A 111,805-nucleotide genomic window follows, 5' to 3' on the forward strand; every position below is an offset into this window, starting at 1 on the left:
AGGCGGTGCTGCCGGCCAAGGCGCTGGTGGGAGCCTAGAGACTCCCCCGTTTTGCGACATGCCCTTGTCGCAACCATTTGCCACGCTGCGACTTATCGACGGGTTCAAACCGTGGTCAGGAGCTTTGCGATGACGACGACATCAGGATCTGCCAAATGGCAGGGCGGCATCAAGGACGGCAAGGGCGCGATCTCGACCAAGAGCGGCGCACTGAACGATTACCCTTACGGCTTCTCCAGCCGCTTCGAGGGCAAGACGGGCTCCAATCCGGAGGAGTTGATCGGCGCGGCGCATGCCGCCTGCTTCACCATGGCGCTGTCGCTGATTTTGGGTGAAGCCAAGCTCACCGCCGAACACATGGAGACCAAGGCCGACGTCACGCTGGAAAAACAGGGCGATGGCTTTGCCATCACCTCGATTCATCTGACGCTGAATGCGAAAGTCCCGGGCGCAGACAAGGCGACGTTCGAGGAGCTGGCGGGCAAAGCCAAGGCCGGCTGCCCGGTGTCGAAACTACTGAACACGAAGATCACGCTGGACGCGACGCTGGCGTAGTTTCCGCTATTCCGGAGCGGCGTGAAGCGACGAACTATGGTGCGCAATTGCGCACCTGAGAATCTCGAGATTCCGGGTTCGATGCTGCGCATCGCCCCGGAACGACAGCGGGCGCTAACGGCCGCGCCGTCACTTCTCGGGCTTGCCTTCCCCACCGACAGTGGCGATGCGCACCATGTTAGTGGTGCCGGGGATGCGAAGCGGCACGCCGGCGACGATGATCACACGCTGGCCTTGGTTGGCGAAGCCGTCACGAAACGCGATCGAGCCGGCGCGGTCGACCATGTCATCCTGGTCGTGCGCATCTTCCGCCACCACGCAATGCACGCCCCAGACGACCGACAATTTGCGGCCCGTCTCGAGGTTCGGCGTGATCGCCACCACCGGCAGCTTCGGCCGCTCGCGGGCCACGCGGATCGCCGTGGAGCCCGACGAGGTCCAGCAGATGATGGCGGACAATTCCAGCGTCTCGGCGATCTGCCGCGCGGCATCCGCGATGGCGTCGCCGACTGTATTCTCAGGTTCGGCCCGCTGTGCCGACAGCACCGTGCGATAGGTCGGGTCGCGCTCTACCTCCTCGCCGATGCGGTTCATGGTCGAGACCGCTTCAACCGGGAATTTGCCGGCGGCCGATTCAGCGGAGAGCATGATGGCGTCGGCGCCTTCATAGACGGCGGTTGCAACGTCGGAGACTTCGGCGCGGGTCGGCACCGGGGCCTGGATCATCGATTCCAGCATCTGGGTCGCGATCACCACCGGCTTGCCGGCGCGACGCGCCATCCGCGTCATCTGCTTCTGCAGGCTCGGCACCCGCTCCAGCGGCAGTTCGACGCCGAGGTCGCCACGCGCCACCATCAGCGCGTCCGAAGCATCGATAATCTCGGCGAGCCGGTCGATGGCCTGCGGCTTTTCGATCTTGGCCATGACCGCGGCGCGGCCGCGGATCATCCGCTTGGCCTCGTGGACGTCCTCGGCACGCTGCACGAAGGAGAGCGCGACCCAGTCGATCCCGGTGGTCAGCGCCGCTTCGAGATCGGCGCGGTCTTTCGGCGTCATCGCGGACACCGGCAGATCGGTATCGGGCAGGCTGACGCCCTTGCGGTCCGACATCTTGCCGCCGATCACGACCCGCGTCACCGCGCGTTCGGACGAGGTTTCTTCCGCGATCAGGCGTACCTTGCCGTCGTCGAGCAGCAGCGCATGGCCTGGCCGAAGCGCTGCAAGGATTTCCGGATGCGGTAGCTGCACGCGGTTATTGTCGCCCGGCGTCTTGTCGGAATCGAGCACGAAGCTCTGACCATTCTTGAGTTGGGTCGAGCCTTCGCCGAACGCGCCAAGCCGCAGCTTCGGTCCCTGCAGGTCGACCAGGATGCCGATCGGACGGCCATAGCTGCTCTCGACATTGCGGATGGTCGTGACCAGCTCGCGCATCTTGTCGTGCGGGGTGTGGCTCATGTTGATGCGGAACACGTCCGCACCAGCCTCGAACAGCTTCCGGATCATCGCGCTGTCGGATGAGGCCGGGCCGAGGGTCGCGAGAATCTTGATACGACGGAGCCGTCTCATTGCTTGGGCGCCGGGGCTGGCGGCAGGCCCGGTCCGCCCGGCTGATTGGGCAGGCCGGGAACCCCGCCGGGGCCTCCCGGTCCCATCGTCCCTGGAATTCCCGGCACGCGCTGCGCCGGTTGCTCGTTGGCTTCGGTCAGTTGCACGGTCCACGCTCGCTGTTCGCCTGTATCGACCTCGAAGAAGCCGGTGCGGTCGTAACCGCGCGCCAGGCAATTCTCGGTACCCTTGATGGTGAATTCCTTGTCACGCGAACACATGAACGCCTGCCCCGACCATTCACCGCCGCGGTCATAGTCGAGCGCGTAGATGTAATAGTAGCGGGCGACAAGAGTTCCGCGCAGCAGCGTCTCGCACGTCCTCGATGACACGTTCCACCAGCCTTCCGTGGTCCAACCCTCTGCGTCCTTGTAGCCCAGCGCAATGCCGACCCGGCTGGAGGTGTTGTTGCACAATCGGAAATCGGCCGCCGCCGGGCTGCTCCAGAGGCACATCGCCGCCAACGCCGCTACCAGCGCCAAACCGGCGGCCATACGAGCGGAGAGGGAGGGCAGGCAGCGCGAATCTGTTGCAGTCATGCAGCGAAGCTATATCAAATCATTGACGATTTCGCGTGACCCGGCGGGACCTGTCAACGGCCGGGGAACGCCTTTCCCGCGCTATGGGAAACCGGGACTCCATGTGAGGTCGCCAATTTTGCGCGCAGATGTGGCAAAATCTGTGACATTTCCCACCTGATATCAATATGCTCGGCACCATGCGAGGCAGGACCGAAAGCCATGACGATTGACGACAAAACCAGAACGGAATTGGAAGCGGCTGTTTTCCGGCGCCTGGTCAGCCATCTCCGCACCCGCACTGACGTCCAGAACATCGATCTGATGAATCTGGCTGGCTTCTGCCGCAACTGCCTGTCCAACTGGATGAAGGAAGAGGCCGACGCCAAGGGTATCGCTGTCAGCAAGGACGAAAGCCGCGAGGCGGTCTACGGCATGCCCTATGAGGAGTGGAAGGCGAAATATCAGGGTACAGCTACGCCGGAGCAGTTGGCAGCGATGAAGAAGGTTCATCCGGGGCATTGAGCGAATTTTGTTCTCTCGCGCGATTTGTCACCAAGTTGTCCGTCATGCCCGCGCTTGTCCCGGGCATCCACGTCTTGAGAGCATCGTTGCAACGAAGACGTGGATGGCCGGGACAAGCCCGGCCATGACGAGGGGACAGTGTGCCTGATCTCCTGTGGGCGCGCTGTGGATGAGCGTGATGTTGCCTTGACGCAAGGCCCCCTGATCTTGAGGGTCAATCCGAACAAAGCGCCGTGCGGTGACGCGCGCGGCGCTTGAACTTTCAGCATCACCCATCAGTTCCAATTCAGGAGTACCCGATGGCCACCTCCGCCGCCGCAGCCGTCCAGGACGAGCCCGCGACCCGATTTGCCAAAGACCAGCTCAAGGCCATCGTCGAGCGCATCGAGCGCCTGGAAGAAGAAAAGAAGACGATCTCAGACGATATTCGCGACGTCTATGCCGAAGCCAAGGGCAACGGCTTCGACACCAAGGCGCTGCGCACCATCGTGCGGATGCGCAAACAGGACGCCAACGAGCGCGCCGAGCAGGAAACCATTCTGGAAACCTATATGCAGGCGCTGGGGATGCTGTGAGATTCCGTCGTCCTGGCCAAGCGAACCATTCGCGAGGCGACGGCGAATTTTGCGGAAAGGGCGCGCCTAACGCAGCGCGGCGGTGCGCATTACGAAGGACTGCGTCGGCAGTTGCGTCGTTGCCGATCCCGTGAAGCGGTCGCAGGTCATCCCCATCATCGGATCTTCCGAGAAGGTCATGGCGATCGCGGCCTGCGGCTTGACGAAGTAGGCGCGCATCTGGGTCATTTCGGTGTCGCCAAGCACGGTCGTCGACATGGCACTGCTCGCGCTTGGTGCCAGCATCACGACCCGCATCCAGATGTCGTTGACCCGTGCGGCGGCGAGGCGGGTCGAGGTGGCGACCACACCGTCCGGACCACGGGCACCGCCCTGCGGTCCCTTGGCGACCACGGTGTTGATTTCGGTCGCGGCGGCGCCGGCGTTGCGCGCCAGCCGGGTGGGACGCGGGATCGGTGCGGCGGCTGCGACGATGTTCAAACGGTCGACGGGCGAAGCCGCGGCCGGAGCATAGGCCATTGCCCGGTTGAATGATTCGGTGACGCTGGCGGTCGGCTGCTGATCGGTGGCGGCGGCGAGCGCCTGGCGGGCGCGGAGGGCCGCGACCTGCGCGGGGGTGGCCTGATTGGGATCTTTCGGCACGTCGTCCCAGAAGCCGCGGGAATTGATGATATCGGCCGGCGTCTGCGGTTTCGGCTCGGCCCTGTCGGCGGAAGCCTGCGTAACCGGCTTCACCTCGGGCTTGGCTTTGGTGGCCGGCACGATCTGCGCGTCGGCTGCGGCGAGCTGGATGGTCGCGCCGATCGGCTTCGCGCGCGGCGTCGGCACCGGCTCGGCGGATTTCGCGGCGGCCACGCTGGTTGGCGCGGGCTTCTCGTTTTTGACCGGAGCGCTACCCGCCTCGTCATCCTCTTCGGTCGACTTGCCGCCCTTGAACAGCGCCGCGAACAGGTTCGGCATCTTGACAGTTGCGGCGTCGCTGCCATTGGCGCGGCGTTCGATGTCGGCGCGGGCCAGCTCATAACCCTTCATCGGGCCGCCATTGGACGGCAGGTGCACGGTGCGCCCGTCCGGGAATATCCTGGCGAGCTGATCGTGGGTCATGCGCGGCCAGTGACGGACGGTTCCGGTATCGAGATGGACGAACGGCGATCCCGAGGTCGGATAGAAGCCGACGCCGCCACGCTGCAACCTGAGACCGGCCGCACGGATCTGCTCAAGCGGCACGTCCGGAATGTAGAAGTCCATTGCGTGGCCGAGCATGTGCTGGCTGAAACGCGCCACGCCGGAAGAGCGGCGGCGGAGCATGGCGTTGGTGGCGGGGGAGCGGTAGGCGGAGATGATCTGGATCGGCTTCTTGCCGTCGACGTCGCGGTAGACCTCCCAGATGATATCGAACAGGTGCCGATCCATCGTCGTGGAGTCCTGGCTGCGCCAGTCGCGGAGGAAGTGATTGAGTTTTTTCAGCGCCTCTTCGTCGTAGCGGCCGTCGCGCTTGAAGGTGACGGTGAGGTCTTCATCGGAATGGGTGTGATGGAAGGAGAGGGTGCGGGTTTCGTTCAGCGCCGTCGCATCATGGACCGTGCCAGCGCCGGCGAGCAGCAATAGCGTGGTCAGCCCGATCCGATATCCGGCCTTTGGCAGAGCAAGCGGATTGAATTGGCGCGCGAAACCAGCCAGCACGTATAAGCCCACCCAGTCGACCAGCGTTCACGGTGTTTCTTTTGCAGACCCCCGGCAAAAGACGGTGAACGCTTTCTTAAAGCAGGAGGGTTAACCGAGGTTTACCGTCCTGCCCCCAAGCAAGCCTTAACCTAACGCGTTGACTGTGGCGAAAAAGTGCCCTGCACCGATTCCGGCATGGATAATGGTTAACGTAAACAATCTCTCCGGGAAGGAGAGATTGTTGATTTCGTTAAGAAATTTTGGCCCAGGGGACCGTAGTTCTCCGGATTACCGGGTGAACCGCGGCTGCGGCCGGCGGCCGACCGGGGCGGGCGGCGTCATGGGCGACGGTCCCCCGAACAGGCGCTCAAAGAAGGACGGGCCGGACGAGAAGGTGTTGTCGCTGGCGAAGTTGACGCCAACCGGCAGGCTCGAGCCGGACGGGCGCGAATAGTTCGGCTGCGCGTGGGCAATCATCTGCTCCAGATCCTTGCTACGGCCGTTCTTGAGCAGCGCGATCATCGCGGCATCGCGGCCGTAGATGTCCTTGCGGATCTGCAGCTTGCCGGCGTCATCCACGAACGCGGTCTGGTAGGTGATGTTGACCGGGATCGGCGTCGGGAATTTGAGGTCGATCTCGCTGCGGCCGTACATGCTGCGGATCTTTTCCGGCGTGTAGCGCTCGTTCGGCATCGTGATGTTGAGCAGTGTCGCAGCATACTGATCCGGATTTTGCACCCGCATACAGCCATGGCTGAAAGCGCGTTCTTCCTTCGCGAACAGGTGCTTGTCCGGGGTGTCGTGCTGATAGACCAGGAACTTGTTCGGGAAGTTGAAGCGGATGCGGCCGAGCGCGTTGGCTTCGCCCGGCGGCTGCGAAATATGGATGCTGCCGTCGCGGTTGCGCTCGAGCCGCAGGCCCATGCGCTGCAGCACAGTCGGATCCTGCTGCAGGGCCGGCAGGTATTCGTTGTAGATGATTGACGGCGGAACGTTCCAGGTCGGGTTAACGGTGATGAACTTCATCGTCTCCGTCAGCATCGGCGTCGCATGTTTGCCGGGCTTTCCGGTCACCACCCGCGTGGTCCAGACCTGCGCACCGTTCTGCATCACCTTCAGCGTGAAGTCAGGCACGTTGAGAATGACATAGGCATTGCCGAGCGAGGAGGCGCCGAGCTGGCGCGGCAGCCAGCGCCAGCGCTCCATGTTGACGATGACCGTGTCGATCTGCCGGTCGCGCTTCGGGCTGTTGAGCGCCTTCACCGTGCGGTCGTCGAGCACGCCCGTCGGCTTGAGATCGGCGTTTTCCTGGAACTTGCGCACGGCCGCAGAGACCTTGGCGTCGTAAAGCATGCTGTCAGGATTTTCGGTGACGCCGAGCTTGGCGCGCAGTTGCGGCACGCGCGGATCTTCCGGCGCGACTTCGCCCTGCTTCTTGGTGGCGGTCTTGTACGCCAGTGCCGGACCCTCGGCGATGTGAATCATCGGTCCGTCGCCCAGGCCGCGCAGCTCGGCCAGCTTGGCCTTCAGCTCCTTGTAGAGCTTGTGCGGCGGGTTGTATCCGTCGAGCGCAGCGGATGCGTCTTTCGCGGTCGAGATGTTGGCGAGCACTTCCGCCGGATCGGTCGGGTGCTCGGGATACTGGATGTCGGCGGAGACCTGCGACCAGTGCATCCGGCCGCTCTGCGCCTGTCGCGCATAATCGAGCATGCTCGAGGTCAGCTTCAGTTCGGCTTCGGCGAGCTGGTCCGGTGAAGTAGCGGCAGCAAATTCGGGCACCGGATAGTCGGCCGGGTTGAGCCCTTCGGCGGCAGCGTCCTTCAGCCGGGCGATGACGCCCTTCGCGCTGTCGGTCAGCTTGCCGGCCTGGGTCCACTGCGGCGCGTATTCGCGCCCCGAATAGAATTTTTCGACGGCGGCGCGCTCGTTCTTGCGGTCGAAATAGCGCAGCGACTTCGCAGAAAGCATCTCGCGCAGTTTGTCGGCGACCGGCTGGTCGGCGGGCGCCACGTTGCTGACCTTCACCGGCTCCTTGGCAGGCTCGGCGGACGGCGCCGTCGCGGTTGCAGGCGTGGTTGTGGCGGCGTCGCCTGGCTTGGCGGCGGGCGCGGTGACGGTCTCCGCCGGCTTGATATCCGTTTTGGGTTCAGCCGCCTTCGGGGCCATCCCCGGTTCGGCCGGCTTCTCTGTGGCTTTGGCCGCATCGGGCACCGCGCCGGTCGAGTCCATCTTGAAGTCGCCGATGGTCGGGGGCGGAACATTCGCCGGCTCGGGACGGGGAACTGCTGCGTCGATCGCGAGTTCGGCAGCGCTGGCACGTGGCGTATCCGACGGAGCCGCCAGTGCTGAGGTCGCAGATACCGTGAGGAAGGTTGCCGCGACGGCCATCAGCACGCGGTCAAATCCTGCACGATTCGAACAGTCACGCATCGTCACACCCCCTTGGGCGAAACTGCCCCGGCATGGAACAGTCGTTGGCATGGTTCATAGCTTGCGCGGGAAGCGCCGGCTCGATCGGTTCTCAGTCGTACGCCTGCACGCCACGGTTCAACGCAGACGATACATATGCCCCTCTCATGCAGCCAGCGCCATGCGGGACAACTCACGACAAACTGACCTCAAACTACCCGTTTGCACTCGGGTCGTGCGGTTTTGCCACGCCACCCGCCATTTGTCTGTCACCGGCAAGCCACGGTTCAAAAGCTTCCGAACGATCGATGTCCTTGGTTTGCCACGATCTTTGCCTTGCATGTGCCATAATCGCGAGCGGCCGTTCGTTCAATTGGTGTCCTGCGCGCCGCCATCGGCGGGGTCGTCGGCGGTAGCCTCATCTAGTTTGCGATAGAGCGTGGAGCGGCCGATCTTGAGGCGGCGCGCGACCTCCGACATCTGGCCGCGGTAATGCGAGATCGCAAAACGAATGATCTCGTTTTCCATTTCTTCGAGCGGCCGTACCTCGCCGGTGGCGGTGAGCATCGCAAGGCTGCCGGCATTGGCGAGCGGGGCAATTGGTATTTCACTACCCGAAACCATGGCGGGCGCCGTTGACGGCGCGACCACCAGCGGTTCGCTGTGGGCGTGCTCGCCGTCCGATATGGCCTGGCCGATGGTCTGCGGGAAATCGGACAGGTCGAGCAGGTCGCCCTCGCTCAAGACGACGGCGCGATACACCGTATTCTCGAGCTGGCGGATGTTACCGGGCCAATCGAGTTGCGCGAGATGCACTACGGCTTCTCCGCTGATGCCGGTGATTGTGCGGTTTTCCTCGGCGGCGAAGCGCGCCAGGAAATGCCGCAACAGATGCGGGATGTCCTCGCGCCGCATCCGCAAGGGTGGAATCGTCAGCGGCAGCACGTGCAGCCGATAGAACAGGTCCTCGCGGAACGCGCCGTTCTTCACGAGGTCGAGCAGCTTGCGGTTGGTCGCGGAAATGATGCGGACGTCGACCTTCACCGGTTTGCGGCCGCCGACCGCCTCCACGGTGCCTTCCTGCAGCGCGCGCAACAGCTTGACTTGCGCAGCCAGCGGCAACTCGCCAATCTCATCGAGAAACAGCGTGCCGCCCGATGCCTCGATGAATTTGCCCATGTGGCGTTCGGTGGCGCCGGTGAAGGCGCCCTTCTCGTGACCGAACAGGATCGATTCGACGAGATTGTCGGGAATGGCGCCGCAATTGACCGCGACGAAGGGCTTCGTCTTGCGTTCGCTGGAACCGTGGATGGCGCGGGCGAATAATTCCTTGCCGACGCCGGACTCGCCCTCGATCAGCACCGGAATGCTCGACGTGGCCGCCTTCTGCGCAGTGCGCAGCACGGCTGCCATGGCTTCGCTGCGGGTGATGATGTCGGCAAATGTCAGCCGGCCTTCGCGGCTGTGGCGGATGCGCTGCAATTCGCCCTTAAGCGCACTCGTGTTGAGCGCGTTGCGCAGCGATACCTGCAGCCGCTCGAAGCCGACCGGCTTGACCACAAAATCCTGCGCGCCGGCGCGCATCGCCGAAACCACGTTGTCGATGCCGCCATGCGCGGTCTGCACGATGACCGGGACGCTGACGCCTGCTTCACGCATTTTTGCGAGCACGCCGAGCCCGTCGAGGCCGGGCATCACGAGGTCGAGCACCATCGCGTCGATTGCCTGCGCATCGGGGGCGGTCAGCAAGGCGATCGCCGCATCGCCGTTATCGACGACGAGAGGCTCATAGCCGCACTTCTGCACCATGTTTTCAACCAAGCGGCGCTGAACGGCGTCGTCGTCGGCAATCAGAATGGTGGCAGCCATGGCTCTCCCCGCACGCTACTGAATTGTATCGAATCGGGGCACTTTCGCCGATGCCGATTAACGCTCTCTTAAACGTTCACATCTCGGCTAAACCTTGACGTCCTGCCACACCTCCAGTGCGCCGCGATAGCACATGTCGAATGCCACATAGAGGATGATCAAAAGGCCGACATAAGCGATCCAGCGGTGCTTTTCCAAAAGCCGCGCGATGAAGTTGGCGGCGAGCCCCATCAGTGCGATGGAAAGTCCCAATCCAAATATCAGTATCATCGGATGCTCGCGCGCAGCGCCTGCGACCGCAAGCACGTTGTCGAGCGACATCGAGACGTCGGCGAGTGTGATCTGCCATACGGCCTGGCTAAGCGTCTTTTGATGACCACCCGTGGCGGCTATATCCATCGTTCTTGCAGCCGACAGGTTCTGGAACGCCGGCTGATGATGCGCGGCGCGCAACTCGCGCCACATCTTCCAGCATACCCAGAGCAGGAGAACGCCGCCGGCAAGCAACAGCCCGATGATCTGCAAGAGCTGGACTGTGACGGAAGCGAAGCCGATGCGCAGGAGCGTTGCGGCCAATATGCCGATCAAGATCGCCTTCTTGCGCTGACCTTCGGGAAGGCCGGCGGCGGCAAGCCCGATAACAATCGCGTTATCGCCGGCGAGCACCAGATCGATCATCACGACCTGGAACAGCGCGGCGAGGGAGTGTGAGGTGAAAAATTCCAGCATGCGGGCCACTCCGTTCAAAGTCCAATCCGACATCGCAGTTCGCTTGAACTGCCAGAGGGGCCCGGGCTTGGACGCACACAGTCGCAGGCGCAGTCAAACTGCGCGGAAAAATGGTTCCTTACTCAGGTTGCTCCGAAACACCGCACAGCCTGACCAACTGGTCGGGGTCGATCAAAACCGAGATGACGACGCCAATGAACGTCAGGCTTCCGGCAAGGTCGAACCAGGTGATGCGGCACCGGCCGGCCTGACAAAGCAGCGCGAGTCCGGCTGTCACCGCGCCAGCCGCAAACAGCAGCGTGACGATTGCCGGCGCCAGCGCCTCTGCCGGCACCAAGTTCCGGATGCCGAGAGTCGCGAGCAGCGTCACCAGAAGGATGCCGGCCATCAACTCCTTGGCCGGGACCGAGGGGGCTCGACCGGTTGTTCGGACAATCTGGCTGCGGTCCAAGAAGGCCATCGGATTCTTATTCGCGCGCAGGAATTGTGGTAGGAAACATGACCTAACCGGCAATTTGTTCTGACTAGTTTAGTAATCATGAAACGAGGAAAACATCAAGACGTTTTCGCTGAACGGCTGCCGGCCAAGGCTGCGCCGGACGCCAAGCAATTGCGGAAACTGGCCGGGGATTGGCTGAAGCAGCGAAGGGCCGATGCCGAATTGTCGCAGGCCGATCTCGCAGCACGCCTCGGCTTGAAATATTACACCTTCATTTCGCAAGTCGAAAACGGGTTCAGCCGTGTTCCAACCGAAATTATGGGAGCGTGGGCCCGCGAGCTGGGGCTTGAACCGGCAGCTTTCGCTAGGCATCTGTTAATGTACTACGAGCCGGAATTGCACCGGCTGCTGTTCGGAGCGGAAAGCAAATGAGCGTGGTTGCGTTCGAGCGCAAGCAAGACACCGGCGAATGGAGCGAGAGGGAACTCGGCACCATCGTGGCTGCGCTGGGCGCAGCGATTGCGTCGCGGACCGGCCGCACCTGGGAAACCGGCATGACGGAAAATGGCGATGCCCAGTTTTATCTGCTGGGTCCGTTGCCGGATCAGGCCTGTGTGTTGTGCATTTCCCGAATCGGGCGACGTTACGTCCTGGAAGACGGAACGGGCCGGCTGCTGTTCGAGCACCGAAACCTCGATCTTGTGGGATTGCACGCCAAGGCCGCGATCCCGTCGACATCGTGGCTTATGGTACGTGCGATCACGTTGTGGTGTGCGATACGCAATACGATCCACGAAAAGGTCGAGCCGCTGCTCACCGAGGGCGAGGAGCTGTTTGCCCAGTTTGCACCGCAGCTCGCGGCTTTCGCCTGATCTCCCGATCCACTCTGGATCATCTCCCAGTCTTGAAAGTGTCATGCGCGCAAAATCTGCGATCTCCCGAGCCGCCAAGTCCTCCCGCAAGCCCGTCAAGGGCGGCAAGGCGAGCGCAGCGAAACCCAAAACCGGCAAATTGCCGGAATGGAACCTCACCGATCTTTATTCCGGCATCGACGCACCTGAAATCGCGCGCGACCTGCAGCAGATGGATGCCAACTGCATCACGTTCGAGACCGATTACAAGGGCAAGCTGGCCGAAGGCATCGCCCGCGATGACGGCGGTCTTTGGCTAGCGGAGGCGGTCAGGCGCTACGAGGCGATCGATGATCTGGCCGGACGGCTCGGCTCTTATGCTGGCCTCGTTCATGCCGGCGACAGTATCGATCCAGTGATTTCCAAATTCTACGGCGACGTCTCCGAGCGGCTGACGGCGGCCTCGCTGCATTTGCTGTTCTTCGCGCTCGAACTCAACCGCATCGATGACGCTGTCATCGAGCGCGCGATGCAGACGCCGGAGCTGGCCCATTATCGTCCGTGGATCGAGGATCTGCGCAAGGACAAGCCGTATCAGCTCGAGGATCGCGTCGAGCAGCTATTTCACGAGAAGTCGCAGAGCGGCTATGCCGCCTGGAACCGGCTGTTCGACCAGACCATCTCCAGCCTGCGCTTCAAGGTCGGAACCAAGGAGCTTGCGATCGAGCCGACGCTCAATCTCCTGCAGGACCGCGCGCCGGAAAAGCGCAAGGCCGCCGCGCAGGCGCTGGCGAAAACGTTCAAGGATAATGAGCGGACCTTTGCGCTCATCACCAACACGCTTGCGAAGGACAAGGAAATTTCCGACCGCTGGCGCGGCTTTCAGGATGTTGCGGATTCGCGGCACCTCAACAACCGCGTCGAGCGCGAGGTCGTCGATGCGCTGGTCGGCTCGGTTCGTACGGCCTATCCGCGTCTGTCGCACCGCTACTACAGTCTGAAGGCCGGCTGGTTCAAAAAGAAAAAGCTCGCGCATTGGGACCGCAACGCGCCGCTGCCGTTTGCCGCGACCGGCACGATCGCCTGGCCCGAGGCGCAAAAGATGGTGCTGACGGCCTATCGCGGCTTCTCCGCCGACATGGCTGCGATCGCGGAACGCTTCTTCACCGATCGCTGGATCGATGCGCCGGTGCGGCCGGGCAAGGCGCCGGGCGCGTTCTCGCATCCGACCACGCCTTCGGCGCATCCCTATGTGCTGATGAATTACCAGGGCAAACCGCGCGACGTGATGACGCTCGCGCATGAGCTCGGCCATGGCGTGCACCAGGTGTTGGCCGCGAAGAACGGCGCGCTAATGGCGCCGACGCCGCTGACGCTTGCGGAAACCGCGAGCGTGTTCGGCGAGATGCTGACCTTCAAGCGGCTGTTGTCGCAGACCAAGAACGCCAGGCAGCGCCAGGCGCTGCTGGCCGGCAAGGTCGAGGACATGATCAACACCGTGGTGCGGCAGATCGCGTTCTATTCGTTCGAGCGCGCCGTGCATACCGAGCGCAAGAACGGTGAACTGACTGCGGAGCGGATCGGCCAGATCTGGCTCAGCGTGCAAGGCGAGAGTCTCGGACCTGCCATCGACATCCGTCCGGGGTACGAGAACTTCTGGATGTACATCCCGCACTTCATCCATTCGCCGTTCTACGTTTACGCCTATGCATTCGGCGATTGCCTGGTGAACTCGCTTTACGCGGTCTACGAGAACGCTTCCGAAGGATTTGCTGAGCGCTACCTCGCCATGCTCGCAGCCGGCGGCACCAAGCATTATTCCGAACTGCTCAAGCCGTTCGGGCTGGACGCCAAGGATCCCAAATTCTGGGACGGTGGATTGTCCGTGATCGCGGGCATGATCGACGAACTCGAATCGATGGCCTGAGGGATTCGGCCGCGGGCGCGGAACGAAATTGTGATGGGCCCGGACACAATTTGAGCCGCCGTCGCCCGCCATACAAGCCATAATGCTGGCGACAGGAGGGGAGGGCCCCATGGTCGACACCCCGACACGGCGCGCGGTGCTTGGAGCGGGCGTCTTCGCGGCCGGTTCGCTGCTCACAATCGACGCCAGCGTTGCCGAGGTCTCGCTTGCCCCGACGCCCGCATGCCATGACGGCGAGGCCCCGACATTGCGGCAGACCGAGGGGCCGTATTTCAAGCCGTCCTCGCCCGAACGGATCGAACTGATTGAAGCTGGAATGGCGGGGCAGCCGATCGAACTGGCCGGCTTCGTTCTGACCCGCGCGTGCAAGCCGATTGCCGGAGCGCTGCTGGATTTCTGGCAGGCCGACGACCAGGGCCGCTATGACAATTCCGGTTTCCGGCTGCGCGGCCATCAGTTTTCCGATGCGGAAGGGCGCTACCGGTTGCGCAGCATCGTGCCCGGCGCCTATGTCGGCCGTACGCGCCATATTCACGTGAAGGTGCAGCCGCGCGGCGGCCGCGTGCTGACGACCCAGCTCTATTTTCCTGGCGAAGCGCTTAACCGCACCGACGGCCTGTTTCGCCGCGAGCTGTTGATGCAGACCGCCAAAAACGAAGGCTGGCTCGCCGGGCGTTTTGATTTCGTGGTGGCTTAGGGACGGCCTTCCGGCGAGTCGGGCCCGAATCCGGTTCATTGACATCCATGAAGGCCAGCATCGTATCCGCCTGACCCGCTGGATCCGGGATAATTGGCCTTCCGAATGACCCGATAGGCAGGGGGCCGTTGCCCTCCCAAACGCTTTGCGGTAATTGCACGCGAGAAACGCGGATTTTCACTGGGGATACCGATGGCAGACCATAACGAAGTGGCCTACACGACCGCTGACGGCAACGATTACGCGGCCCATGAGCAGACCTATGAAGGGTTCATCATGCTGGTCAAATACGGCACCGCCGCCGTCGTGATCATCGTTGCGCTGATGGGCTACTTCCTCACCTGACGCCTCACTGCCTGCTACCCGCCGATAGCGGCGGTGGCCAGAAAATTGCACGCATGCCGGTTGCGAAACCGGTATTCAACTAAGCGAAAAAGACGCTAGTTTGCTTGCGCGCGCCCGGCGCGCAGCGGGGAGGCTTCATGAAGATCGCGATTGCCAAGGAAATCGATCCGTCTGAACCGCGGGTTGCCGCTTCCCCTGATACCGTGAAGAAGTTCAAGGCGCTCGGCGCCGAAGTCGCGATCGAGCCGGGCGCGGGCGTCAAGTCGGGCCTGCCGGATTCCGAATTCACCGCCGTCGGCGCCACCGTCAGCGCGGACGCGTTGAAGGACGCCGACATCATCATCAAGGTGAAGCGGCCCGAGGCCAGCGAGCTTGCCAAGTACAAGCGCGGCGCGCTGGTGATCGCGATCATGGACCCCTACGGCAATGAAGCCGCGCTGAAGACAATCGCCGACGCCGGCGTCTCCGCGTTTGCGATGGAATTGATGCCGCGCATCACCCGCGCGCAGGTGATGGACGTGCTGTCCAGCCAAGCGAACCTCGCCGGCTATCGCGCGGTGATCGAGGCCGCCGAGGCCTTCGGCCGCGCCTTCCCGATGATGATGACCGCGGCCGGCACGGTGCCGGCCGCAAAAGTGTTCGTGATGGGCGTCGGCGTGGCCGGCCTGCAGGCGATCGCAACCGCGCGCCGGTTAGGCGCCGTCGTCACCGCAACCGACGTTCGCCCCGCCACGAAAGAGCAGGTTGAATCGCTCGGCGCCAAGTTTCTAGCGGTCGAAGACGAGGAATTCAGGAACGCGCAGACGGCCGGCGGCTACGCCAAGGAAATGTCGAAAGAGTATCAGGCCAAGCAGGCCGCGCTGACCGCCGAGCATGTCAAGAAGCAGGACATCGTGATCACGACCGCGCTGATCCCGGGCCGTCCGGCGCCACGGCTCGTCAGTGCCGAGATGGTGAAATCGATGAAGCCGGGCTCGGTGCTGGTCGACCTTGCCGTCGAGCGCGGCGGCAATGTCGAGGGCGTCAAGGCGGGCGAGGTCGTCGATGTCGATGGCGTCAAGATCGTCGGCTACACCAACGTCGCCGGGCGCGTCGCGCAATCGGCTTCCGGCCTCTATGCCCGCAATCTGTTCTCGTTCATCGAGACGCTGATCGACAAGGCGAACAAGGCACTCGCGGTCAACTGGGATGATGAGCTGGTGAAAGCCACCGCGCTGACCAAAGACGGCGCCGTCATCCATCCGAACTTTCTGCCGAAAGCCTAAGGAGACAAGCCATGGAGCACATCGCTCAAGCCGTCGATCCCTTCGTATTCCGGCTGTCGATTTTCGTCCTTGCCGTCTTCGTCGGCTATTTCGTGGTGTGGTCGGTGACGCCGGCCCTGCACACACCGCTGATGTCGGTCACCAACGCGATCTCCTCGGTGATCGTGGTCGGTGCACTACTCGCGGTCGGCGTCGGCATGATCTCAAGCGGTTCGGGCTGGGCACGCGGGTTCGGCTTCATCGCGCTGATCTTCGCCTGCGTGAATATTTTCGGCGGCTTCCTTGTCACCCAGCGCATGCTGGCGATGTACAAGAAGAAGGCCAAGTGAGTGGCATGCGCCTCGGGGTGTCGAAGGCATAATGGGGACCTGAGATGAACGCCAATCTCTCTGCACTGTTGTATCTAGTCGCGGGTGTGCTGTTCATCCTGTCGCTGCGCGGACTGTCGAGTCCCGCATCGTCCCGCCAGGGCAATCTGTTCGGCATGATCGGCATGGCGATCGCGGTTGGCACCACGCTGGCCAGTCATCCGCCGGCGGACGGCATCGCCTGGCTCCTTGTCATTCTCGGTATCGCCATCGGCGGCGGCATCGGCGCGGTGATCGCGCGGCGGGTGCCGATGACCTCGATGCCGGAACTGGTCGCCGCCTTTCACTCGCTGGTCGGCATGGCCGCGGTGCTGGTCGCCGCCGGCGCCTTCTACGCGCCCGAAGCGTTCGACATCGGCAAGCCCGGCGCGATTCACGCGTCCAGCCTCGTCGAAATGTCGCTCGGCGTCGCCATCGGCGCGCTGACCTTCACCGGCTCAGTGATCGCCTTCCTGAAACTGTCGGCCCGCATGAGCGGCGCGCCGATCATTCTGCCCGCACGTCACCTGATCAACATCGGCCTCGGCATCGCGCTGGTCGTCTTCATCGTCCGCCTGGTCATGACCGGCAGCGCGATCGACTTTTGGCTGATCACCATCATTGCGCTGGTGCTCGGTGTGCTCATGATCATCCCGATCGGCGGCGCCGACATGCCGGTCGTAATCTCGATGCTGAACTCCTATTCCGGCTGGGCCGCCGCCGGCATCGGCTTCACGCTCGGCAACTCCGCGTTGATCATCACCGGCGCGCTGGTCGGCTCCTCCGGCGCGATTCTGTCCTACATCATGTGCCACGCGATGAACCGCTCGTTCATCTCGGTCATCCTCGGCGGCTTCGGCGGCGAGACGGCAGCGGCGGGCGGTGGATCCGGCGAACAGAAGCCTGCAAAGCTCGGCTCGGCCGACGACGCCGCCTTCATCATGAAGAACGCCTCCAAGGTCATCATCGTGCCCGGCTACGGCATGGCGGTAGCGCAGGCCCAGCATGCGCTGCGGGAGATGGCCGACCTGTTGAAGAAGGAAGGTGTCGAGGTGAAGTATGCGATCCACCCGGTCGCAGGCCGCATGCCCGGCCACATGAACGTGCTGCTGGCGGAAGCCAACGTGCCCTATGACGAGGTGTTCGAGCTCGAGGACATCAACTCCGAATTTGCGCAGGCCGATATCGCTTTCGTGATCGGGGCCAACGATGTCACCAATCCGGCCGCCGAGGAAGACAAGACTTCGCCGATCTACGGCATGCCGGTGCTGCAGGTCTGGAAGGCCGGCACGGTGATGTTCATCAAGCGCTCGCTGGCGTCGGGCTATGCCGGCATCGACAATCCGCTGTTCTACCGCGACAATACCATGATGCTGCTCGGCGACGCCAAGAAGGTCACCGAGAACATCGTCAAGGGGATGTAACGGATCGGGGGCACCACGTTCGCGCGTCGTCCGATGATCATCGGCGCCGCGGCGACTATCGGCGACGCCGCCATCTGTCCGCTTTGCATTCGAGCAACCCTTCAAAGCTTACGTCGCCGTCGACGAAACGCGCCGCTATGGCTATTTCCGGTAGGCTGGCGATCTCCAGTACGGTAAACCGCCAAACCGTCGGATCGCCCGGGGCATTCGGTTATGGAGGTCTGAGACTGTTCGCGTTTCCCGAACGTGCCCTTTCAGTGGCAATTGCGGCTGGTAACTACAATGATGGGAATCAGTGGATGCCGCCGATCCGGGTAGTCCGCGAAGTCGTGCTGGCGAGCATGTTGTATTAACCTGGGATATCACACTGGCCGATAGGCAATGTTGCCTGTAAGCATCGCAGAGTCATGACCACCTTGAAATGGCTGCTCCTCATCATCTCAGCCGGTTATGTCTGCGGTCTGCTCGCGCTGTTCTTCGCGCAGCGCGCCGTGCTGTTTCCTGCCCCGACGGGCGCGCGCACGCCGCCGCAGGCAGCGGGCTTTCCCGAAGCCGAAGAACATCTCCTGGCCACGGCTGATGGTGAGAAAGTCATCGTCTGGCATGTTCCGGCCCGGCCGGGGCGTCCGGTGGTTCTCTATTTCCATGGCAATGGCGATTATCTCGCCGGCTTCTTCGGCCGCTTTCGCGGCCTGATCGCCGACGGGATCGGCATCGTCGCGCTGTCCTATCGCGGCTATGCCGGTTCAAGCGGGCAGCCGAGCGAGCAAGGATTGCTGCAGGATGCCGCGGCGGTCTATGCCTTTGCGGCCGCGCGATACAGCGCGGACAGGATCGTCGCCTGGGGATTCTCCCTCGGCTCCGGCGTCGCGGTTGCGCTGGCGGCCGAACAGCCGGTCGGCAAGCTGATTCTCGAAGCGCCCTATACGTCGATTGTCGACGTGGCTGCGTCAGCGTACTGGTTCGCGCCGGTGCGGCTTCTGATGCGCGATCAATTCCATGCCGACCGGCACATCGCCCGGATCAGGGTTCCTCTTCTGGTGATGCATGGCGCGCTCGATCCGACGATACCGGTTGCCTTCGGCGAGCGGCTGTTTGCGCTGGCCAACGAGCCGAAACGGTTTGTCCGTCTTGCCCGAGGCGGTCATAACGATCTCGACAATTTCGGCGCAATTGAAATCGCGCGAAATTTCATCAACCTTGCGAAAGGGTGGTCGCAGCATGGATGGACGCAACTTCCGTCCATGAACCGGTTGGGAACTTGACCGCATGAGCACACACGGACCGATGCCGCGATCCGCCTGGGTGTTTCCGGCGCTGGCGCTGCTGCTCTATGCGCTGGCGACCGGCGTCGGGTTCGATTTTACACCATCGATCGGCGGTATGATTTTCGCGGCGGTGCTGCTGGCGGTCCTGTTCGGCACCGTGTTCGCGGCCGTGCATCACGCCGAGGTGGTTGCCGAGCGGGTCGGCGAACCTTACGGCACGCTGCTGTTGACGCTTGCAGTCACCATCATCGAGGTCGCGCTGATCGCCACCATCATGCTCGGCGAAAAGCCGCAGCCGGCGCTGGCGCGCGACACCGTGTTTGCGGTCGTGATGATCGTATGCAACGGCCTCGTCGGTCTCTGCATCTTCATCGGCGGCTTGCGCTACCGCGAGCAGGATTTTCAGGTCTCGGGTTCGAACCTTTATCTCAGCGTGCTGTTCGTGCTGGCCACCATCACACTGATCATGCCGAACTATACGCTCACGGCGCCGGGGCCGATCTATTCGGCGGCCCAGCTCGGCTTCGTCAGCATCGTCACCCTGATTCTTTACGCCGTCTTTCTCTATACCCAGACCATCCGGCATCGTGATTACTTCATCAACAGGGACGAAGGTAAGGTCGCCGACGAAGCCCGGCTGTCCAACCGGATGCTGGCGCTCAGCATCGTGCTGCTGTTGATCTCGCTGCTGGCGGTCGTGCTGCTCGCCAAGAAATTTTCCGCGACCGTCGATGCCGTCACTGCGATGGTCGGTGCGCCGCCGGCGTTTGCCGGCGTGGTCGTCGCGCTTCTGATTTTGTTGCCGGAAAGCGTTGCGGCCGTCGGCGCCGCGCGCCGGAACGACCTGCAAAAAAGCATCAATCTCGCGCTCGGCTCTTCGCTCGCGACGATCGGGCTGACGGTGCCGGCGGTCGCGGTGGTTGCCTACACGCTCGACAAGCAACTGGTGCTCGGCCTCAACGCGCCGGGGATGGTGCTTTTGGTGCTGACCTTCGTCGTCAGCATGCTGACCTTCGGCACCGGCCGGACCAACATCCTGTTCGGGCTCGTCCATATGCTGGTATTCGCGGTATTCCTTTTCATGGTATTCGTGCCGTAATTGCCTTGGAGTGAACCCCACATGCTCGCCGCCAAATCCGACGTCCAGGTCGATACGCCCGAAGTCCGCGTTACCGAATGGCGGCTGGCGCCGGGCAGCGCCACCGGCCACCATACCCACGAGATGGATTACGTGATCGTGCCGGTGACTTCGGGCGAGATGACCATCGTCGCGCCAAACGGCGAACGCACCAAGGCGCAGCTCGGGGCAGGCAAATCCTATTTCCGGAAAGCCGGGGTTCAGCACGACGTGCTGAACGAGACCGCGAGCGAGATCGTGTTTCTGGAGGTCGAGCTGAAGCCCTGACCGTCTCAGCGTCCAAGTGCATTTCCTGGGCTTGGGGGAACCGTGCGACAGGTGGCGCAGATGTTATTCGGCCTGCACAGGAACTGCTGAATTGCCATCGATCCGACGCACTTGATCCCTCAATGTGCCTCAAAGTTCCTGCAATTGAGGACTGCGGGGAGTGGCCGGCATGCTGAATTACCTGAAGAAATTTGCGGTGGACATCTTCCCCTCGGTGGCTGCGACCGTCATCGGGGCCTACATCGTCAACCACTACATCGTGACCAAGCCGGCGGATGCTCCTGCCGCCGCAGCGGTGTCTGCCGCCACGCCCAAGTCGGACGGCAAGGCTGAAGCCAACGATGGCAAGCCGGCCGAGACGACAGCGAGTGTCAGCAACCTCCCGGCGGCCGGTGTCAAGGCGCGCGGAATCTCCGAGAAAGCCGTCATGGAGAAGGCCACCGCCGAACGGCCGGCGGCGTCGGAAAAGACTCAGAAGGCGGATGAAAAGGCTGAGGCCAAAGCCGATGCCAAGCCTGATATAAACAAGCCTGACACAAACAAGTCTGATGCGAACAAGCCTGACGCCAACAAGTCCGATGTGAAATCGGCCGAAAGCCCCGCTGACGTCGACCGCCGTCACGCCGCGGTGCCACGCGAAAAGGAAAAGATCAGGGTCGTGTTGCCGTCGCCCATCCAGCCCCTGAATTCTTCGGCGGCTACGGCTGCACCCGCCGCCCCGGCGGCGCCGCCAGCCCCGGTCGAGGCTGCAACTGCGCCGGAGGAGCGCCGTGATGCCAACGATCTGGCGCGCGCCGCGATCGAGCGTCTGCGCGCCAACGGCGAAACCTCACCTCGCGTCGCCGAACCCGCCCGCGCTCCTGAAGCGCCAAAGGAAGCGCCCAGGGTTGCGAACGCGCCTGTCGTCGCCAATGCACCCGCGCTTCGTCCGCTGCCGCCACCGGTGATGATCTCGGGTCCGCCGGCCGGCGAACCCTTTGGTCAGGCTTCATCGCAGCAGGCGCGGCCGCCTTATGCCGATGCCGGCGACCCGAACCGTCCAATCCCGCCTGCCGAAATCCCGGCCTCTCGCCCGCTCGATCTGCGTGCCGAAATGGCGGAACCTTCGGTACGCGAACGCGCTACCGCGGCTGCCGAGGACGCGCTGTCGACCGCCAAGTCGATCTTCCACGCGGTGCTGCCGAAATAAACCCGCTGCGCTTGCCAGCGAGGCACGCGCGGACGTGATCCGGGACCGCTTCCACTGGAAGCGAACGCCGTGCGTCAGGCAAAGCTCGCGCCGGATTCTGATTCAATCCAATCTGAGTCAATCCAAACAGGAAGGCTTAGCCGCCGGTGCGTGCAAGACCGCTTCGCGCGGCGTCGTCCCTGGGCCGCAGCGCGAGCGCACGGCCATAGGACGTGAAGGCCTTGGCCTTGTCGCCGAGCCGCTCATAGGTGACGCCGCGCGCCGACCAGGCTTGCGCGCTGTTGGGATCGGCCTGCACCGCCTCGTCGAGATCGGAGGCGGCTTCCCTTGCCTTGTCGATGGCGAGGTAGCTGGTCGCACGCGCCAGCAGCGGCTCGACCCGTTGCGGCGTCAGGCCGTTGGCTGCGGTGAAATCCGCAATCGCCTGCTCATGCTGCTTGTCGGCCTGATAAATCAGGCCACGGGCGTACAGGGCCTGCACGTTGTAGGGATCGAGCGCGAGGGCACGGTCGAATTCCGCGAGCGCTGCTTCGGTCTTGCCGGATTTGGCAAGGGTCTGGCCGTTCGTCGCATGGCCTTGGGCGTCGCTGACGCTTTGTCCGCTGATCGTGCCGGTCGGCTTTTGCTCGAGGGCCTGGAGTTTTTCCTTGTCCGATCCCCACGATCCCAGATCGAACGAACACCCGCCAACGGGAAGGGTAAGAACAATCGCGAGCAGCGTGATGGGGGCGGCCGTTAAGCGCGAAGTGCAGCGAAGGGCATTGCAATCCGTAACGGCCATGCAGCGGCAGACTCTCGCGTTCAATGCAGCATAGGTAACGCGACGGGCCACAAAATGCATCCGTCAAAATGGTCCCGCCACATAATTCGTACAGCTATTTTTTGCCGGGCCAAGCCGGACCCGGGGGGCGGCGAAGAGGGAGGTTTCGTATCTTGCACGGATGCGCTGCGACTCCGGATTTACCGGGCCGTGCTGTCGGCGATGAGATCACGTTGCATCGCGCGCCGATCGATCTTTGAAAATGTCAGCCGAATAGCGGCGCGCAGTCGCGATTGATTGGCCAGGCCCGTCCAAGTGAGAGACAAGACACAAACAAAAACGCGGGCCTGGGGCCCGCGTTTTCAATTCAAATCTTTCGAGAATGTGCTCAGCGCGGTCCGCGCGGACCTGCACCCGGGCCACGGCCACCGGCGCCACCACGCTCGCCACCCGCACCGGCGCCGAACACCGGCTTCGGCTTCATCGGCAGCAGGCCTTCGCGCTGCAGCTTCTTGCGCGCCAGCTTGCGTGCGCGGCGCACGGCTTCGGCCTTTTCACGGGCCTTCTTCTCGGACGGCTTTTCGTAGTGGCCGCGGAGCTTCATCTCGCGGAAAATACCCTCGCGCTGCATCTTCTTCTTCAGCGCCTTGAGGGCTTGATCGACATTGTTATCGCGAACGAGAACCTGCACGCGGCATCCTCTTTCAATTGATCGGATAGGAATTCTGGTAAAGCAAAGGGCCGGCGAAAGGCCTGGCCCTTGACCCTGAGCGCGGGCATGTAGCAGACAAAACCGCCAATGTCCACCAGAGAAGGCGGTTTTCGGCCCCGAAAAGCCACGAAAATCGGCGCGATTCGGCCGGTGCCACCCCGGTTTCCTCAAATAACGCGCCCCTCACGGGCCTTCCCTAGTATCCAACAACGCAAAAACATGCGGGAGGCGCGTATGAATACCAAAAAATATGCCGCTGAAGCGATCGGCACGTTCTGGCTCACTTTTGCGGGATGCGGCAGCGCAGTGATCGCCGCCGGCTTTCCCGAGGTCGGTATCGGCCTGGTCGGGGTGTCCCTGGCGTTCGGCCTTAGCGTCGTGACCATGGCCTACGCGATCGGCCATATCTCGGGCTGCCATCTCAATCCCGCCGTCACGGTCGGCCTCGCGGCCGGCGGGCGGTTTCCGGCACCGCAGATTGCTCCTTACGTGATTGCGCAGGTGATCGGGGCTGTCGCCGCCGCAGCGTTGCTCTACGTGATCGCAAGCGGCGCGCCTGGCTTCGATCTGGCCAAGGGCTTCGCCTCCAACGGCTATGATGCGCATTCGCCCGGGCAGTACAACATGATGGTCTGCTTCATCACCGAGGTGGTGATGACCATGATGTTCCTGTTCATCATCATGGGGGCTACCCACGGCAAGGCACCTGCCGGCTTTGCGCCGCTGGCGATCGGATTGGCGCTGGTGATGATCCATCTCGTCAGCATTCCCGTCACCAACACCTCGGTGAATCCGGCACGCAGCACCGGGCCGGCGCTGTTCGTCGGTGGCTGGGCGCTGGCGCAGCTTTGGCTGTTCTGGCTGGCGCCGCTGATCGGCGGCGCGCTCGGCGGCGTGATCTATCGCTGGCTCAGCGCGGAGCCGGCTGGCATCGTGGAAGGCCTGAAGACCGCCTGATCCCGCTAGTGCGGCAAGCGTTATTTCCTGCTCGCCGGGACAACCTCGGTGATGTGGCCCATCTTGCGGCCCGGCCGCGGCGGGCCCTTGCCGTAGAGATGAACGGTGGCGCCGGGAACCGTCAGCCATTGCTCATAGTCGAGGATGTCGTCGCCGATCAGGTTGGTCATGGTGACCTTGCCGTGACGAACCGGCTTGCCGAGCGGCCAGCCGGCAATCGCCCTGATGTGCTGCTCGAATTGCGAGATCGAGGCGCCGTCCAGCGTCCAGTGCCCGGAATTATGCACCCGCGGCGCGATCTCGTTGACCAGCACGTGTGGTCCACCGTTTCCGGCAACGACGAACAGCTCGACCCCAAGTACGCCGACATAGTCGAGCGCGAGGGCGATCTTTTCGGCAACAGCTCGCGCCTGTGCAGCCAGATCATCCGATATCGCGGCCGGCACGCGCGAGTATTTCAGGATGTGATCGCGGTGCTCGTTTTCGGTGACGTCGTAGCATTCTACATGGCCATCCGCCGAGCGCGCGGCGATCACGGAGATCTCGCGCTCGAATGGAACGAAGGCTTCGAGGATCGCGGATTTGGTGCCGAGTTCTTCCCAGATCAGGATCGGATCGTCGCCCTCGCGAATGATCGCCTGCCCCTTGCCGTCATAGCCGAAGCGGCGGGTCTTGATCACGGCGGGAAGGCCGATGCGGACAATGGCGCTCTGCAGCGTTTCCGCCGATGATACGTCGGCATAATCGGCGGTGCCGATGCCGAGCCGCTTGACGAAATCTTTCTCGATCAGGCGGTCCTGCGTGGTCTCGAGGATCTTCTGTGCCGGCAATACCGGACGGCGCGCGGCCAGCACCATGGCGGTGGCGGCCGGCACGTTCTCGAATTCATAGGTGATCACGTCGACATCGTTGGCGAACAGTTCGAGCGCCTCGACGTCGGCATATTCGGCGCACGTCGCGTTCAGCACTACGTCGAAGGCGGGCGAGTCCGGGTCCGGCGAAAACACCTGGCACCTGAGGCCAAGGCGCGCCGCCGCCATCGCCAGCATTCGGCCCAGTTGTCCGCCGCCGAGAATTCCGATGGTGTCGCCCGGCTTCAGCTTCACCTTGTCCGAAGCTGTCACGCCGATTCCTCCGGGCGCTCCTTGACCGCATCGGTCTGCTGCTTGCGCCACGCGGCCAGCCTGCCTGCAAGCGGTGCGTCACTCAGCGCGAGCACGCTTGCCGCGAGCAGCGCGGCGTTGATGGCGCCGGCCTTGCCGATCGCCAGCGTGCCAACGGGAACGCCGGCCGGCATCTGCACGATCGAATACAGCGAATCGAGCCCCGACAGCGTCTTGGATTCGACGGGAACGCCGAACACCGGCAGTTCCGTCAGCGCCGCGGTCATGCCGGGCAGATGGGCCGCCCCGCCGGCACCGGCGATAATGACCTTGAAGCCGGCTGCCTTGGCGCCTCTTGCGAAGGCAAACAGCCGGTCCGGGGTCCGATGGGCCGAGACGATGCGCTTCTCGCAATCGACCCCGAGCGCAGTCAGCGTCGCGGCGGCGTGGCGCATGGTCTCCCAGTCGGACTGGCTGCCCATAATGATGGCGATCGGTGCGGTCATCTCGTCAATTCTGTCCGGGAATCCAGAAACATAGGCCGATTATAGGATCGGCCCGGGGCTCATCCAAGGCGTGGCAAGGGATCAGGAATGGACTATCCTGTCTTGGTGAATCCCGGCAAGCCTGCACAGGGAAGGCCATGAAGAAAAAAACCAGGGCGGCCGCCTCCAGGGCTGGAAAACGCCCCAAAAGCGCGGCTTCCGGGCGAGAAATCGCGCCAAGGCGGGCGTCCGGCCAGGCATCCCGGCCGCCAGCGGTATCTAACGGCACGAGGGCAACGATCCGCCGCCTCAAGGCCGAACTGGCCCGGACCCAGGCGCAGATCGAGGAACTTCAGGCCTCCGCCGATACCGATTACCTGCTCGGCATTGCGAACCGGCGCGGCTTCGAGCGCGAGCTCAATCGCGCGATTGCCTACATGAAACGCTACCGCGCATTCGGTGCCCTGATCGTGCTCGACGTCGATCGCTTGAAGCCGATCAACGACGCCTTCGGCCATGCCGCCGGCGACCAGGTGCTCAAAGAAATCGTCGCGGCGCTCTTGGCGCATGTGCGCGCTTCCGACATCGTCGGCCGTCTCGGCGGCGACGAGTTTGCGCTGCTGTTGTGGAATCTCAGCGAGACCGACGCCAGGGCCAAGGCTGCCGCCCTTGAAGAAGCGATCGATCGCCTCAGTTTCGTGTTCGACGGCCGCACCATCACGGCAGGCGCCTCAGCGGGGGTTGCGGTTCTCGATACCCATTCCGAAGCGGGCCGCGCGCTGGAAGCAGCCGACAGTGCCATGTATGTGCGCAAGGCGTTGCGGCGGCATGAGGCGAAATTCGCAGATCTGTAGGGCGGGGAAGGCGCGCCTTCGCGGCCTGCCCACCATCAATCAAGCGTTGCAGAGGTCGGGCTTGCGCTTTGCCCACCCTCCAATGATCTACAACCCGCTGAGATCGTCCGGCACATTGCCGAACTTGCGCAGCAGTTTCGCATCGCCAAATTCGCCGATCATCGGATCGCCGCTGCGGCTGAAGGCAATTGCGCCGATGCTGCCCGCCATCCGTGACATCGTCTCGGCGCGCCGCAATGCAATCGTCGGGCTTTGGCATTCTTCCGCGGCGCCCGCCACCGGCGAGCCGCTATCGTCCTGCAGGAATGGCATTGCGACGTAGTAGGTGACATCGGCCATTGTCTTGCTCCTGGCTTGATCAATCAGGCAGCGTCGCTCTCCACATGGGAGCTCCTTGCCGGCGCACAGCCGGCGGCGATTGCCGCCTGCAATTCCTCCAGCTCGATTTCCAGATACTCGTTCGCCATGATCAGCGCCTTGATGGTCGAGCGCAGATTGCCGTCGCACATCGCGATGGCCTGATCGCAGGCCTGCTCGTAGCGGCTGTTGTCGGAGAGGGATGGGGTGGCGGACATGGCGAACTCCCGAGGCTGGCGGCAGGAAGGCATGTTCTCTTTTTGTTCTCAAGAAGTCAAGCCATGTCGACCAGCCGGCAGCCGGTTTTTCGCTAATCGCCAGCATCGTGCGGGATGGATTGTGTGGATGTCGGGGAAAGCATCTGTCGAACGCGAAGGGTTTGGGCGAACCGCATTGGCGAGCGAGGCGAGCGCAACGATCAGGCGATTATGTCGGGCGTGATCTGGTCTTCGATGAAGGCGATACGGTCGCGCAACTGCAGCTTGCGCTTCTTCAGCCGCTGCAGCCGCAGCAAGTCCGGCGCGGGCGACTGATGCAGCGCGTCGATCGCCGCATCGAGATCGCGATGCTCCTGTTGCAGCCGGGCGAGCTCGTTTTCAAGCTCGCGCTCATCATCGTCGGTCATGGTGTACGTTAGCTGAAAGCGTGATGAGTTTGCGAACGGATTCTTCGGAAGCTGGCTGTGAATATCGTCCTTGCGGAGCCGCTGCGCAAGCCGCCGGTTCCATACTCACGATTGGTTACAGATAAATCCGAAAATATGAGAAGCGGGTTTTTTGGATAACCATCGACAGATTCATCGGCTGGTGTACACTCGCGCGTCCGGATCGAACCTGAGGTTTCACCCACCGAGGAGACTTCGTATGGCACTACAGGCGCATCTTGTTGAACTTGAACGTAAACACAAGATTCTCGAGAACGAGTTGCACGAAGCGCTCTTGCACCTATCCACAGACGACCTGCAAATTGTCGAGTTGAAGCGCCGCAAGTTGATGGTCAAGGATCAGATCGAGCGGTTGAGACATACCGCCGAAGAAACCCTCCACTAAATAAGTCCGACAGAGTATCGAAAACGCTCACACGGCAGGATGGGCGCTGAGCGCTCATCCGCCTGTAGGTGTGTTTGCGGTCTGCGTCAGAGCTCCGCCAGGGCGCCGACGTGGTCGGCGATCGCGAGCGACGACGTCAGTCCCGGCGACTCGATACCGAACAGATTGATCAGTCCGGCGACGCCGTGCTCGGCTGGGCCCTGGATCAGAAAATCCTGCGTGGCGACGGCCGGCGGTACGATTTTCGGCCGGATTCCCGAATAGCTCGGCATCAGCGCGCCGTCCGGCAGCGTCGGCCAGTAGCGCCGGATCGCGGGATAGAAACGCTCGGCGCGTGCTGGATCCACCGTATAGTCGATGCTCTCGACCCATTCGACGTCTGGGCCGAACCGGGCCTGTCCGGCCATATCGAGCGTGAGGTGCACGCCCAGCCCGCCAGGCTCCGGCACCGGATAGATCAGCCGTGAAAACGGGGCCCGCGCGCTGCAGCTAAAATAATTGCCCTTGGCGAGATAGGCGCAAGGGATCAGCCCGATGGGCATGCCTTCGATGCTGCGCGCCACCGCAGGCGCGCTTAGACCCGCCGCGTTGACGAGCAGGTTGCATGCAAGCGTCATCGGCGCATCACCGCCGGCTTCGATTTCGATCCGGCCGGCACCGGCCCTGGCGTGCAGGAGCGGCGTATGAAACGCGTAAGCGGCGCCGGCCTCCTCGGCATCGCCGCGCAGCGCCAGCATATAGGCGTGGCTGTCGATGATGCCGGTGGACGGCGAGAGCAGGGCCGCATCGCAATTCAGCGCCGGTTCCAGCGCCCGCGCCGCCTCGCCCGTCAGCAACTGCAGATCGTCGACGCCATTGGCCTGGGCATGCGCGCGGATCGACTGCAGTTTTTCGGTTTCGCTTGATGTCGTCGCCACGATCAGCTTGCCGCACTGGCGATGGGGAATGCCGTGGTCGCGGCAATAGCGGTAGAGCGCGCGCTTGCCGCTGACGCACATCTGCGCCATCAGGCTGCCGGCGCGGTAGTAGATGCCGGCGTGGATCACCTCGCTGTTGCGCGAGGAGGTAACGGTACCGATGCCCTCGGCCGCCTCGAGCACAATGACTTCGCGGCCCGCCTGGGCCAGGCGTCGTGCGATCGCGAGTCCGATCACCCCCGCTCCGACGACGACGCAATCAACCTTGTCCATGTCAGCTTCAGGTCCGGAAATAGGGCGCGACAATTGGCGCTTGCCGCGCCCGGCGATGATCGTTTCGTGCGGCGGAGCCGTGGGCCAACCCGTTGGTTTGCCTCGCAATACACTGTGCGCGCAGTCCCGTTAGCGAAGCATTAATCATGTCGGGCCAATTGCCGTAATTTGGGTCATATTTTAGAATTGTGCGGGTAGTCGTTTACCCGATCCAAACCCGTCAAGCCAGACACTCCGCCCGCAAACCTCGGGTGGGTAATGGCTGATAGCAACCGGCAGGCAGGACGGAAGAATTCGATTCCGGCGCAGGCCCTTGTCTGTCTGCTCGCCATTGCTACGCCGTGCGGATCCGCCTTCGGCGCCGCGCCTTCCGCGGGCTTTTTCCCGGCAAGCTATATCGGCGAATTCGATTCCAATCTGCTGTGGGAGTTCCTGCTTGGGGGAATCGCCCTGGTCTCCTTCCTGGTTGCGATCGGCATCTGGGTACTGACCGCATTGCGCGGGGCCAGGAGCGCGCAATCGCGGCGCTGCGCATTCATCAGCTCGGCGCTCAACACGCTCAACCAGGGCGTGATGATAACCAACGCGCAAAAGCGCGTGGTCTTCTGTAATGACCGTTTTCTCGAAATGTACGGGCTCAGTCGCGCCGAGATTTCGAGCGCCATGACCGGCCGCGAACTGCTCGAACTGCGGCGTGCGCGCGGACTGCTCAATCTCACCGTCGAAGAATTCAGCAAGCTGGCCCGCCGCCCCGAAGGGGTCGTCACCGAGCTGCCTGACGGACGATCGGTGCTCTCGAAGATCTTCCGCCTGCCCAATGGCGGCACGATCGGAACGCATGAGGACTGCACCGAGCAGCGCCAACTGTCGCGCAAACTGGCATCGACCACCAAGTTCCTGGAATCGGTGCTCGACAGCGTTCCGGTCTGTGTCGCCGCCAAGAACATCGAGGACGGCCGCTATATCTTCGCCAACCGCGCGTTCGAGCGCTTCTCGCGCTTCTCGCGCGACCATATCGTCGGCAAGCGCGCCGACGAGATCTTCAGCCCTGAAACCGCAAGGAGCATCGAGGCGGCGGACCAGGCGGCGCTGACCGCGCCGGAAGGCTATCAGCGCAGCGAATACGTCGTCGAACGGGGCGACGACAAGCGCGTTCTGTCCTCCAACCGCGTGGTCGCGCGCAACGAGAACAACAAGCCGGAATTCCTGATCGCGCTGTTCGACGACGTCACCGACCGGCGCTCGCTGTCGCGCGAGCTGGAGAACACCAAGAAGTTCCTCGAACTGGTGGTCGACAACATCCCGGTGTCGCTGATCGTGGAGCGCGTCAGCGACGGGCGGTATCTGCTCGCCAACCGCAGCGCCGAGACCATTCTCAATCGTCGCCGCGAGGATGCCACTGGGCTAACCGCCGCCGACATCTTCAATCCGCGCGAGGCCAAATTGATCATCGCGCGCGATGAAGCCGCGATCAAGAAGCGCGGCCTGCTTACCGAAGAGCACCCGATCTCCACAAAGGACGGCCTGCGGCTGTTCCTGACCCGTCGCATGACGGTGCTCGACGAGACGGGTGAGCCGCAATACCTGATCAAGACCCACGAGGACGTCACCGACCGCCGCCAGACCGAATCGCGGATGGCGCACATGGCCTATCATGACGGCCTGACTGATCTGCCGAACCGCGCCGCCTTCCTGCAGGCGCTGGCGCAGATGATCGAGGCCTGCGCCGGCACCGACGAGGAATTCGCGGTGCTGTGCGTCGACCTCGACGGTCTAAAGGAAATCAACGACGTGTTCGGTCACGCCACCGGCGACAAGCTCCTGATCGAGGTTGCGGGCCGCATCCAGGCCTGCGCCCGTGGCGGCGTGGTGGCCCGTCTCTCCGGCGACGAGTTCGGCCTGATCATCGACGGCAAGCAGCCGGAGGCCGGCAAGGCGCTCGCCGAAAAGCTCGCGCAGACGCTGTCGGACGAGTTCGTGATCGACGGCAAGTCGGTGCGAACCGGGGTTACGACCGGCATCTCGGTGTTCCCGCATAACGGTTCGGATGCCGCTTCACTGCTCGCCAATTCCGGCGCGGCCTTGTTCCGCGCCAAGCAGAAGTCGCGCGGCTCGATCAGCGTGTTCGAGCCGGAGATGGACCAGCAGATCCGCGATCGCCGCGTGCTGCATCAGGATCTCTCGATGGCGATCAGGAACGGCGAATTGTCGCTGTATTACCAGCCGCAGGCCGCGGCGGGCCCGACGATCGGCACCAGCAAGGTCATCGGTTTCGAGGCGCTGGCGCGCTGGATCCATCCGGTGCGCGGCTTCGTGTCGCCCGGCGACTTCATTCCGCTTGCCGAAGAAAGCGGCCTGATCGTCGAGATGGGCGTCTGGATTCTGCGCGAAGCCTGCCGCGAGGCTGCCTCCTGGCCGGTGCCGATGCAGATTGCCGTCAACCTGTCGCCGGCGCAGTTTATGCACGGCGACGTCGTCAGCCTGGTACATTCGATTCTCCTCGAAACCGGTCTGGCGCCCGACCGGCTCGAGCTCGAAATCACCGAAGGCGTGCTGATCGAGGATTTCGACCGCGGCCTCGCCTTGTTGAGGCGGCTGAAGGCGCTCGGCGTGCGGATCTCGATGGACGATTTCGGTTCCGGCTATTCCTCGCTGAGCTATCTGCAGGCGTTCCCGTTCGACAAGATCAAGATCGACCGGACTTTCGTGATGAATCTCGGTCGCAATCCGCAGTCGGCAGCGATCGTTCGCGCCGTCATCGATCTCGGCCACGGCCTCGAAATGTCGATTGTTGCCGAAGGCGTGGAAACCCAGGAGCAGCTCGGCTTCCTCGCGGACGAAGGCTGCGATGCGGTGCAGGGCTATCTGCTCGGCAAGCCACAGCCGATCGGACATTACGCCGCGCTGGTCGGCCGCAGCGCTGCCAACGGCGTCGAGACCGAACGCAAGCTCGCCAGCGCCTGATTTCGCCACGCTAAAGTCATCCTGCTCTCACGACCGATGATGCCGACGGCCGCGTGACCGCGCGGGCTGATCGGATGTGAGATCGACGGCGCCTTGGCTTGCCTTCCATTGCGACCCCGATTACTTTGGCAGTCTATCCGATCGAGAAAGGAGGGCTGCGCGGTGACGACATTCTTCCGGCACTGTCGCCAGTGTGGCCCCGTCAACGCCCTGCAAATGCGTTTGCAGGGCTGACCAGAGGCCTTTCGCAAATCTCTTCCTGGTCTGCCCCCGTGGCAATGCGGCGCTGAACATTTGCTCGTTCACGCCCGCATTCAGTAACTCGCCGCGCTTCGACACGGACATCCGCTAATGGCTGTATGCCCCGGAGGTCGTGGTCGCCGGCAAGACCAGGGAACGGTCATGACCCTTATCACTATCCGCAATCTCGGCGTCACGCTGAACGCCCCGCTGTTTTCCCGGCTGAATCTCGTCGTCAATGCCGGTGACCGTATCGGGCTCGTCGCGGCGAATGGGCGCGGCAAATCGACGTTGCTGCGTTGCATCGCAGGCTCGATGGAGCCAGGAGAGGGTGAAATCACCCGATCACGAGGGCTGACCATCGGTCATGTCGAGCAGGATGTGCCCTCGGCGCTGATGGATAGGCCGTTTGATACGGTGGTGCTCGAGGCGCTACCCGTCGAACGCCGGGCGAGCGAAAGCTGGAGGGTCGGCTTTGTCCTGGAGTCGCTGGAGGTACCTGAGGCATTGCGACGGAGGCCGCTGAAGCAACTGAGCGGCGGCTGGCAGCGGATTGCCATGCTTGCCCGCGTCGCGGTGACCGAGGCCAACCTGTTGCTGCTCGACGAGCCGACCAACCATTTGGATCTCGCGCGGATCGTTCGGCTCGAAAATTGGCTGAATGCGCTGCCGCGCGATATGCCGGTCATCATTTCGAGCCATGACAGGGCCTTTCTCGACGCAACCACGAACCGCACGGTATTTTTGCGACCCGAGCAGTCACAAATGTTTTCCCTGCCCTACACGCGGGCTCGCGCCGCGCTTGGCGAGATCGATGCATCGGACCAACGGCGCTACCAACGTGACGCAAAGGCGGCCCAGCAGCTTCGCCAGCAGGCTGCAAGGCTCAACAATATCGGCGTCAATTCCGGCAGCGACCTTCTGCTGCAAAAGACCAGGCAACTGAAGAGCCGGGCGGAGAGGTTGGAAGACGCGGCGAAACCCGCGCATCTGGAGCGATCCGCAGGCACGATCAAGCTGGCCAATCGCGGAACGCATGCCAAGGTGCTGATTGCGCTGGACGATGCCGCCGTCGCTGCGCCGCACGGCAGATTGCTGTTCAAGACCGGCAAGCAGTTCGTCTGCAAGGGAGACCGGATTGTCCTTTTGGGACCGAACGGGGCCGGCAAGAGCCGGCTTGTCGCGATGCTGCGTCAGGCGATCGAAAATCCGGAAGCCGTGCAGGCCGGCATCAAGGTCACGCAATCGCTCGCTCTCGGCTATTGCGGACAGGATCTTGCCGATCTTGCTGATGCCGACACGCCGATGCACACGATCGTCAGCCGGTTCGACGTTGGCGATCAGCGGGCGCGCGCATTGCTCGCCGGCGCAGGCTTGTCGGTTGCGATGCAGGGCCATCCGATCGGCCGGCTGTCCGGCGGACAGAAGGCGCGTCTCGGCATGCTTTTGCTGCGGCTTGCCCAGCCAAACTTCTATCTGCTCGATGAGCCGACCAATCACCTGGACATCGAGGGGCAGGAAGCGCTGGAAGATGAGTTACTGGAGCATCAGGCAAGCTGCCTGCTGGTTTCACACGATCGCAACTTCGTACGAGCGATAGGAAACCGGTTCTGGCTGATCGAGAAAAGGCAATTGGTGGAACTGGAAGGGCCGGAACACTTGTTCGCATCGATCGGCGCAGCCGGGTAGAGCGACGGCAGCCCGGTTCTTTTTGCGACTTGATCGATTTCCAGGAGCGACATCCACTTTTGGCCATCATACGCTTGTGTAGTGAAACCAAGGTTCTCTGCAAGTCACCCATAGCGTATGGCGGACTACGATCTCGCGATCATTGGCGGCGGGTTGAACGGCGTCAGCATCGCGCGGGACGCCGCCGGACGTGGCTTGCGCGTCATCCTCTTGGAGCAGGGCGATCTCGGCGCGGGCGCCTCGTCGGCCTCGCCGCGGCTGATCCACGGCGATCTCGCGGGGCTGGAGCGCCGGCATTTTCTGCGTGTTCGTACGGCGCTCACCGAGCGCGACGTCTGGCTCAGGAACGCACCGCATGTGGTGCGCCCGATGCGCTTTGCCATCCCTGCCCATTCGCAGGAGCGTCCGGAATGGCAGTTGCGCTCGTGGCTGCTGCTCTACGATCGGTTGGCCTCGCGCAGCGGTCTGCCGGCCTCGGCGACTGTCGACGTCACGCATCATCCGATCGGCAACGCGCTGAAGCGGCCGTTCGGCACCGCCTTCGAGTATTCCGACTGTGTCGTCGACGATTCGCGCCTGGTGGTGCTCACGGCCGTCGATGCTGCGGCGCGCGGCGCCGTGATTCGCACCGGCGCACGCTGCAGCCGGGCCGAACGCGGCAAGGAATGGCGCCTGGTGACGATCGATCGCGGCTATCGCCAGGTGATGACGGCAAGGGCTGTCGCCAACGCGACCGGCGCCTGGACGTCGTCCGTCGCCGAGATGGTGTTGCGCGTGCCGCCGCCGAAAGTTGCCGCGATGCAGATGAGCCAGATCGTCGTCCGCCGCCTGTTCGACAGCGACAACATCTATGTGTTCCAGAACAGCGACGGGCGGCTGATTTTCGCGAGCCCCTATGAACGCGACTTTACGCTGATCGGCACCGCCAGCCATGCCTTCAGGGGCGATCCCGCCATCGTTGCGATGGCGGCCGGTGACGTCGCCTATCTCTGCGATGCGGCGAACCGCTATTTTCGCGAACGGATCGAGACGGTCGATGTGGTGCGTACGCTTTCCGGGGCCAACATGGTGCCGAGCCCGGCGAGCGGGCGATATCCGCGCGACGGCGCGATCACGCTGGACGACGGGCGCGGCAAGGCGCCGCTAATCACGATTTTCGGCGGCGACGTCACAACCGCGCGGCTACGCGCGGAGAGGGCGGTTTCGGAGCTGACGCCGTTCTATCCGATGTCGCCGCGCTGGACCGCGAAGGCGCCGCTGCCCGGCGGCGATTTTGCCTGGGACCGCTTCGACAACGAAATCGAAGACGTACGCGAGCGCTGGCGGTTTCTCAGCGAGGATCAGGCGAGGCGCTTGGTTGCTGCCTATGGGACGAACGCCAAGGAGATCCTCGGCGACGCCAGAGAGCGTAGCCACCTCGGCCCGGCCTTCGGACCGGAATTGACCGCCGCCGAAGTGCGTTATCTCATGAGCAAGGAATGGGCGAGATTTCCGGACGACGTCCTGTGGCGTCGCTCGAAACTCGGCCTTACCATGTCGCCGTCCGACCGCGAGGCACTGGCGGCGTTCATGGCGGCGTCCGTGTGAAGGGAATGAATCGGACATGCGCCGTGCGATCAGGCCAACCATCCTCCTGGCAATCATCGGATTGCTCGCGGGTATCGCCTATCGCCACTTCATTGACGATCCGATCGAAGCGACGCTGCCGAACTATCTCCGAAGCGCCATTCACGGCATGGGCATGACGCTGGCTGGCTGGGGCGTTCACCTCTATTTCACGTCGCGACGAAGCGAATGGATCAGCAAATGGCCGCTGCTCACGGATCTGGCCCTGCGCTCCGCGGTCATGGCCATCGTGGTTGCCGGAGCGGTGCTGAGCCTGCAGATGGCGCTTTACGAGGAATGGCTCGAGACGAAATGGCTGATCGACCAGTTTCCGTTGATCCTTGCGATTGGCTTTTTCGCGTCCCTGCTCGTTGGCTCCGCCTATGAATTGACACGGCTGGTCGGCAGCCGTGTGCTATTCAACGTGGCGCTCGGGCGATACCGAAGCCCGGTGCGGGAAGCGCGGATATTGATGTTTCTTGATCTCGCAGGTTCGACCTCGCTCGCCGAGTCGATGGGAGAACTGCGCGTGCAGGGCCTGCTCACCCGCTTCTTCTTCGACATCGACGACGCGATCGTCGCGCATGGTGGTGAGGTCCATGCCTATGTTGGCGATGAGGTGATCGTGATCTGGCCGCTCGATCACAGGATGTCGGGGGCACGCTGCATCGACTGCTTCTTCGCGATTGCCGATATTATTGCGAACAAGGCCGATTCTTATCGGCAAGAGTTCGGCATGGTGCCGAGCTTCCGCGCCGGCCTGCACGCCGGTTATGTGGTGATTAGCGAGTGCGGCAGCTCACGACGCCAGCTTGCCTATTTCGGCGATACCGTGAACGTGACGGCGCGGCTGCAGGAGCACTGCAAGGAAGTTGGCCGGAACTTGCTGGTGTCGTCCGACCTGCTGCGCCGCATGAAGCTCAAGCCGGTTTTCGCCGTCGAAGCGCTCGGCGCGGTTCGCTTGCGCGGCCGCGCGGCGGCACTCGAGGTGTTTGCCGTCGAGCGACGGATCTGACTTGCCTCGCCTTGAAGCATGATGAAATTAGGTTTGCCTGCGACCACGAAGAAGGTGCGCTCGCTCTCCCGCTTGCGGGGAAGGGCTGGGGTGGGAGTGTCTCCGCGGGCGATACTGCCCGAGTCGAGAGAGCCCCCACCCGGCGCTTCGCGCGGACCTCCCCCGCAAGCGGGAGAGGTGAAGCGCGTCTGCGGCCAAATCGATCTGGCCAAAAATCATCATGCTTTAGCTTCGCTGCGCTTGCCGCGACCAGGCCTCGTCACGCGCCGAAGGCCTGCGGTCGAGCCGTGCCGAGATACGCCGGGCAGCCCTGTCGCCGTGACCAGCGCGCATATAGGCGACGATCAGCGTGTCCTCCCACAATTCGCGCTGGGCGTGGCTGCCGCCGATCCGCGTCAGCTCGGCGAGGGCCGGTTCGAGCAGGCGGATCGCCTTTGCATTGTCGCCTTGCGCAAACGCCCGGATGCCGCGGCAGAGGTCGATGGCAGCCTGCCCCGGCAACAGCTTGCCGTCGGCTGCACGTGCTTCGAGCTGCGCCAGTCGCGCCTCCAGCGCATTGTTGCCGGTTATCGCCGCAGCCAGCGCAAAATGAAGGTCGGCAAAGTGCGCGCCAGCTTGCGGAAAGTATTTTTCGCCATAGGCGGCGACATCGCGCCAATGCGCCTCCAGCCCTGTCTGGCCGGCCAGCGCAAGCCGCCACAGCAGCGAGGCGCCGTCGGTGAAGATGTTCAGCGGCGGATAAGGCCGGCCCGCCGGCTTGATATGCTGCTCGTAGATCGCGAGCGCCCCGTCGAGATCGCCGGCGTCGAGCAGGGTCAGCGCGACATGCCAGGCGAGATGTCCATGCAGAAAACTCTTTCGATCATGCGCGGGCATCCACTGCGACAGGAATTGGCGGCCCGCTGCCATATCGCCCTGCTCGAACATCGCGTGCGAGAGACCATGCGCGGTATTGGCGTTGGCCGATCGCAGCTCCATCGCGCGTTCGGACAATCTCCGGCCGATGGACAGATTTCCCGCTTCGGTGTGCGACCAGCCTAGATAGCCGAGGAACCACCAATCCTCGCCATAGTGGCTCGCGTGGCGCTCGCAGATCGCAAGTTTCGCCGCATCATGGTCGGCACGTCCGGAGAAGGCATAGAGGCCGAATGCGCCAAGCAGCATCGACAGCACCTGCGCATCGCGGGGATATTCCTCCAGATGCGCTTCGGCGCCGCTGACAGCCAATTTCGGCTTGCCTTCGATCGCGGCGGCGATGACCTCGACATGGCCCTTTTCGCGTGATGTCGCGCCGGCGGCCAGTTCCCTGGCCTGCGCGGCAAGAGCGCGGGCATTGCCGCCTTCCATGTTGAGCTGATGCAGGCGGGCGCGGCCGACATGCGCCAGCGCAAAGGTAGGATCTTCCGCGATCGCCTTGTCGAATGCGTCCTCGGCGCCGTGCCAGGCCGACAGCATGCAGTCGACACCCTCGCGGTAATACGCCGCGGCGCGATCCGAAGTGGTGGTCAGCGGGAGGCCATATCTGTCGCGGTTCATTGTTCGTCTCTGGAGCGCGATGCCACCGTCACGTCTAGAATTCGAGCTTGTCACGGACGGCGTCGATGCCTGCTTTGGCGCAGGCCTCATCCGCGTCGCCGCCGGGACCGCCGGAGACGCCGACAGCGCCGAGCAGTGAGCCGGCCGCTTCAACTGTCACCCCACCGCCGAGGGTGACGGCGCCGGGCAGATGCCGGATCCCGGCTTGCATCATGCCGGGCTGGCTGATGGCGTTGAGTTCGGTTGTACTGGTGCGAAAACTGGCCGCAGTCCAGGCCTTGCCCGAAGCTGTCGATACGGTGTGTGGGCCCGCGAAGCGGTCGCGCAGCAAGACCTGCGTGATGCCGAAGCGGTCGACGACGGCGACGGTCACCTGAAAGCCGCGTTTTTGGCAATCCGCCAGCGTCGCGCGCGCCAGGTCGAGCGCCAGCTCAGGACTCAGCGACTTGTAGGTTACGACGGCCTCCTGTGCGGCGGCCGAGCTGGCGAGCAGGGAAGAGATCGTCGCCGCTGCCAGCAAACTCCGAACATTCATCAAATCCCTCCCGATCATTCCTATCACGCTTGGGTGGCCGGCTCTTTTTTGAACTCCGAACCTTACCAGAGACCGGAGTTGCATCCAGAATATTGTGGCTGCTTGTTCCGGGCCGGTTGAGCGGATGGCGATCCGCCGCTAGCGTGCGGCCATGACGGCGCAGGCAAATGGCATAAGCGGGCAATCGCCTGAAATCGAGGCGGCGAAAATCAATATGGCTGTAGCGCACGCTACGCCGGTGGTGCCGGCCGAGGACCTGCCGCTGCTCCGCATCGAAGGGGTGTCGAAGAACTTCGGCACCTTCCGCGCGGTGGACCGCCTCTCGCTCGACATCGGGGCCGGCGAGTTCTTTGCACTGCTCGGCCCGAGCGGCTGCGGCAAGACCACGCTGCTCAGAATGCTGGCCGGCTTCGAGACGCCTGATGAGGGCCGCATCCTGCTAGGCGGCCGCGATATCGCGCCGGTGCTGCCGCACGAGCGCCCTGTCAACATGATGTTCCAGAACTACGCGCTGTTTCCGCATCTGTCGGTCTGGGACAACATCGCGTTCGGCCTGAAGCGCGCCGGGATGGCGGGCGCCGCCATCGATACGCGCGTGGGCGAGATGGTCGCGCTGGTCAAGCTCGATGGGCTAGAGAAGCGAAAGCCCGATCAGCTTTCCGGCGGCCAGCGACAGCGCGTGGCGCTGGCGCGCTCGCTGGCGCGACGGCCCAAGGTCCTGCTGCTGGATGAGCCCTTGGCCGCGCTCGACAAGAAGCTGCGTGAAAGCACGCAACAGGAACTGATGGAGCTGCAGCGCCGCCTCGGCATGACCTTCATCGTCGTCACCCACGACCAGGAAGAGGCGATGACGATGGCGAACCGGATCGGCGTCATGAATGCCGGCCGGCTCGAGCAGGTCGCGACCCCGCGCGACCTTTACGAGGTGCCCGTCTCGCGCTGGGTCGCCGGGTTCGTCGGAGACATCAATTTGTTCGATGGCGAAGTCGCCTCGCACGAGCAACATCGCGTGAGAATTGCGACCCGTGACGGCGGAATCATCGCGGTCGCGGAGCCGCGCCGGATGGTTGCCAAGACCGTCGTCGCGGTCGCGATCCGTCCCGAGAAGGTGAAGCTGTCGCGCCGCGGCCCGGAATCGGACGCAGTCAATTCGCAGGCAATCAACCGCCTCGACGGCGTCATCACCGATGTCAGCTATCTCGGCGGCTCGACCGTGTACAAGATCCGGCTCGATTCCGGCGCGGTGGTGCGTTCGTCGATGGCCAATACCGCCCGGCTTGAGATCGACACCTTGAGCGCCGGCCAGCGCGTGGTGGCGTGGTTCTCGCCAGACGATTGCGTGGTGCTGGAGAAATGAGCGCGCGCCGCATCTTCGCGCAGCCGGCGCGCTACGCCGCCATCGCGCCCTATCTGTGGATGGTGCTGTTCTTCCTGGTGCCGTTCGGCTTCGTGCTGAAGATCAGCCTGTCGCAGACCGCGATCGCGCAGCCGCCCTATGTTCCGGTGTTCGATCTCAGCGAAGGCTGGGCGGCGATCAAGGAAGCCTTCGCGCAATTGTCCCTCGACAATTTCAAGCTGCTGACCTCGGACAGTCTCTACATCGGCTCCTATCTGCGGAGCCTCGTCGTCGCCGTGACGTCGACGCTGATGCTGCTCCTGATCGGCTATCCCATCGCCTATGGCATGGCGCGGCTGCCGCAACGCTGGCAGCCGATTGCGATGATGCTGGTGATCGTGCCGTTCTGGACCTCGTTTCTGATCCGCATCTATGCCTGGATCAATATCCTCCAGCACGACGGCCTGCTTAATCAAGCGCTGCTGGCGCTGCGCGTGGTCTCGGCGCCGGTGGTGTGGCTCTCGACCGATACCGCAATGTATATCGGCATCGTCTATTCCTACCTGCCGTTCATGATCCTGCCGCTCTATGCGACGCTCTCCAAGATGGATGCCTCGCTGCTTGAGGCCGCAGCCGATCTCGGCGCATCGCCGCGGCGGGCGTTCTGGCTCGTGACGTTTCCGCTGTCGTTGTCCGGCGTCGGTGCCGGCGCGCTGTTATGCTTCATCCCGATCGTCGGCGAGTTCGTGATCCCCGATCTGCTGGCGGGCTCAGGCTCGATGATGATCGGCCAGACGCTGTGGCTCGAATTCTTCACCAACAAGGACTGGCCGGTCGCGGCTGCGGCCGCTGTCGCGTTGCTGGTGCTGCTGGTGCCACCGTTGTTGCTGTACGACCGGCTGCAGCGCCGCGCCCTGGCGGAAGGTAAGTGATGGCACCGCGGATCGGCCGAATGTCGCGCTTCAACATCACCGCGCTCGTGCTCGGGATGGCGTTTCTGTACCTGCCGATCGTGATCTTGGTGATCTATTCCTTCAACGCCTCGCGGCTGGTCACGGTGTGGGGCGGCTGGTCGCTGCGCTGGTACCAGGAATTCTTCAACGATCGCGCCATGCTGGATGCGGCCTGGATGAGCCTGCGGGTCGCCGCGCTCTCGGCCACGATCGCGACCCTGCTCGGCACGCTCGCCGCCGTCGGGCTGGTGCGCGGCGAGCGCTTCCGCGGGCGGGCGCTGTTTTCCGGCATGCTCTACGCGCCGCTGGTGATGCCGGAGGTGATCTCCGGGCTTTCGCTGCTCTTGTTGTTCGTGGCGCTGAACGCCGAACGCGGCTTCTGGACCGTGACGATCGCTCATACCACGCTGACCATGTGTTTCGTCACCGTGGTGGTGCAGTCCCGCCTCGCCTCGCTCGACCGCAGCCTGGAGGAAGCCGCGATGGATCTCGGTTGCGATCCGGTGCAGGCCTTTCTTCGGGTGACGCTACCCCTGATCGTTCCCGCGATCGCCGCCGGCTGGATGCTGGCGTTCACGCTTTCGCTTGACGATGTCGTGATCGCAAGCTTCACCACCGGCCCCGGCTCGGCGACGCTGCCGATCCGGATCTATTCCGAGGTGCGGCTGGGCGTAAAGCCCGAAATCAACGCGATCTGCACCATGGTGATCGCGCTGATTGCGGTCGTGATCGTGATCGCCTCGCTCGCCTCGAAGCTGTCGAGTTCGCAAGGCGAGAGCGCGGCGCCGCTGTAGCAACCCCGTCATTCCGCGGCGATGTGAAACATCGAACTATGGTGCGCAATTGCGCACCTGAGAATCTCGAGATTCCGGGTCTGGTGCTATCGCACCATCCCGGAATGACAGCGCATCACGACTTAACCGCGCCCGCCGTCAGCCCACCCACCATGTAGCGCTTGAACGCGTAGTAGATCGCGGCCGGCGGCAGCGCATAGATGAAGCCGGTGGTCATCAGCAATTCCCACGGCGAGTCGTCGGCGGCGAGGAAGTTGCCGAGCGCGACGGGAAGCGTGATCTCGGTGTCCTTGGAGAGCAGCAGGAACGCGTAGAGATATTCGTTCCAGGCGAGCAGGATCGCGTAGGTGCCGATCGCGACCAGCGAGGGCATCATCAAGGGCACGTAGACCAGGCGGAACAGTTGCAGCGTGGTGGCGCCGTCCATCGTGGCGGCTTCATCGAGCTCGACCGGTAGCTTGTCGGAGGCCTGCTTCAAGACCCAGATCGCGTAAGGGGAAGCGATCGTCACCATCGCCAGAATCAGCGACCAATGATTGTTGAGGAGACCGTAGTTGCCCATGGTGCGATACATCGGCACGGCAAGGAACGCCGCCGGGATGAAATAGGTGAACAGCGCCAGATTCATCACCCAGCGGCCGCCGGGGACACGCAGCCGCGAGATCGAGAACGCGGCGGCGGTCGCGATCACTAGCGTCAGCGCGCCGGCGGAAAGCGCGATCACCACCGAATTGAAGAACTGGATCCAGAAATCGCGCAGGAAATAGTGCTCCTGGTAGAACACGATCTTGAAATTGTTCAGCGTCGGATGTGCGGGCCACAGCTTGCCTGAGAACGCGTCCTCCTTCGGCGAGATCGCGAACAGGAACATGTGGTAGATCGGCACCAGCGTCCAGATCAGCACGGGAATGCCAATCAGAAGCAGCTTGGCCTCGTTGCCGATTTCTCTCAGGGAAGGCAGCTTCATCGCGACAACCGTTTCATCATGAAATAGACCAGCGGCAGCACGAACGGCAGCGCGCAGACGATGGACGCCATTGCCAGCGAGAGCTGGTCGAGCCGGAGGTAGCGGATGCCGAGCGTGGCCAGCACGTGGGTGAGGTCGGCGGGGCCGCCGCCGGTGAGCAGGTAGACGCTGTTGAAGTCGCCGAGCGTCCAGATCATCGAGAGCAACGTGCACGTGACGTAGAGCGTCTGCATCGACGGCCAGGTGATGTAACGGAATTTCTGCGACCAGCTCGCGCCATCGACTTCGGCCGCTTCATAGAGGTCGTGCGAGATCGCAAGCCGCCCGGTCAGCAGGATCAGCGTCCAGAACGGCAGCGATTTCCAGATGTGCACGCCGATCGCCATGCCGAGCGCCACGGTGGGATCGTTCAGCCAGTTCGGGCCGTCCTCGGCGGTGAACTTGAAGATCAGCTGGTTGATCACGCCCCATTCGGGATTGAGCATGAAGCGCACCGAGAGAATGGTCGGAATCGACGGCACCGCCCAGGGCAGGATGAACAGCACCGACAGCCATTTGATCCAGCTGCGTTGCTGGGCGAAGAAGCCGGACAGGAACAGCGCGATCGCCATTTTGACGTTGATGCCGACCAACAGGAAGATCAGCGTGTTGACGGCGGCGCGCGCGAAGATCGGATCGTGATAAAGCGCGACATAGCTCGCCGGATGCCGTGCCAGCCACAGGCCATAGCCCACGGGGTAGACCACGAAGGCTAGGAACACGAGCAGATAGGGCGCGAGCAGCAGAACGCCCCAGACCTGCGGCGTCGTCAGCCGGGCTGATAGCGGCCGGCTTGGGATCGCGTGATCGCCCGAAAGCGTGATTGCCATAGTTGTCCGTACTTACAAAAGTGAGGCCGGCCGCAAGCTGCGGCCCCTGTGTCGTTAACCTCCCCCCGCTTGCTGGGAAAGGTCGGATTGCAAAGCAATCCGGGTGAGGGGGTACAGGACTTTCCACGAGCCTCACTCGTGGAGGGAGCCCCTCACCCCGACCCTCTCCCCGCGAAGGGCGGGGAGAGGGAGAGGACAGGACTAACCCGCGACCTGCTTGATGCGGGCGATCAGCTCGTCGACGGCCTTGTCGACCGGCACCTTCTCGCTCACCACGCGGTTCATCGCCTTGGCCCAGACGTTCTCGTTGTTCAAGATCGTGAACTTCCAGTTCTTGGTGAAGTCGAACGGCGTGGTGCCACCGGTGAACTGATTGTACACCGCCTTGCGATGCCGGTCAGCCTGCCAGAACGGGCTCTGCTGGCTGGCCGTCGTTACCGGGAACCAGCGGCCGAGCGCGCCCTCGATATAGGGCCGCACGTTCTCTTCCTGCAGCAGGAACTTGATGAACTCCTTGCCTTCCGCCTTGTTCTTGGCGGAGGTGAAGATCAGCCCGGTCTTGACGTCGGAGCGGTACTTGATCGGCGTGCCGTCCGGCTTGTTGGGGAACGAGGCGGTGATGATGGTCTCGTCATAGTTCTTCTTGCCGAGTGCCCGCTGTTCCGGCGTCAGCGCCGGATTGTTGGCGTCGTCAAGCCATTTCGCCGCGATCGAGATCGTGAAGTTGTGCGTCATCACGATCGTCTTGTTGTGGAAGGCGACGTTGTTGTCCGGATCCTTCCAGGTGGTGGAGGAGGGCGGCGTGCAGCCCTTGATGTAGGTGTCGGTATAATCCTTCATCGCCTTGATCAGGTTTTCCCGCACCTTGGGATCGTCGACCAGCAGCTTGCCGTCGTCATCGACCAGCTTGACATTGTGGGCGTCCATGAAGGTGTAGAACGACTGGAAACTGTCGGTGGATTCTACGCCCATCGGCTGGCCGACGGCATAGACGCGCTGGCCTGTCGCCTTGCGCGCCGCCGGCTGCACCTTGTCGCACCAGAACGACCAGTAGTCTTCCCACTTGGTCGGGATGTCGCTCTGCTTGAAGCCGGCCTGCTCCAGCATGTCCTGCCAGATCTGGACGTGCATGCTCTGCTGCTTCAGCGGGAAGCCGTAATAGCCCTTCTTCTTGGTGACGTCGTTGTAGAGATAGGTGGTCTCCAGCGTGTTCGGCGCGAATGCGGACTTCATCGGCAGCAGGATGTCGCCGAGATCCTCGAGCTTGCCTTCATAGGCCCATTTGCCCTGCGCCTGCACGTCATAGCTGTCGGAATAGGCGACATCGGGCACCGTGCCGGAATCCAGCGCGGCCACCGTCTTCGGGATCATGTCCTGAATGGCGTATTGCGACAGTTCGACCTTGATGCCGGTCTTGGCCTCGAATTTCTTGATCGCCTCTAAGAGCGCGTCGTCCTCGGACTTGTAAAAACCCTTGCCGAACCAGACCGTGATGGTCTTCTGCTGGGCAAGCGCGGGCGCCGTGGCATAAAACAGCCCGACGGCAGCGACCGCGAGCGAAAACGAGCTTAGTCTCCTGGATATCACGTTGTTCTCCCTGAAAACGCCGGGTTTTTAACCGGTTGGATAAAAGATAGCGCAACCATTCGGCGTTATCTAGATGGGCCGGTGCAGAACTTCAGTAGGGGGACATTCGGGGCGCAAATGCGGCAAAAGACGGCCGGATCGGTTGAGAGCGTTTTGGTTCAACCATTTTGGTTCAATCATTTGGTTGAACCATTGCATCTCGGAGCCGATCCGGGCTTCTACGCCACGCATTTCATAAAAACCCGATCTGCGGCTTCGCGATCATCAGCCACAATATCACGGCGACCGCCGTGAATGCCGGGATGCCGAAGGCAAACCACAGCCAAAAGATCCGGTGGTATTGCTTCGGCAGCGGCGTGCCTTCTGCCGCCGCGATGGTGGCGAGCTCCTGCAGGCGAATTTGCATCCAGACAACCGGCAGCCACAGCGCGCCGGTAATGATGTACAGCACGATCGACCAGAACACCCAGCCGTCCCAGAGGGAATAGCCGACGTCCCAAACCAGCAGCGCGCCGGTGATCGGTTGTACGACGACAGCGGTCGCCGTGAAAATGAAGTCGGCAATCACGACAATGCGGGCGACGGCTGCGATTACGGCCGGCTTGCCGTCGAGGTGGGCCATCAGCATGAAGAAGGCGATGCCCGCACCGGTGCCGAGCAGCACGGCGGCGCCGACGACATGAAGATACTTGAGCACGAGATACAGCATTATCGATCTTCAAGCACGGCGAGCGCTGCGAAATGCAGCACGATGATCGGCCAGATCTTCAGCATCGGGCCCAGCGGATCGGCCCAGAGCCGCGGCACGAGGATGGTGCCGATGATCGCGTAGATGAAGGAAATGGCAATAGCCGCATAAAGACCGTAGCGGCTGGTCGGCCTATAGGCGATCGCAACGCCGATGACCAGGTCGGACAATGCACCGGCGATGACCGTGAGTGCGGCAGCCGTTCCTTCCACGCCGCCTTCGCCCATCAGACCCATGCCATAGCCCCAGCCGGGCCCCAGCGAGATAAGCCCCGTCGAGATCCAGAACAGGGACAAGACCACAAAGATCACAGGCTTGACCAGGTACATGCCGGCAAACCAGCGTTCTTGCACGGAAGCCGGTTCAGCGGCGAAGAATTCCGGAAGGCTTTTGGGGTGAAGTCCAAGCCGCTGCATGTCTTTCAGATCGCCTGTGGCGCCGCGCACCATCTCCCGCGCGGCGGTGCTTCGCACCGGCGGCCGCCAGCCGAGATACGAAATCATGTCGCCGAACTTGTACGTGAGGCTGGAAGCGAAGGACGGCAAACGAATCTCGTGCGCCGGTGGCCAGCGATACCAGCGCCGGATGAGTGCAATAACCTCGTGAAACGAATAGCGATGCGGTCCGGCCAGTTCGACAATCTGTCGTGCAGGCGCGGCTGGTTCAAGAAAATGCTCGACGGTCCGCACGACGTCCTCGAGCAGGACGATCTGAAGCTCTCCCGTGTTCGGCATCACCGGAAGGGCGGGAAGCGCCGCCAAGCCTCTCATCAGCGCGCTGGCGCCATAGGCGGCGCGGCCGATCACCACCGACGGCCGCAAGATGACCCAGTCGAGATTGCGCTCCATCAGCGCCCTGTCGCCGGCCAGTTTCGATCGGGAAAAATCGCTCGGGGTTTCGCGGTCAACGCCAATGGCGGAGAAGTGGATGACGCGACGGATCTGGAGCTGCTCGCAAGCGGCAAAGAGATTCGCGATGCCGTGGTGATGGACCATCGAGGTCGAATCGCCGGGGCTGTCCTGAAGCACCCCTGCGCAATTGACCACCGCCTCGACGCCATCGAGATGCGGCAACCAGTAGGCGGGCGACGTCGCTGCGGAGATATCGACCCTATCCGCGCGGGCGCTCCGATGGCCGCCGCTCCTGCTCATCGAAATGACCGAATGACCGCGCGAGGCGAGGTGTGCCACGATGGCGGATCCGATCAGTCCCGTTCCTCCCAGAACCGCAATTTTCATGGCCGGCTCCGCATTGAGAAGTCGGGCCTGCCGCGGCGAACGAAGCCGCCAACGAATTTCCAAGGAAGCGATGCAGGCGGCGCGGCCGCCAACAGCAATCCGCCGACTATTTCGGCCGCGTCGGAATGAGACATCGGCGTCCCTCTGGTCAAGCGGTCGTCGTCCGCTTACAGCGTATCGGGGGTGCGGACGGGCGACGACTTGTCCTCATTGCGCAGCTCTTGCTCCGCCAGGCGCCAGAATTCGTCCTCTTTGCCTTCGGGCCTGCCGTTGCGCTCCCAGAGTTCATAGGCGCGCTTCTTGATTTCCTGTTCGGTTGGCTCGGTCATCGAGGCCTCCTCCATCATTCCCTCTGGTAGCCGTCGCGAGGCACGGCATGACGGCTTTCCTTTCCGGGATAAGCACGCAGCGAAGAGCAAGGTTCCTGGGTGAACCGGACCTGGGTCTTTTTGGTTCGAAGGTGGCGCGCGCGCTCGAATTGGGCCGTGGCAGCGCTCCGGTTTTCCCAACACCCTGGCCGGGGACGGGCAGCCCATTCAGACCGAATTCGCGAGCTCGATCTCCGCCCTCAGCGCTGCGATGCGCCGCTCCGCTTCCCGTGCCGTTAGGTTCTTCGCGAACAGCTTTGGCTGATAGGCCTCGGCGCTGAGGCTGCGGAGCATTGCCGATTGGCGGGGCGTCATCGGCGCGTCCGCCTGGTCGGGGAGGCGGGACATGCGGGGGGACTCCAGGAATTTCTAATTGGAGGTGGATTCTTAACTTGAAATTTGTTCTTTATTTGTTCTTATAGGGTTCTACACCGGCGAGGTGACCTATGGACAATAAACTTAATGAAATTCGACGAAAAATCAGACTTTTACGGGAAAAGATGCTGAGCGCGGAGGATAACATTCGCAAACAGGTCAACCGGGATGAGGACTGTTCGGAAGCCGCCACGCATTTGATGGCCATGCGCGCGACCATGCTCGGCCTGATCGGCGAGCGGAACAGGCTGGGCGGCGAAGAACGCCTGCTCAATGTCGATGAGCGGCTGAAGCTGGACGTCCGCGCCGCCAGCAGGAAGCCCCCGGCGGGGGCGCCTGAGCGCCGTGAGCGATGACCCGATTCAAGCCCTGCGCCGTCGGATTGCCGAACTGGACCAGCTTGCGCGTCGGCTCGATCAATCCGGCCTGGATAACGCGCGGGCGCAGCTCCTGCTCGCGCGCAAGCGGGCGGAGCTGGAAGATTTCATCAACAGAGGCCAGCGATGTCAGGACCGCTCAGATGGTACGACCACAACGCGGATAACCCGCCATGGCTGAAAGCGTTGGCGGAGGTCCGGATCAGGGCGACGCGGGAAGGGTGGTGCCATGCCCATGTCCAGGCGATCATCGTTGCGATCGATCAATATGCCGAGGCGGCGCTGGGCAATCGGGACTACTTCCTCAACAAGCCACATAGCATCGGTGAGCGCCGCAACAACAATATTCCCTGAAGATCGCTTTCGATGGAATTGAGCTAATGGCTTCGACGAGGTTGAATGTTTGAACGATACGGCTACAGAGCGGCGCTTTACCTCGTAGCTTTGATCGCTGCCGTGAATTGCAGCCTCTTCATTTATTCGCAGTGGTATTTGCCGCTTTAGCGATGGTCTCGCAATTCACGCCGTGGCTGCGCTGGTCATCTTGCTGGGCCTTTGGCTGTTCAGCAAATTGCGCGGTACGCAGGTGCAATATTTTATTTTCTTTCTGCCGGATCTGTCGCCTTTGCATTTCGGAACTTTGCGGGCGCGGTCCATGCCGACGCCATTTGGGGCGCGACAATAGGAGTTCTGAGTCAGGCTGCCGCATTGATTCTCGTTTTTTCAGGACCGTTCGCACGAGAATTTGCGGCTGAGCGGGAAAAGCGACCTGCGTATAAGAAGTATCTTCTTAACGCGTTCACCGTCGTGATTGTCATGGCGGCTGGAGCGGCGACGCTAATCGATATCGTAGCTTTGTTTTCCAGCAAGTAGACCGCAGGAGCGCAGCGATATGCGGGACGGTGATCCCGGACGTCGCGAGCCTGTCATCGGCTGCGCATTCGCGCGACCCGCTGGCTCATTCGGGCTGTGCCTGTTGGCTGACCCTGTTCACGTCGGCTTCGATAGTGCCAGGCTCAGTTCGCCTTCGCCCCATCCGCGGTCTCTGGTGCCGCCGGCTTCGGACCGCCGCCCGTAAATCGCTCGATCACGGACCGCACGGCGTCGCGCGTCTTGCGATCCTTCACCGCATCGAGCAAGGGCGCGGCGCCCGGCGAGCGGCGGATCAGGCTCTCCGGATCGGGGAATACCAGCGGATCATCCCACGGGCCCTGCACCACGAAGGGCAGCTCAAAACCCTTATCGCCGCCGGAGGCAGCCGAGGTCAGGCTGGCGACGCCCTTGAGGTCGTATTCGCGCGCGGGCACCGAGGCGGTGCCGGTGAGCGTCAGGCGCGTCGTCGGGCCGTCGACACGGATATCCTCGACGGTAGCGATGCCATCGTTGAAGCGCACGGATACGTTGAGATGATCGTAAGGCGTCGAACCGCTGCGCAGATTGCCGCCGCCGGACAACGGCCGCCGCTCCAGCCGCTTGAGCAGTTGTTCGACATTGAAACCCGCGATCGCGCCGTCATGACCGTTCAGCGTAGCCGTGCCGTCGAGGGAAGAGGCAAGCCCGAACGGGCTCGCGCCAGATGCCACCAGCGAGACGCCGAGATTGCCGCGGCCGGAGAGTTTTGTGATGCCGAACAATTCACTGGCGCAGGTCTGCAGGTCGACATCCGTAAACTGGAACTGCGCCTTGACGTCGGCGACCGTGTCCGAGCGCGCAATTCCGATCGAGCCTTTGGCGATGCCGCCATACATCTGCGCTTCGCCGACCGAGAGCGCCAGCGCGCCGCCGCGCAGGTTGGCGCCGAGCGCGGTGCGGCCGAGCCTGGTGGGCCCGACCGTCACCCGCGCCGCTGACAGCCGCATATCGAGATCGGTGGCGGACAGCGAGCTCAGGTCGAACAACTGCCGGTTCCAGTCGCGCGCGCCGCTCGCCAGCAGGCGGACGGTCGAGATGTAGGGCGTGAAATCCAAATTGCCTGCGGCCAGCGTTGCCTGCAGCGTCTGGCGGCCATTATTGGCGACCGTCATCACGCCTTCGGCGACGTTGCCGTCGAGTTCGACATTCACATTCGTCAAGGCGACCGAGGCACCGACGACGTTGGCGCGGGCTTTCAACGCGAAGCGGCCGAAGCCGCCGCTGCCGGGCACTTGCTGTCCCATCCAGCGCAACGCGTTGCGCAGTGACACGCTGTCGACGGTGACCGTGCCTTCCATCATCAGGCTGGTGCGGTTGGCGACCGAGCCGTCGAAGGCAAGTTTCAGGGGTGCGCTGACCAGCCGCGCCTTCAGGCCCGAACGGTCGCCGGACAGCATCGCGACGAAGTCGCTGGCGGAAATCGAGCCGTCGACGCGTTCGCCGCGCCAGTCGAACTGACCAGTTGCCGCGAACGAGCGCGAGATCGACGGCCAGGCCAGCGACAGGTCGATATCACCGAGCTGTTCCTTGACGTTGCTGGCGGCGTCCTCGTACTTCAGCACGCCGTCCTGAATCCGGATTTCGGAAAACGACACCTGATTTTCCGCGCCGGGCTTCATCGTGCGGGCGATCCGCTCGACGAATGGCGTCCAGTTGCTGTCGCCAGTGCTGCCCCTGACGACGTGAATATGCGGCCGCAGCATCATTACGTCGGCGATTTCGAAACGGCGCAGCAGCAATGGCAGTAGCCGCAGATTCGCGGTCAGCACCTCGACCTGCAGCGCAGGGTCGGTGGTGCCGCCGCCCTTCAGCCCGACATTGTGAAAGGAGACGTAGCTGCCCGGAAACACCGAAACGTCGATCGCGCCTGACACGACCAGATCGAGCCCGGTAACGGCGCGGATCTGCGCCTCGACCGCCTGCCGCAGTGCGTCCCGGTTGAGAAACCAGGACGTGCTGATCAGGCCGATCAAAGCCGCGCCGAACAACGACGCAACCGGCATCCCGAGGCGCTTGATTCCTTGGGCCATCGTCAATGACATTTCCGGATCTGGTTAAACCGAAGTCAGGTTACTGTTTCTAGGGTCTTGCTGATTAAGGGGCGCTGATCAGGGCAGGCGCCGCATCGGTCAGCCGGTGCCAACCCACGCAACTTGAAGGGTTTTCTTGACGCTTTCAAGGCCGCTCAGGTCGGTTCCGACGGGAGATCACAGCCTGTGAAGCCCCGTGTATTCCCGGATGCGACCAGAGGTCCGGGCGTCTGCGGAGAATTTCAAGACACCCCGGGCGAAACTTGCTAGTATTTCCTTATTGCCAAGTATTGATGTTAATTGGGGGCCATCATTGTCCTCAGATAATGATTTTCTCTCGCTTCGTTTCAAGCGCGCGGATTTCCTCGCAATCTCCACTGCTACTTCAAGGTGCGTCATTTCGGCGCTGACGCTTTTGGTGTCGGGGCCCGCGGCGCAGGCGCTCAGCCTCGAGGCGGCGGTGGAAAATTGCCGGATGACCGTCGGCCGCCCGATTGTTCAGGCCTGCATGCGCTCCTCCGGCGGCGCCGGCAATATCGAAGCCTGCCGTGCCCAGGCCAAGCCAAGTGTGCGCGCCTGCGTCAAGTCCGCGCTGGACAAGGCCAACGGCCGCGCCAATGTCGCGGTTGCCATTCCAACCGAGGTCGCGCCGAAGGTGGCGCCCGGTAGTGCGCTGCCGGCCGGCTTTGTCGCGCCGCCGCGAACGATCACCGACATCACCGCGATCCTGGACAGCGAGAAGCCTGATCTCAAGACGATCGAGGAGTTGAAGTCGAAGGCCGATGCCAAGCCGGGCAAGGAATCGGGCGAGGCTCTCGCTCAATTCTATTTCGATCGCGCCAATGCACGGACGCAGCTCGGCCGGCTCGCCGATTCGCTCGCCGACGCCAACAAGGCCATCGAAGTCGGCCGTGGTGCCGTGAGCGGCCTCATGATGGGAAGGCTGATCGCGCTTGCTGCCCAGCAGTATTCCGCCGCGGGGGATCCCAAGAAGGCGTTCGAGCTGTATCAGCGTCAGCTTCGCGAGGTCGCCAGCCAGAGGGGATCCCAAGGCTATCAGTTCGGCGCGAACCGAGCCATCGCGGGAATCCTGATCCAGATGGGCGATATCAGCCAGGCGGAGGGCTATCTCCGCCGCAGCCTGGTGCAGATTCAGGAATCCCGTACCAGCGGTTTTCCCGGCAGGCGCGCGGCCTACAATATCTATGGCCAGAATTGGGAGGCGCAATTGGAGATCGGCCGCGCCATGCTGGCGGAAGCGCGCGGCCAGTTCCGCGACGCCGAAGCCGCCTACAGGCTCGGCGAACTGCGCAACCGTGCAGCGATCAAGCCTCTGTTGAACTCGGAATATCCGCCTTCCGAGGCGAGCCTGGTACTCGCGGTCGATTTCGCCGTTCTCAGCCAGGCTCGGGTGAAGGCGCGGCAGGGACGGTTCGCCGAAGCCGAGGTCGATGCGCGCCGTGCGCTGCTCTCGCAATTGAAGAGTCAAGGCAAGTACAATCCCACCACGCCACGCTTTATCAGCGGTCTGGCCGACATTCTGGTCGAGCAGGGCCGCTATGCCGAAGCCGAGCAACTGGTCCGTGTTTCGCTCGACGTCGTCCGGACTGTCGGCGTTGCCGAGGATTCCCTCTCGAACGTGCAGCAGCTTTCTCAGCTTGGCAGTATTCTCAACTTGCAGCGCAAGGGCCGGGAAGCGATCGCGGTGTACGCTCAGATCGACAAGGCGATCGCGAACTGGGACCCCGCGCGGCGGCAGAGTTTTGAACTCAATGGCGGACGCATCACCTCGCTCTACGTCTCCGGCCAGGTTGAGGCCGGCATTGCCGCTGCCGAGCAGCTCGTGAAGAAGCAGGTTTCACGGGTCGGCGAAAATCATTTCGATACAGCCTCGGCGCGCGGCATTCTGGCGGTCGGGCTGATGCGCGCCGGACGCGACGCGGATGCGGTCCGCGAATTCCGCACCGCGATCCCGATCCTGATGGCGTCCTCGCGAGAGAACGCCGATGACGACGACACGACTGCGGTCGCGGCGCGCAACCAGCGCCTGCAGAATACCGTCGAGTCCTACCTCGCCATGCTGGCGCGCGAGAACAATGCTTCCGGCGACGTCGGTGTCGAAACGTTCAGCCTGGCCGACGCTATTCGCGGCCGTTCGGTGCAGCAGGCGCTGGCGGCCTCGAGCGCGCGCGCCGCGGCAAGAGAGCCGGGCCTTGCCGACCTGGTCCGCAAGGAGCAGGATCTTGGCAAGCAGATCAATGCGCAGCTCGGCACGCTCAACAACGTGCTGTCGCTACCCTCACACGAGCGCGACGAGAAGGGCGTTCAGGCGATCAATGCCTCGATTAACGCGCTGCGCGCCGATCGCCTCAGGGCGCGGCAGGAAATCAGCCAGCGCTTCCCGACCTATGCCGACCTCGTCTCGCCAAAACCGCCATCGGTCGAGCAGATCAAGGCGACGCTGGCCGAGGGCGAGGCGATGCTGTCGTTCTATTTCGGACAAAGCAACAGCTTCGTCTGGGCCGTGCCGAAGAACGGCCCGGTTGCGTTCGCCGCGATCAAGGCGAGCGGCGGCGACATCGAGAGCAAGGTACGCAAGCTGCGCGAGGCGCTGGAGCCGCAGGCGGCGATGATTTCGGACATTCCGCCGTTCGATCTCAAGCTCGCCCATGAACTTTATTCGCTGCTGCTGCAGCCGGTGGAGAGCGGCTGGAAGCCGGCGAAGAACCTGATCATGGTGACTAACGGCGCGCTCGGCCTGTTACCGCTGTCGCTGTTGCCGACTGCGCCGTCCGAAGCCGGCAGCGACGACGATCCGCTGTTTGCAAGCTACAAGAACGTGCCGTGGTTGGCACGGACGCATGCGGTCACCACCGTGCCTTCGGCGGCGGCGCTGCGCACGCTGCGGCAATTGCCGCCGGGCAAGCCGGGCCGCGGCGAACTGATCGCGTTCGGCGACCCCTATTTCAGCGAGGAGCAGGAAGCCGAAGCCATCGCTGGCGAAAAGGTCAGGGTTGCCGAAGCCGGCGGCAATACGACGCGCGGCGGTCCGTTGAAGCGGCGCAACAGCGCGAAGCTCGACGGCGTCGACAGCGCCGAACTCGCAATGTTGCCGCGGCTTCCGGACACATCGGAGGAATTGAGGTCGATCGCGCTGGCGTTGCAGGCGGATCCGTCGAAGGTTCTGTATCTTGGTAAGCAGGCGAGCGAGCAGGCGGTCAAGACGATGAACCTGTCCGGCTTCAAGGTGCTGGCATTCGCAACCCACGGATTGGTGCCCGGCGAACTGAACGGCCTGTCGCAGCCAGCGCTGGCGATGTCGTCGCCAGCCGTGACCGGCGGCGAGGGAGACGGCCTGCTGACCATGGAGGAAATCCTCGGCCTCAAGCTTGATGCCGATTGGGTGGTGCTGTCGGCATGCAACACTGGTACCGGCGCGGGGGCCGGAGCCGAGGCGGCGTCGGGGCTGGGCCGCGCCTTCTTCTACGCCGGCACGCGCGCGCTCCTGGTGACCAACTGGTCGGTGCACTCGCAGTCGGCGCGCGAGCTGGTGACCGACCTGTTCAAACGGCAGGCGCAGGATTCGAAATTGACGCGCGGCGAAGCGTTGCGTCAGGCGATGATGGCGCTGATCGACGGACCCGGCTATGCCGGCGCCGATAGCAAGACCGAATTCGCCTATGCCCACCCGTTGTTCTGGGCGCCATACACCATCATCGGCGATGGCGGCGTGCGATAGTTGGCAATGGAGAGCAGAGGAAGAGCGATCGTGCGAAGCTGGAAATTGGCGTTGCTGCTGTCGAGCGCTGTGGTCATCGCGGGGCCGCTGCCGGCAGACGCCGCGCAGGTTCTGATCACGCCCGAAGAAGCAGCCTTGCCACCGCCGAAGGGCGCTGTGGCGAGCGAGCGGCGGGGAATCACGCGCGGCCCGAAGGTCGATGTTGTGACCAGCCCAGGAGAGCTTCGATCTCCGATGCACTTTCGGCTGAAATTCGAGCCTTATGGCGGCGCGAAGATCGACCCTGACTCCGTCAAGGTCATCTATCTCCGCACCCCGAACGTCGATCTCACGTCGCGGGTCAGGTCCTTCGTTCAGCCGACCGGCATCGACATGCCGGAGGTTGAACTGCCGGCCGGCGAGCACATGGTGCGAGTCGACGTCAAGGATAGTGACGGCCGCATCGGAACCACCAGCTTCGTTCTCAAGGTGGCCCCCTGAGCGCCGCCTGTCCATATTGCGTGCGGGAAAATCCGCCCGAGGCGCGCATTTGCGGCTCCTGCTCGCGCGAGCTGGCCGTGCCGGAATCACTGCTCGCGGAGCGTGACGAACTGGCGCGCAAACGTGACATGTTGCGGCTGGAAGTGGACCAGGCGCGCGCCGAGCTGGAAGCACTGCGGCGAAACAGAAAACGATCAGCCTGATGCAATGCCCGTTCTGCGCCGAAACAATCAAGGATGAGGCGGTCGTCTGCAAGCATTGCTCGCGCGATTTGCGGATCGTGCGCCCGGTCATTTTCGAGATCCAGGAAATCGTCCTCGAGCTGGACGGGCTGCAGCGTGAACTCGGCCGCATCCGAGCGCGCATCGAACGGATTCGCTCGCCGGCCCGTTTCTATATCGTTCACGCCCTGGCCTATATCCTCGTCCCCGTCGTCCTGCTGGTTGCTGCCCACATCCTTGTCACCATCACTTTGAACGTGAGTCCGCTTTATCTCCGGCTCGCCTCGGTGATCATCCCGCTGCCGTTCGGACTGCTGATCCGTGCGCGTCACAAGGTCGGCTTGCGCGGCGCCTTACTGGTCGGGCTCCTGACCGCAGCGATCGCGGTGATGTGCATGCTGACCGTGACCGGTATCAACGACAATGTTCCGATCGTGCCGGGTCCGTGGGTCGAATGGCGGGAGGTAATTGAATATTCGCTGAGCATTGCGCTCGCATTCGTGACCGGCAATATTCTCGGGTCGCTGATGTTCGAGATTTTGCCGATGACGATGACGCAAGGCGGCGGCAAGCCCAATCCCGTGGCCTACAAGGTGGCGGGCCTGCTCGGTCGGCATGTCGGCGAAGAGCATCTTCGCCGTCGCGCGCGAACCATTCAGGACCTGATGACGACCGCCGGTCCGCTGCTCGGGGTGGTGGGGACCGCGGCGGGCTCAATCTACGCGGGTCTGAAGGGCGTTATCGGCGGCTGAGCGCATTGACGCATCGCGAAAAATCCGCCTAATAATCCGCTCATGCTGGCCTTCCGCCACCCCCTCCATCAGGTCTTATTTGCATGAACAAGGTTTATCCCGACGCCAAATCGGCACTCGATGGCGTTCTCAAGGACGGCATGATGATCATGTCCGGCGGTTTCGGGCTGTGCGGCATCGCCGAGACGCTGTCGGACGCGATCCGCGATTCCGGCGTCAAGAATCTGACGGTCGTCTCCAACAATGCGGGCGTCGACGGCATTGGCCTCAGCCGGCTCCTGGAAACCCGGCAGATCCGGAAGATGATCTCGTCCTATGTCGGCGAGAACAAGCTGTTCGCGCAGCAATACCTCGCGGGCGAGCTGGAACTCGAATTCAATCCGCAGGGCACGCTGGCTGAGCGCATTCGCGCCGGCGGCGCCGGCATCCCCGCCTTCTACACCAAGACCGGCGTCGGGACGCTAATCGCCGAAGGCAAGGAAGTGAAGGAGTTCGACGGCGAGAAATACATCATGGAGCGCGGCCTGTTTGCCGATCTTGCTATCGTCCACGCCTGGAAGGGCGATACCGCCGGGAACCTGATCTACCGCAAGACCGCGCGCAACTTTAACCCGATGATGGCGACTGCCGCGAAGATCACGGTGGCCGAGGTCGAGCATCTGGTTCCGGCCGGCGAACTCAATCCCGACCACATCCACACGCCGGGCATTTTCGTCAAACGCATCATCGAGGTCGGCACCGGAAAGAAGCGCATCGAATTCCGCAATACCCGGCCGCGCCCGTCGAGCGCGTCCGCGGCCGCAACGGGAGTAGAAATCTGATGGCCTGGACCCGCGAACAGATGGCCGCGCGCGCCGCGAAGGAATTGCGCGACGGCTACTACGTCAATCTCGGCATCGGCATTCCGACGCTGGTCTCGAACTACATCCCCGAGGGCATCGACGTCAGCCTGCAGAGCGAAAACGGCATGCTCGGCATGGGCCCGTTCCCTTATGAGGGCGAGGAAGACGCCGACCTGATCAACGCCGGCAAGCAGACGGTGAGCGAGCTGCCATCGACCAGTTATTTCTCGAGCGCGGACTCCTTCGGCATGATCCGCGGCGGCCATATGGATTTGTCGATCCTCGGCGCGATGCAGGTGGCGCAGAACGGCGATCTCGCCAACTGGATGATCCCCGGCAAGATGGTCAAGGGCATGGGCGGCGCGATGGATCTCGTCGCCGGCGTCAAGCGCGTCGTGGTGGTGATGGAGCACTCCGCCAAGGACGGCCCGAAGCTTCTGAAGAAGTGCACGCTGCCGCTGACCGGCGAACGCGTCGTCGACATGGTGGTGACGGATCTTGCTGTGTTCACTATCGACAAGCACGGCAAGGACGGCATGGCGCTGATCGAGCTTGCCGACGGCGTCACGCTGGAAGAGGTGAAGGCCAAGACCGAAGCCGAGTTCCGTGTCGCGCTGAAGAACGCGTAATGGCGGCGGGGCGGTCGCGGCCTGCGATCCGTCCCGCGTGCGACAATGATGCCGGCTTCATTGCCCGCAACATCCTGGCTTCGCAGCGCGGCCCGCTGCCGCGCGGCTGGTTCGATATCGCGCTCGGCTGTGGCGAGCCGCAATGCCTCGCCTTCGTCGAGCGGATTGCCACTGCACAACAGCCGTCGTGGTGGCACGAGCCGTCGTGGTGGCACGTTTCGCAATTCATCATCGCCGAGGTCGAAGGTACGTCGGCAGCCTCGCTGTGCGCCTTGCCCGCTTCGGGCACGGGTGCGGCTGCGAAAGCGGCGATTGAGATGGCGGCGGCCGAGAGCGGGCTCGGCGCATCGGATGTAGCGGCGATCTTTCAGCGTGGCGCTTACACGAGGAATTGCTGGGTGCAGGGCGGCGAGGGCGACTGGCTGATCGAGCACGTCGCCACGCTGCCTGAATATCGCGGCTGCGGGTTAATACAGGCACTGATCGATCACGCACTCGCCGCCGGCAAGCATGCCGGCTTCAAGCAGGCATCGATCTCGTTCCTGATCGGCAATGAGGCGGCCGAGCGATGTTACGCGAAGGCGGGATTTTCCTTTGCCGAAGAAAAGCGTGATCCCGCATTCGAAGCGATTACAGGTTCGCCGGGCTTCCGGCGGTTTGTGCGCGTGATGTAGGTGGCGTGTGGCAGGCCGCTGTCGTTGTCGTCCCTGCGAACGCATGCGGTCACAGGGACGACGGAAGTCAAGTCTGTGTCGCTCGACCTACGCCGGCCCGCTCGGAATATCGGAAAACCGCGTCAGCCACGCCACCGGGCCGATGCTGGCGGCGACGATCAATAGCGCTGCCAGCGCACCTTCCTCGAAACTGCCGCGGCTGGCGTACTGGTAGATCGAGGTCGCCAGCGTTTCGACATTGAGCGGTCGCAGCAGCAGCGTTGCCGGCAATTCTTTCAGGCAATCCACGAACACGACAATCGCCGCCCCCAGCATCGCGGGGCGCAAGAGCGGCAGATGGATCAGCCGCATCGTCGTGGTCTGGCCGGCGCCGACGGCGCGCGCGCTGTCGTCGTAGTCGCGCGGAATGCGCTCGAATCCCGCCTTGATAAAGCCGGTCGGCACCGCCAGAAACCGGATCACATAGGCGATCACCACGGCAGCACCCGAGCCGATCACGATCAGTCCCGGCGGCGATCGTCCGAGCCATTCGGCGAGCGTGTTCAGCGCATTGTCGATCGCGAGCACCGGCGCGAGCAGCCCGAGCGCCAGCACCAGCCCGGGCAGGGTGTAGCCGGTCTGCGCGATGTTCATTGCCATGAAGCGCAGCGCATTCGGCCGCCAGCGCCAGGCGAGGATCGTTGCAAAGCCAAGCAGGAGCGCGGTCAGGGTGGCCAGGCTGGCAAAGGCTACCGAGTTGAAGGCGTCGCGCCACAACGCGGTGTCTAAATTGGCAAACAGCCCGCGCCTGAAGCTCTGATGCGCGAGATAGAGCAGCGGCACCAGAAATCCGAGACAGACCGGCAGCAGGCAGGCGGCGAAGGCGCATCCGCCCTTGATCCCGGAGAGCTTTGTCCGTTGCGTCAACCGCGGGCTTTCGGCGGAAAACTCCGTCGTGACATTGCGGCGGCCGTAACGCTCGATCGCGATCAGTCCGGCCACGATTGCCAGCATGAAGCAGGATAGCTGGGCGGCACCGGCGAGGCTACCGCGGTTGAGCCAGGTCGTGAATACCGACACCGTGAGCGTGCGGACGCCGAGATATTCGCTGGCGCCGATGTCGTTCAGCGTTTCCAGCGACACCAGCGCGACGCCGACCGCCAGCGCCGGCCGCGCCATCGGCAGCGAAATGCGCCAGAAGGTGGTCCAGCGGCCGGCGCCGAGCGTCTTGGCGGCTTCGGCGAATTCGGCACTCTGCAGCTGAAACATCGGCCGTGCCGACAAATAGACGTAGGGGTAGAGTACCAGCGCGATCACGAAGACGGCGCCAGGCAGGGAGCGCAGGATGGGAAGCGCCCGCACAGCGTCCTGCATCGGAAGCCACAGCGCCAGCGTCCGATGGATCAGGCCCAGCGGCTCAAACAGGTCGACATAAACGTAGGCCGCAAGATAGGTTGGAATGGCCAGTGGTAGCGGCACCAGCCACAGCAGAATCCCGCGCCCGCGAAATTCATGCAGCGAGATCAGCCACGCGGTGCCGGTGCCCATCGCAAGCGACAAGGCGCCGACGCCGGCGAGGAGCAGCGCGGTGTCGAGAACGGTTGCCGGCAGCACGTAGTCGATCAGATGCCGCCAGACGTCAGGCGCGGGCTGCAGCGCGAGTGCGATGATAGAGATGACGGGGGCGGCAACAAGAATGGCGGTCGCAATCGCAATCGCTGCGGCGATGCGCCCGGCGTGGGTGGTCCGGTTCACGCCAGATCACTGAGGCATGAACCCGCAAGGCTATGCAGCATTATGCCCTCTCCCAGGGAGGGAGAGGGCATAATGGCGGGAATGCTATCGCGATTTGATGCGATCAATTATCGAAACCGACCTTGTCGACCAACGTCGCGGCGGCCTTGCGATTCGCGGCGATTTTGGCGATCGGCAGCGGATCGGCGGTGAGCTTGCCGTAGCCTGCAATGGTCGGATTGACGGCGACGCCGGCGCGAACCGGGTACTCGTAGTTGGAATCGGCGTAGATCTGCTGCGCCTTTTCGCCGACCAGCCACTCGATCAGCTTGACGGCATTGGCCTTGTTCGGCGCATGCTTCGCCAGCAGCACGCCCGAGAGATTGACGTGGGTGCCGCCGCCCTCGAACGTCGGCAGGATCACCTTGGTGGCTTCCGCCCACGGCTTCTTCTCGGGATCGTTGTTCATCATCAGCGCCCAGTAATAGGTGTTGCCGATGCCGATGTCGCACTTGCCGGCCGCAACATCGCGCGCGGCTTCGCGGTCGCCGCCCGAGGGCTTCTGCGCCAGATTGGCCTTCACGCCCTTCAGCCATTCCTCGGCCTTGGCCTCGCCGTACTTGGCGGTGTAGGCCGCGAACAGCCCGTTATTGTAGATGTGCTGGCCGGAACGGATGCAAATCTTGCCCTTCCACTTGGGATCGGCGAGCTCCTCATAGGTGATCTTGTCCTGCTTGACGCGATCCTTCGAGGCGTAGATCACCCGCGCGCGCATCGAGATGCCGGCCCAGTGTCCATCAGGATCGCGGTACTGTGCCGGCACGATTTCGTCGATCACCACCGACTTGATCGGCTGGGTGACGCCGGCCTGCACGGCCTCATCGATACGGCCGATGTCGACCGTCAGCAGCACGTCGGCAGGGCTGTTGGCGCCTTCCGCCTTCATCCGCTGCTCGAGCCCCGAGCTTGCGGAGACCACGTTGACCTTGATGCCGGTGTCCTTGGTGAAGGCGTCGAACAGCGGCTGGATCAGCTTGGTCTCGCGATAGGTGTAGACGTTGACCTCGCCGTCGGCGGCCGCCGGCGAGGCTCCGAACGCGGTGAAACAAAGCAACGCTGCGGTTGCTGCGGTAGCGCGAAATTTCATCATGAAAGCTGCCCGACAAAAGTGGTGGAGATGCCGGTCTCAGTAGCGCAGCGGCTGTCGTGCCGTCAGCGACTGGATGTCGCGAATGCCTCGATTTAGAGCGATTCCAGCGAATCAATTTAGAGCGATTCCAAAGAAGATGACGGCTTGCGCCCCCTCTGCAGTGCAGAGACGGGATTGGCCGGAGCTTGTGACCTGCCGGCGGTCAATAGGTAAGGTCGAAATTTACCGCGGCTGTGTTGCCGCCGCTGATGATGACGGCGACCCGCTCGCCCGCAACGGGCTTGTAGGCGCCTGACAGGATTGCAGAGAACGCCGCGGCGCCACCGGGTTCTGCAACGATGCGCAAGGCGCGCCAAAGCGCTGCCTGTGCGTCGGCGATTGCGGCGTCGGAGACCAGCACGGTCTGTCGCGCGTATTTCTGTACGATCGGAAAGACCTGTTCGCCGACGCGCCGCGGCGCAAGTGAATCCGCCGCGAGACCGCCCGCTTCGGCATCGACCGGATGGCCGGCCTCGAATGCTCTGGTCAGTGTCGGTGATGCAAGCGGTTCGACGCCGACCACCTTGATGCGGCCGGCATACCAGGCCGCGATGCCCGCGATCAATCCGCCGCCACCGACCGATACCAGCAGCGTGTCGATATCCGGTGCCTGCTCCGAGAGCTCAAGGCCGATCGTTCCCTGTCCCGTGATGGTTTCCTTCTGGTCGAAGGCCGGCACCGGCAATGCGCCGGTCTGTTGCGCCCATGTTTCGCTGGCCGCGAGCGCATCGGCATAGCGGTCGCCCTCGATCGCGAGGTCGGCGCCATAGTCCCGGATGCGCTGTACCTTTGCCGGCGAAGAGACGCTTGGGATGAAGATCTTGGCCGGCTTTCCGAGCTTCATCGCGGCATAGGCGACCGCCGCGCCATGGTTGCCGCCGGAAGCCGCGACCACGCCGGCCTGCGGCACGGCGCGGGTCAACAGATTGGCGAAAGCGCCGCGCGCCTTGAATGAGCCGGAGTGCTGCAGAAGCTCGAGCTTGAGTGTCAGCGTGTGGCCGGCAAGGCCGAACTCGGCGCCATCGACCTCGACGACCGGCGTCCGCCGGATAAAGGGGCGGATGAGCCGTTCACATGTTGCGATCGTTTCCGAGGTCACGGCATTTGCCGGCGCGTCCATCACGGCACTCCTTGGATTTGACAATAATTAGTCATTTAGCTAATTAGCAATATGACCTCTATGGACGACGACGTCGAGTCTGCATTTCGCGCGCTGGCCAGCGATCGGCGGCTCCTGATCCTGGAGTGGCTGAAGCGCCCGCGGGCGCATTTTCGCGAGCAGGTCGATGGCGATCTCGTTAAGGACGGGGTGTGCGGGGTGCTGATTGCGGAAAAGCTCGGCGTCAGCCAGCCCACGGTGAGCGAGCATCTGAAGATATTGTCACAGGCGGGCCTGGTGAGCGCCAAGCGCGTTAAGCAATGGACGTTCTACAGGCGCGACGAAGCGCGCATCGCCAAGCTGAAGGCCGCCATGCTCGAAAAGATCTGACGCTCGGTTTTCATCGCGCTATCAGGTTGCGGCCGCCGAATTCCGTGCCGACAATTTGAGCAACAAACCTCACTTATCCGTTCGACCTCGGCATTGTCAGTGCCTAGTCTTGGCAAAACGGAGATGATGCGAATGCGCGCGGTCCTGGATTATTGTACCGGAGGAACGGAGCGAGAGGTGGCGGCCGGCATGCTCGTCCTTCATGAGGGCAGCAAGACCGGACATTTGTTCGTCCTGCTCGAGGGGCGGCTGGAAGTCATCAAGGGCGATAGCGTCGTTGCGGTCCTCAACGAACCCGGCGCGATGCTCGGTGAGATGTCGGTGCTGCTCGACCAGCCCCATACCGCCACAGTGCGTGCCGCTTCCGACTCTGTGATCTACGAGTTCGACGATGCCGCGGCATTCCTGCGTGACCAGCCCGCGGTGGCGCTATTGATTGCGCGGCTACTGGCACAGCGCCTCAATGTCGCGACCACCTATCTCGCCGACCTCATGCATCAATATGGCGATCACGGTAACCATCTCTCGATGGTCGGCGAGCTCCTGCAGAGCATGATCAACCTGCCGCCGACGCAGGTCTCGCCAGGCTCGGATCGGCAATCCGACTCCAGACTCTAGATGCATTGGTGAAAGCAACGGCTAGCGGCTTTTCCTGAACAGTCTCATCGCTTGCTCGATCTCGGGGAGGTCTTGCCCCGTATCGAGATCGACCAGGGCTTGCGCGAGCGCCTCAAATCCAGCCGCTTCTTGGCCGTTGTTGATGCAAAGATGCGCCAGTGCAATTGCGCCACGCAATTCGAAAGCTTTCGTCTGCTGGCTTCGGGCTATCTCGAGCGCCCTCTTAAAGGCACCTTCGGCCCCGCTGATGTCGGTCGGATCGCGGCGCAAGAGCAGCTCCCCCTGAACCCGGTGCAGTTCGGCATCGAGCCAATGCTGACCAGACTGTTCCGTCACGGCGATCAATTTGCGCAGTATCTCCAGCCCGGTGTCCGTTTGTCCTGCCGCCGCATTCGCCACGGCAAGCTGCATTCCCCAAAAAGGTTCGCAAAGGTAACAGTCGTTTTCGTGCAGCAAGGTCCAGCCTCGACGCATTTCCGCAAGCCCGGCCTCCCGGTCGCCGGCGCGCCACTTTGCAAGGCCGGTTAGGTATGTGCCTGCGGCGACGTACAACGGCATCGTATGGTCACGGGCGAGCGCGAGCGCAAGGATTGTCTCTGTCTGCTGTAACGGCCCGCCGCACAGTCCATCGAAAACCGCCTTATGGACGAGCGCATTGGCTTGCGAGAGCGCTCGCTTTTCTCCCGAGGAACGCACCGCCTCTGCCGCGAGTCGGCGAGCGCGATCGACCTGCCCGATCGGCCAAAGCACCAGCGCAAGAAATCTCATGATGACGAACGGCAGGTCCAGCGTCGAAGCCCTGAAGGTCTCAAGATTCGGCTCGGCACCATAGGCCGCGAGCGCCTGCTCAAGGTGTGTTCTCGCGTTCACATAGTCGCCGCCGAACCAGCAGGTTGCCCCGTTTGTCCAATGCGCGACAACTGCGGCTACCGGCGAGTCCGGCCGCCTGTTAGCGGCGCTCATGGTTGCATCCGCCAATTCCCACATCGGCGCGATCTCGCCATGCGTCAGGCAGGCATTGAACAATCCCGAATAGATCGGCGCCAGTTCAATCGGATCATTGATATCAGCCGCGAATTGCCGAGCGCGCGTCCATGCGGCGACGGTTTGGGGGGCGCTGTGCCCAAGGTTGCCCCGCAGCGCGCGGCTGTAGGTGATTTGAAGATGAAGCCGGTTCATGGTTCGGCCCGGGTCGTCCGGCAGCGCGTCGGCAATCGCAACCGCCTTGCCGAGATGCGCGATTGCCTCGGTATAGGCGGAACGCTTGAGTGCCTGCTGGCCTGCCTTGTGCCACCAATCGAGGGCAACCCCGTCGAGTCCCGCTTCGGTGAAGTGATAGGCCACTACTTCCGGCTCGGTCTCGGCGATGGACGGAAACTGGTTGCGCAGCACATCGCCAATATGCCTGTGCAGCAGTTGCCGGCGGCTCTTGAGCAGGCTCTCATGAGCCGCCTCCTGGACGAGCGCATGCTTGAAGCTGTAGCTCGCTTCCGGCGGCGTCCCACGGCGCAAGAGCAGTTCGGCCTCTTCCAACTGCCTCAGCGCGGCGTTCAGCGTCAGATCATCGCGCCCCGCCACACATCGCAGCAGCGTGTATGAGAAGTCGCGGCCAATGGCGGCGCCTATCTGTGCAACTTCCTTGACCGGCGCCAGCCGGTCAAGGCGCGCCATAAGCGAGTCCTGAAGCGTCGCGGGGATGGCGAGCGGCGGTAGCGGACGATCCAGGCGAAAGCGCCCGGCATCTTCCACCAGCAGTCCGGATTCCAGTATCGTCTTGGTCAGTTCCTCGACAAACAGCGGGATGCCATCCGTCCTGTCGATGATCTGCGTCATCATTTCGCCTGGCAGCCGACGACCGACGGTCACCTGCTCGACCAGAGCGCGCGCGTCTTCTCGGTCAAGCCTATCGAGCCGCAGCAGGCTGACATTGGCGAGACCTGCCCAAGGCGGTTCGAACTCGGGCCGGAAAGTCATGAGCGCGAGGATCGGCAAGCCTCTGATCCGGTCGACGGCGAGATCAAACAGCTCAAGTGTCGTGGCGTCGGCCCAATGCATATCCTCGCAGACAATCAGCACAGGCTGCTGCCGGGCCAGACCTTCGAGCTGATCGAGCAGGGCGGCGAACGTCTGCCGCCGCTGCTGCACCGGGTTCAAGCCGAGCGGCGGATAGCGCTCGCCCGTTGCGATGGAAAGAAGTGCTGCGATCAGCGGCGCTGCGTTGGCCACCTGCTGCGTTCCAAGGGCAAGCATTGCCTCAAGCTTGTCGAGCTTTTGCTCTGATGTGTCCTGTGACCTGATACCGGCGCCACGCTCGAGTTGAGCGATAAAGGGATGAAGCGCACTGTTGATGTGGTAAGGCGAGCATTGATACCGCACCCGGCAGTGTGCCCCCAACGCAGGATTCTCGCAGAGCATTGCGACGAGGCGCGATTTGCCGATTCCCGCCTCGCCGGAAATCAATATCACCTGGCCTTGACCCTGCCACGCCAGCCGCTGGCGCGAGAGCCCGAATTCGATTTCTGGCTTGCGGCCGACAAAGCCCAGCGAGCGCGCCGTGCGCACCGCCTCGAAGCGGCTCTCCGACGCCGCCCAACCTTCTACCGCCCAGACCGCGATGGGCTCGGAGATGCCCTTGACCTGGCGCAGGCCGAGACTGCGGAAAGTGAACAAATCGCCAAGCAGTTCGCGCGTTGAAGCCGCAACGATGACCGCCCCCGGCTCGGCCAGGCCCTGGAGCCGGGCGGCGATGTTCGGTGTATCGCCGACCATCGCCTGCTGCTCCAACGCGCCTCCGCTGATAAGGTCGCCCACCACGACAAGCCCGGTCGCGATCGCGATCCGCACCTCAACCCGTTCGGCGCATGTTTCGAGCGGCCTGATTGCGGCGATCATGTCGAGCCCGGCTCGCACGGCACGCTCGGCGTCATCCTCGTGCGCGCGGGGATAACCAAAATAGGCGAGCACGCCGTCGCCGACAAACCTGGCGATGCTGCCGTCGTAAGTGGCGATAACCCTGGCGCAGGCGGTTCGATAGGCGCGGATTACCTCCCACATGTCCTCTGGATCAAGGCGGGCAGAGAGCTCGGTCGAGCCGACCAGATCGCAGAACATCACGGTGAGGTGGCGTCGCTCGGCATCACGCTGACGAGCCTGCTCGCCAACCAATTCAACTTGCTTGAGTTCGGCGATCGCCCGCAGCATCTTGCGGCGATGGCCGATCAGGACTCCGAGTCTGTCGAAGTCCTGATCCGTTAGCTCGGGAAGGACACCGATATCGATTCCGTTCTCAGCAAAACGCAACGCGTATTGTCCAAGCCCAAGCTTCTCGAGCCAGTCTGCAATCTGCTGCATTGGCTCCACCGAACTGTTGGCTGGCGGCTGGTCGGATTTTGAACCACTGTTATAAAAATGCCATTCAATATTTGCGGGATGCGGTATTGGGCTGCTGGGCTCATCAAAAATCACGCGCAGCAACCAGGCTGATATGATCGACAACGCCGGCAAATTGAACGGGAGCCGGCGACAAAAATTCGCGCAGCATCTGCTTCAAAACCACGACAAGTCGTTGCACAACACGCGCCTTGCGCCACCAACGTTCAGCGCGAACAATCTGACGCTTTCTGTGAGGACCCTGAGGAAATTGATGGCCGCCGTCGTGTAACCAGTCACACGGGCTTTTTTCGAACTTCTCAGGCGCTTTTCGATGAGGAGAAAAGCGGATCGGCGATCCGGCCCAAAGATTCAAGCCAGGTCGGCGGGTTCTCGATCGTTGCTGCCGGCCGTAGCAAGGGCGCGCGCAAATCGATGCGTTGCGCTTCACCGGCCGCAATCCAGAACGCCGCGCTCTCATCGAGATCGAGCACGATATAAACCGGCGGACGGCCGGGCTGCAGGCCGGTGTTGAAGACCCAGGTCGTGCCGAGGCGATCGAACCACGCGCCGTCGGGAATGAAGGGCGACTGATGCACGTGGCCCGAGATCACCATCGACGGCTGGTATTGCGCGATCCATTGCACCAGTTCGACGTCGCCGAAGAACCGCTTGCCGCCCCAGCTCGTCGGCGAGTTCGCCGGCGGCGCGTGATGCACCCAGATCCAGCGTTCTGTCCGCTCGCGCGCGGCATCGCGAAGCTGGGTTTCGATGCGGCTCTTGACCAGCGGCCCGTCCCACCACGGGCACACCGTGAAGCGCGTGCCGCCGATGGTCAGGCTGTCGCCATCGCAGGCGATGCCGAGCTCGCGCACATCGCCGATCCAGCGCGCGATCTTCTCGCCTTCGGCGCTGCGGTCGTCGAGATCGTGATTGCCGGAGCAGAGAATGACGCGCGTCACCTGCGAGAGCCGTGACAGGTACTTTTTCACCACCAGAATCTGCGCCCGGAAATCGACGAACGATCCGATGTCGAGCGCATCGCCGGCAAAGATGACGACGTCGAATTCAGGAGCTGCCGCAAGCAGCCAGTCGAACTGCGGCAGCGAATAATGCAGATCGGCAACGACAAGGCAGCGCATAATGATTTCAAATCCAAAATGCCCGGGAAACAGGCGATCCGCTGGGCGGATGCATTGGGCAGACTGGATTGGAGCAAGAATTGTGCCGCCCTGATATTCAGACGGGATTCGTCCCCCGATAGAAGGACTGCTGGCAGGTCGGATATCGGAGATATGCAAATCGACGCGAATGACCCAGCGTGGAACAGGGTGATGCCGGATCGAAATGGTGGAGCGACGGCCGGTTTTGCTTCACAAGCGGCAAAGTGCAGCCGATCATCTGCCCGCTATGGCTTACTGATTCCGAGAGGCTGCATGGGTCAGTGAAACTTCTCGCCACGATCCAGTTTCGCAACAATTTGCGCGATCCGTCTGGCGCGCGTCTCGGGCTTCTTCGCTGTATGAAGGCGATAGTAGATTGAATAGAGATTTCTGCGATCGAGCGTAGCGAAGAACGCTTTCGCCGCGGGCATGTCCTCCAAGGCGTCGAGAAAGTCTTGCGGGATAGTCATGTCCGCTGAGCCCGCGTATGCGGTGTCCCATCGTCCATCCGACTTGGCCGCTTCGACCTGAGCCAATCCAGCGGGAAACATCCGCCCTTCAGCGATCAGGGTTGTTGCATGACGGCAGTTCTTGGCCGACCAATTGGAATTCACCTTCCTCGGGGTAAGTCGTTGCAAGTACGACATGTCGTCGAAAGGTTTCATCTGGCCATCGATCCAACCGACGCGGATGGACTCAATAACGCAATCGTTCCACGTCACCGACGGCACGCCCGTGTCTGATTTGAAGATCCGCACCCAGAGTTCGGTCGCAGCGCCATGGTGCTTCTCAAGCCAGTCCCCAAGCTTGGATGCGTTCTCAAATGCCAACGGGGCTTGCTGCTTTTTGCGAACCATAGGCAACTCTACCACGTAGACAGCAAAGCCTCCATCTGCGGACAACAAGCCCAGTGGCAAGCTCTCTTGGTGCTGAGGTCTGTTGTTGGCCCTCTTCAGACTTCAGGCGACGTCTGATTCGAGTCCGCAAAGCGCGGGATAGCGGACATCGATCAAGCCGCGCTCACGAATCTGTATGATGAGTAGTGAGCCTAGTCCTCGCTCGCTTTAAAGCGGCCGAGCCCCTTCAGCACGAACGGCGCCAATAGCGCGATCAGCGCAATGCCGAGCAGTGTTGCCGACATCGGGCTCTGCAGCAGCACGATGGGATCGCCGAGACTGATCGCGAGCGCGCGGCGCAACTGGCTTTCGGCGATCGGCCCGAGGATAAGGCCGACGACGACAGGCGCGATCGGAAAATCGAACCGGCGCATCAAGAAGCCCAGCACGCCGAAGCCTGCCAGCATCGACAGCTCGACCACCGAGGGCTTTGCTGCGATCGTGCCCATGGTCGCGAAGACGAGAATGCCGGCGTACAGCCAGGGCTGCGGGATCGCGAGCAGTCGCACCCACAGGCCGACCAGCGGCAGGTTGAGCACCAGCAGCATGACGTTGGCGATGAAGAGACTGGCAATCAGGCCCCATACGAGATCGGGCCGCTCGGCAAACAGCAGTGGCCCCGGATTCAGGCCGTATTGCTGAAAGCCCGCCAGCATCATCGCGGCCGTAGCCGAAGTCGGCAGCCCGAGCGTCAGCAGCGGCACGAGGGTACCGGCGGCGGAGGCATTGTTGGCGGCTTCCGGACCGGCGACGCCTTCAATCGCGCCCTTGCCGAATTCCTCCGGATGTTTGGTCAGCCGCTTTTCGGTCGAGTAGGACAGGAAGGTCGGAATTTCCGCCCCGCCGGCGGGCAGCGCGCCGATCGGGAAGCCGAACATCGTGCCGCGCAGCCACGCTTTCCACGACCGCCGCCAGTCTTCCGTCGTCATCCACAGCGAGCCGCGCACCGGCTCGATCTGCTCCTCGGCGTGATGGCGGCGCGATGCGACGTAGAGCGCTTCGCCGACAGCGAACAGGCCGACGGCCAACGTCGTCACTTCGACGCCGTCGAGCAGTTCGGGGATGCCGAAAGCAAGCCGAGCCTGGCCGGTGAGCTTGTCGATCCCGATCAGCCCGAGCGTCAGCCCGATGAACAGACTGGTCAGTCCGCGGATCGGCGAATCGCCGAAGGTTGCCGACACCGTGACGAAGGCCACGCACATCAGCGCGAAATAATCTTCGGGCCCGAAGCGCACCGCAAAATCCACCAGCCAGGGGGCGAGAAAGGCAAGGCCAATGGTGGCAATGGTGCCGGCGACGAACGAGCCGATCGCCGATGTGGCCAGCGCCGGACCGCCGCGGCCGGCCTTGGCCATCTTATTGCCCTCGAGCGCGGTCGCCATCGATGCGCTCTCGCCGGGCGTGTTGATGAGGATCGCCGTGGTCGATCCGCCATACATGCCGCCGTAATAGATGCCGGCGAACATGATCAACGAGCCGCCGGGATCAAGCTTGTAGGTCACCGGCAGCAGCAACGCGACGGTAAGCGCCGGTCCGATACCGGGCAGCACGCCGACCGCCGTGCCGAGAAACACGCCGGTCAGCGCGTAGAGCAGGTTCATGGGCTGCACGGCGACGGCCATGCCATGCGCAAGCGCGGCGAAGGTTTCCATTACAGCAGTCTTTCCAGAGGGCCGGCGGGAAGGCTCAACGTCAAAAGCCGATCGAAAGCGAGATAGATCAGCGTGCTCATCACGAGGGCGATGATGAGATCGGTCAAGATGGCGCGCCGCCCGAAGGCTGCCGAGGTGGCGACGAACAGGATCGACGTCGCCAGGATGAAGCCGCCGCCAAGGCCGATGATCGCGATCAGCAGCGCAAGCCCGCCAAGGATCAGCAGCACCGGCTTTGGATCGGTGCTCTCGCGCGGCGGCAGGTTGCCGCGCAACGCATCGATCAGGTTGGCGATCGCGAGAATGCCGAGCCCCGTGGCGACAACGAGAGGCATCGCCTCCGGCCCCATGCCGTACATCGAGGTGGATGGGAGGCGGCTGGCGTCCCACACCAGCACTGCGGCGAGCGCCGCCAGTGCGAACGCAATGACCAGGCCCGCGGGATCGACGCGCTGCGACCTTGGCTGCTGCGAAAGATCGCTGGAAGGGCTCTCCGTCATGACTTGACGAGGCCGACCGATTTCAGCACGTCGGTGACGCGTGTGGTTTCCTTCTTCAGGAAATCGGCGAACGCGTCGCCGCCCAGATAGGCGTCCTCCCAGCCCTTCTGCTTGAGGATGTCCTTCCAGGCATCCGACTGGACCATCTTCTCCACCGCCTCGGTCAGCGTCTTGCGCTGTTCAGGCGTGATGCCGGGAGGCGCGACCACCGAGCGCCAGTTGGCGATCACGAGATCGATCCCCTGTTCCTTGAATGTCGGAATGTCGATGCCGGCGATGCGCTTCTCCGACGTCACGCCGAGCGCACGCAATTTGCCCGATTTGATCTGGCCTTCGTATTCACTCAGCCCCGAAATACCCGCAGTGACCTTGCCGCCGAGAATGGCCGCGAGCGACTCGCCACCGCCGGAGAAAGGAATGTAATTGATCTTCTTCGCGTCGGCGCCGATCGTTCCCGCAAACAATGCCGCCATCACATGGTCGACGCCGCCGGCCGAGCCGCCGGCAAACGTCACCTTGGCGATGTCGGCCTTCACAGCATTGGCAAGGTCCTGCGCGGTCTTGAGCGGTGAATTCGCCGGCACGACGATCACCTGGATCTCCTCGGTGAGGCGCGCAATCGGCGTCACCTGCTCGAGCGTCACCGGCGACTTGTTCATGGCGAGCGCGCCCACCATGACGAAGCCGTTCACCATCAACTGGTTGCCGTCGCCCTTGGCGCCGTTGACGAACTGCGCGATGCCGACGCTGCCGCCGGCGCCGGCGACGTTGGTAACCTGGACGCTGCGGGCGATCTTGGCAGCCACCAGCGCCTGCTGCATCGACCGCGCGGTCTGGTCCCATCCGCCGCCGGGCGCCGCCGGCGCCATGATCTTGAGCTCGAGCTGCTGGGCGAGGGCAGGGCCAGCGGCTGCAAGCGCCAACGCAACGACCGCGCCGAACAGGCGCGCACTAAACGGCTTCATGGGGTTTCCTCCAGGCTCACACAGAGCGGCTGTGTGTCAATTCGCCGCATATCAGCCGGAAATGCCGCCACTGTCCAGAAGGACCTTTGCGTCTCCCGAGCCGGATCCGGAGAATTCGCTACGGCCTGGAAGCGCGGGCGTCTTTGGCCTTCGGCATTCGCCTAGAGCGAAAGTGAAGCGCCAATTGCTCGGCACAGCTGCGAAGCGGAGCCGTGCTTTGCCTTGCCTTGGCCTGGGCGATGGCGCCTGAATAAGACGCGATGACGAAAGTGGCCAAGGCGTCGGCGTCGAACGTGCCGGCGAAATCCGCACGCAGTTTGTCCGCGATGACCTTGCGCCAATTGTCATAGATCCCCTCGATCGCCTCTCGAAATTCAGGATCTGCGACGCAAAGCTCGAGCGCCAGATTATTCAGCGGGCATCCCAGAATGGTCCTGGACCGGTCCAGCGCCGATGCGATCTGCTCGAACGCCGTGCGTATCCCTTCCTGCGCGCCGCGTGCCGATCTGACCGGCTCGAGCCAATGCTTGTCGACGGCTTGCGCCACGCGCTCCTGAATGACGCTGAGCGCAAGGACCTTCTTCGTCGGGAAATGATGGTGGAGGGCGCCTGCCGTCACGCCGGCCGCGCGAACAATGTCGTGCGTGCTGGTCGAGTGGTAGCCACGTTTCTGGAAAGCATCCGCTGTCGCATCCAGGATGCGCTTTCTGACGCCGGCTGGATCGTTTGTTCGCGAGCGGCCGCTGGCTGGCTTTTTGGTCATGAAGCGACTCCCACCGCTGTCGGCACCGCGAGCCGTCTATCGGATTGACAAAAACAGGGCAACCTGTTTGTTTTGGGTCACGACTGTTTCGGCGATTGAAGGTGGGAACCCATGCCCGAGGACGTTCAATCTGGTCGAGAAGCCGATCGCGCCAGCGATCGCAGGATACGGCTGTTCTCCGGTCCCTTGAGCATGTTCGGTGCCAAAGTTCAGATCGCGCTGCACGAGAAGAATGTCGATTTCGAACTCGTGATGGTGCCCTTCACCGTGAAGGAAGGCTACGCGCCAAAGCACCCGGAAGTGCTGCGCATCAATCCAAAGCGCCAGGTCCCCGTGCTGATCGACGGCGGCCTCGAGATCTTCGATTCCACCCAGATTTTCGAGTATCTGGAAGACATCGAGCCGCATCCTGCGCTGTGGCCTGCGACGCCTGCCGCACGGGCGTGGTCGCGCCGGCTGGAGCATGAATCGGATGAGGTCTATTTCCCGCACATCATCAAATTGATGCAGCTCTGGAAAGCGCCTGATGATCCCGCCGCGGAAGTCGCGCGCGCGGGCGCTGCCGCCTATTATCGAACGATGGAGGCCGTGCTCGGTGACCGTGAGTTTCTCGGCGGCGAATATTCCTTTGCCGATATCGCGTTCTATATGGCCCAGCTCTTCGGTGTCCGGATGGGTGCCGACATGACTGATGAAATGCCGAAGCTTCTGCAATGGCGGCAGCGCATGACGGCAAGACCGGCCGTCATCAAGGTGGTCGGACCGATGGCCGACTATTTGCGCAGCCAGGGCCTCAGCGTCCCCGCGTTTCTCTTGCAAAAGACGGCGTGATCTATGCCGCGTCTACGCGCCTGTTCGTCCGATCAAGCGCGCGCGACCGCGTGCGGAAACACGATCTCGATCAGCGTGCCGGTGCGGCCGCCAGTCCTGATCTGGAATTTGGCGCGATTGGCTTCGACCAGCGCCTTGGTGAGCGATAGGCTGACGGCCGCACTTTCGGATTGATCCGACGGTGCCCGCGTGCGGAACGGCTCGAGCGCTGCTGCAACCTCGTGGTCGTTGAGGCCATGGCCGGTGTCGCGGACCCGCAGCATCACCTCGCCGAAATCGGACAGTGCGGTCGAGACGATGACCTGCCCGCCGGCATTGGCGAGGTGAATCGAATTGCCGATCAGGTTCAACGTGATCTGACGCAATGCCCGCCCGTCCGCAATCACCGGCGGCAGCGCGTGCGCCAGCGACGTGCGGATGATGATCCGCTCGCGGTTGGCCTGCGGCTGCATCACCGCCACGCAGCTCTCGACCAGCTCGTTGAGGTTCTGCGCGGTGAAGGCCAGATCGAGCTTGCCGGTTTCTATTCGGCTGAGGTCGAGCAGGTCGTTGATGATGGCGATCACGCGTTCGCCGGAAGCGCGGATGTCCTTCATGTATTCGCGGTAACGTTCATTGCCGAGTGCGCCGAAGCGCTCGCCGATCATCACTTCGGAGAACCCGATGATGGCATTCAGCGGCGTGCGCAGCTCGTGACTGATCCGCGCCAGCACATCGGCCTTGGCATTGGCGGCGCGTTCGGCCAGCCGCCGCGCCTCGCGCAATTCGTTCTCGGTCTTCTTGGCCTGCGACAGATCGCGAAATACCGCGAAGAAATTCGGACCATCGGCCCGGGTGCGGCCCATGGTCATCGACAGCGGGATGATGCCGCCCTTGCTTTCGCGGCCCAGCACCTCGCGGCCATGATCGAGCAGGCTTTCGACGCCGGAAGCCTTGACGCCGGCGAGATATTCGAACACGGCGTGCTGGCTTTCGGGCGCAAACAGATCGGCGAGATTGCGCTCTACGAGTTCGTCGCCGTCGCGGCCGAACAGCGCTTCGGCGCTGCGGTTGGCCGCATTGATGTTGCCCTCGGCGTCGAACATCACGATGCCTTCGGCGGTGGTGTCGAGAATGGCGGCGAGTTCTTCGGCGTTGGCGTGGCCGACCGCCGATGGCTCAAAGATATCAGGGTCCGCTGCCGGCTCGGCCTGCGTGATGGCGGCCGCGATCGCGGCACCCTCATGGCGGGTGGTGGAGAAGATCAAAGCGAGGGCGGAATCGCCGTCCCATGAAATGGTGTAGAGGCGGGCTTCTGCGGCCGACGATGGCGCATCGGAGTCCGCGAGCCCGCTTGCGGAAATCGTCACCGGTCGTCCGGTGTCCGACGTCGAGGACGCATTCGACGCGCCGGCTTCGACATAGAGCGCGTCGAGGCCGCCGGCATCTTCCAGCGCGTGCAGGTTCGGGTAGCCCATCTGGGTCAGAAAGGCGGGGTTGGCATAGAGCAGCCGGTCGAGCCGGTAGATCAGGATGCCGACCGGCAGGAGGTCGAGCAGCGCCTTGTCACGCGCGGCTTCGCCACGCGCGGGCGGCTCGGGCGTCGCCAGCCATTCGGGCGGCTCGTTGGCGTCTTCGCGCACCGCTGATGCTGTCAGCGGTTCGAAGATGGTTTCGCCGTCAGTGTCTGATGCGGCTTCGTTGCCGTTCTCGGTGTCGAGCCGCGCCGACAATTGCCGCGCGAGTTCGTTGAAGGCGCTGTTCTCAACCGGCGTCAGCGACAGGGACTTGGTTTCACCGGGGGCGCGGAACGGCACGACATTTCCGGGTGGGTCTGCCGGCGATTCGCTCGGCAGCGTATCCGGCGCGCTTTCCTCGAGACTTTCCTCGAAGCTTTCCTTGGGCGGTTCCACAGGCGTTTCCAAATTGTTCGGAGGTGAAGTCTCGGCAGCAATCGGTTCAGGCAAGACCTCGTGCGACGGCAGTGCTGCGCCGGCCGGCGCGCCCGCGGCAGTGGGCGGTTCTTGCGTCACCATCTCGCCGGACCATTCCGCCAGGCGGAGGGCGGCGAGCCGCGCTAGGGCATCGAAGTCGCGGCAGATGCCAAAGCCGCGATAGCCGGTGAAATTCCGCGCCCCATCGAAGATCGGCAAGCCGGATAGTTCGACCGCCAACGCGCCGCCACCGTCCACCGGCCAGTTCAGCGTGATGCCGCTCCAGGTGTCATGGGTCGCCAATGCCTTTTCCACCCGGTTGGCCGGATCCAGCTTGAAGGTCTCGGCGATCGCGGGCCAAGGCCGGCCGAAAACGGCGGCTGCGTGGGGGCCGATCAGACCGACGAACTCGCAGGATCCGACCGTGAAGCGGCTTTGGCGGTCCATCTGCCAGGTGAAGCGCAGCGGCAGGCGCCGCTCCTGGGCCGGCTGGCCGGCCAACGCTTCGAGCGCAGGCGAAAGTGTACGGCGAACGGCTTCGGCCGCAGGCGGCGCTTCCGCAGCGGGCTCATCCGCAGCGGATTCGGCAAGCGCATCGAACAACGCAAACTCGGCGGGGGCATCGCCCGACTGCGCCGGCTGTTCGTAGTCGGGAAATGGTTGCGGAGCGATCGATGGCTCCGCGACGGGCATGGCGGGCGCGCTCGGCTGCGCGGCCGGCGATGGCGCTTCGCTATCTGGCTGCATCTCGTCCTCTGCCTGCCTATGTGCTTGCGCCGGTCGCGGCGCGATCAGCGCGATATTGCCGGCGGCGATCAGAACGCCGTGGCTGCCATTGGGAAAGTCGAACCGCGAGCAGCCGCAGGTCGCAAGCATGCCGGGCGCCGCGCCGAATCCACGCAGACGCTCCAGGCGGATGGCACCGTTGGGGAGCAACCGGCCGGTGAGCCGGGCGATCTGCCGCCGGTGCTGGTCGGCCGGACCGAAGGTTCTTTCGGCGAGGCTTGCTGCGCTGGTTGCGCCGAACACGCGGACGCCAGCCGGATTGGCCCACAGGATCCGCCTGCCGTCGGCTGTCCACAACCATGCAGGCAGGCGGCTCGCCGCATACGCCGCCAACCGCGGATCGCTGCGCGCCCGCCAGGGAGATTCCGCATCCGTCATCGCAACTACAGGACCCTCCGGCATTAAATCGGCAGCCGGAGTGCCGACAGCGTTAAGACTTCGTTAGTATCGCAAGCCCGCCCCGGCAGGTCCACGGCCCGTCCCGCCGGCAGTAATCTTAGCCGAGGATAACCTTAACCGCCGGGGCGCTTCATCTGCTGGGAAGTCGAAAGCCTGACGCGGCCAATGCACCGCAACCGATGGATTACCTAGGTGGAACCAGCATCCGAGGCGAGAAAATTTGTGGCAACGCACCAGAAATTGCATTGCGTTGCACAAATTTGACACGATAAGGATGCTTATTAGGCAGGCCCGTGGATGGGCCGCTTCCGTGAGTGCGTGTACGTAACCCTTTCGGCCGCTTGCCTGCCGGCGTCCGCGAGGGGGAAATATCGTTTAACCCCATTGTGAAGGATGCCAGCCGTGACCAGTTCCACCGATCCCTTCTCTGCCTCCATCATCCCCTTCGAAGTCCCCGAGCAGGTGCGCGCGTTCGCTGAAAAGGGCGTCTCGCAGGCCCGCGACAGCTATGCCAAGTTCAAGGACGCGGCTGAGACCCATAACGGCACCATCGAGGCGGTGTTCACCTCGGCCAGCAAGGGCGCCAGCGAGTACAACGCCAAGCTGATCGAGTTCTTCAAGGCCAACACCTCGTCCTCGCTCGATTTTGCGCAGGAGATGCTCGGCGTGAAGACGCCGGCTGCGGCATTGGAGCTGTGGACCTCGCACGCCAAGAAGCAGTACGAGACCTTCACAGCCCAGGCCAAGGAGCTTGCCGAACTCGGCCAGAAGGTTGCCACCGAGACCGTCGAGCCGATCAAGGCTTCAGCCTCGAAGTACTACAAGCCGGCCGCCTGATCGGGCCGCGCCATCGCTAACGAAAAGCCCGGGCGAGGCGGCCCGGGCTTTTTGCTGCTCCGGCCGGGTCCCGGCTATCGGCCGGGGCTTGCAAAAATTAACACAAAACACGTCGCCAGCGACTATAATCGGCGACGTAGCGGCCTTGCCAAAGCGAGGCGTTGCACCTAGTTTCCGGCCCATTCGCAGGACCCTTTTTGGGCCTCGCGTGAGGGATGCAGTTGTAGCTCAGTTGGTTAGAGCGCCTGTCTGTGGAACAGGAGGTCGGTGGTTCGAGCCCACCCAACTGTACCATCCTCACCAGGTTGAACCGGATTGCCGCCCAAGTGCCGTGACGCTTGTGCTGTGACGTGTCGGCCACCCGTGCTTGCGAATCTCCAGCCGTTCACCCACACTTCCCGCGAATTGTTGCGGATGGGGGAGTGATGATGGTTTTTCGCGAACAGATTTTTCGGTGCGGATTGCTTTTTGCCACCGCGCTGTCGGTATTGATCTGGTCGACGGCGGGCCGCGCCTACACCCCCGAGCAGCAGCAGGCCTGCACCGGCGATGCGTTCCGCCTCTGCAGCTCTGATATCCCCGACGTCGACCGCATCACCGCCTGCATGATCCGTAACAAGTCGCAGCTCTCGCCGGCCTGCCGCGCGCATTTCACGGCCGGTCCCGAGCCGGATGAAGTCGCGGCCATGCCCGCCGGACGACCGACGGTGATCCGGCCGGCCACGCTGCACAAGGCCGTGAGCGCCAAGCGCAAAGCCAAAAAGCCGGCGAAACCCGCGACGTGATCGACATCACGCAATTTCAAGGCCTCTTCTCGCTACTGACGCTTGCCAGCAGCCTCTGCAATGAACATCTCCTCACGGAAGAGGAGAGGGTTCATTGAGCCAACATCAAAAAGAGCTCGATCGGCATTTTGCCTGGTTCGAGAAAAAGCTGCCGCCTGGGCCGGCGAAATTCGTCGGTTGGGTACGCAAGCCGACATCGATCTACGTCCGTATTCCGCTCGCATTTCTCTTAGTCGTCGGCGGCTTTCTCAGCTTCCTGCCGGTGCTCGGACTCTGGATGCTGCCACTCGGACTCCTTTTGTTCGCGCAGGACATACCGCCGCTGCAGAAGCCGATGGCGCAGGGACTTGGATGGATCGAGCGCAAATGGCTTGAGCGCCAGCGTGCAAAGCTCGAACGCGAGCGTGCAAGAAGTGCGCGATGAGCCGAGCGACAGCGGCCTTGCCGATTACCGTTTCGGTGACCGGGGTCACACGGTGTGACTCAAAAACCAGTTTTATTGGCAATTAAGTGGCTTCATCGCGGCGGGCGATAAATTTTTCTTTCACGAATCAGCGCGCTGATTCATTTTCGGCTTCTGGGGTCAACTGGAGGCCAAGGTATGAACGTAATTGTTTTCGCATCACGTAAGGGGGGCTCGGGAAAGAGTACCCTGGCTGCTCACCTCGCTGCCCATGTTCACAAGGCAACGAAGCCCATCCTTCTGGTCGATGCCGACCCGCAGGGCTCGCTTACTCTCTGGCACAAATTGCGCGGCACCAACGAGCCGCCGATCAAGGCGGCGGTGAATTCCGTCAGCGGCATCGTCGCTGCCGCCAAACGCGACGGCGTCGAATGGGTGTTCATCGACACGCCGCCGAATCTGTCGGCCGTCGTCGATGACGCGATCCGCAACGCGACGATGGTGATTATTCCGGCGCGGCCCGGCGTGTTCGACGTCAACGCAGTGCAGGAAACCATTCAGACCTGCCGCTCGGCGCGCAAGCCCTACGCGGTCGTGATCAACGGCGCGCCCGCCGAACGCGACGGCGTCGAAAGCCGCATCGTCACCATCGCGCGCGAAGCGCTGGCGAAATTCCGCGCTCCCGTTTGGAGCGGCCAGATCACCAACCGCGCCGATCTCTTGATGGCGCTGAGCCAGGGTGAAGGCGCGCGCGAATATTACGCGGAAGGCCGCGCGGCTGCCGAGATTGCAAGGTTGTGGGGCGCGATCGAACGTTCGATCAAGGCGATCCGCGGAACGGCGTCGGCGTCGGGCGCCATGCACAAGCAGGCGGCGTAACAACGCCGCTCTCGATCTGCCGGACTGACAAAGAACGCGCGGGCTCCGCGCGTTTTCTTTTTGTGGGAGACTTTGTTGTTGTCATTCCGGGGCGATGCGAAGCATCGAGCCCGGAATCTCGAGATTCCGGGTCTGGTGCTTGCGCACCATCCCGGAATGACGGCGCCCTACGCCACCATCAGCACATAGAGCACGACGACCGGGGACAGCGTCAGGATCACCGACCAGATGCCGACGGCCCACAGAATGTCCTCGGTGGAGAAGCCCTGTTCGGGCAGCCTGTTGTTTTCGAAATGCACGTTGCGCCCCCGCGTTTTTGGTTTATCCGGATAGTTTGATACCCGACCGGTTTTAAAAACCTGGTTGCGATTTCACTTGCATTTTTCTGGACTTGCTATTGCCGGCTAACCAGCGCGTCACCTGGTTAACGTGTGGTTGCCGCGCGGCGACAAACTCGAGCGAAGCCTCGTCCGCAATGTTAGAATTTTATGCGTATGGATCTCTCCCAGAACAACAAGGGGGAAATCGATGACCGTTCACGGCAGGAAATATCCGTTCGGCGACTATGCCCAAAGCATGCACGACGTTCTCCTGGTGTCGTCATTTGCCATCTGGGCGATGCTGCTCGGCTTCGCGCCCGTGATGACTTATCGCCTGCTGATGAGCTGATTTCGCTTCTCCCTCTCGCCATCGAGGCGAGAGGGAGAAAGTCACATCCTCAGGCCCGCCGCAGGAGCTGCGGTCCGCGCCGATCGATTTCCTCGTTCAACAGCGCTGCGAGCTCCGCGCTCACTTCCACCATCGGCAGGCGAACCTCGGCGCTGTCGATCAGCCCGCTGCGCGCCAGCCAGTATTTGGCGGGCGCCGGGCTCGGCTCGGCAAACAACAGCCGGGTCAGCCGGGAGAGCTCCTTCCAGGATGCCCGCGCGCCGTCACGATCCCCTTGCCTGATCAGCGCCTGCATCGAGGCGAAAGCCTCGGTCTCCAGATGCGCCGACAACAGGATTGCGCCGTCGGCGCCGTCGGCGAGCGCGTCGTGATACTGCGTGTCTTCGCCGGTCAGCACGCGAAAGCCGGCTGGCCGCCGCGCCAGCAAATCGATCGACTGCGCGCGGTCGGCACTGCAATCCTTCATGCCGATGATGTTCGAATGCGCCGCGAGCTGCAGCAGTGTCTCGTTGGTGAGGCTGACGGCGGTCCGGTACGGAATGTTGTAGAGCACGATCGGCCATGCGGCGTGATCGGCGAGCGCAGTGAAATGCTGCAACAGGCCACGCTGCGACGGCCGGATGTAATAGGGGCTTGCGATCAGATAGCCGTCGATCGGCCAGCCGGCCGTCTCGTCCAGTGCATCCAGCATCTTCGCGGTCGAGGCGCCGGACAGGCCAAGCAGGATCGGCAAATAGCGCCGGCTGGCGGAGAGCTCGTTGCGCGTCAGTGTCACCAGCCGCTCGAGCTCGTCTGCGCGGAGCGACATGCCTTCGCCCGACGTCGCGGCCAGAATGAAGCCGTCGACCGGGCCGGCCGCATACCGCCTGACGAGCCGGCGTAATGACGCCTCGTCGAGTTCGCCGTCGCGAAACGGCGTGATGAGCGGCAGCCACAGGCCCTGCAGGCGGCTTGCCAGATCGTTGGTTGAAGGGGCAGTCATCGTTCCATCTCCTCATGGGGTAAGCCGGAGACGGGACCAATAAAAAACCCCGTCCAGACGGCGGGGCTTCGGATCGCGGTTTGCGGCTGTTCAGCGCGCGCGTCGATCTCGGGTCCCCGGATGGGGACCTTTTTTCGACGACAGGGCTGCGCACGAACTCGTGATCATGTGCAGATCATGGTTGTGAAGCGCTTCGATGTCAATTGGCGCAGCAAAGATGACGCGGCCATGAAAAAAAGCCGGGCCCCGAAAGAGCCCGGCTTGAGGTATTGGCCACGTGAGGCCGACACAATCACCTTCCAAGAGGGATTACTGAACTGCCGTGTCACTGGAGGAGGGGGACATGTGCGCGACACGACCGATCAGCGTTCGAGTACTATGATCCTCATCGGCGCCATGCAGCAACCGTCGAGGTCGCATGTCAGACATGCGGTGAGCGCGCCCTCTATAAAAACAGCTAATTAGGACGGCCAGCGCTGCGCCTTGCTCACCACGAAATCGCGGAACACCTGCACGCGTGCAACCGTCTTCAACTCTTCGGGATAGACGAAGTAGGTGTCGAGCTGGATCGAGTCGGATTCGCCGAACAACTGCACCAGGCGGTTGTTTTCCTCGACCAGATAGTCCGGCAGCGCGGCGATGCCGAGCCCCTGCTGGCAGGCGCGGACCAAGCCCAAGATATTGTTCACCTTGAAATAGGCTTCGCGCGGGCCGGAGCCGTTGCGGCCGGCGTCGATCAGCCAGCTCCGATTCTGCAGATGCGTCGGAACCTGCGCATCGCCGAGCATGATGATGCGGTGCGAGTCGAGGTCGTCGAGCGTCCGCGGCGTGCCGAAGCGCTTGATGTATTCCGGCGAGCAATAGGCGTGGAAGCCGATCGAGAACAGCTTGCGCTGGATCAGGTCCGGCTGGGTGGGCTTGCGGGTCCGGATCGCGACGTCGGCCTCCCGCATCGACAAATCGAGATCCTCGTCGGTGACGATCAGCGAGATGCGGATATCAGGATAGAGCGCGGTGAACTCGTCGAGCCGCGGAATCAGCCAGTTGATGCCGAGCGCGGGGGGCGTGGTGATCTTGAGATCGCCGCTCGGCCGTTCGCGGCTGTCGGTCAGCTTGGCGCGCGCCGCCTGCAACTGCATGAACACGTCATGGGCGGTGCGAAACAGCAAGTCGCCCTGTTCGGTGAGGATCAATCCGCGCGCATGGCGGTGGAACAGCGACACCGAGAGTTCCTGCTCGAGTGCGCTGACCTGCCGCGACACGGCGGATTGCGAAAGCCCGAGTTGCTCGCCGGCATGGGTGAAGCTTCCCGCTTCTGCCGCCGCGTGAAACACCTTCAGCTTGTCCCAATCCATGTCCGTAAATCCGTCTCGAGTTCTAGGCATGACTATTCAGCCGCAGCGCGATCGCTCGCGCGCAAAGCCAGGAAACGTTCGGCCTCAAGCGCCGCCATGCAGCCAAGGCCGGCGGCCGTGACCGCCTGCCGGTAGGTCTCATCGGCAACGTCGCCGGCGGCGAACAGGCCGGGCATCGAGGTCGCGGTCGAGTTCGGCGCCACCTCGACATAGCCGGAGGTTTTCAGCTTGATTTGGCCTTTGACGAGATCGGTCGCCGGCGCGTGGCCGATGGCGATAAAGACGCCGTCGGCCGGCACTTCCTTCAGCGCGCCGGTCTTGACGTTCTTCAGGCGCACATGGGTGACCTTGGTCGGGTTCTCGGTGCCGCAGATCTCGTCGATCGCCGAGTCCCAGGCCACCTTGATCTTGGGATTCTTGAACAGGCGGTCCTGCAGGATGCGCTCGGCGCGGAAATGGTCGCGGCGATGCACGATCGTCACCTGGGACGCGAAGTTGGTCAGGAACAGCGCTTCCTCGACCGCGGTGTTGCCGCCGCCGACCACGATCACTTCCTTGCCGCGGTAGAAGAAGCCGTCGCAGGTCGCGCAGGCCGAAACGCCGAAGCCCTTGAATTTTTCCTCCGAGGGAATGCCGAGCCAGCGCGCCTGGGCGCCGGTGGCGAGGATCACCGTCTCTGCCAGATAGACGTCGCCGCTGTCGCAGGTCAGCCGGAACGGGCGCTGCGCTAATTCGAGCTTGTTGACGAAATCGGTGACGATCTTGGTGCCGACATGGGCGGCCTGCTTCTCCATTTGCTCCATCAGCCAGGGGCCCTGGATCACGTCGGCAAAGCCCGGATAGTTTTCGACGTCGGTTGTGATGGTGAGCTGTCCGCCGGGCTGGATGCCCTGGATCAGCACCGGCTCCAGCATCGCACGCGCCGCGTAGATCGCCGCGGTGTAGCCGGCTGGGCCGGAACCGATAATGACGACCTTGGCATGGATAGGCGCAGGCATCGGCGGATCCCTCTCTTATTCGGGGCTTTGTCTTGACTGAGCAGAAAGCGCCCGGGAGGAGGTCGCGGCGGCGCTGAAAGTGTCAAATCCAAGTCTAAGATATCTGGGTAGCTATGCAAGAATTGCAATTCATCCCAGCGAATTTTCCCCGGAACTGAATTCACAATTGCGAAAAGTGACGCCGAACGCGCAATAAAATTGCGCAAGTCACATGGCGTGCGCTAAGAGAGTTGCCAGTAAGGCCTGCCAAGCGGCCGCAGAATTAGGGAATCCGACGCGCGTGTCGAAGAATCTTGACGAAATCGACCTCAAAATCCTGGCCGAGATTCAGGCCGATGGCCGAATCACCAACGTGGAACTGGCCAAACGCGTCGGCATTTCCCCGCCTCCCTGCCTGCGCCGGGTCCGCACCCTGGAGGAAGAGGGCTACATCCAAGGCTATCGTGGGCTTCTGGATCCGCGCCGGCTCGGCTTCGACGTCACCGTGTTTGCGTCCGTCCATCTGTCCAGTCAGGCGGACGCGGATTTGCGCGCGTTCGAGGATTTCGTCCGGGGCGAGCCCCTGGTGCGGGAATGCTGGATGTTGTCGGGCGAGGTGGACTTCATCCTCAAATGCGTCGCGCCTGACATGGCGACGTTCCAGGATTTCGTCACGCACCTGACGGCGGCGCCGCACGTGCGCAATGTCAGGACGTCATTGGTGCTGCACAATTCAAAATATGAAGCGGCGGTGCCGCTCGATGCGAAGGCGGTGGGCTAGTCATTCCGGGGCGCGAAGCGAACCCGGAATCTCGAAATTCCGGGTTCGATGCTTTCGCATCGCCCCCGAATGACGAGTTTGCGTAAGCAGCGCTCGTTTTCGTCTCACTTCTTCCGCATCGCGTCGACGCTGATCGGCCCGCCGCCGGCGGTCGACAGATACAGGCAGGCGAAGCAGAACAGGATCGCAGCCGTGCCGCCATTGAGCAGCGGCAGGAACACCGGCTTGGCCGGATCCTTGAACATGTGGCCGATGAAATAGGCGAAGGCCATTTCACCGGACAGGATGAACGCCGTGATGCGCGTGAACAGGCCGATCATCAAGAGCGCGCCAAGCACCAGTTCGAGCGCGCCGGCCGTCGTGATCAGCGGCGGGATGTTGGCGAAATAGGGAAGCACCGGAAACTTGAAGATCTTGGCGACGCCGTACTGAAACAGCAGCAGCCCGGTAATGAAGCGAAACAGGCTCAGCGCGGTCGGCTCCCATTTCGCGAGCACCTTGTCGAATTGGTCCATGTCATTGTCCCCCTGGTTGGCACGCTAGAACTAGCGTCACGAGATTACACGGTGTTGTCGAATCACGTGTGATGCCGACACAACACCTTCGAAATTGAATCATTCCCCTTCACGTCGCCGTTTCGCGACGTGGTCGCGATTGCAGCGCAACAAGATGTCGCTCCGGCGGCTTGGAGCCCGTCGCTCATCGCCGTGGAACGACGAGATTTCGCGGCCGATCCGGTTAGTTATATTCTATAACCATTAGCCGGGATCGGATATTCCGAAACGTGCCGCATCACCATTCACAATCCTGTCAGCACGGCAGCAAACAAAAAAGCCGCGTCGAGAAAGCGGCTTTGTCGCAACAGTAGCTTGCAGGTGACTACAGCACGATCCGGAAAGGTCGTTACCGGTTTTCCGAAGAGATCATGCTCTGGTCAGAGAGATGGAGCGGGATGACGATTCCAACAATCGCCATCGCGCGCTAGCGCCACTCGACCTTGGTGATCTCGTAAGCCTTGGCGCCGCCGGGTGCCATCACTTCGACGGTGGTGCCCTTTTTCTTGCCGATCAGGGCGCGGGCGAGCGGCGAAGTGATCGAGATGCGGCCCTTCTTGGCGTCGGCCTCGACTTCGCCGACGATCTGCCACACCGCCTTCTTCTCGGTGTCCTCGTCGACCAGCGTGACGGTCGCACCGAACTTGACGGTGTCGCCGGACAGTTTCGAGATGTCGATGATGTCGGCGCGCGCGAGCTTGTCTTCGAGCTCGGCAATGCGGCCTTCGTTGTGCGACTGCTCTTCCTTGGCTGCGTGATATTCCGCATTCTCGGACAGGTCGCCATGCGAGCGCGCCTCGGCAATATGCTCGATGATGCGCGGACGCTCCACCGACTGGCGCTGCTTCAGCTCAAGCTCCAGGGCGGCATAGCCGCTCGCAGTCATCGGAACCTTATCCATCATCTCTTCCGTCCTTCCATCATGCGGGCTCGCCCGGGGGCGCCAGCGCGCACGAGGTCTTTCTAGATTTCGATTCGGGCTTTCGTGGCCCCGATATGAGCCCGCCAGCCTATTAATTTTTCGGCCCCGTCGGGGGCCGATTCAACATGCAAACGAGCGGTGAGTTCCAGCCATACGGCCGTCTTGCCAATCGCTTAGCGGGCATTTACCCGGCCAACGATCAGTTTTCGGAAAAGTAGCTCTGCAACGTGCGGACCTCAAGGTCCCCGCCCAGATAGGCGCGGATGCCCTGGGCGGCGGCCACAGCACCTGAAAGAGTGGTGTAATACGGCACTTTATGCAAGAGGGCAGCCCGCCGCAGCGAACGGCTGTCGGCCAGCGCCTGCGGCCCCTCGGTGGTGTTGAAGACGAGCTGGATGTCGCCATTGGTGATGGCATCGACGATGTGCGGCCGTCCTTCCAGCACCTTATTGACCTTCTCGGTCGGAATGCCCTTGTCGGTCAGGAAGCGCTGCGTGCCCGAAGTCCCCATCACCTTGAAGCCGAGCGAGTGCAACAGCCGGACCGCGTCCGCGATGCGGGTCTTGTCGGTCTCGCGCACCGAGACGAACACGGTGCCCTTGCGCGGCACGCGGGTGCCGCCGCCGAGCTGACTTTTGGCAAAGGCAATCTCGAACGAGCGGTCGATGCCCATGACTTCGCCGGTCGAACGCATTTCTGGACCCAACACGGTATCGACGCCGGGAAAGCGCGCGAAGGGGAAGACCGATTCTTTCACGCCGACGTGGCCGAGCCGCTTTTTCTTCAGCTTGAAGTCGGCCAGCTTCTCGCCGGCCATGATGCGGGCGGCGATCTTCGCCACCGGCGTGCCCACGACCTTGGCGACGAACGGCACGGTACGCGAGGCCCGCGGATTGACCTCGAGTACGTAGATCTCGCCGTCCTTGATCGCGTATTGCACGTTCATCAGGCCGACGACGTCGAGGCCGAGCGCGAGCTCGCGGGTCTGGCGTTCGAGCTCCTCGATCATCTTTGCATCCAGCGAATGCGGCGGCAGTGAACAGGCGGAATCGCCGGAGTGAATGCCGGCTTCCTCGATGTGCTCCATGATGCCAACGATGAAGGTGTCCTTGCCGTCGCAGAGGCAATCGACGTCGACCTCGGTGGCGTCGGAGAGATAGCGGTCGAACAGCAGCGGGTTCTTGCCGAGCACCGTGTTGATCTGCCCGGTCTTGTCGTTGGGGTAGCGCGCCTTGACGTCGGCCGGCACCAGCTCGGGCAGCGTGCCGAGCAGATAATCGTCGAGCTGGGTTTCCTCGCGGATGATCTGCATCGCACGGCCGCCCAGCACGTAGGACGGGCGCACCACCAGCGGCAGACCGAGATCGGCCGACACCAGCCGCGCCTGCTCGACCGAATAGGCGATGCCGTTCTTGGGCTGCTTTAACCTGAGCTTGTCGAGGACGCGCTTGAAGCGGTCGCGGTCCTCGGCGAGGTCAATGGCGTCGGGCGAGGTGCCGAGGATCGGCACCTCGGCGGCTTCCAGCGCGCGCGCCAGCTTCAGTGGGGTCTGGCCGCCGAACTGCACGATCACGCCATGCAGCGTGCCGTTCTTCCGTTCGGTGTCGACGATTTCCAGCACGTCCTCGGCGGTGAGCGGCTCGAAATAGAGGCGGTCAGCGGTGTCGTAGTCGGTCGACACCGTCTCCGGATTGCAGTTGACCATGATGGTCTCATAGCCGGCATCGTCGAGCGCGAAGCAGGCATGGCAGCAGCAATAGTCGAACTCGATGCCCTGGCCGATCCGGTTCGGGCCGCCGCCGAGGATGATGACCTTCTTGCGGTCGGACGGGGCGCTCTCGTCGGCAAGGGCGCCGGCGAAGGGCGCTTCATAGCTCGAATACATATAGGCGGTCGGGGAGGCGAATTCGGCGGCGCAGGTGTCGATGCGCTTGAAGACGGGGCGGACGCCGAGCGCGTGACGCTTCGCGGTGATCTCGGCTTCGGTGGAGTCGGACAGCACGGCAAGCCGTGCGTCGGAAAAGCCCATCGCCTTCAGCATGCGCATGCCATAGCCGTTCGGCGGCAGGCCGTGCTTCCTGATCTTCGCTTCCATGTCGATGATGCCGCGCATCTCGGCGAGGAACCAGGGATCGATCTTGCAGGAATTGAAGATCTCCTCGTTCGACCAGCCGAGCCGCATCGCCTGCGCCACCTGCAGGATGCGGTTCGGCGTCGGCGTGCCCAAGGCTGCGCGGATCGCATTCTTGTCGTCGCCGCGGCCGAGCCCCTCGATTTCGATCTCGTCGAGGCCGGTGAGGCCCGTTTCCAGCCCGCGCAGCGCCTTCTGCAGGCTCTCCTGGAAGGTGCGGCCGATCGCCATGACTTCGCCGACCGATTTCATCGAGGTCGTCAGCGTGGTAGAGGCGCCGGGGAATTTTTCGAACGCAAAGCGTGGAACCTTGGTCACGACATAGTCGATGGTCGGCTCGAACGAGGCCGGTGTGGCGCCGCCGGTGATGTCGTTGGCGATTTCGTCGAGCGTGTAGCCGACCGCGAGCTTGGCGGCGACTTTTGCGATCGGAAAGCCGGTGGCCTTTGAAGCCAGCGCCGAGGAGCGCGACACGCGCGGGTTCATCTCGATCACCACCATGCGGCCGTCATCGGGATTGACGCCGAACTGCACGTTGGATCCGCCGGTTTCCACCCCGATTTCGCGCAGCACCGCGATCGAGGCGTCGCGCATGATCTGGTACTCTTTGTCGGTCAGCGTCAGCGCCGGCGCCACCGTGATGGAATCGCCGGTGTGCACGCCCATCGGATCGAGGTTCTCGATCGAGCAGACGATGATGCAATTGTCCTTCTTGTCGCGCACCACCTCCATCTCGAACTCTTTCCAGCCGAGCACAGATTCCTCGATCAGCACTTCGTTGGTCGGCGAAGCGTCGAGGCCGCGTTCGATGATGTCGAGGAACTCTTCCTTGTTGTAGGCGATGCCGCCGCCGGTGCCGCCCATGGTGAAGGAGGGGCGGATGATCGCGGGCAGGCCGATTTCGGACAGCGCCATCAGCGCTTCGCCGAGCGCGTGCTCCTGGTAGCGCTTGCGGCGCTCGTTTTCGCCGAGCGTCCATTGCCGCTCAAGTTCGTCGAGCGCCTCGCCGGAGAGCTTCTCACGTTCGGCGAGGTATTTGTCGCGGTAGGACTTCTTCAGCGCCGAAGCGTTGGCGAGCCGCGATTTCGGCGTCTGCAGGCCGATCTTCTCCATCGCGTTGCGGAAGAGCTGACGGTCTTCGGCCTTGTCGATGGCGTCGGCGGTGGCGCCGATCATCTCGACATCGAACTTGTCGAGCGTGCCCTGGCGGCGCAGCGACAGCGCGCAGTTCAGCGCGGTCTGGCCGCCCATGGTCGGCAGCAGCGCAAAGCCGCCCGGGATGACATAGCGTTCCTTCTCGATGATCTTGGCGACGATTTCGGGCGTGATCGGCTCGATATAGGTCGCATCCGCCAGTTCCGGGTCGGTCATGATGGTGGCCGGATTGGAATTGACGAGGACGATACGATAGCCCTCTTCCTTCAGCGTCTTCACCGCCTGGGTGCCGGAATAGTCGAATTCGCAGGCCTGGCCGATCACGATGGGGCCGGCGCCGATGATCAGGATGGTGGAGATATCGGTTCTTTTGGGCATCAGCTCTCAGACTGGAAATCGGGCACAAAAAAAGGGCGCGCATGCTGCGCGTCCCCTAAGCCAAGAGCGCGGGTCACCCTCGCGCGCGGGGTGGTCTTTAGACCAGATTCCGCACCCGCGAAACCCCCAAAAACGGGCCATCAACGGGGAAATTCAGGGATTTGGCGCTCGGTTCGCCTTTGCTCTGCGAGCTATGGCGGGACAGCCTTCGCAGCGAAGGCTGGAGGCCCGGCCTGGATTTGAACCAGGATAAAGAGCATTGCACTGCTCCCGCGTCGACGCTTCCGCCACCGGGCCACGGCGATCATCGCCGATCACGGCGGGGTGAACCATCCTTACTGCGTTTTAGGGTTAACAACCTTAGGGCGCGCCGCGCCTCAATTGCGTTGGAAAGCGTGCCGCGCCACGAAGGTCATCCGCCACGGATTGTGGCCGACGTTCTGGTGCGCGCGCGAGGCGGCAAATCCGGCGGCGGCGAGCTTATCGATCATCTCGCGCTCGCTGTAGCGCTGCAGCCCAACGCGCGTGCGCAACTGCCGGTAATCCGACAGCGCCGTACTCGCAAGTCCGTAGAGGGCGTCCTTGAGGAAGCCGTGGGAGCGTGCAAATTTCAAGAGCGCCAGCACGTCCCGGAGCATGCCGACCTCGGGGCGCAGGATGTCGCCGAGCACCAGGCGGCCGTTCGGCTTCAACAGCCGGCGAATGACGGCAAACGCCGAATCCAGTTCCTCCGCCGTCATGTATTGCGCGACCGAATTCATCACGACGAGATCGACCGAGGTTTCCGCCATTCGCGTCAGATCCTCGAGCGAGCGGACGCGGATCTTGGTGTTCGGCGCGAAGCGCGCGATCAGCCGGCCACGGACGCCGGGTGCCGGTTCGGCCAGATAAAGCTTGCCGCAGGCGTCGGCAACGCTGGCTGCGGACAGTGCCTCGCCGCAGGCATAGTCGAGCACCACGGCATCGGGGGAGGCGATGTAGCCGATGATGTCGCGCGCGATGAGCTTAAAATGCAGGTCGCGGTGCAGCTTGCTCGCATAAATCGTATGCGTGGAATCGTAATAGTCGATCCATTCATCCATGCGTGCAGCGCCCAGCAAGCCTGCGGTTCCGGTATCGGAACCGGCGTTAACGTGATGCGTTAGGTCGTCCGGCGGTCAATGTCCACTGCCGCCGCTGTCGGTTCCTAACAGGAAGGTGCAACGTGAGCAAAACCAACAACAAATCCGAGAAGGTATCCCCCGACCTCGACACGCCGACCGACCTGGCTCCGGCTGCGGTAGAGAAGATTTCGGCGTCGCTCAATGTCCTTTTGGCGGACGCCTTCGCGCTTTACCTGAAAACGAAGAACTTCCATTGGCACGTCAGCGGACGGCATTTCCGCGATTATCACCTGCTGCTCGACGAACAGTCGGAAGCGATCTTCGCCACCACCGACCAGATCGCCGAGCGGGTGCGCAAGCTCGGCGGCATTACGTTGCGTTCGATCGGCCAGATCGCCAAGCTGCAGACCATCCAGGACAACAACGAGGCCTATGTGCCGCCGCGCCAAATGCTGCGCGAACTGATGGAAGACAACAAGAAAATGGCGTCGGCGATGCGCAAGGCGCACAAGCTCGCCGACGACAATGAGGACAGGGGCACGGCCCAATTGCTCGAACTTTTCATCGACGAGACCGAGCGCCGCACCTGGTTCCTGTTCGAGGCCAGCCGCCAGGAAGGCGCCAACGCGGCGTGACGCTGCGTAGGGCGGGCTAGTAGAAGTGTAACCCCCCATTCTCGCGGGGTGGATTACGCTGCACTAATCTGCCCTGCGATCCCTCCGGTTGCCGCACATATGCGCGCCCGCGCAAAGAAAGTGCTGCGCGATCTCGATAGCCAACTTAAGCGTATCTACGCCCGATCGCTTCTATGATGCGATGCGGCTCGCCATCATCGGTGCCGTCGGTCGAGCCGATCTGTGCGGTGGTCGATTCACTGTCGCGCATCCTGGAATGCATCAAGACGCTGTGCGCGACCGTTCCGAACGGGCCGATCCGCGAGAAGCTGGAGATCGAACGCGCAAATCTCGTCATCGACTTTTCGTCGCGCGGATCGCGGCGATGCGGGTTTCGTCAAGCGAGTCGGCGCCGGATGCTGTGGCCAAGAACAACTTCGCGCGCGCGAGGCGCGGGATGACGGCATCCTATCTCATCGTTTCCACAGCCGGACCAGCGGCCCATCTTCGCCGCGCACCGGATCGGTCTTCGGCAGCTTCACTTCCGGGATCGTCTTCAGCGCCTTGGCGTGGTTCTCCGGTGTCGGCCGCGTGATCTGCATCGGCGGTCCCGGCGGATAGGCGCCGACCACGCAAAAATCGGGGCTTGCGAACACGCATTGATGCCCGGTGCCGGCAGGCAGGATGGCGACGTCGCCAGGCGTAATCTCGAGTTCCTTGCCGCTGTGACCGCCGAACCGGACGCGCGCGCGACCGCGGGCGACGCCGAGCGCCTCGTGCACCGTGGCATGGTAGTGCACATAATCATAAACGCCGTTGCGCCACATCGCGCCCCAGCCATTGGCGCCGAACAGCCCCTCGATGGTTTTTTCCGGGTGATCGTTCGCAACATCGACCGCGCCCTTGTAAACCAGGAACGGCAGAGGATTGTTGGGCACGAGGCCGTCGTCCTCGAAGACGAAGGTGATGGGTTCGATATCGGCGCTGACAACGGACATCGTGGCTCTCCGCAGTGCGTAGGTGGGCAAAGCGAAGCGTGCCCACCATTGTGAGCGTGGCACGACATGGTGGGCACGTCGCTAACGCTCCTTTGCCCGCCTACAATTCTACGATTCCAACCGACTTTAGCGCCTCACGTTCCCTTCGGAATCTCGAAAACCGGGCGCGTGGTCGTGCCCGTATTCGGACAGCCGTCATGCCCGACCCTCCATCACTCTTCAAAGATGGATGGCCGGGTCCCGGCTACGCCAAGGCTTTGCCGGGCACTCTAGTGTTAGGCCGGCGTAGCTTCAGCGAAGCCGGCAAGCCCGGCAATGACAAGTGAGCGTCCTAGGCCCGCTTCCTCTGCCGCATCAGGTCCGCAAACCGCTTGAACAGATAGTGCGAGTCGCGCGGGCCGGGCGAGGCTTCCGGATGGTACTGCACCGAGAACACCGGCTTGCCCTTGAGCTCGATGCCGCAATTGGAGCCGTCGAACAGCGAGACGTGGGTCTGCGTCGCGCCCTCCGGAAGTGTGTCCTGGTCCACGGCAAAGCCGTGGTTCATCGAGGTGATCTCCACCTTGCCGGTGGTCTCGTCCTTGACCGGATGATTGGCGCCGTGATGGCCCTGATGCATCTTTTTCGTCTTGGCGCCGACGGCCAGGCCCAGCATCTGATGACCGAGGCAAATGCCGAAGGTCGGCGTGCCCGACGCGATCACCTCACGGATGACCGGCACGGCATATTTGCCTGTGGCGGCCGGATCGCCCGGGCCGTTGCTCAAGAAAACGCCGTCCGGCTTCATCGCCAGAATGTCTTCGGCCGACGTCGTCGCCGGCACCACCGTGACCTTGCAGCCTTCGCCGGCGAGCAGGCGCAGAATGTTGCGCTTGATGCCGTAGTCGATCGCGACCACATTGAACTCCGGCTCGCTCTGGCGGCCAAAGCCTTTCTGCCAGGCCCAGGGTGTCTCGTCCCAGGTGAAGCGTTGGCCGGATGTCACCATCGGCACCAGGTCCATGCCCTCGAGGCCCGGCCATTCGCGCGCCTCTTCCTTCAGCCCGTGCAGATCGAACTCGCCGGTCTTCGAATGGGCGATCACCGCGTTCGGCATTCCCTTGGAACGGATCAGCGCGGTGAGCGCACGGGTGTCGATGCCGGAGAGGCCGATGATGCCGCGGGCACGCAGCCACTGGTCGAGATGGCGCGTGGCGCGGTAGTTCGATGGATTAGTGATGGCGGTGCGCAGGATCACGCCGCGCGCGCCAGGCGTCGCCGCCATGTTCACCGTCTCGATATCCTCGTCGTTGGTACCGACATTGCCGATATGCGGGAAGGTGAAGGTGATGAGCTGGCCGGCATAGGAGGGATCGGTGAGGATCTCCTCATAGCCGGTCATCGCGGTGTTGAAACAGACCTCGCCGACGGCGTGGCCTTCCGCGCCGAGGCCAAAGCCCTCCAGCACGGTACCATCGGCAAGCACGAGGAGCGCGGTCGGCTTGTGGTCCGGCCAGGCTGAGGCGTTTTCAGATGTTGTCATGAGCGCACTTCATAGTCGCAAGCGCCCCCGCGCGTCAAAGCCGGAAGGGCACGAAAACGGGGGATTCACATGCGTTTACCGCATGTTTGACCGCCGGTTCTGTCGGTCTCGCGGTTTTGGGGCCAAATCGGCCGGAATCGGACGGCTCGGCTTAACCAATCCGAGCGTGCCCGCGCTTTGCTGCCTCGTCGAGCCGCCGGCACATCACCCCGATGCCAGTGGCGCGGCCGGCGCAGCCCCTATATAGACGCGGAATCTTCCGATAGACCAAGGGCCTTCCGGCGGCACCATTTTCAGTGAGGCAACCATGCTGCGCGACGACATCAACAACGCGGTCAAGGAGGCTATGAAGGCCAAGGACGAGCGCAAGCTCTCCACGCTGCGCATGGTCAATTCGACCATCAAGAACGCCGACATCGACGCGCGCGGGCAGGGCAAGCCGCCACTCTCCGATGCCGATCTGCTTGGCCTCTTACAGAAGATGATCAAGCAGCGCCAGGAATCGGTCGAGCTCTACGACAAGGGCGGCCGCGCCGAGCTTGCCGCGCAGGAGCGCGAAGAGATCGCCGTCATTTCCGCCTATCTGCCCAAGCAGATGTCCGACGACGAGGTGGAGGCTGCGATATCGGCCGCGATCGCCGAGACCGGCGCCGCCGGCATGAAGGACATGGGCAAGGTGATCGGCGTGCTGCGCGCTAAGTTTGCCGGCCAGATGGATTTCGGCAAGGCCAGCGGCATGGTGAAGGCGGCGCTGTCAGGCTAGTTTTGCCGAGGGCATGTACTCGCGCATAGGCGGGACGGGAAGCCGCTTGCGCCGGGCGCAGCGGGCCAATTCTGCTCCACCCGAGTTGTTCGGATCTTGGCCCAACTGGACTCCGAGGATTCACGCATTACGCGGCGCGTTGCTTCGCTGATTTTTCCTCCGTGATGGTCGCGGTTTCATCGAGCGCCTTTTCGTAGTTGCCCGCAAACCTCTCGATGCTGTCGGCCCACATCCTCAGCATCCAGACCTGAAAGTGCATGATGGGCCGTAAGGCATCCATGCCGATTGTTGTCGCCGTGATGCGGCTCTGCGCATCGTGTGCGAAGCGGTTAACGTTGGCGGAATCTGCCATGCTGCTGGCTCCCTCTGCTCTACGTGTATGACCCCCAACTAGGTCCCGGCCGGCGCACTTCGTGACTTCAAACACTCGGCCAGAGCCTGATCTGCCGCTAGTCTCGCACTTCGATCGTCATGTAATTCGTCGAGCTTTTTCAAGTAGGCGACCGCCGCGATTTGCAAGAGACCGAAATCATAGTCGCCGGTGTCACAAAGATTGGAGACATAGCGATAAAGGGCGGAACGCCTGCTATCGTTCTCACTGATGCTGCTGTCTCGCAGCAGGTAGTTCCGCCAAGCGAACGCACATGCACCCTCTACGGCCTGAGAAGTCATGGGCACCTCCCAAAGGTCGAGAAAGACCGGCGAGCCGTTTCGTTCCGCGACTTTCTGGGGATGTAATGCTGTTCCGTCGCTGCGCCGCACGAGGGTTACGCGGGGGTGATGTCAGTGCTGCTGCTGGCGTGCATAACGCAATCGGTCTCGCAGCTGTGCCTAGGGAACGTCGCCGAGCCGGTCGTCGTTCGGATTTGCACTCGGATAGAAGCAGGCGCGCACTGCACAACGGCAAGAGCCGTGAGCCCGAGATGTACGATCAAGGCCCTGGACATCGACGGCCCGAGGGCGATCCCCCGCGTGCCAATTCATCATGAATGATCCTCGGACCGACGCGCGACCCTTTGGCTAGCTTCTGAGCACAGCGGACATCAAACGCCCTCGACTTTTCTAAAGTGCGCGCCCGAGTTTTCCCGGGAACCTTTCTGCCGACGCCCCATCCAACGGGTTCAAGCTCGTGAATGCACGCGTCGTGGAAAGGCCTCTCGATGAATCCGAATGTACATGCGCTGGATCGCGCAAGGGCACGGCCGTCCGAAACCCCAAGGCCAGATAGAGCCGAGGTCGAAGCGGCGGTACGCACCATCATCCGATGGACCGGCGAAAACCCCGATCGCGACGGGCTGCGCGAGACCCCGGCGCGGGTCACGCGCGCGTTCGAGGAATTCTTCTCCGGCTATGCTCAGGATCCGGTCGAAATCCTGAGGAAGACTTTTGAGGAGCTCGAAGGCTATGACGAGATGATCGTGCTGCGCGGCATTAGGTTCGAAAGCCATTGCGAGCACCACATGGCGCCGATCATCGGCCAGGCCTGGGTAGCCTATATTCCGAACGGCCGCGTGGTCGGGATCAGCAAGCTGGCGCGGGTCGTCGATGTCTATGCCAGGCGTTTGCAGATCCAGGAAAAGATGACCGCGCAGATTGCCAACACCATCAATGACGTGCTGGAACCGCAGGGCGTTGGCGTCATTATCAAGGCATCGCACCACTGCATGACGACGCGCGGCGTGCACAAGCCGGACACCGATCTCGTCACCAGCCGCATGCTCGGCTGCTTTCGCGACAACGCGCTGACCCGCCAGGAATTTTTGGGAATGGCGAGCTAGCATTCCGCAGCGGAGGAAGAGATGGCTGACCAGCAAGCGCCACCCGCCGGTCCCGATCTTTCGAAGGGTGTCACGCCGTCCGAATTCGCGGGCCAGATGTTGCTCGGCCATGTCGGCGACGAAGAAGTCCTGCTGGTGCGTTCGGGACCGGAGATTTATGCGATCGGCGCGCATTGCACCCATTATCACGGGCCGCTAGCCGAAGGCCTCGTGACCGGCGATGGCATCCGTTGTCCCTGGCATCACGCCTGCTTCGATTTGCGCACCGGCGAAGCCGTCCGGGCGCCGGCGCTCAGCCCGGTCACCGTTTGGAAGGTCGAGCTGCAGGGTGACCGCGTTTATGTTCGCCAGAAGCGTGAACAGCCTAAGCCACCAGTCAAGCACGTCACCGACGCGCCCGGCCAAATCGTGATCGTCGGCGGCGGCGCAGCGGGATTTGCCGCTGCCGAGATGCTGCGGCGTAAGGAGTTTGCCGGCAGCATCATCATGCTGAGCAACGACGCTGCGGCTCCCGTCGATCGGCCGAACCTGTCGAAAGACTATCTCGCCGGCAGCGCGCCGGAGGATTGGGTGCCGCTGCGGCCGGATGATTTCTACACCGAGGCGAAGATCGACCTCCGGCTCAACACCGAGGTCATGTCCATCGACACCAACGCACGCCATGTCGTCACGGCAGGCGGCGAGACTATTCGCTACGACCGTTTGCTGCTGGCGACCGGTGCGGAGCCGGTGCGGCTGCCGATACCTGGCGCGGACCAGCCCCATGTTCACCTATTGCGCTCGCTGGCCGATTCCCGCGCCATCATTGCATCGGCCGCCGGCGCGCGCCGCGCGGTTGTGATCGGGGCGAGCTTTATCGGACTTGAGGCCGCGGCCTCGTTGCGCGCCAGGAATGTCGAGGTCCACGTCGTCGGCCTGGAGCAGCGGCCGATGGAGCGGGTGCTGGGGCCTGAGCTCGGCGACTTCGTTCGTGCCCTGCATGAGGAGCACGGCGTCATCTTCCATCTCCGCGACACCGTAACCGCGATCGACGGCAAGCGGGCAACGCTGAAGAGCGGCAGTGCGATCGAGGCCGATATCGTGGTGGTCGGCGTCGGCGTGCGCCCCCGGCTTGAATTGGCCGAGAAGGCGGGGCTGGCGATCGATCGCGGCGTCGCCGTCAATGCCTATCTGGAAACCAGCGTGCCCGGCATCTACGCCGCCGGCGATATCGCGCGCTGGCCCGATCCGCATTCGCTTGAGACCATTCGTGTCGAACATTGGGTGGTGGCCGAGCGTCAGGGCCAGACCGCCGCGCGAAACATGCTGGGGCAGCGTGAACCGTTCCACGCGGTGCCGTTTTTCTGGAGCCAGCACTACGATGTGCCGATCAATTATGTCGGTCACGCCGAGAAGTGGGATGAAATCACCGTCGATGGCGATATCGCCGGCAAGGATTGCCTGCTGCAGTACAAGAGCAAGGGCCGCGTACTGGCCGTCGCCTCGATCTATCGGGACATCGCAAACCTCGACGCGGAGCTTGCGATGGAGAAGGCGCGGTCTCCTTAAAAATCAGGCCACAAAAGGTCGCCCCACGTCATGCCCGGGCTTGTCCCGGGCATCCACGTCTTTAAAACTGGCAATAAGCAGGAAAGACGTGGATGGCCGGGACGAAGCCCGGCCATGACGAGAGGAAACGACCGGCCCATGCTCACCGAAGCCTCAACCTACGACGAGCTCTACCGCAACTTCCGCTGGGACATCCCCGCGCGCTTCAACATAGCGACCGCGTGCTGCGACCGCCATGCCGACGGCTCCGGCCGGCTGGCGCTGATCTATGTCGACGAGAATGGCAGCACTACGCGCACCTCGTTCGACGAGATCGCGGAGATGTCGTGCCGGTTTGCGAACGTCTTGAAGGCTGACGGCCTCTCGCGCGGCGATCGCATTGCCGTGTTCCTGTCGCAATCCCTTGAATTGCCAATTGCGCACCTCGCGGCGTTCCGTTCCGGAATGATTTCCATTCCTCTGTTCGCGCTGTTCGGCGAGGACGCGCTGGAATTCCGGTTGTCGAACTCCGGCGCACGGGCCATCATTACCGACGAAAGCGGGTGGGAGAAGCTCTCGAAGATCCGCGACCGACTGCCCTATCTTCAGGCTATCTATGTCACGACCAGCAACGCGCACGCTGGCGCGAAGCCGTTCTGGCCGGCGATCGAGGAGGCGGACGAGGTGTTTCCTACCGTCGATACCTCGTCCGACGATCCCGCGCTGATCATCTACACCTCCGGCACCACGGGCAATCCGAAGGGCGCGCTGCATGCCCACCGCGTCGTGCTCGGCCATCTGCCGAATGTCGAGATGTGCCACAACTTCCTGCCGCGGCCGGGCGATCTGATGTGGACGCCGGCCGACTGGGCCTGGATCGGCGGGCTGATCAACGCGCTGCTGGCATTCTGGTATCACGGCATTCCGCTGGTCGGCCATCGCGCGCGCAAGTTCGAGCCGCAGGCGGCGATGGCGATGATGGCGGAGCTTGGTATCCGCAACACCTTCCTGCCGCCGACCGCGCTGAAACTGATGCGTCAGGCCAACGTGAAAAATCCCGGCGTCAAGCTGCGCAGCATTTTTACCGGCGGCGAATCGCTCGGTGGCGAGTTGCTCGGCTGGGTGCGCGAGACCTTCGGCATCGATGCGCATGAAGTGTTCGGCCAGACCGAATGCAATCTCGTGATCGGCAGCAATTCGAACCTGTTTCCGATCCGTCCCGGCGCGATGGGCAAGGCGACGCCGGGCTTCGACGTCCGCGTGGTCAACGATCACGGCGAGGAATTGCCGCGCGGGCAGCGCGGCATCATCGGCGTGCGCCAGCCGTGCCCCTGCACCATGATCGAATATTGGAAGAATCCGGAAGCGACCGCGAAGAAATATGCCGGCGAGTTTCTCCTGACCGGCGATCTCGGCGTGCAGGATGAGGACGGTTATTTCTGGTATGTCAGCCGCGAGGACGACGTCATCACTACCGCCGGCTATCGCGTCGGCCCGTCCGAGATCGAGCATACGCTGATGAAGCATCCGGCGGTGGCGATGGCGGCGGTGGTCGGCATCCCCGATCCGATCCGCACCGAATCGATCAAGGCCTGGATCGTGCTGCGGCCGGGCTTTGCGCCGAGCGATGAGCTGGCGCGCGAGATCCAGGAATTCGTCAAGGTGCAGCTCGCAGCCCACGAATACCCGCGCTTTGTGCAGTTCGCCGAGACGCTGCCGATGACGGCGACGGGGAAGGTGCTGCGGCGGGAGCTGCGGGCGCTGGGGTGATTTCGGCTTCGAGGGACGAATGAAGAAAGCTGCCAAGCGCGCTGCGGGCCTGCATCGCGCCTCGCTCACGAAGCTCCACGATTTGGACGCTGCGCTCGAGCTGATGTATTACGGCTGGCGCGGCATGACGCTCGCGGCCGACCAGTATCTCGCGACGCTTGGCCTGTCGCGCCCGCATCACCGCATTCTCTATGTCGTTGCACGACAGCCCGACATCTCGATTGGCGCGTTGATCGACGTGCTCGGCATTTCCAAGCAGGCTCTAAACCGGCCGCTCAACCTATTGCTGCAGCGTAACCTCCTGACATCGAAGCGTTCGGTCGAGCAGCACCGCACCAAATTGCTGCGTCTGACGGCGGAAGGGCAACGGATCGAACAGCGGGCGTCGGATTATGAGCGCAAGGTATTGCGCGCGGCGTTTGACCGCGTCGGCCAGACTGGGGCTGCCGCATGGATGGCTGTCATGGGGGCGATCGCCGACAACAACTGATCGTTCCTTAAGTCAACATAGTTGACGTGAGAAGTTTGCCGTGTCAGTCTTCCGGTCAGGTCACCGGGAGAGGAGCGAGGCATGGGCGGGCAGGCGATGGACAGGGCGGCGGCTGGACGCTTTGTCGAGGCGTGGCACGCGAACTGGTGCAAGGTCGATATCGATGCGGTCGTTTCGCACTTTGCCGATGGGGCCGAGATGCGCAGCCCTCTGGCGCTCAAATTGACAGGCTCTCCTGTGGTCGCGGGCGCCGAGAACATCCGTGCGTATTGGCGGAAGGCGTATGGCGACGTTGCGAGCGCAGATCTGAAAATCCTCAGCTGGAGCTGGGACGCTGCGATCGCGCGCCTGACGGTGTGGTGGCAACTGGGCGACACCCGCGCCAGCGAGTTTATGGACTTCGACAGCACCGGCCGTGTGGTGCGCAGCGAGGCGTTCTACGGAAAATAGCCATGCGCTTCTCGGACATCATCCTGCTTCTCAATGCGCTCTGGTTCGGCGGCGCTTTCATCCAGTTCAGCATCGCCCAGGGCAATACGCTGAAGATACTGGTGCCGCGCGAGGAGCGCGCAAATCCGATCGCGCCGACCCTGTCGGCCAGCGTTGCGTTTCTCGGCGGCATCAATCTACCGATCGGCCTGCTGTCGCTCTATCTGTTGGTGGCCCGGCCGGCCTTCTTTCAGGCGGTCGAAGCGCAGCTTGCGTTGTTCCTGTTCTTCGCCGCGTGTCACTTCAGCCAGTTTGCCTACAACCTTCCGGTCCTCATGCGCGGAGGACGCGTCGGGGTGGCTTATTGGCCGGTGCTGAGGGGACCGATGCTCAGGATTTTTGTCATCGATGCCACGCTGTTCGTGGCCAATGCGGTCGCGGCGATGGTATTGAGGTCATGACGGGGTAGACGCAAACTCCGACGTCGTCCCTGCGAACGCATGCGTTCGCGGGGACGACGAAAAACTGACGCCGCCTACGGCGTCCCGATGCCCAATTCCTTCAGCGCGGCCAGCATCCGTTCCGGCGGCTGCATCTGGATCGTCAGCGCCTGGCCGGTTTCCAGGAGGGTCTTCAGGCTCGACAGGATCGCCGGCCAGCCGGTGCGGCCACCCGACAGGATGTCATCGCTGATCTCCCGATCGTGCGATTGCAGCATCGTCAGCTTCACGACGTCGCCGGCCGGTTCGATCTCGTAGGTGACGAGCGTCGGCCCGAGCTTTTCGAGCAGCGCCGGCCAGTTGACGTTGAAGGTCACGGTCAGTTTCTTCAGCGGTTCGCACTCGATCACCTCACCCGAGATGTGCAGGGCGCCATCGGGCGTGCGCATGACGAAGGCGCCGCCGACCCTGAGATCGACCTCGACCGCCTGGCCGGAAAAATACTTCCGGGAAAACTCGGCTTGCGTCAGCGCCTCCCATACCTTCTCGGGCGCAGCAGCGATGTAGATCGTGTAGACGATCGCCGGCTTGAAGTTTTTGACGTCGATTTCATTGCGCTTACTCATCACGCTTCTCCAACTGCCGTTTCAACTCGCTGAGCGCGGCAAGTTTCCCGCGCTCGAATTTCTTGATCCAGCGTTCGCCGATCTGATGGATCGGGACCGGGTTGATGTAGTGCAGCTTCTCGCGGCCATGCCGGAGCGTGGTGACGAGGTTTGCCGCTTCGAGGATCCCAAGGTGCTTGGTGACGGCCTGCCGCGTCATGTCGAGGCCGTCGCAGAGTTCATTCAGCGTCTGTCCGTTTCTGGCGTGAAGCCTATCCAGCAGCGCGCGCCGCGACGCATCGGCCAGCGCTTTGAAGACCTCATCCATGCTCGAGATAATAGGCAACCAAATGGTTGCATGTCAATGGCGTGTGTTGGGTGCCACGGAGAGCTGTGTTATCGTGCACTCAGCCAACGCAGATTGGCCTTGAACAGTCGGGGTGGAACATGAGCGGTCGCCTCAAACTTGCAGCCGGGTTGTCGATCTTTTTTCTCGTGACCCCCGGGATCGCTTCCGCGCAGCAGCAAGTGATTGGCGCGCCGTCCGAAGCGCTCAACATGAAGCTGGTCGGAACCAGCGACCTGCAGGCGCGCAGCGCCTATCAGCCCACCATCCACCATCAGGGCGATCGCTGGATCGCCTATATCGGCCATCACGGCGGCAGCGACGAAATTCCGGCGCCGCTCAATCCGCAGACAGGCAAGGCGGAGCCGAACGGCACCTCAATCGTCGACGTCACCGATCCCTCGCAGCCGAAGTATCTGCGCCATCTGCCGGGCCAGGAAGGCAAGTACGAATCCGGCGGCGCACAGATGGTGCGGATCTGCGACGGCAAGTCCTTGCCGAAGGGCGATCGCAACGCGGTCTACATGCTCCGCACCTTCGGCGGCGAGGCGCACGAGATCTGGAACGTCGCCGATCCCGCCAAGCCCGTGCTGGTTACGCGGATTGCCGGACTAAAGGACACGCACAAGAACTGGTGGGAGTGCGACACCGGTATCGCGTTTCTGGTGTCAGGCGCGCCGGACTGGCGGACGCGCCGCATGACGCAGGTCTATGATCTCTCCGATCCCGCGCACCCGCAGAAGATCCGCGATTTCGGGCTGCCTGGCCAGGAGCCGGGTTCGACCGGCGCGGTGCCGACCGAACTGCACGGGCCGATCTCGACGGGGCCGTCCGGCAACCGGGTCTATTTCGGCTACGGCACCAACAAGGGCGGGATTTTGCAGATCGTCGATCGCGATAAACTGCTCAGCGGACCGAAGGAGCCGACCCCGGACAATCTGCGCCTGCCGGAAATTGCACGGCTGCCGATGTCGGCATTCAACGGCGCCCATACGACGTTTCCGATGCCGGGCATGCCGATTGCGGAATTCGCGCGCGACAAGGACGGCAAGACCCGCGACATCGTCATGATCGTCGACGAGGCGATCCTGAATGAATGCAACGAGCCGCGGCAGATGGTGTGGTTCGCCGACGTCACGGTCGAAAAGGCGCCGATGATGATCTCCAGCTACACCGTGCCGGAAGCGAGCGGGACGTTCTGCGAGCGGGGCGGGCGGTTCGGCGCGCACTCTTCCAACGAGAGCATGGCACAGGTCTACTACAAGAAGATGGCGTTCATCGCCTTCTTCAACGCCGGCGTTCGCGCGCTCGACATTCGCGATCCCTATCATCCCAAGGAAGTCGGCTATTTCATCCCGTCGATCACCGCAGCGACCGATAAGCGCTGCGTCAAGATCGACGGCAAGGATCGCTGCAAGGTCGCCATCCAGACCAACAATGTCGAAACCGACGAACGCGGCTACATCTACATCGTCGACCGCGCCAATACCGGCCTGCACATTCTCGAACTGACCGGCCCGGCGCGCGCGGTCGCCGGCCTGCCGTAAGGACAGCGGCGATGCGCCGATGGCCGATCGTTGCATTTGTCACCCTGGCACTCGGTATATTGTCCGGCGCTGCGGCCTATCAGCAAGCGGACCCGCGCCAGGACCAGCGGCACGCCGAATGGCACGAAATTGCCTGGCCGTTCCCGCGCGACGGCTGGCCGGCGGGGCGCGCCTTTCGTTGCCGCGGCGCGTCGTGTGGCGATGGCATCGAGATATACGTTCGGCCGAAACTCGGCTTCTGCAACTGCGACCGTGGCGTCGCGGACGACGAGGAAGTCGATCGTGTCGCCGATCTCGACCTGCTCAGCGAACGCTTTACTCCGATCCAGGCGGGCGATGTCATCAGTGTCGCCGATATGCCGGGACGTAGCCGCGCCTATGATCTCAAAGTGACCGACGGCGCGCGGCATGCCGCCATCGGCATCGCAGTGTCGCGCCGCTGCGACCTGCTGGTCGCAGTCGCGCATGGCAAGGGCGATGCGATGAGAGTGCGGCGGATGGCGCTGCAGCTGCTTGGCGAAAATGAAATGACACGGTGGATGAAGGCCGCGATAGAGGGGCAATGACAGTTCCCTTAACCGCGCCCCGCTTGCGGTGTAAAGAACGGGGAGAGGGAGCTAGAGTGCAGCTTCCATCTCTCGCTCCCGCATGCATAATGACGTAATCGCTCTCCCACCGAGTTCACCCCCATGTCCCTTCAGGTCTATCTCGCCTTCGTCGCCGCCTGCATTGCGCTCGCGCTGTTGCCGGGTCCTGTCGTCACGCTGCTGATCGCCAACGGGTTGCGGCACGGCACCCGCGCGGCGCTGATCAATTGCGCCGGCGTACAAACCGGCATGGCGATCATGATTGGCACCGTCGCGATCGGTCTGACCACGTTGATGGCGACCATGGGCTACTGGTTCGACTGGGTACGCTTTGCCGGCGCGGCCTATCTGATCTGGCTCGGTGTCAAATTGATCCGCGAGCCGGTCGAGGGCGTCAAGACCGACGAGCCGCCCCCGCCGCCACGCGGCGGATTTTTCCTGCAGGGCTTTCTGGTGCTGCTCTCCAACCCCAAAGTGCTGGTGTTCTTCGGCGCGTTCATTCCGCAGTTCATGGACATGGAGAAGCCCCACTTGCCGCAGGTGGCGCTGCTCGGCATCACCTTCATGGTGATCGCGGCTTCGACTGACGCGATCTACGCGCTGCTCGCCGGCCGGGCGCGAAAGTTCTTCTCCAAGCAGCGGACGCGCCTGGTGTCGCGCGTCTCCGGCGGCTTCATGATCGGCGGCGGCATCTGGCTGGCGCTGACGCGGGCGCGGTGATCTCTCAAGGCGCGGTTGAACCCGGCTCGTTTGGGGAAGGGAACGCAGCTCGTCTGCGGCGAGGCTTGCGATACAAACTCAAACCAACCGCAGCATCACCTCGATCTCGCGAAGAATCCGCGCCAGCCGCTCCGCCCAGGCGTTTTCGCCGGCGAAATCGGAGATCAGATCCTGGCGGATTTCGATCCCCGTGTTCATCAAGCCGCGCGCCTCGCCGTGGACCGGGATGGTGTAGTCTGTCTCGTCGCTGACCGCATAGGGCTCGTTGTCGCCGACCACGAGATCGCCCTCGGCACGCAGCAGTTTCAACAGCAAGGGCGGCAGATGCGTGTCGCGGTGATAGAGCGTGCCGATGTGCCAGGGCCGCGCGATTCCCGCATAGACCGGTGTAAAGCTGTGCAGCGATACCAATACCGTCGGCCTGCCGGCATTGCCGCGCTGGTCGATGATATCGTCGATGCGCCGGTGATAGGGATCGAAGATCTGCGCCCGCCTTGTCGCGGCGGTCTCGCGCGAAAGGCCTTCGTTGCCGGGAATCGTGGTCGCCTCGCTGATGAGCGGGATCGAGCTTGCGGCATGTGGCGGGCGGTTGCAGTCGATGACGAGCCGCGAGTAGCGCTGCACGATCAGATGCGCGTCGAGATGTTTTGAAAGCGCTTCGGCGACGCCGGCGATCCCGATGTCCCAGGCGATATGGCGCTCAAGCTCGCTCTCGGGCAGGCCGAGATCGCCGAGCAGGCGCGGGATCAGCCGTCCGTAATGGTCGCAGGTCAAAAGAAACGGCGAGCGCCCCTCGACGTTGAACTCGTGGACTGGCGGAACATCTGCGGCGCTGAGGAGGAGGGCGGGACCACCGGTATCGTTCAAGGCACTTCCCTGGAGCGTTGGCTATCGATCAGGCGTGTCGGAATCAATGATTGCCTGACGATGCCGTCGCTCGTGATTCCCGACAAGTCCGTTATTGCGGCACGCACGTCCCCGCGATTGCATCGTTTCGCGCGCAATGACATAGAAAGTCCATGATTTCAGATCGACTGTTCGTCTATGGCACGCTGATGCGCGGCTTCGACCATCCGATGGCGCAGCTTTTGTCGCGCAGCGCGGATTTTCTGGGCACCGCCACTTGTTGCGGCCGGCTCTATCGTATCAAGCACTATCCGGGACTGGTGCTGTCGGACGATCCGGCCGACATCGTGTTCGGTGAGCTCTATCGCCTGCGCGAGCGCGACGCGCTGCTGGCCGAGTTCGATATGTATGAAGCCTGCGGCGAGGGCTTTCCGGAACCTACCGAATACATCCGCCGCATGCTGAAGGTGACACAAGCGGACGGCGCAGTGGGCGAGGCATGGACCTATGTCTACAACTGGCCTGTTGCCGGCCTGCCGCGGATCGTGTCGGGGAAATTTCTGGAGATGTGAGTCTCGTGTCCCGGACGCGGTGCAGCGCGGAGCGTTGCACCGCAGAGCCGGGACCCAGGCTTCCGTGATAGGGCGTCGTGGGCCCCCGGGTTAGCAGCGCAGCACTTCGTGCCGCGCAGCATCCGGGCGCGAGGCGTCGCGCGGGGCACGAAAATCGATCACCCCGCATCCAGCCGCTCGCGCTCCAATCTGATATCCATCTCGCGTTCGACATAGCGCCATTCCTCGGTGGCGCGGAGCGTGCGGACCAGCTCTTCGAACGCTTCAGCATGCTCGGGCGCGTATTCGAACCAGGTCAGGAAGTCGAAGGGCTCGCCGAGATCGCGGCTGTGATAGAGCTGGCGGGCGATCGCCGGCAGATATCTCAGGCTTGCTGCGATGTGGTGCGACCGGTCCTCGAAGATCTGCCGCCGCTCTTCCTGCGCCAATTCCCACCATGCCGCCGATTTCTTGATCGGGATCAGGGCGGCCAAGGTCGCCTCGGGGCGGCCGATCTCGGCCCGCACGGCGTCCAGCTGCGTCTTCTCGGCCCGCTCGGTATAGCGCAAATGGCTGGCGACGCCGGCGAGCCGCCATGCCGTCGGCGAGGGCAGGATCGGCAGCGTGATCGACAGCGTATGCACGACCGACAGCGCCGGCGTCGGCGACAGCGACGCGCCCTTTACCGGCGCAAACCGCGTCACCCGCCACGCCCCGCTCCTGCCACCCCGGAACACCGTGAACATGCGGGATATGGAAGCGCGGAACCGCAGGCGATTCAAGCTTCGGCTTCATTCCGGAGCGCGAAGCGAACTATGGGGCGCCCTTGCGGCCCTGAGAATCTCGAGATTCCGGGTTCGACGCTTTGCGTCGCCCCCGAATGACGGCTGGGCTGTGAATAGCGGCGAGAACCCCGGCGGGCTTCGCCTTTTCCTGCCTTGCCCCTATATCCCTAATCGGTTGGCACCGCCCCGCGACTCGGCAAAACTCCACTTATGCGCTTTACGCCCCAATTCCTCGAAGAGCTGCGCGCCCGGCTTCCGGTCTCGGAAGTCGTGGGCCGGCGCGTGAAGCTGAAGAAGGCGGGGAAGGAGTTCAAGGGGCTGTCGCCATTCCAGCAGGAGAAGACGCCGTCCTTCTTCGTCAACGATCAGAAGCAGGGGTGGTTCGACTTCTCGTCGGGCATGAACGGAAACATCTTCGATTTCGTGATGAAGACGGAAGGTGTCTCGTTTCCGGAAGCGGTCGAGCGGCTGGCCGCCATGGCCGGCCTGCCGCTGCCAGCGGCGACCCCCGACGCCGCGCGACACGAGCAACGGCGCAGGACGCTGTATGACGTGATGGAGCTCGCGGCAAAATTCTTTGCCGACACGCTCGCTTCCCGCAACGGCGCCAAGGCGCGCGGCTATCTCGGCGACCGCGGCATTTCGCCGGCGACGCAGCTCCAGTTTCGCTTGGGCTATGCGCTTCCCGATCGATTCGCGCTGAAGGAGCATCTCGGTGCGCAGGGCATCTCCACGGACGACATGGTGGAAGCCGGGCTGCTCGTCGGCGGCGACGATATTCCCGTTCCTTACGATCGCTTCCGCGATCGCGTGATGTTTCCGATCACGGACGCCAGGGGCCGCGTCATCGCCTTCGGCGGCCGCGCGCTGGAGAAGGACGTTCCGGCAAAGTACCTGAATTCGCCGGAAACGCCGCTGTTTCACAAGGGCGACAATCTCTACAATTTCGCCGCCGCGCGGCAGGCGACGCATGACGGCGCAGCCCTGATCGTGGTGGAAGGCTATGTCGACGTCATCGCCATGGTCACCGCAGGCTTTGGCGGCGCCGTCGCTCCGCTCGGCACCGCGCTCACCGAGAACCAGCTCGCATTGTTGTGGAAGATGGCGGACGAGCCGATCCTCTGCTTCGACGGTGACCGCGCCGGCCAGAAGGCCGCCTACCGCGCCGCCGACCTGGCGCTGCCCAATCTTGCACCGGGCAAGAGCCTGCGCTTTGCGCTGCTGCCCGAAGGGCAGGACCCCGACGATCTCGCGCGCTCCGGCGGCCGCATGGCGATCGAGGAGGTAATCGGAGCCGCGCGCGGGCTCGCCGACATGATCTGGTCGCGCGAGATCGAGGGCGGCACGTTTGCAACGCCGGAGCGGCGCGCGGCGCTAGAAGCGCGCATCAACGAACTCAGTAACGGCATCCGCGACGAGGTCGTGCGCCGCTACTATCGCCAGGATCTCGCCGAGCGTCTGCAGCGTACGTTCGCGCCCGATGCCGCGCGCGGCGGCTATGGCCGGGGCGGCTTTCCGGGGCGGCGCGGCGAATCACCCCGCGGCTTTGCCCCGCGCGGGGCGGCTCCGGCCGGCCGATTCGCTCCCCGCGGCGGCCGCCCGGCGGGGGCGGCATCGGGAATTTCCCCAGGCCCCTACCAGGCGGCAAGCCCGCAATTGGCGGCGAGCCCAATCATGCGCGGGCAGCGCAGCGCCATGTCGCGCCGCGAGGCGCTGATCCTGCAATCCCTCATTAACCATCCCTGGCTGCTGCACGATCATTTGGAGGAGGTGGCCGCGCTCGAACTGGCGCATCCGGAGGCCAACAAGCTGCGCGCCGGTATTATCGCCGCGTTTGCCAACGACCATCACCATTCTCCCGATGTCGAGGAACAGGCCGAAAAAATGCGCGCCGATCTCGAAGCTCGCGGATTAAGTGAGGTTCTTCAACGGGTTGAGCGGGCGATCACGACGGCGGCGGTGTGGGGCGCAAGGCCCGGCGCAGCCCGCGAGGACGTTTTGGCCACCTGGCAGCAACTCGTTGTCTTGCATCAGAAAACACACGCCCTACTTAGGGAGAGGAAAGATGCCGAGTTGGCGTTGGGCGAGGAGCCCAGTGAAGCCAATCTGGCCTGGCTGAAGGACGTCGGCGCCCGGCTGGAGTCGCTCGACGGCACGGAGGCTCTGATCGAGGGTTTTGGCGAGCTTTCGGGCCGGTTCCGCAAGAGCGTCTGACGCAACAAAAATGATGCGGACGGCGGCGGCCGTGCCCGCAAAAAGACTCGCCAAATCCATGGTTTGGCGGCAAAAACAGGGTTAAGCAAAGCTTAATAGTCCGAAGGTACTAAGACCAGCAAGCGCTTGAGGGCTATTGGCATAACACCGACGATGGCGGGTAAAGGGGTGGCGATGGTCTGCGCCGCCCTTTGCGCGTCGTAAGCATGCGAATACTCAAGGGGCAGGCGTGATCCGGAAAAGTGGTACCGGTTTTCCGATCAGGATCACGCGCAAGGCAAGGATCTAGCGGGTTGGCTTTTCAAACAAAAGACATCCTGCTGTCGACTTCAGTAATTCAGAGGCGGATGACGTTCGGCGTCAATCCGCATGAGCGCGTTTCGGGAGCTTGATGAATGGCCACCAAGGCAAAGACGCTGCAGGTTAAGGATAAGGAAAAAGACGACAAGGCAGCGGACGCCCCGGAGAAGGATTCTGCCGACGCGCCGTCGCCGTTGCTCGATCTGTCGGACGCCGCGGTCAAGAAGATGATCAAGCAGGCCAAGAAGCGCGGCTTCGTGACCTTCGATCAGCTCAACGAAGTCCTGCCCTCCGACACCACCTCGCCCGAGCAGATCGAGGACATCATGTCGATGCTCTCGGACATGGGCATCAACGTCTCCGAGGCCGATGAGGCCGACGAGGAGGAGAAGGAAGAGGCCGACGACGACACCGACAACGAGCTTGTCGAGGTCACGGCCAAGGCCGTCACCGAGGTCAAGAAGTCCGAACCCGGCGAGCGCACCGACGATCCCGTCCGCATGTATCTGCGCGAGATGGGCACGGTGGAGTTGCTGTCGCGCGAAGGCGAAATCGCGATCGCCAAGCGCATCGAGGCCGGCCGCGAGGCGATGATCGCGGGGCTGTGCGAAAGCCCGCTGACCTTCCAGGCCATCATCATCTGGCGCGACGAGCTCAACGAAGGAAAGATCTTCCTTCGCGACATCATCGATCTCGAAGCGACCTATGCCGGTCCCGACGCCAAGAACAATCTGAACCCGGCGATGATCGCAGCGCCCGCCGAAGGCCAGGCTGCCAACGGCGAAGCCGCGCCTGCCCATGTCGCGCCGCCCGCGGCTCCGCCGTCGCCGACCCCGTTCCGCGCGCCGGGCGCGGGCGAAGCCGATGCCGACGAGAAGGATCCGGCGGAAGCCGCCGCCGAAGGCGACATGGAAGAGGACGAGTTCGAGAACCAGATGTCGCTCGCCGCCATCGAGGCCGAGCTGAAGCCGAAGGTGGTCGAAACTTTTGACAAGATCGCTTCCGAGTACAAGAAGCTGCGCCGTCTGCAGGAACAGGACATCGCCAACCAACTGCAGAGCGAGTCGCTCTCGCCCTCGCAGGAGCGCAAGTACAAGAAGCTGAAGGACGAGATCATCGTCGAGGTGAAGTCGCTGCGCCTGAACCAGGCCCGCATCGATTCTCTCGTCGAGCAGCTCTACGACATCAACAAGAAGCTGGTCTCGTTCGAGGGCCGCCTGTTGCGCCTCGGCGACAGCCACGGCGTCGCGCGCGAGGACTTTCTGCGCAACTACCAGGGCTCGGAGCTCGATCCGCGCTGGCTCAACCGTGTCTCGAAGCTTTCGGCAAAAGGCTGGAAGAATTTCGTCCATCACGAGAAGGATCGCATCAAGGAGCTGCGCGGCGAGATCCAGCAGCTCGCGGCGCTAACCGGGCTCGAGATCGGCGAATTCCGCAAGATCGTGCACGGTGTGCAGAAGGGCGAGCGCGAGGCGCGCCAGGCCAAGAAGGAAATGGTCGAGGCCAATTTGCGCCTGGTGATCTCGATCGCCAAGAAGTACACCAACCGCGGCCTGCAGTTTCTCGACCTGATCCAGGAAGGCAACATCGGATTGATGAAGGCAGTCGACAAGTTCGAGTATCGCCGCGGCTACAAGTTCTCGACCTACGCCACGTGGTGGATCCGGCAGGCGATCACGCGAAGCATTGCGGACCAGGCCCGCACCATCCGCATCCCCGTGCACATGATCGAGACGATCAACAAGATCGTGCGCACCTCGCGCCAGATGCTCAACGAAATTGGCCGTGAGCCGACCCCGGAAGAACTCGCCGAAAAGCTCGGCATGCCCCTGGAGAAGGTCCGCAAGGTCCTGAAGATCGCGAAAGAGCCGCTCTCGCTGGAGACGCCGGTCGGTGACGAAGAGGATTCGCACCTCGGCGATTTCATCGAGGACAAGAACGCGATCCTGCCGATCGACGCGGCGATCCAGTCCAACCTGCGCGAAACCACCACGCGCGTGCTGGCCTCGCTCACACCGCGCGAAGAACGCGTGCTCCGCATGCGCTTCGGAATCGGCATGAACACCGACCACACGCTGGAAGAAGTCGGCCAGCAGTTCTCGGTCACCCGCGAACGCATCCGCCAGATCGAGGCAAAGGCGCTGCGCAAGTTGAAGCACCCGTCAAGAAGCCGCAAGCTGCGGAGCTTTTTGGATAACTAAGATCGTCATGCCCGGGCTTGACCCGGGGCATGCATCGAAAAGAAAGCGGCGGGCCAACAGCTCGCC

The 111,805-nt window shown here is 63.0% G+C and carries 113 protein-coding genes, 2 tRNA genes and 1 pseudogene (1 of these 116 only partly in view); 61 read left to right on the forward strand and 55 right to left on the reverse strand.

What is annotated here, in order from left to right; genetic code table 11:
• Nucleotides 1-38 carry the end of a TetR/AcrR family transcriptional regulator gene (locus HCN50_RS11795; protein ID WP_171709801.1) on the forward strand. The gene continues 637 nt to the left of window position 1, outside the view, so only the last 38 of its 675 coding nucleotides appear in the window; its start codon lies beyond the left edge, outside the window; it ends in the stop codon at nt 36-38.
• A 91-nt stretch (nt 39-129) separates the two neighbouring features.
• On the forward strand, nt 130-555 hold the full coding sequence (locus tag HCN50_RS11800) for an OsmC family protein (protein WP_171709802.1): 426 nt from the start codon (nt 130-132) through the stop codon (nt 553-555).
• Nucleotides 556-684: 129 nt separating this feature from the next.
• Here the strand turns inward: HCN50_RS11800 and pyk are convergent, their stop codons facing one another.
• Both pyk and HCN50_RS11810 read right to left on the reverse strand, forming a co-directional pair.
• Nucleotides 685-2,121: a pyruvate kinase gene (gene pyk, locus HCN50_RS11805; protein WP_171709803.1), complete on the reverse strand. Its 1,437-nt coding sequence runs from the start codon at nt 2,119-2,121 to the stop codon at nt 685-687.
• Nucleotides 2,118-2,654, reverse strand: coding sequence for a DUF1036 domain-containing protein (locus tag HCN50_RS11810; RefSeq protein WP_171709995.1), 537 nt, complete (start codon nt 2,652-2,654; stop codon nt 2,118-2,120). Before HCN50_RS11810 ends, pyk begins: the two co-directional genes overlap by 4 nt.
• A gap of 246 nt (nt 2,655-2,900) precedes the next feature.
• Here HCN50_RS11810 and HCN50_RS11815 point away from each other — a divergent pair, with 246 nt between their 5' ends.
• A complete protein-coding gene (locus tag HCN50_RS11815) occupies nt 2,901-3,203 on the forward strand; it encodes a DUF1244 domain-containing protein (protein WP_171709804.1) in 303 nt (100 codons plus the stop codon).
• A 299-nt stretch (nt 3,204-3,502) separates the two neighbouring features.
• Nucleotides 3,503-3,778 carry a DUF2312 domain-containing protein gene (locus tag HCN50_RS11820; protein WP_171709805.1) on the forward strand — a complete coding sequence of 92 codons (276 nt, stop codon included), beginning with the start codon at nt 3,503-3,505 and terminating at the stop codon, nt 3,776-3,778.
• A gap of 66 nt (nt 3,779-3,844) precedes the next feature.
• On the opposite strand, the gene HCN50_RS11825 is transcribed toward HCN50_RS11820, so the two are convergent.
• The 5 genes from HCN50_RS11825 to HCN50_RS11845 all read right to left on the reverse strand — a co-directional run bounded on the left by HCN50_RS11825 (nt 3,845) and on the right by HCN50_RS11845 (nt 10,838).
• Nucleotides 3,845-5,461 (reverse strand): peptidoglycan L,D-endopeptidase MepK, encoded by a 1,617-nt coding sequence (locus HCN50_RS11825; protein ID WP_311968003.1) that lies wholly within the window; start codon nt 5,459-5,461, stop codon nt 3,845-3,847.
• A gap of 270 nt (nt 5,462-5,731) precedes the next feature.
• Nucleotides 5,732-7,873 (reverse strand): L,D-transpeptidase scaffold domain-containing protein, encoded by a 2,142-nt coding sequence (locus HCN50_RS11830; RefSeq protein ID WP_171709807.1) that lies wholly within the window; start codon nt 7,871-7,873, stop codon nt 5,732-5,734.
• 348 nt (nt 7,874-8,221) lie between these two features.
• Nucleotides 8,222-9,721 (reverse strand): sigma-54-dependent transcriptional regulator, encoded by a 1,500-nt coding sequence (locus tag HCN50_RS11835; protein WP_171709808.1) that lies wholly within the window; start codon nt 9,719-9,721, stop codon nt 8,222-8,224.
• Nucleotides 9,722-9,808: 87 nt separating this feature from the next.
• On the reverse strand, nt 9,809-10,450 hold the full coding sequence (locus tag HCN50_RS11840; protein ID WP_171709809.1) for a TerC family protein: 642 nt from the start codon (nt 10,448-10,450) through the stop codon (nt 9,809-9,811).
• A gap of 118 nt (nt 10,451-10,568) precedes the next feature.
• Nucleotides 10,569-10,838: a hypothetical protein gene (locus HCN50_RS11845; protein WP_171709810.1), complete on the reverse strand. Its 270-nt coding sequence runs from the start codon at nt 10,836-10,838 to the stop codon at nt 10,569-10,571.
• Between the two features lie 222 nt (nt 10,839-11,060).
• Between HCN50_RS11845 and HCN50_RS11850 the strand changes: the two genes are divergently transcribed.
• The 12 genes from HCN50_RS11850 (at nt 11,061) to HCN50_RS11905 (ending at nt 21,607) form a co-directional block, all read left to right on the forward strand.
• Nucleotides 11,061-11,321, forward strand: coding sequence for a helix-turn-helix domain-containing protein (locus HCN50_RS11850; RefSeq protein WP_210264873.1), 261 nt, complete (start codon nt 11,061-11,063; stop codon nt 11,319-11,321).
• A 2-nt stretch (nt 11,322-11,323) separates the two neighbouring features.
• Entirely contained in the window at nt 11,324-11,761 is a 438-nt protein-coding gene (locus HCN50_RS11855) for a hypothetical protein (RefSeq protein WP_171709812.1), read from the forward strand.
• Nucleotides 11,762-11,804: 43 nt separating this feature from the next.
• A complete protein-coding gene (locus HCN50_RS11860; protein WP_210264874.1) occupies nt 11,805-13,667 on the forward strand; it encodes a M3 family oligoendopeptidase in 1,863 nt (620 codons plus the stop codon).
• A gap of 109 nt (nt 13,668-13,776) precedes the next feature.
• Nucleotides 13,777-14,364: a dioxygenase family protein gene (locus tag HCN50_RS11865; RefSeq protein ID WP_210264875.1), complete on the forward strand. Its 588-nt coding sequence runs from the start codon at nt 13,777-13,779 to the stop codon at nt 14,362-14,364.
• A 192-nt stretch (nt 14,365-14,556) separates the two neighbouring features.
• Nucleotides 14,557-14,709, forward strand: a complete 153-nt coding sequence (locus HCN50_RS11870; RefSeq protein WP_171709814.1) for an aa3-type cytochrome c oxidase subunit IV — start codon at nt 14,557-14,559, stop codon at nt 14,707-14,709.
• A gap of 137 nt (nt 14,710-14,846) precedes the next feature.
• Nucleotides 14,847-15,974 (forward strand): Re/Si-specific NAD(P)(+) transhydrogenase subunit alpha, encoded by a 1,128-nt coding sequence (locus HCN50_RS11875; protein ID WP_171709815.1) that lies wholly within the window; start codon nt 14,847-14,849, stop codon nt 15,972-15,974.
• Nucleotides 15,975-15,985: 11 nt separating this feature from the next.
• Nucleotides 15,986-16,303, forward strand: coding sequence for a proton-translocating transhydrogenase family protein (locus HCN50_RS11880; protein ID WP_027579715.1), 318 nt, complete (start codon nt 15,986-15,988; stop codon nt 16,301-16,303).
• 44 nt (nt 16,304-16,347) lie between these two features.
• Nucleotides 16,348-17,745, forward strand: a complete 1,398-nt coding sequence (locus tag HCN50_RS11885) for an NAD(P)(+) transhydrogenase (Re/Si-specific) subunit beta (RefSeq protein ID WP_171709816.1) — start codon at nt 16,348-16,350, stop codon at nt 17,743-17,745.
• A 407-nt stretch (nt 17,746-18,152) separates the two neighbouring features.
• The gene (locus HCN50_RS11890) at nt 18,153-19,010 is read left to right on the forward strand and encodes an alpha/beta hydrolase (protein ID WP_171709817.1); all 858 of its coding nucleotides are present in this window, start codon (nt 18,153-18,155) and stop codon (nt 19,008-19,010) included.
• 4 nt (nt 19,011-19,014) lie between these two features.
• A complete protein-coding gene (locus tag HCN50_RS11895; protein ID WP_171709818.1) occupies nt 19,015-20,112 on the forward strand; it encodes a calcium:cation antiporter in 1,098 nt (365 codons plus the stop codon).
• Nucleotides 20,113-20,133: 21 nt separating this feature from the next.
• On the forward strand, nt 20,134-20,418 hold the full coding sequence (locus HCN50_RS11900; protein WP_171709819.1) for a cupin domain-containing protein: 285 nt from the start codon (nt 20,134-20,136) through the stop codon (nt 20,416-20,418).
• 169 nt (nt 20,419-20,587) lie between these two features.
• Nucleotides 20,588-21,607: a flagellar biosynthesis protein FlhF gene (locus HCN50_RS11905; protein WP_171709820.1), complete on the forward strand. Its 1,020-nt coding sequence runs from the start codon at nt 20,588-20,590 to the stop codon at nt 21,605-21,607.
• A 136-nt stretch (nt 21,608-21,743) separates the two neighbouring features.
• On the opposite strand, the gene HCN50_RS11910 is transcribed toward HCN50_RS11905, so the two are convergent.
• Together HCN50_RS11910 and rpsU are read right to left on the reverse strand one after the other, a co-directional pair.
• Nucleotides 21,744-22,388 (reverse strand): tetratricopeptide repeat protein, encoded by a 645-nt coding sequence (locus HCN50_RS11910; protein WP_171709821.1) that lies wholly within the window; start codon nt 22,386-22,388, stop codon nt 21,744-21,746.
• 367 nt (nt 22,389-22,755) lie between these two features.
• The gene (gene rpsU, locus HCN50_RS11915; protein ID WP_171709822.1) at nt 22,756-23,058 is read right to left on the reverse strand and encodes a 30S ribosomal protein S21; all 303 of its coding nucleotides are present in this window, start codon (nt 23,056-23,058) and stop codon (nt 22,756-22,758) included.
• 255 nt (nt 23,059-23,313) lie between these two features.
• On the opposite strand from rpsU, the gene aqpZ reads away from it, so the two are divergent.
• A complete protein-coding gene (aqpZ, locus tag HCN50_RS11920; protein WP_171709823.1) occupies nt 23,314-24,036 on the forward strand; it encodes an aquaporin Z in 723 nt (240 codons plus the stop codon).
• A gap of 20 nt (nt 24,037-24,056) precedes the next feature.
• On the opposite strand, the gene HCN50_RS11925 is transcribed toward aqpZ, so the two are convergent.
• Together HCN50_RS11925 and purE are read right to left on the reverse strand one after the other, a co-directional pair.
• Entirely contained in the window at nt 24,057-25,160 is a 1,104-nt protein-coding gene (locus tag HCN50_RS11925; RefSeq protein WP_171709824.1) for a 5-(carboxyamino)imidazole ribonucleotide synthase, read from the reverse strand.
• Nucleotides 25,157-25,645: a 5-(carboxyamino)imidazole ribonucleotide mutase gene (gene purE, locus HCN50_RS11930; protein WP_171709825.1), complete on the reverse strand. Its 489-nt coding sequence runs from the start codon at nt 25,643-25,645 to the stop codon at nt 25,157-25,159. The genes HCN50_RS11925 and purE overlap by 4 nt, the downstream gene beginning before the upstream one ends.
• Before the next feature lie 137 nt (nt 25,646-25,782).
• Here purE and HCN50_RS11935 point away from each other — a divergent pair, with 137 nt between their 5' ends.
• On the forward strand, nt 25,783-26,478 hold the full coding sequence (locus HCN50_RS11935) for a GGDEF domain-containing protein (protein ID WP_171709826.1): 696 nt from the start codon (nt 25,783-25,785) through the stop codon (nt 26,476-26,478).
• Between the two features lie 87 nt (nt 26,479-26,565).
• On the opposite strand, the gene HCN50_RS11940 is transcribed toward HCN50_RS11935, so the two are convergent.
• From HCN50_RS11940 to HCN50_RS11950, 3 genes are all read right to left on the reverse strand, one after another.
• Nucleotides 26,566-26,817 carry a hypothetical protein gene (locus HCN50_RS11940; protein WP_171709827.1) on the reverse strand — a complete coding sequence of 84 codons (252 nt, stop codon included), beginning with the start codon at nt 26,815-26,817 and terminating at the stop codon, nt 26,566-26,568.
• Between the two features lie 23 nt (nt 26,818-26,840).
• On the reverse strand, nt 26,841-27,053 hold the full coding sequence (locus HCN50_RS11945) for a hypothetical protein (protein WP_171709828.1): 213 nt from the start codon (nt 27,051-27,053) through the stop codon (nt 26,841-26,843).
• 200 nt (nt 27,054-27,253) lie between these two features.
• Nucleotides 27,254-27,460: a YdcH family protein gene (locus HCN50_RS11950; protein ID WP_057851906.1), complete on the reverse strand. Its 207-nt coding sequence runs from the start codon at nt 27,458-27,460 to the stop codon at nt 27,254-27,256.
• Between the two features lie 238 nt (nt 27,461-27,698).
• Between HCN50_RS11950 and HCN50_RS11955 the strand changes: the two genes are divergently transcribed.
• On the forward strand, nt 27,699-27,884 hold the full coding sequence (locus tag HCN50_RS11955) for a YdcH family protein (RefSeq protein WP_171709829.1): 186 nt from the start codon (nt 27,699-27,701) through the stop codon (nt 27,882-27,884).
• 86 nt (nt 27,885-27,970) lie between these two features.
• Here the strand turns inward: HCN50_RS11955 and HCN50_RS11960 are convergent, their stop codons facing one another.
• Nucleotides 27,971-29,074 (reverse strand): NAD(P)/FAD-dependent oxidoreductase, encoded by a 1,104-nt coding sequence (locus HCN50_RS11960; protein ID WP_171709830.1) that lies wholly within the window; start codon nt 29,072-29,074, stop codon nt 27,971-27,973.
• A gap of 258 nt (nt 29,075-29,332) precedes the next feature.
• Between HCN50_RS11960 and HCN50_RS11965 the strand changes: the two genes are divergently transcribed.
• The 4 genes from HCN50_RS11965 (at nt 29,333) to HCN50_RS11980 (ending at nt 36,587) form a co-directional block, all read left to right on the forward strand.
• Nucleotides 29,333-32,038, forward strand: a complete 2,706-nt coding sequence (locus HCN50_RS11965; RefSeq protein WP_171709831.1) for a sensor domain-containing protein — start codon at nt 29,333-29,335, stop codon at nt 32,036-32,038.
• A 402-nt stretch (nt 32,039-32,440) separates the two neighbouring features.
• Nucleotides 32,441-33,967 carry an ABC-F family ATP-binding cassette domain-containing protein gene (locus HCN50_RS11970; RefSeq protein ID WP_171709832.1) on the forward strand — a complete coding sequence of 509 codons (1,527 nt, stop codon included), beginning with the start codon at nt 32,441-32,443 and terminating at the stop codon, nt 33,965-33,967.
• 117 nt (nt 33,968-34,084) lie between these two features.
• A complete protein-coding gene (locus HCN50_RS11975; RefSeq protein ID WP_171709833.1) occupies nt 34,085-35,554 on the forward strand; it encodes a glycerol-3-phosphate dehydrogenase in 1,470 nt (489 codons plus the stop codon).
• Between the two features lie 16 nt (nt 35,555-35,570).
• Nucleotides 35,571-36,587, forward strand: a complete 1,017-nt coding sequence (locus HCN50_RS11980) for an adenylate/guanylate cyclase domain-containing protein (RefSeq protein ID WP_171709834.1) — start codon at nt 35,571-35,573, stop codon at nt 36,585-36,587.
• Nucleotides 36,588-36,812: 225 nt separating this feature from the next.
• Here the strand turns inward: HCN50_RS11980 and HCN50_RS11985 are convergent, their stop codons facing one another.
• Both HCN50_RS11985 and HCN50_RS11990 read right to left on the reverse strand, forming a co-directional pair.
• Complete coding sequence (locus HCN50_RS11985) at nt 36,813-38,123, reverse strand: tetratricopeptide repeat protein (RefSeq protein ID WP_235976896.1); 1,311 nt, start codon at nt 38,121-38,123, stop codon at nt 36,813-36,815.
• Nucleotides 38,124-38,157: 34 nt separating this feature from the next.
• Nucleotides 38,158-38,658 (reverse strand): GlcG/HbpS family heme-binding protein, encoded by a 501-nt coding sequence (locus HCN50_RS11990; protein ID WP_171709835.1) that lies wholly within the window; start codon nt 38,656-38,658, stop codon nt 38,158-38,160.
• A gap of 214 nt (nt 38,659-38,872) precedes the next feature.
• Between HCN50_RS11990 and HCN50_RS11995 the strand changes: the two genes are divergently transcribed.
• From HCN50_RS11995 to HCN50_RS12005, 3 genes are read left to right on the forward strand one after another with little or no spacing between them, the layout of a single operon-like run.
• A complete protein-coding gene (locus tag HCN50_RS11995; protein ID WP_171709836.1) occupies nt 38,873-40,015 on the forward strand; it encodes an ABC transporter ATP-binding protein in 1,143 nt (380 codons plus the stop codon).
• On the forward strand, nt 40,012-40,926 hold the full coding sequence (locus HCN50_RS12000; RefSeq protein WP_171709837.1) for an ABC transporter permease: 915 nt from the start codon (nt 40,012-40,014) through the stop codon (nt 40,924-40,926). The genes HCN50_RS11995 and HCN50_RS12000 overlap by 4 nt, the downstream gene beginning before the upstream one ends.
• The gene (locus HCN50_RS12005) at nt 40,926-41,741 is read left to right on the forward strand and encodes an ABC transporter permease (protein ID WP_171709838.1); all 816 of its coding nucleotides are present in this window, start codon (nt 40,926-40,928) and stop codon (nt 41,739-41,741) included. The genes HCN50_RS12000 and HCN50_RS12005 overlap by 1 nt, the downstream gene beginning before the upstream one ends.
• Before the next feature lie 115 nt (nt 41,742-41,856).
• Here the strand turns inward: HCN50_RS12005 and HCN50_RS12010 are convergent, their stop codons facing one another.
• From HCN50_RS12010 to HCN50_RS12040, 7 genes are all read right to left on the reverse strand, one after another.
• A complete protein-coding gene (locus tag HCN50_RS12010; protein WP_171709839.1) occupies nt 41,857-42,708 on the reverse strand; it encodes a carbohydrate ABC transporter permease in 852 nt (283 codons plus the stop codon).
• The gene (locus HCN50_RS12015) at nt 42,705-43,577 is read right to left on the reverse strand and encodes a carbohydrate ABC transporter permease (RefSeq protein WP_171709840.1); all 873 of its coding nucleotides are present in this window, start codon (nt 43,575-43,577) and stop codon (nt 42,705-42,707) included. Before HCN50_RS12015 ends, HCN50_RS12010 begins: the two co-directional genes overlap by 4 nt.
• A gap of 201 nt (nt 43,578-43,778) precedes the next feature.
• Nucleotides 43,779-45,164 (reverse strand): ABC transporter substrate-binding protein, encoded by a 1,386-nt coding sequence (locus HCN50_RS12020; protein WP_171709841.1) that lies wholly within the window; start codon nt 45,162-45,164, stop codon nt 43,779-43,781.
• Nucleotides 45,165-45,396: 232 nt separating this feature from the next.
• Nucleotides 45,397-45,873, reverse strand: coding sequence for a DUF2269 family protein (locus tag HCN50_RS12025; RefSeq protein WP_171709842.1), 477 nt, complete (start codon nt 45,871-45,873; stop codon nt 45,397-45,399).
• On the reverse strand, nt 45,873-47,150 hold the full coding sequence (locus tag HCN50_RS12030) for an SDR family oxidoreductase (RefSeq protein WP_171709843.1): 1,278 nt from the start codon (nt 47,148-47,150) through the stop codon (nt 45,873-45,875). The genes HCN50_RS12025 and HCN50_RS12030 overlap by 1 nt, the downstream gene beginning before the upstream one ends.
• A gap of 167 nt (nt 47,151-47,317) precedes the next feature.
• Nucleotides 47,318-47,479: a DUF2934 domain-containing protein gene (locus tag HCN50_RS12035; RefSeq protein WP_171709844.1), complete on the reverse strand. Its 162-nt coding sequence runs from the start codon at nt 47,477-47,479 to the stop codon at nt 47,318-47,320.
• A 207-nt stretch (nt 47,480-47,686) separates the two neighbouring features.
• Nucleotides 47,687-47,866, reverse strand: a complete 180-nt coding sequence (locus tag HCN50_RS12040) for a DUF3072 domain-containing protein (RefSeq protein WP_235976897.1) — start codon at nt 47,864-47,866, stop codon at nt 47,687-47,689.
• Between the two features lie 98 nt (nt 47,867-47,964).
• Between HCN50_RS12040 and HCN50_RS12045 the strand changes: the two genes are divergently transcribed.
• From HCN50_RS12045 to HCN50_RS12055, 3 genes are all read left to right on the forward strand, one after another.
• A complete protein-coding gene (locus HCN50_RS12045; RefSeq protein WP_171709845.1) occupies nt 47,965-48,249 on the forward strand; it encodes a hypothetical protein in 285 nt (94 codons plus the stop codon).
• 147 nt (nt 48,250-48,396) lie between these two features.
• Nucleotides 48,397-48,624, forward strand: coding sequence for a hypothetical protein (locus HCN50_RS12050; RefSeq protein ID WP_171709846.1), 228 nt, complete (start codon nt 48,397-48,399; stop codon nt 48,622-48,624).
• Between the two features lie 201 nt (nt 48,625-48,825).
• Nucleotides 48,826-49,143, forward strand: coding sequence for a hypothetical protein (locus HCN50_RS12055; RefSeq protein ID WP_171709847.1), 318 nt, complete (start codon nt 48,826-48,828; stop codon nt 49,141-49,143).
• A gap of 143 nt (nt 49,144-49,286) precedes the next feature.
• Here the strand turns inward: HCN50_RS12055 and HCN50_RS12060 are convergent, their stop codons facing one another.
• A complete protein-coding gene (locus HCN50_RS12060; protein WP_171709848.1) occupies nt 49,287-51,212 on the reverse strand; it encodes an AsmA family protein in 1,926 nt (641 codons plus the stop codon).
• A gap of 475 nt (nt 51,213-51,687) precedes the next feature.
• Between HCN50_RS12060 and HCN50_RS12065 the strand changes: the two genes are divergently transcribed.
• The 7 genes from HCN50_RS12065 (at nt 51,688) to HCN50_RS12095 (ending at nt 58,549) form a co-directional block, all read left to right on the forward strand.
• A complete protein-coding gene (locus HCN50_RS12065) occupies nt 51,688-54,951 on the forward strand; it encodes a CHAT domain-containing protein (protein WP_171709999.1) in 3,264 nt (1,087 codons plus the stop codon).
• A gap of 30 nt (nt 54,952-54,981) precedes the next feature.
• Entirely contained in the window at nt 54,982-55,431 is a 450-nt protein-coding gene (locus tag HCN50_RS12070) for a hypothetical protein (protein ID WP_311968033.1), read from the forward strand.
• A gap of 77 nt (nt 55,432-55,508) precedes the next feature.
• Entirely contained in the window at nt 55,509-55,634 is a 126-nt protein-coding gene (locus HCN50_RS34240) for a hypothetical protein (RefSeq protein ID WP_283812068.1), read from the forward strand.
• Nucleotides 55,634-56,404 (forward strand): hypothetical protein, encoded by a 771-nt coding sequence (locus tag HCN50_RS12080; protein WP_171709849.1) that lies wholly within the window; start codon nt 55,634-55,636, stop codon nt 56,402-56,404. The genes HCN50_RS34240 and HCN50_RS12080 overlap by 1 nt, the downstream gene beginning before the upstream one ends.
• A gap of 83 nt (nt 56,405-56,487) precedes the next feature.
• Nucleotides 56,488-57,225, forward strand: a complete 738-nt coding sequence (locus tag HCN50_RS12085; protein ID WP_171709850.1) for a CoA transferase subunit A — start codon at nt 56,488-56,490, stop codon at nt 57,223-57,225.
• The gene (locus HCN50_RS12090) at nt 57,225-57,875 is read left to right on the forward strand and encodes a CoA transferase subunit B (RefSeq protein WP_171709851.1); all 651 of its coding nucleotides are present in this window, start codon (nt 57,225-57,227) and stop codon (nt 57,873-57,875) included. The genes HCN50_RS12085 and HCN50_RS12090 overlap by 1 nt, the downstream gene beginning before the upstream one ends.
• A complete protein-coding gene (locus HCN50_RS12095; RefSeq protein WP_171709852.1) occupies nt 57,875-58,549 on the forward strand; it encodes a GNAT family N-acetyltransferase in 675 nt (224 codons plus the stop codon). Before HCN50_RS12090 ends, HCN50_RS12095 begins: the two co-directional genes overlap by 1 nt.
• An 87-nt stretch (nt 58,550-58,636) precedes the next feature.
• Here the strand turns inward: HCN50_RS12095 and HCN50_RS12100 are convergent, their stop codons facing one another.
• The 3 genes from HCN50_RS12100 to HCN50_RS12110 form a co-directional block, all read right to left on the reverse strand.
• A complete protein-coding gene (locus tag HCN50_RS12100) occupies nt 58,637-60,283 on the reverse strand; it encodes an ABC transporter permease (protein WP_171709853.1) in 1,647 nt (548 codons plus the stop codon).
• A 103-nt stretch (nt 60,284-60,386) separates the two neighbouring features.
• Nucleotides 60,387-61,412 carry a Fe(3+) ABC transporter substrate-binding protein gene (locus HCN50_RS12105; RefSeq protein ID WP_171709854.1) on the reverse strand — a complete coding sequence of 342 codons (1,026 nt, stop codon included), beginning with the start codon at nt 61,410-61,412 and terminating at the stop codon, nt 60,387-60,389.
• A gap of 202 nt (nt 61,413-61,614) precedes the next feature.
• Nucleotides 61,615-62,571 carry a threonine/serine dehydratase gene (locus tag HCN50_RS12110; protein ID WP_171709855.1) on the reverse strand — a complete coding sequence of 319 codons (957 nt, stop codon included), beginning with the start codon at nt 62,569-62,571 and terminating at the stop codon, nt 61,615-61,617.
• Between the two features lie 60 nt (nt 62,572-62,631).
• Between HCN50_RS12110 and HCN50_RS12115 the strand changes: the two genes are divergently transcribed.
• Together HCN50_RS12115 and HCN50_RS12120 are read left to right on the forward strand one after the other, a co-directional pair.
• Entirely contained in the window at nt 62,632-62,940 is a 309-nt protein-coding gene (locus HCN50_RS12115; RefSeq protein WP_171709856.1) for an ArsR/SmtB family transcription factor, read from the forward strand.
• Between the two features lie 132 nt (nt 62,941-63,072).
• Complete coding sequence (locus HCN50_RS12120; protein WP_171709857.1) at nt 63,073-63,558, forward strand: Crp/Fnr family transcriptional regulator; 486 nt, start codon at nt 63,073-63,075, stop codon at nt 63,556-63,558.
• A gap of 21 nt (nt 63,559-63,579) precedes the next feature.
• Here the strand turns inward: HCN50_RS12120 and HCN50_RS12125 are convergent, their stop codons facing one another.
• On the reverse strand, nt 63,580-66,909 hold the full coding sequence (locus tag HCN50_RS12125) for an adenylate/guanylate cyclase domain-containing protein (RefSeq protein WP_171710002.1): 3,330 nt from the start codon (nt 66,907-66,909) through the stop codon (nt 63,580-63,582).
• Between the two features lie 133 nt (nt 66,910-67,042).
• On the opposite strand from HCN50_RS12125, the gene HCN50_RS12130 reads away from it, so the two are divergent.
• Nucleotides 67,043-67,219, forward strand: a complete 177-nt coding sequence (locus HCN50_RS12130) for a hypothetical protein (RefSeq protein ID WP_171709858.1) — start codon at nt 67,043-67,045, stop codon at nt 67,217-67,219.
• A gap of 28 nt (nt 67,220-67,247) precedes the next feature.
• Here the strand turns inward: HCN50_RS12130 and HCN50_RS12135 are convergent, their stop codons facing one another.
• The 7 genes and pseudogenes from HCN50_RS12135 to HCN50_RS34460 all read right to left on the reverse strand — a co-directional run.
• Nucleotides 67,248-68,069 (reverse strand): metallophosphoesterase family protein, encoded by an 822-nt coding sequence (locus HCN50_RS12135; RefSeq protein ID WP_171709859.1) that lies wholly within the window; start codon nt 68,067-68,069, stop codon nt 67,248-67,250.
• A gap of 299 nt (nt 68,070-68,368) precedes the next feature.
• On the reverse strand, nt 68,369-68,947 hold the full coding sequence (locus tag HCN50_RS12140) for a YdeI/OmpD-associated family protein (RefSeq protein WP_171709860.1): 579 nt from the start codon (nt 68,945-68,947) through the stop codon (nt 68,369-68,371).
• Nucleotides 68,948-69,138: 191 nt separating this feature from the next.
• Entirely contained in the window at nt 69,139-70,638 is a 1,500-nt protein-coding gene (locus HCN50_RS12145) for a tripartite tricarboxylate transporter permease (protein ID WP_171709861.1), read from the reverse strand.
• Nucleotides 70,638-71,138: a tripartite tricarboxylate transporter TctB family protein gene (locus HCN50_RS12150; protein WP_171709862.1), complete on the reverse strand. Its 501-nt coding sequence runs from the start codon at nt 71,136-71,138 to the stop codon at nt 70,638-70,640. The genes HCN50_RS12145 and HCN50_RS12150 overlap by 1 nt, the downstream gene beginning before the upstream one ends.
• A complete protein-coding gene (locus HCN50_RS12155; protein WP_171709863.1) occupies nt 71,135-72,103 on the reverse strand; it encodes a Bug family tripartite tricarboxylate transporter substrate binding protein in 969 nt (322 codons plus the stop codon). Before HCN50_RS12155 ends, HCN50_RS12150 begins: the two co-directional genes overlap by 4 nt.
• Before the next feature lie 118 nt (nt 72,104-72,221).
• Complete coding sequence (locus HCN50_RS12160; RefSeq protein WP_311968040.1) at nt 72,222-72,650, reverse strand: LmrA/YxaF family transcription factor; 429 nt, start codon at nt 72,648-72,650, stop codon at nt 72,222-72,224.
• A 27-nt stretch (nt 72,651-72,677) separates the two neighbouring features.
• Nucleotides 72,678-72,866 (reverse strand): annotated as a pseudogene (locus HCN50_RS34460) (helix-turn-helix domain-containing protein); the annotation flags it as partial.
• A 111-nt stretch (nt 72,867-72,977) separates the two neighbouring features.
• Here HCN50_RS34460 and HCN50_RS12165 point away from each other — a divergent pair.
• On the forward strand, nt 72,978-73,697 hold the full coding sequence (locus HCN50_RS12165) for a glutathione S-transferase family protein (RefSeq protein ID WP_171709865.1): 720 nt from the start codon (nt 72,978-72,980) through the stop codon (nt 73,695-73,697).
• Nucleotides 73,698-73,729: 32 nt separating this feature from the next.
• Here HCN50_RS12165 and HCN50_RS12170 read toward each other — a convergent pair whose 3' ends face one another.
• Nucleotides 73,730-76,774, reverse strand: coding sequence for a PAS domain S-box protein (locus HCN50_RS12170; protein ID WP_171710003.1), 3,045 nt, complete (start codon nt 76,772-76,774; stop codon nt 73,730-73,732).
• Between the two features lie 423 nt (nt 76,775-77,197).
• On the opposite strand from HCN50_RS12170, the gene HCN50_RS12175 reads away from it, so the two are divergent.
• The 5 genes from HCN50_RS12175 (at nt 77,198) to HCN50_RS12195 (ending at nt 79,699) form a co-directional block, all read left to right on the forward strand.
• Nucleotides 77,198-77,632 carry a phasin gene (locus tag HCN50_RS12175; protein WP_171709866.1) on the forward strand — a complete coding sequence of 145 codons (435 nt, stop codon included), beginning with the start codon at nt 77,198-77,200 and terminating at the stop codon, nt 77,630-77,632.
• A gap of 217 nt (nt 77,633-77,849) precedes the next feature.
• Nucleotides 77,850-77,926, forward strand: a tRNA-His gene (locus HCN50_RS12180).
• 131 nt (nt 77,927-78,057) lie between these two features.
• Nucleotides 78,058-78,417 (forward strand): hypothetical protein, encoded by a 360-nt coding sequence (locus HCN50_RS12185; protein ID WP_376700279.1) that lies wholly within the window; start codon nt 78,058-78,060, stop codon nt 78,415-78,417.
• A gap of 94 nt (nt 78,418-78,511) precedes the next feature.
• Complete coding sequence (locus HCN50_RS12190) at nt 78,512-78,841, forward strand: hypothetical protein (RefSeq protein WP_171709867.1); 330 nt, start codon at nt 78,512-78,514, stop codon at nt 78,839-78,841.
• A 177-nt stretch (nt 78,842-79,018) separates the two neighbouring features.
• Complete coding sequence (locus tag HCN50_RS12195; protein ID WP_171709868.1) at nt 79,019-79,699, forward strand: AAA family ATPase; 681 nt, start codon at nt 79,019-79,021, stop codon at nt 79,697-79,699.
• 167 nt (nt 79,700-79,866) lie between these two features.
• Here the strand turns inward: HCN50_RS12195 and HCN50_RS34245 are convergent, their stop codons facing one another.
• Entirely contained in the window at nt 79,867-79,998 is a 132-nt protein-coding gene (locus tag HCN50_RS34245; RefSeq protein ID WP_283812075.1) for a hypothetical protein, read from the reverse strand.
• A gap of 229 nt (nt 79,999-80,227) precedes the next feature.
• Here HCN50_RS34245 and HCN50_RS12200 point away from each other — a divergent pair, with 229 nt between their 5' ends.
• Nucleotides 80,228-80,368, forward strand: a complete 141-nt coding sequence (locus HCN50_RS12200) for a hypothetical protein (RefSeq protein ID WP_171709869.1) — start codon at nt 80,228-80,230, stop codon at nt 80,366-80,368.
• Nucleotides 80,369-80,417: 49 nt separating this feature from the next.
• Here HCN50_RS12200 and dapA read toward each other — a convergent pair whose 3' ends face one another.
• From dapA to trxB, 3 genes are all read right to left on the reverse strand, one after another.
• A complete protein-coding gene (gene dapA / locus HCN50_RS12205; RefSeq protein WP_171709870.1) occupies nt 80,418-81,350 on the reverse strand; it encodes a 4-hydroxy-tetrahydrodipicolinate synthase in 933 nt (310 codons plus the stop codon).
• Nucleotides 81,351-81,811: 461 nt separating this feature from the next.
• Nucleotides 81,812-82,735 (reverse strand): LysR family transcriptional regulator, encoded by a 924-nt coding sequence (locus HCN50_RS12210; RefSeq protein ID WP_171709871.1) that lies wholly within the window; start codon nt 82,733-82,735, stop codon nt 81,812-81,814.
• 2 nt (nt 82,736-82,737) lie between these two features.
• Nucleotides 82,738-83,703, reverse strand: coding sequence for a thioredoxin-disulfide reductase (gene trxB, locus HCN50_RS12215; RefSeq protein ID WP_171709872.1), 966 nt, complete (start codon nt 83,701-83,703; stop codon nt 82,738-82,740).
• Nucleotides 83,704-83,983: 280 nt separating this feature from the next.
• Between trxB and HCN50_RS12220 the strand changes: the two genes are divergently transcribed.
• Nucleotides 83,984-84,463, forward strand: coding sequence for an Lrp/AsnC family transcriptional regulator (locus tag HCN50_RS12220; RefSeq protein ID WP_171709873.1), 480 nt, complete (start codon nt 83,984-83,986; stop codon nt 84,461-84,463).
• 104 nt (nt 84,464-84,567) lie between these two features.
• Here HCN50_RS12220 and HCN50_RS12225 read toward each other — a convergent pair whose 3' ends face one another.
• From HCN50_RS12225 to HCN50_RS12245, 5 genes are all read right to left on the reverse strand, one after another.
• Nucleotides 84,568-84,978: a DoxX family protein gene (locus HCN50_RS12225; protein WP_171709874.1), complete on the reverse strand. Its 411-nt coding sequence runs from the start codon at nt 84,976-84,978 to the stop codon at nt 84,568-84,570.
• A 466-nt stretch (nt 84,979-85,444) separates the two neighbouring features.
• Nucleotides 85,445-85,918: a transcription elongation factor GreA gene (greA, locus tag HCN50_RS12230; RefSeq protein WP_171709875.1), complete on the reverse strand. Its 474-nt coding sequence runs from the start codon at nt 85,916-85,918 to the stop codon at nt 85,445-85,447.
• Between the two features lie 220 nt (nt 85,919-86,138).
• Entirely contained in the window at nt 86,139-89,603 is a 3,465-nt protein-coding gene (carB, locus tag HCN50_RS12235; RefSeq protein WP_171709876.1) for a carbamoyl-phosphate synthase large subunit, read from the reverse strand.
• A 221-nt stretch (nt 89,604-89,824) separates the two neighbouring features.
• Nucleotides 89,825-89,900 (reverse strand) — tRNA-OTHER (locus HCN50_RS12240).
• An 80-nt stretch (nt 89,901-89,980) separates the two neighbouring features.
• Complete coding sequence (locus HCN50_RS12245) at nt 89,981-90,685, reverse strand: class I SAM-dependent methyltransferase (RefSeq protein ID WP_171709877.1); 705 nt, start codon at nt 90,683-90,685, stop codon at nt 89,981-89,983.
• A gap of 122 nt (nt 90,686-90,807) precedes the next feature.
• Between HCN50_RS12245 and HCN50_RS12250 the strand changes: the two genes are divergently transcribed.
• Nucleotides 90,808-91,341 carry a Dps family protein gene (locus HCN50_RS12250; protein WP_171709878.1) on the forward strand — a complete coding sequence of 178 codons (534 nt, stop codon included), beginning with the start codon at nt 90,808-90,810 and terminating at the stop codon, nt 91,339-91,341.
• Nucleotides 91,342-91,486: 145 nt separating this feature from the next.
• Here HCN50_RS12250 and HCN50_RS12255 read toward each other — a convergent pair whose 3' ends face one another.
• From HCN50_RS12255 to carA, 3 genes are all read right to left on the reverse strand, one after another.
• On the reverse strand, nt 91,487-91,678 hold the full coding sequence (locus HCN50_RS12255) for a hypothetical protein (protein WP_171709879.1): 192 nt from the start codon (nt 91,676-91,678) through the stop codon (nt 91,487-91,489).
• Between the two features lie 115 nt (nt 91,679-91,793).
• Nucleotides 91,794-92,318 carry a hypothetical protein gene (locus tag HCN50_RS12260; protein WP_171709880.1) on the reverse strand — a complete coding sequence of 175 codons (525 nt, stop codon included), beginning with the start codon at nt 92,316-92,318 and terminating at the stop codon, nt 91,794-91,796.
• Nucleotides 92,319-92,649: 331 nt separating this feature from the next.
• Nucleotides 92,650-93,840 carry a glutamine-hydrolyzing carbamoyl-phosphate synthase small subunit gene (gene carA, locus HCN50_RS12265; protein ID WP_171709881.1) on the reverse strand — a complete coding sequence of 397 codons (1,191 nt, stop codon included), beginning with the start codon at nt 93,838-93,840 and terminating at the stop codon, nt 92,650-92,652.
• Between the two features lie 307 nt (nt 93,841-94,147).
• On the opposite strand from carA, the gene HCN50_RS12270 reads away from it, so the two are divergent.
• Nucleotides 94,148-94,603 (forward strand): GatB/YqeY domain-containing protein, encoded by a 456-nt coding sequence (locus HCN50_RS12270; RefSeq protein WP_171709882.1) that lies wholly within the window; start codon nt 94,148-94,150, stop codon nt 94,601-94,603.
• Between the two features lie 127 nt (nt 94,604-94,730).
• On the opposite strand, the gene HCN50_RS12275 is transcribed toward HCN50_RS12270, so the two are convergent.
• Nucleotides 94,731-94,955, reverse strand: coding sequence for a hypothetical protein (locus HCN50_RS12275; RefSeq protein ID WP_171709883.1), 225 nt, complete (start codon nt 94,953-94,955; stop codon nt 94,731-94,733).
• A 38-nt stretch (nt 94,956-94,993) separates the two neighbouring features.
• Entirely contained in the window at nt 94,994-95,275 is a 282-nt protein-coding gene (locus HCN50_RS12280; protein WP_171709884.1) for a hypothetical protein, read from the reverse strand.
• A gap of 488 nt (nt 95,276-95,763) precedes the next feature.
• On the opposite strand from HCN50_RS12280, the gene folE reads away from it, so the two are divergent.
• The 6 genes from folE to HCN50_RS12310 all read left to right on the forward strand — a co-directional run bounded on the left by folE (nt 95,764) and on the right by HCN50_RS12310 (nt 101,058).
• Nucleotides 95,764-96,381 (forward strand): GTP cyclohydrolase I FolE, encoded by a 618-nt coding sequence (folE, locus tag HCN50_RS12285; RefSeq protein WP_171709885.1) that lies wholly within the window; start codon nt 95,764-95,766, stop codon nt 96,379-96,381.
• A 21-nt stretch (nt 96,382-96,402) separates the two neighbouring features.
• Nucleotides 96,403-97,929 carry an FAD-dependent oxidoreductase gene (locus HCN50_RS12290; protein ID WP_171709886.1) on the forward strand — a complete coding sequence of 509 codons (1,527 nt, stop codon included), beginning with the start codon at nt 96,403-96,405 and terminating at the stop codon, nt 97,927-97,929.
• A 138-nt stretch (nt 97,930-98,067) separates the two neighbouring features.
• Complete coding sequence (locus HCN50_RS12295) at nt 98,068-99,678, forward strand: acyl-CoA synthetase (RefSeq protein ID WP_171709887.1); 1,611 nt, start codon at nt 98,068-98,070, stop codon at nt 99,676-99,678.
• A 19-nt stretch (nt 99,679-99,697) separates the two neighbouring features.
• Nucleotides 99,698-100,168: a MarR family transcriptional regulator gene (locus tag HCN50_RS12300; protein WP_171709888.1), complete on the forward strand. Its 471-nt coding sequence runs from the start codon at nt 99,698-99,700 to the stop codon at nt 100,166-100,168.
• Nucleotides 100,169-100,249: 81 nt separating this feature from the next.
• Entirely contained in the window at nt 100,250-100,618 is a 369-nt protein-coding gene (locus tag HCN50_RS12305) for a nuclear transport factor 2 family protein (protein ID WP_171709889.1), read from the forward strand.
• Between the two features lie 2 nt (nt 100,619-100,620).
• Nucleotides 100,621-101,058 (forward strand): hypothetical protein, encoded by a 438-nt coding sequence (locus tag HCN50_RS12310; protein WP_171709890.1) that lies wholly within the window; start codon nt 100,621-100,623, stop codon nt 101,056-101,058.
• Between the two features lie 74 nt (nt 101,059-101,132).
• Here HCN50_RS12310 and HCN50_RS12315 read toward each other — a convergent pair whose 3' ends face one another.
• Together HCN50_RS12315 and HCN50_RS12320 are read right to left on the reverse strand one after the other, a co-directional pair.
• On the reverse strand, nt 101,133-101,663 hold the full coding sequence (locus HCN50_RS12315; RefSeq protein WP_210264877.1) for an SRPBCC family protein: 531 nt from the start codon (nt 101,661-101,663) through the stop codon (nt 101,133-101,135).
• Nucleotides 101,656-101,970: an ArsR/SmtB family transcription factor gene (locus HCN50_RS12320; RefSeq protein WP_171709891.1), complete on the reverse strand. Its 315-nt coding sequence runs from the start codon at nt 101,968-101,970 to the stop codon at nt 101,656-101,658. Before HCN50_RS12320 ends, HCN50_RS12315 begins: the two co-directional genes overlap by 8 nt.
• Before the next feature lie 119 nt (nt 101,971-102,089).
• On the opposite strand from HCN50_RS12320, the gene HCN50_RS12325 reads away from it, so the two are divergent.
• The 3 genes from HCN50_RS12325 (at nt 102,090) to HCN50_RS12335 (ending at nt 104,842) form a co-directional block, all read left to right on the forward strand.
• A complete protein-coding gene (locus HCN50_RS12325) occupies nt 102,090-103,535 on the forward strand; it encodes an LVIVD repeat-containing protein (RefSeq protein WP_171709892.1) in 1,446 nt (481 codons plus the stop codon).
• An 11-nt stretch (nt 103,536-103,546) separates the two neighbouring features.
• Nucleotides 103,547-104,101, forward strand: a complete 555-nt coding sequence (locus HCN50_RS12330) for a hypothetical protein (protein ID WP_171709893.1) — start codon at nt 103,547-103,549, stop codon at nt 104,099-104,101.
• A gap of 123 nt (nt 104,102-104,224) precedes the next feature.
• On the forward strand, nt 104,225-104,842 hold the full coding sequence (locus HCN50_RS12335) for a LysE family translocator (protein WP_171709894.1): 618 nt from the start codon (nt 104,225-104,227) through the stop codon (nt 104,840-104,842).
• 78 nt (nt 104,843-104,920) lie between these two features.
• On the opposite strand, the gene HCN50_RS12340 is transcribed toward HCN50_RS12335, so the two are convergent.
• Nucleotides 104,921-105,709 (reverse strand): N-formylglutamate amidohydrolase, encoded by a 789-nt coding sequence (locus HCN50_RS12340; protein WP_171709895.1) that lies wholly within the window; start codon nt 105,707-105,709, stop codon nt 104,921-104,923.
• Nucleotides 105,710-105,861: 152 nt separating this feature from the next.
• Between HCN50_RS12340 and HCN50_RS12345 the strand changes: the two genes are divergently transcribed.
• Complete coding sequence (locus HCN50_RS12345; protein WP_171709896.1) at nt 105,862-106,260, forward strand: gamma-glutamylcyclotransferase family protein; 399 nt, start codon at nt 105,862-105,864, stop codon at nt 106,258-106,260.
• A 158-nt stretch (nt 106,261-106,418) separates the two neighbouring features.
• On the opposite strand, the gene HCN50_RS12350 is transcribed toward HCN50_RS12345, so the two are convergent.
• Nucleotides 106,419-106,985, reverse strand: coding sequence for a chlorite dismutase family protein (locus HCN50_RS12350; RefSeq protein WP_171709897.1), 567 nt, complete (start codon nt 106,983-106,985; stop codon nt 106,419-106,421).
• A 249-nt stretch (nt 106,986-107,234) separates the two neighbouring features.
• On the opposite strand from HCN50_RS12350, the gene dnaG reads away from it, so the two are divergent.
• Both dnaG and rpoD read left to right on the forward strand, forming a co-directional pair.
• The gene (gene dnaG, locus HCN50_RS12355; RefSeq protein ID WP_171709898.1) at nt 107,235-109,238 is read left to right on the forward strand and encodes a DNA primase; all 2,004 of its coding nucleotides are present in this window, start codon (nt 107,235-107,237) and stop codon (nt 109,236-109,238) included.
• Nucleotides 109,239-109,633: 395 nt separating this feature from the next.
• Nucleotides 109,634-111,739: an RNA polymerase sigma factor RpoD gene (gene rpoD / locus HCN50_RS12360; protein ID WP_171709899.1), complete on the forward strand. Its 2,106-nt coding sequence runs from the start codon at nt 109,634-109,636 to the stop codon at nt 111,737-111,739.
• Nucleotides 111,740-111,805 lie beyond the last annotated feature (66 nt).

Source organism: Bradyrhizobium archetypum (assembly GCF_013114835.1).
Lineage (GTDB): Bacteria > Pseudomonadota > Alphaproteobacteria > Rhizobiales > Xanthobacteraceae > Bradyrhizobium > Bradyrhizobium archetypum.

Coding starts and splice junctions, on each gene's coding strand:
- HCN50_RS12295 (WP_171709887.1), top strand. CDS start 98,068: ATGCTCACCGAAGCCTCAACCTACGACGAGCTCTACCGCAACTTCCGC.
- aqpZ (WP_171709823.1), top strand. CDS start 23,314: ATGAATACCAAAAAATATGCCGCTGAAGCGATCGGCACGTTCTGGCTC.
- carA (WP_171709881.1), bottom strand. CDS start 93,840: ATGACAACATCTGAAAACGCCTCAGCCTGGCCGGACCACAAGCCGACC.
- HCN50_RS12115 (WP_171709856.1), top strand. CDS start 62,632: ATGGACGACGACGTCGAGTCTGCATTTCGCGCGCTGGCCAGCGATCGG.
- HCN50_RS12040 (WP_235976897.1), bottom strand. CDS start 47,866: ATGTCCCGCCTCCCCGACCAGGCGGACGCGCCGATGACGCCCCGCCAA.
- HCN50_RS12200 (WP_171709869.1), top strand. CDS start 80,228: ATGACCGTTCACGGCAGGAAATATCCGTTCGGCGACTATGCCCAAAGC.
- HCN50_RS12135 (WP_171709859.1), bottom strand. CDS start 68,069: ATGCGCTGCCTTGTCGTTGCCGATCTGCATTATTCGCTGCCGCAGTTC.
- HCN50_RS11835 (WP_171709808.1), bottom strand. CDS start 9,721: ATGGCTGCCACCATTCTGATTGCCGACGACGACGCCGTTCAGCGCCGC.
- HCN50_RS11945 (WP_171709828.1), bottom strand. CDS start 27,053: ATGTCCGCCACCCCATCCCTCTCCGACAACAGCCGCTACGAGCAGGCC.
- HCN50_RS12310 (WP_171709890.1), top strand. CDS start 100,621: ATGCGCTTCTCGGACATCATCCTGCTTCTCAATGCGCTCTGGTTCGGC.
- HCN50_RS12290 (WP_171709886.1), top strand. CDS start 96,403: ATGGCTGACCAGCAAGCGCCACCCGCCGGTCCCGATCTTTCGAAGGGT.
- HCN50_RS12010 (WP_171709839.1), bottom strand. CDS start 42,708: ATGAAGCTGCCTTCCCTGAGAGAAATCGGCAACGAGGCCAAGCTGCTT.
- HCN50_RS12270 (WP_171709882.1), top strand. CDS start 94,148: ATGCTGCGCGACGACATCAACAACGCGGTCAAGGAGGCTATGAAGGCC.
- HCN50_RS11950 (WP_057851906.1), bottom strand. CDS start 27,460: ATGACCGACGATGATGAGCGCGAGCTTGAAAACGAGCTCGCCCGGCTG.
- HCN50_RS12320 (WP_171709891.1), bottom strand. CDS start 101,970: ATGGATGAGGTCTTCAAAGCGCTGGCCGATGCGTCGCGGCGCGCGCTG.
- HCN50_RS12120 (WP_171709857.1), top strand. CDS start 63,073: ATGCGCGCGGTCCTGGATTATTGTACCGGAGGAACGGAGCGAGAGGTG.
- HCN50_RS12210 (WP_171709871.1), bottom strand. CDS start 82,735: ATGCCTAGAACTCGAGACGGATTTACGGACATGGATTGGGACAAGCTG.
- HCN50_RS12170 (WP_171710003.1), bottom strand. CDS start 76,774: ATGACGGATGCGGAATCTCCCTGGCGGGCGCGCAGCGATCCGCGGTTG.
- HCN50_RS12105 (WP_171709854.1), bottom strand. CDS start 61,412: ATGATGAAATTTCGCGCTACCGCAGCAACCGCAGCGTTGCTTTGTTTC.
- HCN50_RS11870 (WP_171709814.1), top strand. CDS start 14,557: ATGGCAGACCATAACGAAGTGGCCTACACGACCGCTGACGGCAACGAT.
- HCN50_RS11970 (WP_171709832.1), top strand. CDS start 32,441: ATGACCCTTATCACTATCCGCAATCTCGGCGTCACGCTGAACGCCCCG.
- purE (WP_171709825.1), bottom strand. CDS start 25,645: ATGACCGCACCGATCGCCATCATTATGGGCAGCCAGTCCGACTGGGAG.
- HCN50_RS12275 (WP_171709883.1), bottom strand. CDS start 94,955: ATGGCAGATTCCGCCAACGTTAACCGCTTCGCACACGATGCGCAGAGC.
- carB (WP_171709876.1), bottom strand. CDS start 89,603: ATGCCCAAAAGAACCGATATCTCCACCATCCTGATCATCGGCGCCGGC.
- HCN50_RS11865 (WP_210264875.1), top strand. CDS start 13,777: ATGGTCGACACCCCGACACGGCGCGCGGTGCTTGGAGCGGGCGTCTTC.
- HCN50_RS12345 (WP_171709896.1), top strand. CDS start 105,862: ATGATTTCAGATCGACTGTTCGTCTATGGCACGCTGATGCGCGGCTTC.
- HCN50_RS11965 (WP_171709831.1), top strand. CDS start 29,333: ATGGCTGATAGCAACCGGCAGGCAGGACGGAAGAATTCGATTCCGGCG.
- HCN50_RS12050 (WP_171709846.1), top strand. CDS start 48,397: ATGTCAGGACCGCTCAGATGGTACGACCACAACGCGGATAACCCGCCA.
- HCN50_RS12080 (WP_171709849.1), top strand. CDS start 55,634: ATGCAATGCCCGTTCTGCGCCGAAACAATCAAGGATGAGGCGGTCGTC.
- HCN50_RS11955 (WP_171709829.1), top strand. CDS start 27,699: ATGGCACTACAGGCGCATCTTGTTGAACTTGAACGTAAACACAAGATT.
- HCN50_RS11840 (WP_171709809.1), bottom strand. CDS start 10,450: ATGCTGGAATTTTTCACCTCACACTCCCTCGCCGCGCTGTTCCAGGTC.
- HCN50_RS12095 (WP_171709852.1), top strand. CDS start 57,875: ATGGCGGCGGGGCGGTCGCGGCCTGCGATCCGTCCCGCGTGCGACAAT.
- HCN50_RS12015 (WP_171709840.1), bottom strand. CDS start 43,577: ATGGCAATCACGCTTTCGGGCGATCACGCGATCCCAAGCCGGCCGCTA.
- HCN50_RS12165 (WP_171709865.1), top strand. CDS start 72,978: ATGCCCGAGGACGTTCAATCTGGTCGAGAAGCCGATCGCGCCAGCGAT.
- HCN50_RS12145 (WP_171709861.1), bottom strand. CDS start 70,638: ATGGAAACCTTCGCCGCGCTTGCGCATGGCATGGCCGTCGCCGTGCAG.
- HCN50_RS12085 (WP_171709850.1), top strand. CDS start 56,488: ATGAACAAGGTTTATCCCGACGCCAAATCGGCACTCGATGGCGTTCTC.
- HCN50_RS11820 (WP_171709805.1), top strand. CDS start 3,503: ATGGCCACCTCCGCCGCCGCAGCCGTCCAGGACGAGCCCGCGACCCGA.
- HCN50_RS12065 (WP_171709999.1), top strand. CDS start 51,688: ATGACCGTCGGCCGCCCGATTGTTCAGGCCTGCATGCGCTCCTCCGGC.
- HCN50_RS12130 (WP_171709858.1), top strand. CDS start 67,043: ATGATCGACAACGCCGGCAAATTGAACGGGAGCCGGCGACAAAAATTC.
- HCN50_RS12300 (WP_171709888.1), top strand. CDS start 99,698: ATGAAGAAAGCTGCCAAGCGCGCTGCGGGCCTGCATCGCGCCTCGCTC.
- folE (WP_171709885.1), top strand. CDS start 95,764: ATGAATCCGAATGTACATGCGCTGGATCGCGCAAGGGCACGGCCGTCC.
- HCN50_RS11980 (WP_171709834.1), top strand. CDS start 35,571: ATGCGCCGTGCGATCAGGCCAACCATCCTCCTGGCAATCATCGGATTG.
- pyk (WP_171709803.1), bottom strand. CDS start 2,121: ATGAGACGGCTCCGTCGTATCAAGATTCTCGCGACCCTCGGCCCGGCC.
- HCN50_RS11860 (WP_210264874.1), top strand. CDS start 11,805: ATGCGCGCAAAATCTGCGATCTCCCGAGCCGCCAAGTCCTCCCGCAAG.
- HCN50_RS12025 (WP_171709842.1), bottom strand. CDS start 45,873: ATGCTGTATCTCGTGCTCAAGTATCTTCATGTCGTCGGCGCCGCCGTG.
- HCN50_RS12035 (WP_171709844.1), bottom strand. CDS start 47,479: ATGACCGAGCCAACCGAACAGGAAATCAAGAAGCGCGCCTATGAACTC.
- HCN50_RS12110 (WP_171709855.1), bottom strand. CDS start 62,571: ATGGACGCGCCGGCAAATGCCGTGACCTCGGAAACGATCGCAACATGT.
- HCN50_RS11815 (WP_171709804.1), top strand. CDS start 2,901: ATGACGATTGACGACAAAACCAGAACGGAATTGGAAGCGGCTGTTTTC.
- HCN50_RS11830 (WP_171709807.1), bottom strand. CDS start 7,873: ATGCGTGACTGTTCGAATCGTGCAGGATTTGACCGCGTGCTGATGGCC.
- dapA (WP_171709870.1), bottom strand. CDS start 81,350: ATGACTGCCCCTTCAACCAACGATCTGGCAAGCCGCCTGCAGGGCCTG.
- HCN50_RS11895 (WP_171709818.1), top strand. CDS start 19,015: ATGAGCACACACGGACCGATGCCGCGATCCGCCTGGGTGTTTCCGGCG.
- HCN50_RS11940 (WP_171709827.1), bottom strand. CDS start 26,817: ATGGCCGATGTCACCTACTACGTCGCAATGCCATTCCTGCAGGACGAT.
- HCN50_RS11995 (WP_171709836.1), top strand. CDS start 38,873: ATGGCTGTAGCGCACGCTACGCCGGTGGTGCCGGCCGAGGACCTGCCG.
- HCN50_RS12350 (WP_171709897.1), bottom strand. CDS start 106,985: ATGTTCACGGTGTTCCGGGGTGGCAGGAGCGGGGCGTGGCGGGTGACG.
- greA (WP_171709875.1), bottom strand. CDS start 85,918: ATGGATAAGGTTCCGATGACTGCGAGCGGCTATGCCGCCCTGGAGCTT.
- HCN50_RS11810 (WP_171709995.1), bottom strand. CDS start 2,654: ATGGCCGCCGGTTTGGCGCTGGTAGCGGCGTTGGCGGCGATGTGCCTC.
- HCN50_RS11885 (WP_171709816.1), top strand. CDS start 16,348: ATGAACGCCAATCTCTCTGCACTGTTGTATCTAGTCGCGGGTGTGCTG.
- HCN50_RS11900 (WP_171709819.1), top strand. CDS start 20,134: ATGCTCGCCGCCAAATCCGACGTCCAGGTCGATACGCCCGAAGTCCGC.
- HCN50_RS11800 (WP_171709802.1), top strand. CDS start 130: ATGACGACGACATCAGGATCTGCCAAATGGCAGGGCGGCATCAAGGAC.
- HCN50_RS12045 (WP_171709845.1), top strand. CDS start 47,965: ATGGACAATAAACTTAATGAAATTCGACGAAAAATCAGACTTTTACGG.
- HCN50_RS12060 (WP_171709848.1), bottom strand. CDS start 51,212: ATGGCCCAAGGAATCAAGCGCCTCGGGATGCCGGTTGCGTCGTTGTTC.
- HCN50_RS12000 (WP_171709837.1), top strand. CDS start 40,012: ATGAGCGCGCGCCGCATCTTCGCGCAGCCGGCGCGCTACGCCGCCATC.
- rpoD (WP_171709899.1), top strand. CDS start 109,634: ATGGCCACCAAGGCAAAGACGCTGCAGGTTAAGGATAAGGAAAAAGAC.
- dnaG (WP_171709898.1), top strand. CDS start 107,235: ATGCGCTTTACGCCCCAATTCCTCGAAGAGCTGCGCGCCCGGCTTCCG.
- HCN50_RS11990 (WP_171709835.1), bottom strand. CDS start 38,658: ATGAATGTTCGGAGTTTGCTGGCAGCGGCGACGATCTCTTCCCTGCTC.
- trxB (WP_171709872.1), bottom strand. CDS start 83,703: ATGCCTGCGCCTATCCATGCCAAGGTCGTCATTATCGGTTCCGGCCCA.
- HCN50_RS12150 (WP_171709862.1), bottom strand. CDS start 71,138: ATGACGGAGAGCCCTTCCAGCGATCTTTCGCAGCAGCCAAGGTCGCAG.
- HCN50_RS11890 (WP_171709817.1), top strand. CDS start 18,153: ATGACCACCTTGAAATGGCTGCTCCTCATCATCTCAGCCGGTTATGTC.
- HCN50_RS12155 (WP_171709863.1), bottom strand. CDS start 72,103: ATGAAGCCGTTTAGTGCGCGCCTGTTCGGCGCGGTCGTTGCGTTGGCG.
- HCN50_RS11875 (WP_171709815.1), top strand. CDS start 14,847: ATGAAGATCGCGATTGCCAAGGAAATCGATCCGTCTGAACCGCGGGTT.
- HCN50_RS12090 (WP_171709851.1), top strand. CDS start 57,225: ATGGCCTGGACCCGCGAACAGATGGCCGCGCGCGCCGCGAAGGAATTG.
- HCN50_RS11960 (WP_171709830.1), bottom strand. CDS start 29,074: ATGGACAAGGTTGATTGCGTCGTCGTCGGAGCGGGGGTGATCGGACTC.
- HCN50_RS11880 (WP_027579715.1), top strand. CDS start 15,986: ATGGAGCACATCGCTCAAGCCGTCGATCCCTTCGTATTCCGGCTGTCG.
- HCN50_RS12185 (WP_376700279.1), top strand. CDS start 78,058: ATGATGGTTTTTCGCGAACAGATTTTTCGGTGCGGATTGCTTTTTGCC.
- HCN50_RS11985 (WP_235976896.1), bottom strand. CDS start 38,123: ATGAACCGCGACAGATATGGCCTCCCGCTGACCACCACTTCGGATCGC.
- HCN50_RS12245 (WP_171709877.1), bottom strand. CDS start 90,685: ATGGATGAATGGATCGACTATTACGATTCCACGCATACGATTTATGCG.
- HCN50_RS11845 (WP_171709810.1), bottom strand. CDS start 10,838: ATGGCCGGCATCCTTCTGGTGACGCTGCTCGCGACTCTCGGCATCCGG.
- HCN50_RS12195 (WP_171709868.1), top strand. CDS start 79,019: ATGAACGTAATTGTTTTCGCATCACGTAAGGGGGGCTCGGGAAAGAGT.
- HCN50_RS12005 (WP_171709838.1), top strand. CDS start 40,926: ATGGCACCGCGGATCGGCCGAATGTCGCGCTTCAACATCACCGCGCTC.
- HCN50_RS11975 (WP_171709833.1), top strand. CDS start 34,085: ATGGCGGACTACGATCTCGCGATCATTGGCGGCGGGTTGAACGGCGTC.
- HCN50_RS12305 (WP_171709889.1), top strand. CDS start 100,250: ATGGGCGGGCAGGCGATGGACAGGGCGGCGGCTGGACGCTTTGTCGAG.
- HCN50_RS12255 (WP_171709879.1), bottom strand. CDS start 91,678: ATGACGAGATTTGCGCGTTCGATCTCCAGCTTCTCGCGGATCGGCCCG.
- HCN50_RS12325 (WP_171709892.1), top strand. CDS start 102,090: ATGAGCGGTCGCCTCAAACTTGCAGCCGGGTTGTCGATCTTTTTTCTC.
- HCN50_RS12315 (WP_210264877.1), bottom strand. CDS start 101,663: ATGAGTAAGCGCAATGAAATCGACGTCAAAAACTTCAAGCCGGCGATC.
- HCN50_RS12335 (WP_171709894.1), top strand. CDS start 104,225: ATGTCCCTTCAGGTCTATCTCGCCTTCGTCGCCGCCTGCATTGCGCTC.
- HCN50_RS12280 (WP_171709884.1), bottom strand. CDS start 95,275: ATGACTTCTCAGGCCGTAGAGGGTGCATGTGCGTTCGCTTGGCGGAAC.
- HCN50_RS12330 (WP_171709893.1), top strand. CDS start 103,547: ATGCGCCGATGGCCGATCGTTGCATTTGTCACCCTGGCACTCGGTATA.
- HCN50_RS12225 (WP_171709874.1), bottom strand. CDS start 84,978: ATGGACCAATTCGACAAGGTGCTCGCGAAATGGGAGCCGACCGCGCTG.
- HCN50_RS12140 (WP_171709860.1), bottom strand. CDS start 68,947: ATGGTTCGCAAAAAGCAGCAAGCCCCGTTGGCATTTGAGAACGCATCC.
- HCN50_RS11935 (WP_171709826.1), top strand. CDS start 25,783: ATGAAGAAAAAAACCAGGGCGGCCGCCTCCAGGGCTGGAAAACGCCCC.
- HCN50_RS11910 (WP_171709821.1), bottom strand. CDS start 22,388: ATGGCCGTTACGGATTGCAATGCCCTTCGCTGCACTTCGCGCTTAACG.
- HCN50_RS12030 (WP_171709843.1), bottom strand. CDS start 47,150: ATGAAAATTGCGGTTCTGGGAGGAACGGGACTGATCGGATCCGCCATC.
- HCN50_RS12260 (WP_171709880.1), bottom strand. CDS start 92,318: ATGTCCGTTGTCAGCGCCGATATCGAACCCATCACCTTCGTCTTCGAG.
- HCN50_RS11905 (WP_171709820.1), top strand. CDS start 20,588: ATGCTGAATTACCTGAAGAAATTTGCGGTGGACATCTTCCCCTCGGTG.
- HCN50_RS12125 (WP_171710002.1), bottom strand. CDS start 66,909: ATGCAGCAGATTGCAGACTGGCTCGAGAAGCTTGGGCTTGGACAATAC.